The 112815-nt window shown below is 71.3% G+C and carries 102 protein-coding genes and 1 tRNA gene (1 of these 103 cut by a window edge); 52 read left to right on the forward strand and 51 right to left on the reverse strand.

The genetic code is table 11. The features are described from left to right. Nucleotides 1-274: the start of a response regulator transcription factor gene (locus ACIQPT_RS06095; protein ID WP_103532177.1), read on the reverse strand. Its footprint begins 386 nt before the window's first position; the window shows 274 of its 660 coding nt (coding positions 1-274); the start codon lies at nucleotides 272-274; its stop codon lies off the left edge, out of view. A 348-nt stretch (nucleotides 275-622) separates the two neighbouring features. On the opposite strand from ACIQPT_RS06095, the gene pdhA reads away from it, so the two are divergent. Genes pdhA through ACIQPT_RS06110 form a run of 3 tightly spaced genes read left to right on the forward strand, consistent with a single transcriptional unit; the run spans nucleotide 623 to nucleotide 4226 of the window. Next, entirely contained in the window at nucleotides 623-1783 is a 1161-nt protein-coding gene (gene pdhA, locus ACIQPT_RS06100) for a pyruvate dehydrogenase (acetyl-transferring) E1 component subunit alpha (protein ID WP_401153144.1), read from the forward strand. Between the two features lie 2 nt (nucleotides 1784-1785). Then, the gene (locus tag ACIQPT_RS06105) at nucleotides 1786-2766 is read left to right on the forward strand and encodes an alpha-ketoacid dehydrogenase subunit beta (protein ID WP_401153146.1); all 981 of its coding nucleotides are present in this window, start codon (nucleotides 1786-1788) and stop codon (nucleotides 2764-2766) included. 11 nt (nucleotides 2767-2777) lie between these two features. After that, entirely contained in the window at nucleotides 2778-4226 is a 1449-nt protein-coding gene (locus ACIQPT_RS06110; protein ID WP_401153148.1) for a dihydrolipoamide acetyltransferase family protein, read from the forward strand. A gap of 64 nt (nucleotides 4227-4290) precedes the next feature. On the opposite strand, the gene ACIQPT_RS06115 is transcribed toward ACIQPT_RS06110, so the two are convergent. After that, nucleotides 4291-4542 (reverse strand): ATP-binding protein, encoded by a 252-nt coding sequence (locus tag ACIQPT_RS06115; protein WP_401153149.1) that lies wholly within the window; start codon nucleotides 4540-4542, stop codon nucleotides 4291-4293. Beyond that, nucleotides 4543-4713: a hypothetical protein gene (locus ACIQPT_RS06120; protein ID WP_401153151.1), complete on the reverse strand. Its 171-nt coding sequence runs from the start codon at nucleotides 4711-4713 to the stop codon at nucleotides 4543-4545. Nucleotides 4714-4955: 242 nt separating this feature from the next. Here ACIQPT_RS06120 and ACIQPT_RS06125 point away from each other — a divergent pair, with 242 nt between their 5' ends. Both ACIQPT_RS06125 and ACIQPT_RS06130 read left to right on the forward strand, forming a co-directional pair. Next, the gene (locus ACIQPT_RS06125) at nucleotides 4956-5840 is read left to right on the forward strand and encodes a helix-turn-helix domain-containing protein (protein WP_401153152.1); all 885 of its coding nucleotides are present in this window, start codon (nucleotides 4956-4958) and stop codon (nucleotides 5838-5840) included. Continuing rightward, nucleotides 5837-6022, forward strand: a complete 186-nt coding sequence (locus tag ACIQPT_RS06130; RefSeq protein ID WP_401153154.1) for a DUF397 domain-containing protein — start codon at nucleotides 5837-5839, stop codon at nucleotides 6020-6022. The genes ACIQPT_RS06125 and ACIQPT_RS06130 overlap by 4 nt, the downstream gene beginning before the upstream one ends. Nucleotides 6023-6096: 74 nt before the next feature. On the opposite strand, the gene ACIQPT_RS06135 is transcribed toward ACIQPT_RS06130, so the two are convergent. The 3 genes from ACIQPT_RS06135 to ACIQPT_RS06145 form a co-directional block, all read right to left on the reverse strand. Beyond that, on the reverse strand, nucleotides 6097-6996 hold the full coding sequence (locus ACIQPT_RS06135; protein ID WP_401153155.1) for a D-alanyl-D-alanine carboxypeptidase family protein: 900 nt from the start codon (nucleotides 6994-6996) through the stop codon (nucleotides 6097-6099). Between the two features lie 84 nt (nucleotides 6997-7080). Further along, nucleotides 7081-7755, reverse strand: a complete 675-nt coding sequence (locus ACIQPT_RS06140; RefSeq protein ID WP_401153157.1) for a cation transporter — start codon at nucleotides 7753-7755, stop codon at nucleotides 7081-7083. Then, the gene (locus ACIQPT_RS06145; RefSeq protein ID WP_401153159.1) at nucleotides 7755-8090 is read right to left on the reverse strand and encodes an ArsR/SmtB family transcription factor; all 336 of its coding nucleotides are present in this window, start codon (nucleotides 8088-8090) and stop codon (nucleotides 7755-7757) included. Before ACIQPT_RS06145 ends, ACIQPT_RS06140 begins: the two co-directional genes overlap by 1 nt. 127 nt (nucleotides 8091-8217) lie before the next feature. On the opposite strand from ACIQPT_RS06145, the gene ACIQPT_RS06150 reads away from it, so the two are divergent. Together ACIQPT_RS06150 and ACIQPT_RS06155 are read left to right on the forward strand one after the other, a co-directional pair. Next, nucleotides 8218-8901: a GntR family transcriptional regulator gene (locus tag ACIQPT_RS06150; protein ID WP_401153161.1), complete on the forward strand. Its 684-nt coding sequence runs from the start codon at nucleotides 8218-8220 to the stop codon at nucleotides 8899-8901. Continuing rightward, nucleotides 8898-10205 (forward strand): nitrate/nitrite transporter, encoded by a 1308-nt coding sequence (locus ACIQPT_RS06155; RefSeq protein ID WP_401153162.1) that lies wholly within the window; start codon nucleotides 8898-8900, stop codon nucleotides 10203-10205. Before ACIQPT_RS06150 ends, ACIQPT_RS06155 begins: the two co-directional genes overlap by 4 nt. 80 nt (nucleotides 10206-10285) lie before the next feature. Here the strand turns inward: ACIQPT_RS06155 and ACIQPT_RS06160 are convergent, their stop codons facing one another. Beyond that, a complete protein-coding gene (locus tag ACIQPT_RS06160) occupies nucleotides 10286-11110 on the reverse strand; it encodes a maleylpyruvate isomerase family mycothiol-dependent enzyme (protein ID WP_401153164.1) in 825 nt (274 codons plus the stop codon). A 199-nt stretch (nucleotides 11111-11309) separates the two neighbouring features. Here ACIQPT_RS06160 and ACIQPT_RS06165 point away from each other — a divergent pair, with 199 nt between their 5' ends. Beyond that, nucleotides 11310-12110 carry a carbon-nitrogen family hydrolase gene (locus tag ACIQPT_RS06165; RefSeq protein WP_401153165.1) on the forward strand — a complete coding sequence of 267 codons (801 nt, stop codon included), beginning with the start codon at nucleotides 11310-11312 and terminating at the stop codon, nucleotides 12108-12110. A 78-nt stretch (nucleotides 12111-12188) separates the two neighbouring features. Here the strand turns inward: ACIQPT_RS06165 and ACIQPT_RS06170 are convergent, their stop codons facing one another. Beyond that, nucleotides 12189-12680 carry an LURP-one-related/scramblase family protein gene (locus tag ACIQPT_RS06170; RefSeq protein WP_401153167.1) on the reverse strand — a complete coding sequence of 164 codons (492 nt, stop codon included), beginning with the start codon at nucleotides 12678-12680 and terminating at the stop codon, nucleotides 12189-12191. A gap of 64 nt (nucleotides 12681-12744) precedes the next feature. On the opposite strand from ACIQPT_RS06170, the gene ACIQPT_RS06175 reads away from it, so the two are divergent. After that, entirely contained in the window at nucleotides 12745-14562 is a 1818-nt protein-coding gene (locus tag ACIQPT_RS06175) for a thioredoxin-like domain-containing protein (protein ID WP_401153169.1), read from the forward strand. Nucleotides 14563-14636: 74 nt separating this feature from the next. Here ACIQPT_RS06175 and ACIQPT_RS06180 read toward each other — a convergent pair whose 3' ends face one another. The 6 genes from ACIQPT_RS06180 to ACIQPT_RS06205 form a co-directional block, all read right to left on the reverse strand. Then, entirely contained in the window at nucleotides 14637-15356 is a 720-nt protein-coding gene (locus ACIQPT_RS06180) for a DUF4232 domain-containing protein (protein ID WP_401153170.1), read from the reverse strand. Nucleotides 15357-15592: 236 nt separating this feature from the next. Continuing rightward, complete coding sequence (locus ACIQPT_RS06185; protein WP_401153172.1) at nucleotides 15593-18478, reverse strand: AfsR/SARP family transcriptional regulator; 2886 nt, start codon at nucleotides 18476-18478, stop codon at nucleotides 15593-15595. A gap of 163 nt (nucleotides 18479-18641) precedes the next feature. Beyond that, nucleotides 18642-18863, reverse strand: coding sequence for a DUF6458 family protein (locus ACIQPT_RS06190; protein ID WP_401153173.1), 222 nt, complete (start codon nucleotides 18861-18863; stop codon nucleotides 18642-18644). Nucleotides 18864-18966: 103 nt separating this feature from the next. Continuing rightward, entirely contained in the window at nucleotides 18967-20265 is a 1299-nt protein-coding gene (locus ACIQPT_RS06195; RefSeq protein ID WP_401153175.1) for a M18 family aminopeptidase, read from the reverse strand. A gap of 60 nt (nucleotides 20266-20325) precedes the next feature. Next, nucleotides 20326-20940, reverse strand: coding sequence for a Uma2 family endonuclease (locus tag ACIQPT_RS06200; protein ID WP_401153177.1), 615 nt, complete (start codon nucleotides 20938-20940; stop codon nucleotides 20326-20328). A 121-nt stretch (nucleotides 20941-21061) separates the two neighbouring features. Beyond that, on the reverse strand, nucleotides 21062-22888 hold the full coding sequence (locus tag ACIQPT_RS06205; RefSeq protein WP_401153178.1) for an acyl-CoA dehydrogenase: 1827 nt from the start codon (nucleotides 22886-22888) through the stop codon (nucleotides 21062-21064). 167 nt (nucleotides 22889-23055) lie between these two features. Between ACIQPT_RS06205 and ACIQPT_RS06210 the strand changes: the two genes are divergently transcribed. The 3 genes from ACIQPT_RS06210 to ACIQPT_RS06220 all read left to right on the forward strand — a co-directional run bounded on the left by ACIQPT_RS06210 (nucleotide 23056) and on the right by ACIQPT_RS06220 (nucleotide 25934). Beyond that, the gene (locus ACIQPT_RS06210; protein WP_401153179.1) at nucleotides 23056-23523 is read left to right on the forward strand and encodes an SseB family protein; all 468 of its coding nucleotides are present in this window, start codon (nucleotides 23056-23058) and stop codon (nucleotides 23521-23523) included. 244 nt (nucleotides 23524-23767) lie between these two features. Further along, nucleotides 23768-24724, forward strand: a complete 957-nt coding sequence (locus ACIQPT_RS06215; RefSeq protein ID WP_401153181.1) for a pirin family protein — start codon at nucleotides 23768-23770, stop codon at nucleotides 24722-24724. 91 nt (nucleotides 24725-24815) lie between these two features. Beyond that, nucleotides 24816-25934: an AI-2E family transporter gene (locus ACIQPT_RS06220; RefSeq protein ID WP_401153183.1), complete on the forward strand. Its 1119-nt coding sequence runs from the start codon at nucleotides 24816-24818 to the stop codon at nucleotides 25932-25934. Nucleotides 25935-26026: 92 nt separating this feature from the next. On the opposite strand, the gene ACIQPT_RS06225 is transcribed toward ACIQPT_RS06220, so the two are convergent. Next, entirely contained in the window at nucleotides 26027-28135 is a 2109-nt protein-coding gene (locus ACIQPT_RS06225; protein ID WP_401153185.1) for a SpoIIE family protein phosphatase, read from the reverse strand. A 167-nt stretch (nucleotides 28136-28302) separates the two neighbouring features. Between ACIQPT_RS06225 and aspS the strand changes: the two genes are divergently transcribed. Then, complete coding sequence (aspS, locus tag ACIQPT_RS06230) at nucleotides 28303-30099, forward strand: aspartate--tRNA ligase (protein WP_401153186.1); 1797 nt, start codon at nucleotides 28303-28305, stop codon at nucleotides 30097-30099. A gap of 246 nt (nucleotides 30100-30345) precedes the next feature. Further along, nucleotides 30346-31143, forward strand: coding sequence for a L,D-transpeptidase family protein (locus ACIQPT_RS06235; RefSeq protein WP_401153188.1), 798 nt, complete (start codon nucleotides 30346-30348; stop codon nucleotides 31141-31143). 110 nt (nucleotides 31144-31253) lie between these two features. Here ACIQPT_RS06235 and metG read toward each other — a convergent pair whose 3' ends face one another. Further along, the gene (gene metG / locus ACIQPT_RS06240; protein WP_401153190.1) at nucleotides 31254-32867 is read right to left on the reverse strand and encodes a methionine--tRNA ligase; all 1614 of its coding nucleotides are present in this window, start codon (nucleotides 32865-32867) and stop codon (nucleotides 31254-31256) included. Nucleotides 32868-33049: 182 nt separating this feature from the next. Between metG and ACIQPT_RS06245 the strand changes: the two genes are divergently transcribed. Continuing rightward, entirely contained in the window at nucleotides 33050-33703 is a 654-nt protein-coding gene (locus ACIQPT_RS06245; protein WP_024263690.1) for a response regulator transcription factor, read from the forward strand. Further along, nucleotides 33700-35073: a sensor histidine kinase gene (locus ACIQPT_RS06250; protein ID WP_401153192.1), complete on the forward strand. Its 1374-nt coding sequence runs from the start codon at nucleotides 33700-33702 to the stop codon at nucleotides 35071-35073. Before ACIQPT_RS06245 ends, ACIQPT_RS06250 begins: the two co-directional genes overlap by 4 nt. On the opposite strand, the gene ACIQPT_RS06255 is transcribed toward ACIQPT_RS06250, so the two are convergent. Next, the gene (locus ACIQPT_RS06255; protein ID WP_401153194.1) at nucleotides 35007-36497 is read right to left on the reverse strand and encodes a VWA domain-containing protein; all 1491 of its coding nucleotides are present in this window, start codon (nucleotides 36495-36497) and stop codon (nucleotides 35007-35009) included. The genes ACIQPT_RS06250 and ACIQPT_RS06255 overlap by 67 nt on opposite strands. Before the next feature lie 293 nt (nucleotides 36498-36790). Between ACIQPT_RS06255 and ACIQPT_RS06260 the strand changes: the two genes are divergently transcribed. Both ACIQPT_RS06260 and ACIQPT_RS06265 read left to right on the forward strand, forming a co-directional pair. Continuing rightward, nucleotides 36791-38857 (forward strand): PhoX family protein, encoded by a 2067-nt coding sequence (locus tag ACIQPT_RS06260; RefSeq protein WP_401153195.1) that lies wholly within the window; start codon nucleotides 36791-36793, stop codon nucleotides 38855-38857. A gap of 65 nt (nucleotides 38858-38922) precedes the next feature. Continuing rightward, complete coding sequence (locus ACIQPT_RS06265) at nucleotides 38923-39324, forward strand: RNA-binding S4 domain-containing protein (protein ID WP_401153196.1); 402 nt, start codon at nucleotides 38923-38925, stop codon at nucleotides 39322-39324. Nucleotides 39325-39370: 46 nt separating this feature from the next. Here ACIQPT_RS06265 and ACIQPT_RS06270 read toward each other — a convergent pair whose 3' ends face one another. Then, nucleotides 39371-40291, reverse strand: coding sequence for a hypothetical protein (locus ACIQPT_RS06270; RefSeq protein WP_401153198.1), 921 nt, complete (start codon nucleotides 40289-40291; stop codon nucleotides 39371-39373). A gap of 131 nt (nucleotides 40292-40422) precedes the next feature. On the opposite strand from ACIQPT_RS06270, the gene ACIQPT_RS06275 reads away from it, so the two are divergent. From ACIQPT_RS06275 to ACIQPT_RS06295, 5 genes are all read left to right on the forward strand, one after another. Further along, nucleotides 40423-40830, forward strand: coding sequence for a hypothetical protein (locus tag ACIQPT_RS06275; protein ID WP_401153199.1), 408 nt, complete (start codon nucleotides 40423-40425; stop codon nucleotides 40828-40830). Nucleotides 40831-40993: 163 nt separating this feature from the next. Then, nucleotides 40994-41563, forward strand: a complete 570-nt coding sequence (locus ACIQPT_RS06280) for an NADPH-dependent FMN reductase (protein WP_401153201.1) — start codon at nucleotides 40994-40996, stop codon at nucleotides 41561-41563. Nucleotides 41564-41630: 67 nt separating this feature from the next. Beyond that, nucleotides 41631-42602 (forward strand): ATP-binding cassette domain-containing protein, encoded by a 972-nt coding sequence (locus tag ACIQPT_RS06285; protein WP_401153202.1) that lies wholly within the window; start codon nucleotides 41631-41633, stop codon nucleotides 42600-42602. Then, on the forward strand, nucleotides 42599-43456 hold the full coding sequence (locus ACIQPT_RS06290; RefSeq protein ID WP_401153204.1) for an ABC transporter permease: 858 nt from the start codon (nucleotides 42599-42601) through the stop codon (nucleotides 43454-43456). Before ACIQPT_RS06285 ends, ACIQPT_RS06290 begins: the two co-directional genes overlap by 4 nt. Before the next feature lie 102 nt (nucleotides 43457-43558). Continuing rightward, nucleotides 43559-44776 (forward strand): MerR family transcriptional regulator, encoded by a 1218-nt coding sequence (locus tag ACIQPT_RS06295; protein ID WP_401153206.1) that lies wholly within the window; start codon nucleotides 43559-43561, stop codon nucleotides 44774-44776. Between the two features lie 33 nt (nucleotides 44777-44809). Here ACIQPT_RS06295 and ACIQPT_RS06300 read toward each other — a convergent pair whose 3' ends face one another. The 4 genes from ACIQPT_RS06300 to ACIQPT_RS06315 form a co-directional block, all read right to left on the reverse strand. Then, nucleotides 44810-48400, reverse strand: a complete 3591-nt coding sequence (locus ACIQPT_RS06300) for an ATP-binding protein (protein WP_401153208.1) — start codon at nucleotides 48398-48400, stop codon at nucleotides 44810-44812. Nucleotides 48401-48455: 55 nt separating this feature from the next. Then, nucleotides 48456-48878 (reverse strand): universal stress protein, encoded by a 423-nt coding sequence (locus tag ACIQPT_RS06305; protein ID WP_401153210.1) that lies wholly within the window; start codon nucleotides 48876-48878, stop codon nucleotides 48456-48458. 119 nt (nucleotides 48879-48997) lie between these two features. Further along, a complete protein-coding gene (locus tag ACIQPT_RS06310) occupies nucleotides 48998-49657 on the reverse strand; it encodes a CE1759 family FMN reductase (RefSeq protein ID WP_401153211.1) in 660 nt (219 codons plus the stop codon). A gap of 5 nt (nucleotides 49658-49662) precedes the next feature. Then, complete coding sequence (locus tag ACIQPT_RS06315; RefSeq protein ID WP_401153213.1) at nucleotides 49663-50760, reverse strand: LLM class flavin-dependent oxidoreductase; 1098 nt, start codon at nucleotides 50758-50760, stop codon at nucleotides 49663-49665. Between the two features lie 161 nt (nucleotides 50761-50921). Here ACIQPT_RS06315 and ACIQPT_RS06320 point away from each other — a divergent pair, with 161 nt between their 5' ends. Then, nucleotides 50922-51062 (forward strand): DUF6126 family protein, encoded by a 141-nt coding sequence (locus ACIQPT_RS06320; protein WP_401153215.1) that lies wholly within the window; start codon nucleotides 50922-50924, stop codon nucleotides 51060-51062. Between the two features lie 259 nt (nucleotides 51063-51321). Further along, the gene (gene trpS / locus ACIQPT_RS06325; RefSeq protein ID WP_401153217.1) at nucleotides 51322-52398 is read left to right on the forward strand and encodes a tryptophan--tRNA ligase; all 1077 of its coding nucleotides are present in this window, start codon (nucleotides 51322-51324) and stop codon (nucleotides 52396-52398) included. A 106-nt stretch (nucleotides 52399-52504) separates the two neighbouring features. Here the strand turns inward: trpS and ACIQPT_RS06330 are convergent, their stop codons facing one another. The 4 genes from ACIQPT_RS06330 to ACIQPT_RS06345 form a co-directional block, all read right to left on the reverse strand. Continuing rightward, nucleotides 52505-54511 (reverse strand): NAD-binding protein, encoded by a 2007-nt coding sequence (locus tag ACIQPT_RS06330; RefSeq protein WP_401153218.1) that lies wholly within the window; start codon nucleotides 54509-54511, stop codon nucleotides 52505-52507. A 30-nt stretch (nucleotides 54512-54541) separates the two neighbouring features. Then, the gene (locus ACIQPT_RS06335; protein ID WP_401153220.1) at nucleotides 54542-59560 is read right to left on the reverse strand and encodes a DNA repair ATPase; all 5019 of its coding nucleotides are present in this window, start codon (nucleotides 59558-59560) and stop codon (nucleotides 54542-54544) included. A 386-nt stretch (nucleotides 59561-59946) separates the two neighbouring features. Next, the gene (locus ACIQPT_RS06340; protein WP_401153222.1) at nucleotides 59947-62100 is read right to left on the reverse strand and encodes a flotillin family protein; all 2154 of its coding nucleotides are present in this window, start codon (nucleotides 62098-62100) and stop codon (nucleotides 59947-59949) included. Nucleotides 62101-62316: 216 nt separating this feature from the next. Continuing rightward, complete coding sequence (locus tag ACIQPT_RS06345; protein WP_401153223.1) at nucleotides 62317-63003, reverse strand: hypothetical protein; 687 nt, start codon at nucleotides 63001-63003, stop codon at nucleotides 62317-62319. A gap of 344 nt (nucleotides 63004-63347) precedes the next feature. On the opposite strand from ACIQPT_RS06345, the gene ACIQPT_RS06350 reads away from it, so the two are divergent. Beyond that, nucleotides 63348-64421, forward strand: a complete 1074-nt coding sequence (locus ACIQPT_RS06350; RefSeq protein WP_401153225.1) for a PucR family transcriptional regulator — start codon at nucleotides 63348-63350, stop codon at nucleotides 64419-64421. A 33-nt stretch (nucleotides 64422-64454) separates the two neighbouring features. Here the strand turns inward: ACIQPT_RS06350 and ACIQPT_RS06355 are convergent, their stop codons facing one another. After that, on the reverse strand, nucleotides 64455-64910 hold the full coding sequence (locus ACIQPT_RS06355) for a tellurite resistance TerB family protein (protein ID WP_401153227.1): 456 nt from the start codon (nucleotides 64908-64910) through the stop codon (nucleotides 64455-64457). A 228-nt stretch (nucleotides 64911-65138) separates the two neighbouring features. Here ACIQPT_RS06355 and hemC point away from each other — a divergent pair, with 228 nt between their 5' ends. Next, on the forward strand, nucleotides 65139-66071 hold the full coding sequence (hemC, locus tag ACIQPT_RS06360; RefSeq protein WP_401153229.1) for a hydroxymethylbilane synthase: 933 nt from the start codon (nucleotides 65139-65141) through the stop codon (nucleotides 66069-66071). An 86-nt stretch (nucleotides 66072-66157) separates the two neighbouring features. Here hemC and ACIQPT_RS06365 read toward each other — a convergent pair whose 3' ends face one another. The 3 genes from ACIQPT_RS06365 to ACIQPT_RS06375 form a co-directional block, all read right to left on the reverse strand. Continuing rightward, nucleotides 66158-67432, reverse strand: a complete 1275-nt coding sequence (locus ACIQPT_RS06365) for a cation:proton antiporter (protein ID WP_401153231.1) — start codon at nucleotides 67430-67432, stop codon at nucleotides 66158-66160. Nucleotides 67433-67434: 2 nt separating this feature from the next. Beyond that, the gene (locus tag ACIQPT_RS06370; RefSeq protein ID WP_006125863.1) at nucleotides 67435-67905 is read right to left on the reverse strand and encodes a cation:proton antiporter regulatory subunit; all 471 of its coding nucleotides are present in this window, start codon (nucleotides 67903-67905) and stop codon (nucleotides 67435-67437) included. A gap of 130 nt (nucleotides 67906-68035) precedes the next feature. Continuing rightward, nucleotides 68036-68617, reverse strand: a complete 582-nt coding sequence (locus ACIQPT_RS06375) for a flavoprotein (RefSeq protein WP_401153232.1) — start codon at nucleotides 68615-68617, stop codon at nucleotides 68036-68038. Between the two features lie 177 nt (nucleotides 68618-68794). Between ACIQPT_RS06375 and ACIQPT_RS06380 the strand changes: the two genes are divergently transcribed. Further along, nucleotides 68795-69439: a dihydrofolate reductase family protein gene (locus ACIQPT_RS06380; RefSeq protein WP_401153233.1), complete on the forward strand. Its 645-nt coding sequence runs from the start codon at nucleotides 68795-68797 to the stop codon at nucleotides 69437-69439. A gap of 71 nt (nucleotides 69440-69510) precedes the next feature. Here ACIQPT_RS06380 and ACIQPT_RS06385 read toward each other — a convergent pair. The 4 genes from ACIQPT_RS06385 to ACIQPT_RS06400 all read right to left on the reverse strand — a co-directional run bounded on the left by ACIQPT_RS06385 (nucleotide 69511) and on the right by ACIQPT_RS06400 (nucleotide 71374). Beyond that, nucleotides 69511-69601 (reverse strand) — tRNA-Ser (locus tag ACIQPT_RS06385). A gap of 90 nt (nucleotides 69602-69691) precedes the next feature. Continuing rightward, a complete protein-coding gene (gene tadA / locus ACIQPT_RS06390) occupies nucleotides 69692-70120 on the reverse strand; it encodes a tRNA adenosine(34) deaminase TadA (protein WP_401153544.1) in 429 nt (142 codons plus the stop codon). 203 nt (nucleotides 70121-70323) lie between these two features. Further along, nucleotides 70324-70878 (reverse strand): hypothetical protein, encoded by a 555-nt coding sequence (locus ACIQPT_RS06395; RefSeq protein ID WP_401153546.1) that lies wholly within the window; start codon nucleotides 70876-70878, stop codon nucleotides 70324-70326. Nucleotides 70879-71131: 253 nt separating this feature from the next. Next, nucleotides 71132-71374 carry a hypothetical protein gene (locus tag ACIQPT_RS06400; protein ID WP_401153235.1) on the reverse strand — a complete coding sequence of 81 codons (243 nt, stop codon included), beginning with the start codon at nucleotides 71372-71374 and terminating at the stop codon, nucleotides 71132-71134. 102 nt (nucleotides 71375-71476) lie between these two features. Between ACIQPT_RS06400 and upp the strand changes: the two genes are divergently transcribed. After that, complete coding sequence (gene upp / locus ACIQPT_RS06405; protein ID WP_401153237.1) at nucleotides 71477-72112, forward strand: uracil phosphoribosyltransferase; 636 nt, start codon at nucleotides 71477-71479, stop codon at nucleotides 72110-72112. A 112-nt stretch (nucleotides 72113-72224) separates the two neighbouring features. Here upp and ACIQPT_RS06410 read toward each other — a convergent pair whose 3' ends face one another. The 4 genes from ACIQPT_RS06410 to ACIQPT_RS06425 all read right to left on the reverse strand — a co-directional run bounded on the left by ACIQPT_RS06410 (nucleotide 72225) and on the right by ACIQPT_RS06425 (nucleotide 75922). Further along, nucleotides 72225-72827 (reverse strand): LytR C-terminal domain-containing protein, encoded by a 603-nt coding sequence (locus tag ACIQPT_RS06410; RefSeq protein WP_401153548.1) that lies wholly within the window; start codon nucleotides 72825-72827, stop codon nucleotides 72225-72227. A 207-nt stretch (nucleotides 72828-73034) separates the two neighbouring features. Continuing rightward, a complete protein-coding gene (locus ACIQPT_RS06415) occupies nucleotides 73035-73331 on the reverse strand; it encodes a type II toxin-antitoxin system VapB family antitoxin (RefSeq protein WP_003967677.1) in 297 nt (98 codons plus the stop codon). A gap of 231 nt (nucleotides 73332-73562) precedes the next feature. After that, the gene (locus ACIQPT_RS06420; protein WP_401153238.1) at nucleotides 73563-75095 is read right to left on the reverse strand and encodes a M28 family metallopeptidase; all 1533 of its coding nucleotides are present in this window, start codon (nucleotides 75093-75095) and stop codon (nucleotides 73563-73565) included. Between the two features lie 173 nt (nucleotides 75096-75268). After that, nucleotides 75269-75922 (reverse strand): HhH-GPD-type base excision DNA repair protein, encoded by a 654-nt coding sequence (locus tag ACIQPT_RS06425; RefSeq protein WP_401153240.1) that lies wholly within the window; start codon nucleotides 75920-75922, stop codon nucleotides 75269-75271. Between the two features lie 234 nt (nucleotides 75923-76156). Between ACIQPT_RS06425 and ACIQPT_RS06430 the strand changes: the two genes are divergently transcribed. Then, a complete protein-coding gene (locus ACIQPT_RS06430) occupies nucleotides 76157-77011 on the forward strand; it encodes a DUF4157 domain-containing protein (RefSeq protein ID WP_401153242.1) in 855 nt (284 codons plus the stop codon). A gap of 83 nt (nucleotides 77012-77094) precedes the next feature. On the opposite strand, the gene ACIQPT_RS06435 is transcribed toward ACIQPT_RS06430, so the two are convergent. Further along, nucleotides 77095-78438 (reverse strand): hypothetical protein, encoded by a 1344-nt coding sequence (locus ACIQPT_RS06435; RefSeq protein ID WP_401153243.1) that lies wholly within the window; start codon nucleotides 78436-78438, stop codon nucleotides 77095-77097. A gap of 213 nt (nucleotides 78439-78651) precedes the next feature. On the opposite strand from ACIQPT_RS06435, the gene ACIQPT_RS06440 reads away from it, so the two are divergent. The 4 genes from ACIQPT_RS06440 to ACIQPT_RS06455 all read left to right on the forward strand — a co-directional run bounded on the left by ACIQPT_RS06440 (nucleotide 78652) and on the right by ACIQPT_RS06455 (nucleotide 84495). Further along, complete coding sequence (locus ACIQPT_RS06440; RefSeq protein ID WP_401153245.1) at nucleotides 78652-79278, forward strand: response regulator transcription factor; 627 nt, start codon at nucleotides 78652-78654, stop codon at nucleotides 79276-79278. A gap of 222 nt (nucleotides 79279-79500) precedes the next feature. Next, nucleotides 79501-81531 (forward strand): VWA domain-containing protein, encoded by a 2031-nt coding sequence (locus ACIQPT_RS06445; protein ID WP_401153247.1) that lies wholly within the window; start codon nucleotides 79501-79503, stop codon nucleotides 81529-81531. Between the two features lie 34 nt (nucleotides 81532-81565). After that, nucleotides 81566-82369: a DUF4255 domain-containing protein gene (locus tag ACIQPT_RS06450; protein ID WP_401153249.1), complete on the forward strand. Its 804-nt coding sequence runs from the start codon at nucleotides 81566-81568 to the stop codon at nucleotides 82367-82369. After that, a complete protein-coding gene (locus ACIQPT_RS06455; protein ID WP_401153250.1) occupies nucleotides 82366-84495 on the forward strand; it encodes an AAA family ATPase in 2130 nt (709 codons plus the stop codon). The genes ACIQPT_RS06450 and ACIQPT_RS06455 overlap by 4 nt, the downstream gene beginning before the upstream one ends. A 13-nt stretch (nucleotides 84496-84508) precedes the next feature. On the opposite strand, the gene ACIQPT_RS06460 is transcribed toward ACIQPT_RS06455, so the two are convergent. The 4 genes from ACIQPT_RS06460 to ACIQPT_RS06475 form a co-directional block, all read right to left on the reverse strand. Beyond that, a complete protein-coding gene (locus ACIQPT_RS06460) occupies nucleotides 84509-84910 on the reverse strand; it encodes a DNA-binding protein (RefSeq protein ID WP_401153252.1) in 402 nt (133 codons plus the stop codon). Then, nucleotides 84910-85191 (reverse strand): hypothetical protein, encoded by a 282-nt coding sequence (locus ACIQPT_RS06465; protein ID WP_401153253.1) that lies wholly within the window; start codon nucleotides 85189-85191, stop codon nucleotides 84910-84912. The genes ACIQPT_RS06460 and ACIQPT_RS06465 overlap by 1 nt, the downstream gene beginning before the upstream one ends. A 107-nt stretch (nucleotides 85192-85298) precedes the next feature. Continuing rightward, entirely contained in the window at nucleotides 85299-85688 is a 390-nt protein-coding gene (locus ACIQPT_RS06470) for a hypothetical protein (RefSeq protein WP_401153255.1), read from the reverse strand. Between the two features lies 1 nt (nucleotide 85689). Beyond that, nucleotides 85690-89037, reverse strand: coding sequence for a hypothetical protein (locus tag ACIQPT_RS06475; protein WP_401153257.1), 3348 nt, complete (start codon nucleotides 89035-89037; stop codon nucleotides 85690-85692). A gap of 558 nt (nucleotides 89038-89595) precedes the next feature. Here ACIQPT_RS06475 and ACIQPT_RS06480 point away from each other — a divergent pair. The 13 genes from ACIQPT_RS06480 (at nucleotide 89596) to ACIQPT_RS06540 (ending at nucleotide 102204) form a co-directional block, all read left to right on the forward strand. Continuing rightward, the gene (locus ACIQPT_RS06480; RefSeq protein ID WP_401153258.1) at nucleotides 89596-91173 is read left to right on the forward strand and encodes a phage tail sheath family protein; all 1578 of its coding nucleotides are present in this window, start codon (nucleotides 89596-89598) and stop codon (nucleotides 91171-91173) included. A 72-nt stretch (nucleotides 91174-91245) separates the two neighbouring features. Continuing rightward, a complete protein-coding gene (locus ACIQPT_RS06485; RefSeq protein ID WP_401153260.1) occupies nucleotides 91246-91689 on the forward strand; it encodes a phage tail protein in 444 nt (147 codons plus the stop codon). Then, complete coding sequence (locus tag ACIQPT_RS06490; protein ID WP_401153261.1) at nucleotides 91689-92159, forward strand: hypothetical protein; 471 nt, start codon at nucleotides 91689-91691, stop codon at nucleotides 92157-92159. The genes ACIQPT_RS06485 and ACIQPT_RS06490 overlap by 1 nt, the downstream gene beginning before the upstream one ends. Further along, nucleotides 92156-92299, forward strand: coding sequence for a DUF6760 family protein (locus tag ACIQPT_RS06495; protein ID WP_401153262.1), 144 nt, complete (start codon nucleotides 92156-92158; stop codon nucleotides 92297-92299). The genes ACIQPT_RS06490 and ACIQPT_RS06495 overlap by 4 nt, the downstream gene beginning before the upstream one ends. Nucleotides 92300-93691: 1392 nt before the next feature. Then, nucleotides 93692-94114, forward strand: coding sequence for a hypothetical protein (locus ACIQPT_RS06500; RefSeq protein WP_401153263.1), 423 nt, complete (start codon nucleotides 93692-93694; stop codon nucleotides 94112-94114). Between the two features lie 37 nt (nucleotides 94115-94151). Further along, entirely contained in the window at nucleotides 94152-94589 is a 438-nt protein-coding gene (locus ACIQPT_RS06505) for a phage tail protein (protein ID WP_030575685.1), read from the forward strand. 5 nt (nucleotides 94590-94594) lie between these two features. Then, nucleotides 94595-95428, forward strand: a complete 834-nt coding sequence (locus tag ACIQPT_RS06510) for a LysM peptidoglycan-binding domain-containing protein (RefSeq protein WP_401153265.1) — start codon at nucleotides 94595-94597, stop codon at nucleotides 95426-95428. After that, entirely contained in the window at nucleotides 95428-97425 is a 1998-nt protein-coding gene (locus tag ACIQPT_RS06515; protein ID WP_401153266.1) for a VgrG-related protein, read from the forward strand. Before ACIQPT_RS06510 ends, ACIQPT_RS06515 begins: the two co-directional genes overlap by 1 nt. Nucleotides 97426-97466: 41 nt before the next feature. Then, nucleotides 97467-97778: a PAAR domain-containing protein gene (locus ACIQPT_RS06520; protein ID WP_401153268.1), complete on the forward strand. Its 312-nt coding sequence runs from the start codon at nucleotides 97467-97469 to the stop codon at nucleotides 97776-97778. 9 nt (nucleotides 97779-97787) lie between these two features. Beyond that, complete coding sequence (locus ACIQPT_RS06525) at nucleotides 97788-98228, forward strand: GPW/gp25 family protein (protein ID WP_401153270.1); 441 nt, start codon at nucleotides 97788-97790, stop codon at nucleotides 98226-98228. A 31-nt stretch (nucleotides 98229-98259) separates the two neighbouring features. Continuing rightward, entirely contained in the window at nucleotides 98260-100239 is a 1980-nt protein-coding gene (locus tag ACIQPT_RS06530) for a putative baseplate assembly protein (protein ID WP_401153272.1), read from the forward strand. Between the two features lie 4 nt (nucleotides 100240-100243). After that, nucleotides 100244-100786: a phage tail protein gene (locus tag ACIQPT_RS06535; RefSeq protein ID WP_401153274.1), complete on the forward strand. Its 543-nt coding sequence runs from the start codon at nucleotides 100244-100246 to the stop codon at nucleotides 100784-100786. Between the two features lie 677 nt (nucleotides 100787-101463). Continuing rightward, nucleotides 101464-102204, forward strand: a complete 741-nt coding sequence (locus tag ACIQPT_RS06540; protein ID WP_401153275.1) for an NADase-type glycan-binding domain-containing protein — start codon at nucleotides 101464-101466, stop codon at nucleotides 102202-102204. A gap of 22 nt (nucleotides 102205-102226) precedes the next feature. Here ACIQPT_RS06540 and ACIQPT_RS06545 read toward each other — a convergent pair whose 3' ends face one another. Next, nucleotides 102227-103480, reverse strand: a complete 1254-nt coding sequence (locus ACIQPT_RS06545; protein WP_401153277.1) for an RNA polymerase sigma factor — start codon at nucleotides 103478-103480, stop codon at nucleotides 102227-102229. A gap of 23 nt (nucleotides 103481-103503) precedes the next feature. Beyond that, nucleotides 103504-103914, reverse strand: a complete 411-nt coding sequence (locus tag ACIQPT_RS06550) for a YciI family protein (protein WP_401153279.1) — start codon at nucleotides 103912-103914, stop codon at nucleotides 103504-103506. 238 nt (nucleotides 103915-104152) lie between these two features. On the opposite strand from ACIQPT_RS06550, the gene cbiE reads away from it, so the two are divergent. The 3 genes from cbiE to ACIQPT_RS06565 all read left to right on the forward strand — a co-directional run bounded on the left by cbiE (nucleotide 104153) and on the right by ACIQPT_RS06565 (nucleotide 106791). Next, nucleotides 104153-105442 carry a precorrin-6y C5,15-methyltransferase (decarboxylating) subunit CbiE gene (gene cbiE, locus ACIQPT_RS06555; protein ID WP_401153280.1) on the forward strand — a complete coding sequence of 430 codons (1290 nt, stop codon included), beginning with the start codon at nucleotides 104153-104155 and terminating at the stop codon, nucleotides 105440-105442. Next, nucleotides 105439-106188: a precorrin-4 C(11)-methyltransferase gene (gene cobM / locus ACIQPT_RS06560; RefSeq protein ID WP_401153282.1), complete on the forward strand. Its 750-nt coding sequence runs from the start codon at nucleotides 105439-105441 to the stop codon at nucleotides 106186-106188. Before cbiE ends, cobM begins: the two co-directional genes overlap by 4 nt. A gap of 108 nt (nucleotides 106189-106296) precedes the next feature. Next, on the forward strand, nucleotides 106297-106791 hold the full coding sequence (locus ACIQPT_RS06565; protein WP_401153284.1) for a class I SAM-dependent methyltransferase: 495 nt from the start codon (nucleotides 106297-106299) through the stop codon (nucleotides 106789-106791). Here the strand turns inward: ACIQPT_RS06565 and ACIQPT_RS06570 are convergent. The 5 genes from ACIQPT_RS06570 to ACIQPT_RS06590 all read right to left on the reverse strand — a co-directional run bounded on the left by ACIQPT_RS06570 (nucleotide 106788) and on the right by ACIQPT_RS06590 (nucleotide 110465). Beyond that, nucleotides 106788-107576, reverse strand: coding sequence for a class I SAM-dependent methyltransferase (locus ACIQPT_RS06570; protein WP_401153286.1), 789 nt, complete (start codon nucleotides 107574-107576; stop codon nucleotides 106788-106790). The genes ACIQPT_RS06565 and ACIQPT_RS06570 overlap by 4 nt on opposite strands. Nucleotides 107577-107841: 265 nt before the next feature. Beyond that, on the reverse strand, nucleotides 107842-108663 hold the full coding sequence (locus tag ACIQPT_RS06575) for an aminoglycoside phosphotransferase (protein WP_401153288.1): 822 nt from the start codon (nucleotides 108661-108663) through the stop codon (nucleotides 107842-107844). Between the two features lie 94 nt (nucleotides 108664-108757). Further along, nucleotides 108758-108895, reverse strand: a complete 138-nt coding sequence (locus tag ACIQPT_RS06580) for a hypothetical protein (RefSeq protein WP_401153289.1) — start codon at nucleotides 108893-108895, stop codon at nucleotides 108758-108760. Nucleotides 108896-109023: 128 nt separating this feature from the next. Further along, entirely contained in the window at nucleotides 109024-109350 is a 327-nt protein-coding gene (locus ACIQPT_RS06585; protein ID WP_401153550.1) for a hypothetical protein, read from the reverse strand. 335 nt (nucleotides 109351-109685) lie between these two features. Then, nucleotides 109686-110465: a GntR family transcriptional regulator gene (locus ACIQPT_RS06590; protein WP_401153290.1), complete on the reverse strand. Its 780-nt coding sequence runs from the start codon at nucleotides 110463-110465 to the stop codon at nucleotides 109686-109688. Nucleotides 110466-110483: 18 nt separating this feature from the next. Here ACIQPT_RS06590 and ACIQPT_RS06595 point away from each other — a divergent pair, with 18 nt between their 5' ends. Together ACIQPT_RS06595 and ACIQPT_RS06600 are read left to right on the forward strand one after the other, a co-directional pair. Further along, entirely contained in the window at nucleotides 110484-110951 is a 468-nt protein-coding gene (locus tag ACIQPT_RS06595) for an NUDIX hydrolase (RefSeq protein ID WP_401153551.1), read from the forward strand. 141 nt (nucleotides 110952-111092) lie between these two features. Further along, on the forward strand, nucleotides 111093-111458 hold the full coding sequence (locus ACIQPT_RS06600) for a hypothetical protein (protein WP_401153292.1): 366 nt from the start codon (nucleotides 111093-111095) through the stop codon (nucleotides 111456-111458). Between the two features lie 27 nt (nucleotides 111459-111485). On the opposite strand, the gene ACIQPT_RS06605 is transcribed toward ACIQPT_RS06600, so the two are convergent. After that, nucleotides 111486-112184, reverse strand: a complete 699-nt coding sequence (locus tag ACIQPT_RS06605) for a nucleotidyltransferase domain-containing protein (RefSeq protein ID WP_401153294.1) — start codon at nucleotides 112182-112184, stop codon at nucleotides 111486-111488. Nucleotides 112185-112815: the final 631 nt, after the last annotated feature.

Genomic DNA, 112815 nt, shown 5'->3' on the forward strand with positions numbered 1-112815 from the left:
CATCGGCGTACGAGGTGAGCATCAGGCATTTGATGTTCTCGTCCTGGGAACGGACCTCCCGGCACACCTCCACACCGCTGCCGTCCGGCAGCCGCACGTCGAGCACCGCCACATCGGGGCGCGTCGCCGGGATCCGTACCAGCGCGTCCGCGGCCGTACCGGCCTCGCCGACCACCTCGATATCCGCCTCGACGGAGAGGAGCTCATGGACGCCACGCCGGACGACCTCGTGATCGTCGAGCAGAAATACCGTGATTTTTCCATCTTCGCGCACGATCGCAGTCTCACACACTCGCTTCCCCTCCGCTCTTCCCTGGCGCTGATCCGCGGGATAACGTGCCGTTGTTCCGGCGGCCTGCAAGGCTGTTTCCAGTGCCCTGACCAGCAGAGGTTCGCGATTTTTTCGATTTACTTGGAAATCCAAGCAAAATCGCAGGTCAGATAGGGTTTCGCAGTTATGCGATGCACTGGGTAACGTGCCTATGACAGGGCGCTCGCCGGGGCACCTGTCACGCCTGATCCCGGCCTGCCGGCACCCACCCCGTGCGCGGTTACCGGATTCAGGCGAGCCGCACTGGTTCCCGGCAGACCCCGGGGGCCGGACCGACGGAGGAGCACGCACGTGACCGTGGAGAGCACTGCCGCCGCGCGTAAACCGCGACGCGCCAGTAAGCGGACCAGCGCCGCGAAGAAGCCGCAGAGTGCCGAGCCCCAGCTCGTACAGCTGCTGACGCCCGAGGGCGAGCGCGTCGAGCACCCGGACTACAGCATCGACCTGAGCGCCGACGAGCTGCGCGGCCTGTTCCGCGACATGGTGCTCACCCGCCGCTTCGACGCCGAGGCGACCGCCCTCCAGCGTCAGGGCGAGCTGGGCCTGTGGGCCTCGCTGCTCGGCCAGGAGGCCGCCCAGATCGGCAGCGGGCGCGCCCTGCGCGACGACGACTACGTCTTCCCGACCTACCGGGAGCACGGGGTCGCCTGGTGTCGCGGCGTCGACCCGACCAATCTGCTCGGCATGTTCCGCGGCGTGAACCACGGCGGCTGGGACCCGAACACCAACAACTTCCACCTGTACACGATCGTCATCGGCTCGCAGACGCTGCACGCCACCGGCTACGCCATGGGCGTCGCCAAGGACGGCGCGGACTCCGCCGTGATCGCGTATTTCGGTGACGGAGCCTCCAGCCAGGGCGATGTCGCGGAGTCGTTCACCTTCTCCGCGGTCTACAACGCCCCGGTCGTGTTCTTCTGCCAGAACAACCAGTGGGCGATCTCCGAGCCCACCGAGCGCCAGACCCGTGTGCCGCTCTACCAGCGCGCCCAGGGCTACGGCTTCCCCGGCGTCCGGGTCGACGGCAACGACGTCCTCGCGTGCCTGGCCGTCACCCGCTCCGCGCTGGAGCGGGCCCGCCGCGGCGAGGGCCCGACGCTCGTCGAGGCGTTCACCTACCGCATGGGCGCGCACACCACCTCCGACGACCCGACGAAGTACCGGGCCGACGAGGAGCGGGCCGCCTGGGAGGCCAAGGACCCGATCCTGCGGCTGCGCGCGTACCTGGAGAAGGAGAAGCTCGCCGACGAGGCCTTCTTCACCGCGCTGGACGAGGAGAGCGAGACCCTCGGCAAGCGGGTACGGGAAGCGGTACGCGCGATGCCCGACCCGGACCCGATGGCCCTGTTCGAGCACGGCTACGCCGACGGCAGCTCCCTCGTGGACGAGGAGCGGGCCCAGTTCGCCGCCTACCAGGCATCGTTCGCCGACTCTGCCGAGGAGGGCAAGTAGCCATGGCCGTGGAAAAGATGTCCATCGCGAAAGCGCTCAACGAGTCGCTCCGCCTCGCCCTCGACAACGACCCCAAGGTCCTCATCATGGGTGAGGACGTCGGCAAGCTCGGCGGCGTCTTCCGGATCACCGACGGACTCCAGAAGGACTTCGGCGAGGACCGGGTGATCGACACCCCGCTCGCCGAGTCCGGCATCGTCGGCACCGCGATCGGCCTGGCCCTGCGCGGCTACCGCCCGATCGTCGAGATCCAGTTCGACGGCTTCGTCTTCCCCGCGTACGACCAGATCGTCACGCAGCTCGCCAAGATGCACGCCCGCGCGCTCGGCAAGGTCAAGATGCCGGTCGTCGTGCGCATTCCGTACGGCGGTGGCATCGGCGCGGTCGAGCACCACAGCGAGTCCCCCGAGGCGCTCTTCGCGCACGTCGCGGGCCTGAAGGTGGTCTCGCCGTCCAACGCGAGCGACGCCTACTGGATGATGCAGCAGGCCGTCCAGAGCGACGACCCGATCATCTTCTTCGAGCCCAAGCGGCGTTACTGGGACAAGGGCGAGGTCGACACCGAGTCCATCCCCGGCCCGCTGCACAAGGCCGTGACCGCCCGCGAGGGCAGCGACCTCACACTCGTCGCGTACGGGCCGATGGTGAAGGTCTGCCTGGAAGCGGCCGCGGCCGCCCAGGAGGAGGGCAAGTCGATCGAGGTCCTGGACCTGCGCTCGATGTCCCCGATCGACTTCGACGCCATCCAGACGTCGGCCGAGAAGACCGGCCGGGTCGTGGTCGTCCACGAGGCGCCCGTCTTCTACGGCTCCGGTGCGGAGATCGCCGCCCGGATCACCGAACGCTGCTTCTACCACCTCGAAGCGCCCGTACTGCGGGTCGGCGGCTACCACGTCCCCTACCCGCCGGCCCGGCTGGAGGACGAGTATCTGCCCGGCCTGGACCGGGTGCTCGACGCCGTCGACCGCTCGCTGGCGTTCTGAGGAGAGGGTTCGTGACGACGATGACCGAAACGTCTGCTCGCTTCCGTGAGTTCAAGATGCCCGACGTGGGCGAAGGACTGACCGAGGCCGAGATCCTCAAGTGGTTCGTCCAGCCCGGCGACACCGTCACCGACGGCCAGGTCGTGTGCGAGGTCGAGACCGCGAAGGCGGCCGTCGAGCTGCCGATCCCCTTCGACGGGGTGGTGCACGAGCTGCGCTTCCCCGAGGGCACGACCGTCGACGTCGGCCAGGTGATCATCGCGATCGACGTGGCCCCGGGCAGCGGCGACGCGCCCGCTCCGGCCGCCGCCGCTCCGGCTCAGGAGCCGGTGGCGGAGCCGGAAGCGGAAGCCGAGCCGAAGGGCCGTACGCCGGTCCTGGTGGGCTACGGCGTCGCCGAGTCCTCCACCAAGCGCCGCCCGCGCAAGGGGGCGTCGGCCGCTCCGGAGGCCGCCGCCGTCGCGGCGGCGGTGCAGGCCGAGCTGAATGGGCACGCGACGCCGGCTCCTGCTCCTGTTCCTGAGGCCCCGGCCCCGGTCGGCCGCCCGCTGGCCAAGCCGCCGGTACGCAAGCTGGCCAAGGACCTGGGCATCGACCTGGCGACGGTGGTGCCGACCGGCAAGGACGGCGTCATCACCCGCGAGGACGTCCACGCGGCGGCGGCTCCGGCGGCCGCGGCCGCTCCGGCCGCGGCGGCTCCCGTCGCCGCGCCGGTGACAGCGGCAGCAGCCGAACCCCAGGCCGCCGCAGCCGTCTCCGCCCGCGAGACCCGCATCCCGGTCAAGGGCGTCCGCAAGGCCATCGCACAGGCGATGGTGGGCAGCGCGTTCACCGCGCCGCACGTCACCGAGTTCGTCACGGTCGACGTGACGCGCACGATGAAGCTCGTGGCCGAGCTCAAGGAGGACAAGGACATGGCGGGGGTGCGGGTCAACCCGCTCCTCATCATCGCCAAGGCCCTCCTCGTCGCGATCAAGCGGAACCCCGAGGTCAACGCCGCCTGGGACGAGGCCAACCAGGAGATCGTGCAGAAGCACTACGTGAACCTGGGCATCGCGGCGGCCACCCCGCGCGGTCTGATCGTGCCGAACATCAAGGACGCGCACGACAAGACGCTGCCGCAGCTCGCGGCGTCCCTGGGCGAGCTGGTCGCCACGGCGAGGGACGGCAAGACCTCCCCGGCCGCGATGGCGGGCGGCACGGTGACGATCACCAACGTCGGAGTCTTCGGCGTCGACACGGGCACCCCGATCCTGAACCCGGGCGAGTCCGCGATCCTGGCGGTCGGCGCGATCAAGCTCCAGCCGTGGGTCCACAAGGGCAAGGTGAAGCCGCGTCAGGTCACCACACTGGCCCTGTCGTTCGACCACCGCCTGGTCGACGGCGAGCTGGGCTCCAAGGTGCTGGCCGATGTGGCGGCGATCCTGGAGCAGCCGAAGCGCCTGATCACCTGGGCGTAGGTGCTTGGTCGGTGGGCCCGTACGTCTCCGGGACGTACGGGCCCACCGACATGTCCAGACCCGTTCACCGTACGGAGAGCTCGGCGAACACCGACTTGCCGACGGTGCGCGGCTCGACGCCCCACCGATCGGCGAGCTGAGCGACGATCAGGAGTCCGCGCCCGTAGCAGTCGTCACCGTCGGGCCGCCGGAGGCAGGGCAGCCGCTCGCCCCGGGGGTCGCTGACGGCGACGCGGAGGGCGAACTCGGTGAGCGTGAGGTGGACCCGGAAGAGTCGCCCCCGGATGGCGCCGTGGAGCAGGGCGTTGGTGGCCAACTAGCTGACGACCAGGGCCGCGTCACCGGCCATTCCCGGGTGCCCCCACTGAAGGACGAGCCGAGCGGCCCGATGCCGGCTGAGCGAGACGCTGCGAGCGGTGGGCGTGTAGTCGACCCGGTCCTCCCGGAGGACGGGCTCGGGGGCTGATGCCGCCTGGGCTGCGGTCATGGTCGCGTGCCTCCGGGGTGGGGTGGGCGGTGGAATGTTGCTGCTGCGGTGGGCCGGGACTTGAGCTTGCGGCTCCGGCGCAGGGCAGGGCGGTGTACTTCCGCCGAGTCGGCTCCGCTGTGCGAGCGGTGGAGTACCGAAAGTAGCCACCTCCAGCGATGGGGGCAAGTGGAACGGAGACACTTGTCCCCAACGGGTGACGGAGGTCGACGTGTCGCCCCGGAAAGCGGGACACTGAGGCCGTGAATCCAGCGACACCGCAAGGGAACCGGTCGTCAACTGTCCTGGGGCGCAGGCTCGGTAGCGAGCTGTTGCGCCTGCGGGACGCGTCCGGAAAGACGCAGCAGCAGGCCGCCCAGGTAATCAGCGCGACCAACTCGAAGATCGTGAAGATGGAGCGGGGATGGGTTCCGATGAGGGACCCGGACATTCGAACCCTCTGCGAGTTCTACGGTCTGGAGGACTCGAAGTCCGTCGGGCGGCTGCTGGAAGTCGCCCGGGTGGACCGAGAGCGCCGCAAAGCAAAGGGTTGGTGGGTCACCTCGCTGACGCAGGGGAGTCTGCGCGAGTACATCGCTATGGAGGACGTGGCTCTGAAGTTGCGGACCTGGCAGCTGGCTCTGATTCCAGGCCTGTTCCAGACGCCCGATTACATGCGAGCTCTGTCGGTCGCCGCAGTCTCGCCCGACCGGATCTCCGAAATCGAGAAGCTGGTGGACGTGCGAGTCCAGCGTCAGCGGCGCTTGCACGGGGACGAGCCGCTCAACATCCACGCCGTCATCTGGGAGGGCGCATTGCGTCAGATGATCGGCGGCACGCAGGTCATGCGGCAGCAGCTTGACCACCTGCGGGAGCTGGCGGAGCAGCCCAATGTCGACGTGCAGGTTCTGCCGTTCCGGGCGGGAGTGCACTCGTGCGGCGGCGGGCCCTTCAACATCCTCTCGTTCGCCGAGTCGGGCGCGCTCGACGTCGTACACATGGATGGTCTGCGCTCCACCAACTGGGTCGAGGGCGCTGAAGAGAGCGCGGCCTACACTGACTTGTTCGCACGAACTTGTGCCTCAAGTCTGTCGCCGTACGACTCATTGCGGTTCGTGGAAAGCATCGCCAAGGGGATGAACGAGTGAGTGAGTTCCGCTTCAAGAAGTCCAGCTTCAGCGAGCCGAACGGCGAGTGCGTCGAGGTCGCCCGCAACATCCCCCGCACCGTCGCCGTCCGCGACGCCAAGCGCCTCGGCGGCCCGGTCCTCACCCTCGCACCCGCCGCCTGGGACGCCTTCACGGCCGATCTGCGCCGCCGGCAGCCGTAGCCGTACGCACGCGAAGGGGCCCGGCCCGCTTTCACCGTGCGGGCCGGGCCCCTTCGCTGTAAAGCGCCGTCTGGCTACACCTTGAACCCGTAGTCCATCAGCTTCTTCGCGTCGGCGGTGCGGTTCGCCTCCGAGGACGACGTCAGCACCGTGCCGATGACCGTCTTGCCCTTACGCGTCGCGGCGAAGACCAGGCAGTACTTCGCGGTCGGGCCGGAGCCGGTCTTGACGCCGATGTCGCCGCTGTAGCTGCTGAGCATCTTGTTGGTGTTGCTCCACGACATGTAGCGGTAGCCACCGCTCTTCGTCGTCACCTTCTGCTTCGTCGACTTGGTCTTGACGATCGAGCGGAACGTGGAGTTCTTCATCGCCTTGCTGGCGATCTTCGTCAGGTCACGGGGGGTCGAGTAGTTGTTGCCACCCCCTATGCCGTCGAACGAGTCGAAGCGGGTGTTCTTCAGCTTGAGGCTCTTCGCCGTGGAGTTCATCTTGCCGATGAACGACTTCACGCGGGCCGCACGGGTCTTGCCGGAGCCGAACTTGTCGGCCAGGGCGTACGCGGCGTCGCAGCCGGAGGGGAGCATCAGGCCGTAGAGGAGCTGGCCCACGGTGGGCTTGTCGCCGACGATGAGGCGGGCGGACGAGGCGTTCTTCGAGACGATGTAGTCGCTGTAGGCCTTCTGGACCGTGACCTTGGTCTTCAGGTTCACGTTCTTCTGCGACAGCACCACCAGGGCCGTCATGATCTTGGTGGTGGAGCCCGTGGAGCGGCGGGTGTCCGCGGACTTGGTGAAGAGGGTTTTGCCGGTGCCGTTGTTCATCACGAAGCCGCCCTTGGCGACGATCTTCGGAGTCGGCGGTGCGGCGGCGTGCGCCGTGGAGGCGAAGGCGCTGCCCGCGAGCACCGCACCGGCGGTGAGCGTCACGGTGGCCGTGACGGTGACGCGATTGATGCGCTTGATGCCGATTTTCAACTGAACGCTCCAAATGCCCCTGATATGCGGCCACATATGGGTGCCGCTCGGTGGTGAGACACCTGGGGCGGGGCAATGGATGTGTTACCGAACGGGTGAATTTGCGCAGGCTTGACCCTGGCTCGTCGGGGCGCAGCAGCCCTTGCCGCGCCAGGCGTCGCGCCCCTCCTTGATCGCGAGGGCGGCGATGGCGAGGGCGGCCACCGGGTCGGCCCAGGACCAGCCGAGCGTGGCGTTGAGGACCAGCCCGACCAGCAGGACGGCGGAGAGGTACGTGCACAGCAGGGTCTGCTTCGAGTCGGCGACGGCGGAGGCGGATCCGATCTCGCGTCCCGCGCGCCGCTGGGCGGCCGACAGGAACGGCATGACCGCCAGCGAGAGCGCGGCGATGACGATGCCGAGGGGGGAGGGGTCGGCCTCGCCGGTTCCGGCGAGCGCGCGGATCGCGTCGACGGTGACGTACGCGGCGAGTGCGAAGAACGATACGGAGATGACCCGCAGGGCGGTCCGCTCCCGCCTCTCGCGCACCGCGTGCTCGCGGGCGGAGAACTGCCAGGCGACCGCGGCGGCGGAGGAGACCTCGATGACGGAGTCCAGGCCGAAGCCGACGAGGGCGCTGGAGGAGGCGATCGTTCCGGCGGTGAGGGCGACCACCGCCTCGATGACGTTGTAGGCGATGGTGACCGCGACCAGCAGCCGTATCCGGCGGGCGAGCGCGTCCCGGCGGGCCGGGGAGGGGCCGAGGGAGAGCACGGTCATCAGCAGCAGCCCTGCGTCTCCGCGTCCGGGCAGGTGCGGTCGGTCTCGACGGCCAGCACGGCGGAGCGCAGGTCGCCCAGCGCGCTGCCGAGCCGTTCGTCGGCCAGCTCGTAGCGGGTCCGGCGGCCGTCCGGCACGGTGGTGACCAGGCCGCAGTCACGCAGGCAGGCCAGGTGGTTGGAGAGCCGGGTACGCGAGATGCCGAGGGCCTCGGCGAGGTCGGAGGGGTACGCCGGGGCCTCGCGGAGCGCGAGCAGCAGGCGGCAGCGGATCGGGTCGGCGAGCGCGCGGCCGAACCGCGCGAGCACCTCGATGTCGGAAGCGGCGGTCAGCATGGGAGTGACAGTACAGCCAATCCTGAATTCAGGGAAGCGTGAATCCTGAGTCCTCCTCGATCGTTCCGGAGGTCCAGAATCCGGACGCCGGTCCCTCATGCGTGCATGTTGTATCTATGCTGTGCGCATGCCTGCCGCACCCTCCGCCCCCGTACAGTCGCCGAACCCCTCCCTCAAGCGTCCGCCCGCCGCCGAGCGCGTCTACACGCACATCAAGGAAGCGGTCCTGGACCGTCGTTACGAGGGCGGCACGCTGCTCACCGAAGGGGACCTGGCGGACGCGGTCGGCGTCTCCCGGACGCCCGTGCGCGAGGCGCTGCTGCGGCTGGAGGTCGAGGGGCTGATCAAGCTCTACCCGAAGAAGGGCGCGCTCGTCCTCGCCGTCTCCGCGCAGGAGATCAAGGATGTGGTGGAGACCCGGCTGCTGGTCGAGGAGTTCGCGGCGCGCAGGGCGGTGCCCGCGTCGCCGCAGCTGATCGAACGGTTGGAACAGCTCCTGGAGGAGCAGCGGCAGTTGGCGGAGGACGGCGATCTGGCGGCGGTGGCCGTCAAGGACCGCTGCTTCCACGCCGAGATCGTGAAGAACGCGGGCAACGAGATCCTCTCGCGCCTCTACGACCAGCTGCGCGACCGTCAGCTGCGGATGGGTGTCGCGGTGATGGAGGCCCACCCCGGCAGGATCGAGGCCAACATCACCGAGCACGGTGAGCTGCTGGAGGCGATCCGGGGCGGGGACGCCGAGGAGGCGGCTCTGGTCGTGCGCCGCCATGTCAGCCGGGTGCGGGTGCTGGTGCGGGGTGAGGACCGGTGAGTTCGGCCGCCCCCACGCTCTCCCTGCCCGGTGATCCACCCGGCGGCCGGCGGGCCGCCTGGGTCTGGGGCATCGGGGTCGCCGTCTACTTCGTCGCGATCATCTTCCGTACGAGCCTGGGCGTCGCCGGACTCGACGCCGCCGACCGGTTCGACGTCAACGCCTCGGCGCTCTCCACGTTCTCCATCCTCCAGCTCCTCGTCTACGCGGGCATGCAGATACCCGTCGGGCTGATGGTCGACCGGCTCGGTACCAAGAAGGTCCTCACCATCGGGGTCGTCCTGTTCACCGTCGGCCAGCTCGGCTTCGCGCTCTCCCCCTCGTACGGGATGGCGCTGGCGGCCCGCGCACTGCTCGGCTGCGGCGACGCGATGACGTTCATCAGCGTGCTGCGGCTCGGCAGCCGCTGGTTCCCCGCCCGGCGCGGGCCGCTGATCGGCCAGGTCGCGGCGCTGTTCGGGATGGCGGGCAACCTCGTCTCGACGCTGTTCATCGCGCGGGCGCTGCACAGTTACGGCTGGACCACGACGTTCGTCGGCAGTTCGCTGGCGGGCGTGGTGGTGCTGGTGCTGCTCCTGCTGTTCCTCAAGGACCACCCCGAGGGCCACGAGCCGCCGCCCGCCGAGCACGCCGGGGCCGCGTACGTCCGTCGGCAGATCGCCGCCGCCTGGCGGGAGCCCGGCACCCGGCTGGGGATGTGGGTGCACTTCACGACCCAGTTCCCGGCGATGGTGTTCCTGCTGCTGTGGGGGATGCCGTTCCTGGTCGAGGCGCAGGGGCTGAGCCGGGGCACGGCGGGCACGCTGCTCACCCTGGTGGTGCTGTCCAACATGGTGGTCGGGCTCGTCTACGGGCAGATCATCGCCCGCCACAACGAGGCACGGGTCCCGATCGCCCTGGGCACGGTGGCGACGACGGCCCTGCTCTGGGCGTCCGCGATCTTCTACCCGGCCGACCACACACCGATGTGGCTGCTGGTCGTCCTGTGCGTGGTGCTCGGCGCCTGCGGACCGGCCTCGATGGTCGGCTTCGACTTCGCCCGGCCGGCCAATCCGCCCGAGCGGCAGGGGACCGCCTCGGGAATCGTCAACATGGGCGGGTTCGTCGCCTCGATGACCACCCTGTTCGCCGTCGGGGTCCTGCTGGATGCCACGGGCGACAACTACCGCGTCGCGTTCGCCTCGGTCTTCGTCCTGGAGGCGCTCGGCGTCACCCAGATCCTGCGGCTGCGCCGACGGGCGGCGCTCAGGGAGCGCGAGCACCACGTGGTCAGCCGCGTCGAGGCCGTGCACGTGCCCGCGTAACTCTCCCGCCCCTCCCGTGCACGTGCCCGCGTGGTCCTCCCGAGGCGCGGGCACGTACCCGGCGAAGAGCGGTTACGGGGTTACGGGGTGACGGCGAAGTTGTCCAGGATCGCGGCGGCCAGCTCCTGGTCGCCCTCGATCTTGATCCGGTCGGCGACGGCGGCGTGCCGGACCCGGCCGCAGGCGAGGCGGACGTACGTCTCCCAGTCCAGCGACAGTGTCACGGCGGGGCCCAGCGAGGGCGCGCCGTCTATCGAACCGCGGCCCTCCGCGTCGACCCGGACCGTCCGCAGGAACTCCACCGGGCCGTGCACATCGAAGACGACCGCCGAGTTGGCGGGCGCGCCCGCGCTCTTGGCGACCACCTTCGGCAGCCCGGCGAGCAGCATGTCCCGGGTGATCAGGGCGCCGGGGGAGTCCAGGTTGCCCGGCTGTCCGAGCGTGGTGCGCAGGTCCTGCTCGTGCACCCAGAGGTCGAAAGCCCGCAAGTTCAGCGCCACTTCGAGGGTCCGCTCGGTGCCCAGCGGGGCGCGGACCATGGTCTCGGGGCTGCGCGACTCGTTGCGGAGCTGCCGGGCCCGGCGGATGAGGACGTACTCCAGCTCGGAGGTCATCTCCGGGGCGGTGTGGTGCCGCCGGACGTCGACCTGCATCTCCATGTAGCGGGCGAAGTCGCTCTGCACGTGGTAGAGGTCGCGCGGCAGGGTGTGGATCGGCCGGGGATCGCCGAGCATCTCGCACTCCATGCCGATGACGTGCGACACGATGTCGCGCACCGACCATCCCGGGCAGGGCGTACGGCGGTTCCACTCGCCCTCGGCGAGGGGCTTCACCAGCTCGGCTATCGCCTCGATGGAGTGGGTCGCGGCGTCGGCATAGGGCTGGAGGCTGGGATGGACGGTCACGGGACCCCTCGTGCGGTTCTGCGGTGCATGGGCTGGAGAGCAGGGAGTGCTGGCGGGTGGGCTGGCACTGACGGCGCTGTCGGCGAGCTGCGTGGGAGGTTCGACCGCTAAGTTACGCTGCGAGCAGGCACCCCGGCAGTGCTTTCGTGTGACGATCGTAGGCCCGTGTTGACGGCTTGAATGCCAGGACGGTGGTAGTGTGCGCGCCTCCCTCATCCAGATCGCAGTAGACCCGGACGAATCAGTCGATGCCCGCCGGGCGCGAGCGGCTTCTCTGGTGGTCGCCCAGCGGGGCGCCGACCTGGTGATCCTCCCCGAACTCTGGCCCGTCGGAGCCTTCGCCTACACGGCGTTCGCGGAGGAGGCCGAGCCGCTGGAGGGCCCCACGCACGAGGTGATGGCGAAGGCCGCCGCCGAGGCCGGAGTCTGGCTGCACGCCGGATCCTTCGTCGAACGCGCGGACGACGGCACGCTCTACAACACCAGCCTGGTCTTCTCGCCCGAGGGTGAGCGCGCCGCCGCCTACCGCAAGATCCACCGCTTCGGCTTCGACCAGGGCGAGGCCGTGATGATGGGCGCGGGCGAGGAGCTGGTGACCGTCGCCCTGCCGGACACCACGCTGGGCCTCGCCACCTGTTACGACCTGCGCTTCCCCGAGCAGTTCCGGGGGCTCGTCGACGCGGGTGCCGAAATGCTGGTCGTGGCGGCGGGCTGGCCCGAGCGTCGGCGCGCCCACTGGACGCTCCTGGCGCAGGCCCGCGCCGTGGAGAACCAGGCGTACGTCCTCGCCGTCGGCACGGCGGGCACCCATGCCGGTGTCCAGCAGGCCGGGCACAGCATCGTCGTGGACCCCTGGGGCGAGGTGCTGGCCCAGGCGGGCGCGGACGAGGAGATCCTGACCGTCGAGCTGGACGCGGACAAGGTGCGCGCGACCCGGGAGCAGTTCCCGGCGCTGAAGGGCCGCCGACTGGGGCTCGCACCGCCGCGCCTCAGCTCCTGAGGGATGCCGTGGAGTTCGTTGTTTCACGTGAAACAGCGTGTGCGGTGAAACAGCGAACCCCCGCACGCGAGAAGGCGCTCAGCCCTCTTTCTCCTTGTCCGCCAGCACGATCACGCACATCGCCACCGCGATGAGCAGCGCGGTGTCGGCGTCGTCCCGGACGACATCGATGCCGTACGTGTCCCGGATGGTCAGCCAGCGGCGCGAGATCTGGGCCAGCAGCTCGCCGTCGTACTCGATGGCGAACTCGCGGTCCAGGATCTTGCCGCTGACGTCCAGCTCCGTGCCGTCCACCAGCGTGACCCGGTAGTGGTTGCGGAGCAGCGACAGCCGCTTGCGCTTGACCTTGGCCAGCTCCTCGCCGCCCCGCTCGATGAGCATCGTGTCGCGCAGGCTGATCAGCTTCTGCCGCAGCTCGACCAGGACCCGGCCGTCGGCGTCCTTCAGCTCGAAGGTGTCGCGCAGCCGCATCGCCTTGCCGTCGACCAGGAAGACCTTGCGGCCCCCGTCGTCCTCGATCCAGTAGTCGTCGCCGATGGCGAACAGCCGCTCACGTACGAGAAGTCTCATGCGTCACAGGTTCCCCCGGGCCCCGGCGGAATGCGTGCAGGTGGGGAAGGTGTTGACTTGTGGCATGGCAACACGTGCACGCGTCCGCGCCCCCGAACTCATCGGCAAGGGCGGCTGGCTCAATACAGGCGACCAGCAGTACACCCTCGCTGACCTGCGAGGACGCATCGTCATCCTCGACTTCTGGACGTTCTGCTGTGTGAACTGTCTGCATGTCCTGGACGAGCTGCGCGAGCTGGAGGAGAAGCACCGCGACACCGTGGTGATCATCGGTGTCCACTCGCCGAAGTTCGTCCACGAGGCCGAGCACCAGGCCGTCGTCGACGCCGTCGAGCGCTACGAGGTCCACCACCCCGTCCTCGACGACCCCGAGCTGGCCACCTGGAAGCAGTACGCCGTACGTGCCTGGCCGACGCTCGTCGTGATCGACCCCGAGGGCTATGTCGTCGCCCAGCACGCGGGCGAGGGCCACGCGCACGCCATCGAGAAGCTCGTCGAGGAGCTGGAGGCCGAGCACGGGGCCAAGGGCACGCTCCGCCGGGGTGACGGCCCCTATGTCGCGCCCGAGCCCGTCGCCACGCATCTGCGCTTCCCGGGCAAGGCGCTGCTCCTGCCGGACGGGGGCTTCCTGGTCTCCGACACCACCCGGCACCGCCTCGTCGAGCTGGACGCCGACGGCGAGACCGTACGCCGTCACTTCGGCACCGGCGAACGCGGGTTGAGCGACGGCGGTCCGGACGAGGCCCGGTTCAGCGAACCGCAGGGGCTCGCCGTGCTCCCGGACGGCCGCATCGCCGTCGCGGACACCGTCAACCACGCGATCCGCGCCCTGGACCTCACGACCGGGGTGACCAGCACCCTCGCCGGGACCGGCCGCCAGTGGTGGCAGGGGACGCCGACCAGCGGTCCGGCGCGCGAGGTGGACCTCTCCTCGCCGTGGGACATCGCGTGGTTCGGCGACCGGCTGTGGGTCGCCATGGCGGGCGTGCACCAGCTGTGGACGTACGACCCGGAGAGCGCGACCGTACGCGTCGCCGCCGGGACGACCAACGAAGGTCTGGTCGACGGGCCGGCCGCCGAGGCCTGGTTCGCCCAGCCGTCCGGGCTCGCCGTCTCCGCCGACGGGGAGCGTCTCTGGGTCGCCGACTCCGAGACCTCCGCGCTGCGCTGGGTCGACCGCGAGGAGCAGGTGCACACCGCCGTGGGCACCGGCCTCTTCGACTTCGGCCACCGCGACGGGGCCGCCGACCAGGCGCTCCTGCAGCACCCGCTCGGCGTGACCGCGCTGCCCGACGGGTCCGTCGCCGTCAGCGACACGTACAACCACGCGCTGCGCCGCTACGACCCCGCCTCCGGCGAGGTCACCACCCTGGCCACCGATGTCCGCGAGCCCAGCGACGCGGTGCTGGTCGACGGTGACCTGGTCGTCGTCGAGTCCGCCCGCCACCGGCTGACCCGGCTTCGGCTGCCCGAGGAGGCGGTACGGGTCGCGGACCAGGCGCACCGCACCCAGCGGGCCGCCACCGAGATCGCCCCGGGCACCCTCCGCCTCGACGTGGTCTTCCAGGCGCCCGCCGGACAGAAGCTGGACACCCGCTACGGGCCCTCGACCCGGCTGCTGGTCTCCGCGACCCCGCCCGAGCTGCTGGCGGAGGGCTCCGGCGCGGGCACGGACCTCGGGCGCGATCTGGTTCTCGCGGACGGGGTCACCGAGGGCGTCCTGCACGTCTCCGCGATGGCGGCTTCCTGCGACGACGACCCGGCCAACGAGTACCCGGCCTGCCATGTGCACCAGCAGGACTGGGGCGTCCCCGTCCGCGTGACCGCGGAGGGAGCGCCCCGGCTGCCGCTGGTGCTGGCGGGCATGGACGAGCAGGGCTGAGGCGGTCCGGCAGCCCGGTCCGGCAGCCCGGTCCGGCAGCCCGGTCCGGCAGCCCGGTCCGGCAGCCGGACCGACTAGAAGTCGTCGGCGTCGTTGCGGAGCTCGGTGGTCCAGTAACCCGTGGCCCACTTCTGCGGGTTGACGGAGAGGCCCTCGGCGGCGGGGGACTTCACGACCGTCATGCCGCCGCCGTTGGCCTTCAGCGTGACCGTGAACTCCTTCACCGTCTCGGTGTTCTCCTTCCGGCCGCCCTCGGACATGCGCACCGCGGCATAGGCGGACTGACCGGGCTCCAGGATCACCGGGGCCGCCGGCCTGCTCTTGGCGACGGGCGGGACGACGCCCCGCGCGTTGTCCAGGAAGTGGATGTGCGGGTATTCCTTCATCTCGCATCCGGCGCCGGAGGTGTTCTTCGCGCTCAGCGTGAGGTGGGTGTAGGGCGGGCCGTCCTGACGTTCGGCGGTGATCGTCAGACCCTTCGCCGTGCAGAGGGGGGTGGTGGCCTTGGCGGACGTGCCGCCGGCGTCTTCGGAGCTCTTGGCCGCGCCTGCGGCCTGCGCGGTGCCGCTGCCGCTGCCGGTGGATCCCGTGGTGCCGGTCTCCGCCGCGTCGTCGGCGTCCTTCGGGGAATCGGCGGAATCGGCGGGCGTCGCGGCGACGGTCGCGGAGTCGCTCGCCGCCGGGCCTGCCGACTTGGTGCCGGAGCCGTTGTCACCGCAGGCGGTGAGAGCGAGAGCGAGGGCGGCCGTGGTCGCGGCGGCCAGGACGGTGGTGCGGTTGCGGAAGGTGCGCATGGAGACTCCCCCGAAGAGACGGTGACAGTGATGACGGTGAGGCGGACGCCTGGTCGAGACGCTCGTTCGTGAGCTGCTGAGCCGCTGAGCTCGTGAGCTCACGAGTTCCTGAGCCGCTGAGCCGCTGAGCTGCTGACTGGAACGACTCTGCCCGCCGCCGCTCACGTATCGCTGCTGTCCCGCTGACGTCCTGCTGACGTCGGGTTCGGCGGGACCGTGCCGGAGGTGCGCTCCGTTCAGCTCGCCTCGGTGAGCCGTCGCAGCGCCTCGTCGTGCCGCCGCCGGAACTCCTGCCGTGCGGACACCCGGAGCAGCGCCTCCAGAGCCCGTACGGCTCCTTCGTCGTAGCCGGCCCGTTCCGCCTCCCGCGCGGCCCGGTCCAGCAGCCGTACGCCGTCCTCCTTCTCGCCCAGGGCCAGTTGGGCCTCGCCGCAGACGGCCAGCAGCAGCGAGCGCCGCGCCGCCTCCTCGTGTTCGGGGCCCAGATCGAGTGCGGCCCGGGCACGGGCGAGGGCTTCCTCGGGGCGGTGCGCGGTGAGGTGCATCCGGGCGAGGTGCTGGAGCGTGAGCATCTCCGTGTGCCGGTCCCCCTCCCGGCGGGCCAGCGCGAGGGCGCGTGCGCAGTTCTCCAGTGCGGTGGGGAGCGCGCCCAGTTCGGCCTGGACGACCGCCAGGTTGACCAGCGCGGTCGCCTCGCCCAGCCGGTCGCCGGCCTCCCGGGCGAGCACGGGCGAGCGCTCCAGCAGAGCGGCGGCCTCGGCGGTGCGGCCCTCCTCCGTCAGGATCCAGCCCAGCAGCGTGAGCACCCTCGACTCCGCGTACGCGTCCTTCTCGGCGCGCGCCGACTCCAGGGCCAGTTCCAGCAGCGGGGACCAGCTGTCCCGCGACCGCCACACCATCTGCGGCCACTGGAGCAGGATGATCCGCCAGGCCCGGTCCTCCAGCCCCGCCTCCCGGGCCGCGAGGGCGGCCAGCGCCAGGTCCTCGCGCTCGGTGGCCAGCCAGCGCATCGCCTCCGCACGGTCGGCGAAGTCCTGTACGGCACTGGGCCGGCGGTAGTCCGCCGGGAGCACGAAGCAGGGTTCGCCGCCGGGCTCCGCCGTGTCGGCGGCGGCCAGGGCGGTGGCGATGCAGTGGTCGAGCACGCCGACCAGGGCCTCGCGCGCGGAGGCCGGGTCCAGGCTCCGGGCGTAGAGCCGCACCAGGTCGTGCAGGACCCAGCGGCCGGGGGCGGTCTCGCTGACGAGGTGGGCGGCGGCCAGTTGCTCCAGCGCCGCCCTGGCGGTGACCGGATCCGTCCCCGCGAGCGCGGCCGCCGCGTACGGGTCGTAATGGCCGCCCGGATGGTGGCCGAGCCGCGCCAGCTGGTGGACGGCGCCGGGCGGCAGATGCTGGACGGTGAGCCGCAGCGCGGCGGCGACCCCGGTGTCGTCCACGTCGAGATACGCCAGCCGGCCGCGCTCGTCGGCCAGTTCGCCGGCCAGCATGGCGAGCGTCCAGCGGGGCCGTCCCGCCAGGCGGGCCGCGGTCACGCGCAGGGCGAGGGGCAGTCCGCCGCACAGCTCGGAGAGCCGGCGGGCCGCCACCGGTTCGGCGAGGACCCGCTCCTCCCCCAGCACTCCGGCGAGCAGCGCCGTGCCGTCGTCGGTCTCCAGGGTGTCGAGCGGCACCGGCCGGGCGGCGTCCGAGGCGATGAGCCCCTCCAGCCGGTGGCGGCTGGTGACCAGCGTGACGCAGTCGGCGCCGCCCGGCAGCAGGGTCCTGACGGTGGCGGAGTCGCGGGCGTTGTCCAGGACCACCAGCAGCCTGCGCCGGGCGGTCAGCGAGCGGAACAGCGCGGCGGCGGCCGGTACGGACTCCGGAACGCAGCGCGGGGAGACGCCGAGCGCGAGCAGGAACTCCCGCAGGACGTCGATGAGCGCGGGTTCCCCAGCGGCGCTGAACCCGCGCAGATCGGCGAAGAGCCGCCCGTCCGGGAAAAGGGCGGGGTTGCGGTGCGCCCACTGGAGGGCCAGCGCTGTCTTGCCGACCCCGGCCGGCCCGGTGACCAGGCAGACGGGAGCCTCGCCCGCCGCCGACCGGCTGAGCGCGGCCAGTTCGGCGGCGCGCCCGTGGAATCCGCGGGGCGCGCGGGGCAGCAGGTCGACGAGGTGCGGTTCGTCGGCGGGCGACGGGTGAACGGCCGGGAAGGGCGGCCGCGGCGGGGCGGGGGAGGCCGTCTCCGTACTGCCGTCCCCGGCAGCGGGGGACAGGCCCCCGGCAGCAGGGGACAGACCTCCGGCGCCGGGCGCCCCGGCGGCCTCCCGCGCCCCGGCGGCCTCCCGCGCCTCGGGGGCCTCCGGCGGGGTAGAGGCAGCGGCCCCCGCAGCCACCGCGGCTCCCGGGGCGCCGCGCAGGATCAGCGCGTAGGCGTCGGCGAGCTCGTGCCCCGGGTCGATGCCCAGCTCGTCGGCGAGGAGCCGCCTCGTACGGTGGAAACGGTCCAGGGCCTCCGACTGGCGCCCCGCCCGGAACAGCGCCAGCATCAGTTCCGCGGCCAGCGACTCGCGCAGCGGATGCGCGGCCGTCTCCGCCGTCAGCAGGGCGGCGGCCCGGTGGTGTTCGCCGAGCGCCTCGTACGCGCGGGCCAAGTGCTCGACCGTCGCCAGCCGCGATTCCTCCAGGGAGTGGGCGGCCACCCGGAGCGGCGGACCGGCGAACGCCCCGCTGAGCGCGGGACCCTGCCACAGGGACAGGGCTTCCTTGAGCATCAGCACGGCGTCGGCGGGACCGCGCTGTTCCCGTGCCAGCATCAGCAGTTCCTCGAACCGCTGGGTGTCCAGCAGCGTTTCCGGCGTCCGCAGCACGTACGCGTCGCCGAGGGTGGCCAGCTCCACCCCGTACGCCTCCGCGTCCGCGCCCGCCAGCAGGGCGCGCAGCCGGGATACGTGCCCCTGGATGACGCCACGGGCCTGTGAGGGCGGCTCGTCGTCCCACAGACAGTCCGTCAACCGCCCCACGGAGACGGGCGTGTTGGCGGACAGCAGCAGAGCGGCGAGCAGACTGCGCCGTTTGGCGGGCCCCAGGGGCAGGGGGCCGGTGAACGTTTCGACGGAGACCGTGCCGAGCAGCCGGAACTCCACGAGCGGCTCCCCTTCAGGGCGGGACGCGCCAGGGTGGGGGCGCGGGAACCGCCCCAGAATATCGGGGATTCCGCAGGTCCGAAGCAGGTCCGAAGCAGGTCCGAAGCAGGTCCGGCGCAGGTCCGGCGTACAGCTGAAGCAGGTCCGGCGCAGAGCCGAACGGTCAGCGGTAGCGCTGCTCGTCGTCCTGGACGACGGTGGTGGTGGGCGGCACGACCATACGGCGGCGACGCGCGATGCTCATGTAGACGAAGACCCCGATGAGGCCGACGAGCATCATGATCCAGCCGACCAGGTCGACATTGACGGTGTCCATCTTCCAGTCCGTGGCGAACGCCAGGATCGCGCCCCCACCGATCAGGAGAATGCATCCTCCGAGTCCCATGAATTCCGCCTCCTCGACCGCCCGGTGAATCCGGGCCGGTGTACGGCTCGCGTACCCGGCCCGGCAACAACCATGTGCGGGGCGGCGGTTGGACGGCCTCCGGTCAGCCGGCCAGGAACGAGGCGAGCGCGTTCGCCAGCAGATACGGGTCGTCGGCGCCGCACAGCTCACGCGCGCTGTGCATCGAGAGGATCGCCACGCCGATGTCCACGGTCTGGATGCCGTGCCGGGCCGCGGTAATCGGCCCGATCGTGGTGCCGCAGGGCATCGCGTTGTTGGACACGAAGCTCTGCCACGGCACGCCCGCCTTCTCGCAGGCCGCGGCGAACACGGCACGGCCGCTGCCGTCGGTGGCGTACCGCATGTTGACGTTGACCTTGAGGATCGGCCCGCCGTTGGCGACCGGGTGGTGCGTCGGGTCGTGCCGCTCCGCGTAGTTGGGGTGCACGGCGTGGCCGGTGTCGGAGGAGAGACAGACCGTGCCGGCGAAGGCGCGGGCGCGGTCCTCGTACGTGCCGCCGCGCGCGAACACCGAGCGCTCCAGCACCGATCCGAGCAGCGGCCCGTCGGCCCCGGTGTCGGACTGCGAGCCGTTCTCCTCGTGGTCGAAGGCCGCGAGCACCGGGATGTACGGGATGTCGGCGTCGGGCTGCGCGGAGACGGCGGCCAGGGCGGCGGTCGCGGCGTGCACCGAGAGGAGGTTGTCCATCCGGGGCCCGGCCACCAGCTCCCGGTCCCGGCCCAGGTAGGAGGGCGGCTCGATGGCGTGCGGCATCAGGTCCCAGCCGGTGACGTCCTCCGCGTCGACGCCCGCCTCCTCGGCGACGAACCGGATCAGGTCGCCCTCCTCGACGTCGCCGAGCCCCCAGATCGGCTGCATGTGCTTCTGCCGGTCGAGCTTGAGCCCCTCGGTGTTGGCGGACCGGTCCAGGTGCACGGCCAGCTGCGGCACCCGCAGGAGCGCCCGGTCGATGTTGACCAGCCGGTGGGTGCCGTCCCGCAGCGAGATCCGCCCGGCCAGGCCCAGGTCCCGGTCGAGCCAGGTGTTCAGCAGGGTGCCGCCGTAGACCTCGACGGCGATCTGGCGCCAGCCGTGCGCCCCGGTGTCGGGCAGCGGCTTCACCCGGAGGTTGGGGGAGTCGGTGTGCGCCCCGGCGATCCGGAACGGGGTGTGCGCCTGCGCGCCCTCCGGCACGTACCAGGCGACGATCGCCCCGCCGCGCAGCACGTACTTCCCGCCGGCCGACGCGTCCCAGGCGGCGGTCTCCTCGACCTGCCGGAAGCCGGCCTCCGCCAGCAGCGCGGCGGCGTTCGCCACGGCGTGGTACGGGGACGGGCTGGCCGCCAGGAAGGACATCAGGTCATCGGTGTGCGCGCGGTCGAACCGGAGAGGGGAACTCATGTTCTTCACTGTAACGAGGACTCGGGTTCCGGTATCCGGTGACCGGGGAGATCGGTGGTCCTACAGCTCGTCGATCGAGGTCAGGTCGATGTCGATGTCATACGGGGCGGAGAGCTTGAGCCGGTCGTGGTGGACGCCGGTGGAGACGTACGTCTTGTTGACCGGGTCGAGTTCGTAGGTGATGACCATGGGGCGGTCCCTCTCGCCGGTCATCTCGACGAGCCAGAAGTGCTGGATGCCCGCCGCCGCGTACTTGTGCGGCTTGGTGTCCCGGTCGCGGTCCTCGGAGTCGGGGGAGACGACTTCTACGGCGAGGAGGACGTCGGCGGCCTGGTAGCGGGTGGTGCGCTGGTCGCCGTCGGCCGCGGCGGTCACCACGAGGAGGTCGGGCTCCGGGGCGTTGCGCTTGCTGAGCACGACCGCCATCTCACGACGCACGCGAAGGTCGTTCGGGACGTGCTGTCGCAGCCCCTGCTCCAGCAGATACATGGCCAGCGTGTGGAACTTCCGCTGCGGACTCACGAAAACCAGGCTCCCGTCGATCAGCTCTGTGTGCAGCGGGAGGTCGTCAAGCGTGAAGAAATCGTCCACGGTGTAGCCGTCCGGTGGCGGGACCGGCCACCCGGGGTTGGTGCGCCGCTGCTGCGACGCTTCGGACTGTGCCTCGGAGGTCATGGTTCCTCCCATGGAAGGGATCCTGGCCCGTGCACTCAGCGTACCCAGCTGATACGACAGCGCCGCCACCCGAACGAATTCCGGATGGCGGCGCGTGTTGACGAAACAGGCGAGCGATTCCCTAGAACACGGCCTCGTCCAGCTCCATCAGCGAGTTGTCGATCGACTCGGCGAGCGCGCGCTCGGTGGAGACGCCCGGCAGGACGTTCGCGGCGAAGAACTTCGCGGCGGCGATCTTGCCCTGGTAGAAGGCGACGTCCTTGGCGGCGGCGGTCGGCAGCTTCTCGGCCGCCACGGCCGCACCCTTGAGCAGCAGATAGCCGACGACGACATCGCCGGAGGCCATCAGCAGGCGGGTCGTGTTGAGCCCGACCTTGTAGATGTTCTTGACGTCTTCGCCGGTCGCGGTGAGGTCGGTGATCATCGTGCCGACGATCGCCTCCAGGTCCACGGCGGCCTTGGCGAGCGAGTCCAGCGCGGGGGCCAGCTCCTCGTTGCCCTGGGCGCCCGCGAGGAACTTCTTGATCTCCTCGGAGAGCGTGTTGAGCGAGGCGCCCTGGTCGCGGACGATCTTCCGGAAGAAGAAGTCCTGGCCCTGGATCGCCGTGGTGCCCTCGTAGAGGGTGTCGATCTTGGCGTCCCGGATGTACTGCTCGACCGGGTACTCCTGGAGGTAGCCGGAGCCGCCGAAGGTCTGGAGCGACTGGGCGAGCTGCTCGTAGGACTTCTCGGAGCCGTAGCCCTTCACGATCGGCAGCAGCAGGTCGTTGAGGCCGTTCAGCGCCTTGGCGTCCTCGCCCGCGGCCTCCTGCTCCTGGATCGCGTCCTGGACGGAGGCGGTGTACAGCACGAGGGAGCGCATGCCCTCGGCGTACGCCTTCTGCGTCATGAGCGAGCGGCGCACGTCGGGGTGGTGCGTGATGGTGACCTTGGGCGCCGTCTTGTCCATGAAGTTCGCCAGGTCCGGACCCTGGACGCGCTCCTTGGCGTACTCCAGGGCGTTCAGGTAGCCGGCGGAGAGGGCGGCGATGGCCTTCGTGCCGACCATCATGCGGGCGAACTCGATGATGCGGAACATCTGGCGGATGCCGTCGTGCTTGTCGCCGATCAGCCAGCCCTTGGCGGGGTGCTGGTCGCCGAACGTCATCTCGCAGGTGTTGGAGGCCTTGAGGCCCATCTTGTGCTCGACGTTCGTCGCGTACACGCCGTTGCGCTCGCCCAGCTCACCCGTGGTCCAGTCGAAGTGGAACTTCGGGACCATGAAGAGCGAGAGGCCCTTGGTGCCGGGTCCCGCGCCCTCGGGGCGGGCCAGCACGTAGTGGAGGATGTTCTCGGACATGTCGTGCTCGCCCGAGGTGATGAAGCGCTTCACACCCTCGATGTGCCAGGAGCCGTCGTCCTGCTGCACGGCCTTCGTCCGGCCGGCGCCGACGTCGGAGCCGGCGTCCGGCTCGGTCAGCACCATCGTCGAGCCCCACTGCTTCTCGACGGCGATCTCCGCGATCTTCTTCTGCTCGTCGTTGCCCTCCTCGAAGAGGATGCCGGCGAACGCCGGGCCGGAGGAATACATCCACACGGCCGGGTTCGAGCCGAGCAGCAGCTCCGCGTAGCCCCAGATCAGGGAGCGGGGCGAGGTGGTGCCGCCGATCTCCTCGGGAAGGCCCAGGCGCCAGTACTCGGAGTCCATGTAGGCCTGGTACGACTTCTTGAAGCTCGCCGGGACCGGGGCGGTCTTCGTCTCCGGGTCGAAGACCGGCGGGTTGCGGTCGGCGTCGGCGTAGGAGTCGGCGAGCTCGTTCTCCGCGAGGCGGGCGATCTCGTCCAGGATGCTCTTCGCGGTGTCGACGTCCATCTCACCGAACGGACCGGTGCCGTACACCTTGTCGCGCCCGAGGACCTCGAAGAGGTTGAACTCGATGTCGCGGAGATTCGACTTGTAGTGCCCCATGGGAAGGCTCCGTAATCAATAGCAGTGGCGCACAGCGCCCCGGGGAGTGATGCGGGTCGGGCGACAGGCAGGCGTGGGTCTATCAGCTGACCTCTCCGATGATGCTACCCGTCAGTAATAAGGCGCAACCCCTCAAGCCGTAGATGTGTCCGATTACTCTTTGCAGCATGTACGGCTACGACCAGAACCCTGGTGCTCAGCAGCAGATGGGTCAGATGGGCCAGACGGGTCAGATGGGCGGCGGCTACGGGGAGCAGCCGCTGTATCCGGAACCGTCGCCGCCCTCCCTGGCCGACGCGGTACGGGCCTTCACTACCGGCTCCCTCTCCGCCGAGGACTTCCAGCAGATCTTCGCGACGTCGAAGGTCTACTGCCCGCGCGGTGACAACCCCGGGTTCCTGGCGCTGCACAACACGCAGCAGCCGGTGATCCCGATGTTCACCACGCTCAAGGAGCTGCGGCGGTACGCGGGCAAGGAGTCCAAGTACTTCGTGATCACCGGGGCGGAGGTGATCGATCTGCTGCCGACGGGCTACGGCTTCGTCCTGGACATGGAGGGCGATCACCGGATGGTCTTCGACGCCAAGGCCGTGGAGCAGATGGTCGACTTCGCGATGCGCCGTATGTACGGGTAGGAGTGAGGCTCTAGCAGGTCGTCGACCTGCGGTTTCGTTGTTCGGGCGAGGGTCCGTGCCGGGAGTGGCGCGGACCCTTTTTCGCTGCCGGGACCGTCTCGGGTCCGCCGCCGGTAACGGGTCGGGTCCGCTGTCGGGCCGGGTCGGGTCCGCCGTCGGGCCGGGGCGGGAATGAGCGACACCTTGCAGGATGTTCACCATTCAACTAAATTGATTCCAGAACACTCGCCCGGAGGTGGCTTCCATGCCCGCAGTGACCGTCGACAACCCGCTGACCCTGCCCAAGGTCGCCGCTTCGGGTGGCGCCGCGGCCCGTCCCGTGCTCGCCGTCACGACCGCGCCGACCGGATTCGAGGGCGAGGGCTTCCCCGTCCGCCGCGCGTTCGCGGGGATCAACTACCGGCACCTCGACCCGTTCATCATGATGGACCAGATGGGTGAGGTGGAGTACGCCGCAGGTGAGCCGAAGGGCACCCCCTGGCACCCGCACCGCGGCTTCGAGACCGTCACGTACCTGATCGACGGGACCTTCATCCACCAGGACTCCAACGGTGGCGGCGGCACCATCGAGAACGGCGACACCCAGTGGATGACCGCCGGCTCCGGCCTGCTGCACATCGAGGCCCCGCCGGAGTCGCTCGTCCTGTCCGGCGGGCTCTTCCACGGCCTCCAGCTCTGGGTGAACCTGCCCAAGGCCGACAAGATGATGGCCCCGCGCTACCAGGACATCCGCGGCGGCGAGGTCCAGCTGCTCGCCTCCCCCGACGGCGGCGCGCTGCTCCGGGTCATCGCCGGAGAGCTCGACGGCCACCAGGGCCCCGGCATCACCCACACCCCGATCACGATGATCCACGCCACGATCCGGCCCGGCGCCGAGGTGACCCTGCCCTGGCGCGAGGACTTCAACGGCCTCGCGTACGTCCTGGCCGGCCGCGGCACGGTCGGCGAGGAGCGCCGCCCCGTCACGATGGGCCAGACCGCGGTGTTCGGGACCGGTGGTTCGCTGACCGTCCGCGCCGACGAACGGCAGGACGGCAACACCCCGGACCTGGAGGTCGTCCTCCTCGGCGGCCGCCCGATCCGGGAGCCGATGGCGCACTACGGACCGTTCGTGATGAACAGTCAGGCCGAGCTGAAGCAGGCCTTCGAGGACTTCCAGGCCGGCCGCCTGGGCACGGTCCCCGCGGTCCACGGCATGTGACAACCGGCGCTGCTCGGGCCGGATGACGCTCCGTCACCCGTACGGGGGCGGTGGGCGGGACAGCGGTCGCGCACCGTGATCGGGTGGGAGGGTGCCCGCACTCAAGCCCCTCCTTCCCGAGAGCGCCCGCCGCGTGGCCGCCTGGTGCGGAGTCGTCCTGCTCGTCGTGGGTGTTGCCGCCGTCGCGATCTGGCTGGTCGTCGCCCTCAAGACCGCGGTCACCCCGGTGCTGCTGGCCCTGCTCGGCACCGCGCTGCTCGGCCCCGTGCACCGCTGGCTCATCGCCCGTCGCCTCAACCGGTCGCTGGCCGCCGGCCTCACCTGCGCGGCCCTCGTCGCGGTGGTCGGCGGCGCCGGATACATCGTGGTCACCGCCCTCGTCGACTCCGGCGCCCAGATCGTCGCCTCGCTGAAGGACGCCGGCCAGTGGGTCGTCGACCACCTGGACATCGCCGGGGCCACGGACGTCGACGACCTGGCCGACAACGCGAAGAACCTGGTCGAGAAGTTCGGGGCGAGCGCGGCGGGCGGGCTGCTCAGCGGCATCAGCCTGATCGGTTCGCTGGTGGCGGCCAGTGTGCTGGCCCTGCTGCTGACCTTCTTCTTCCTGCGCGACTCGGACCGGGCGGTGAACCTGGCCCACTCGGTGGCCCCGCGCGGCACCGGGGACCTGGTGGAGGCCATGGGGCGCCGGGCGTTCGAGGCCGTCGAGGGCTTCATGCGCGGCACCACGTTCATCGCCCTGATCGACGCCGTGTGCATCACGGTGGGCCTGCTGATCCTGGATGTCCCGGGGGCGGTGGGGCTCGGTGCGCTGGTGTTCGTCGGCGCGTACATCCCGTACCTCGGGGCGTTCCTCTCCGGCGCGGTGGCGGTGCTGGTCGCGCTGGCCGACCGGGGGTTCGTGATCGCCCTGTGGGCCCTGGGGGTGGTGCTCGCCGTCCAGGTGCTGGAGGGCCATGTGCTCCAGCCGATGATCCAGAGCCGTACGGTCCAGATGCACCCCGCCATGATCATGATCGCGCTGACGGCGGGCGCGAGCGTGGCGGGCCTGCTCGGCATGCTGCTGGCGGTCCCCCTGTGCGCGGCGGCCTTCGGCGTCCTGGGCGAACTGCGCAACGGCTTCGGGTCGCCTTCGGGTCCACCGGGCGACGACCCCGGCGATGAACCCAGCCCGTCCGGCAGCCACCCCAGCCCGTCCGGCGTTTGAGGACGGAACCGTTACGGGGGTGGCCCCGCACGCCCGTGGGCTCCGCACGTCCGTGGGCCCCGCACGTCCGTAGGCTCCGCACCACCCGGACCTCACGAACCCGGCCCACCCCCTTCGTACAGTTCGAACCAGATCGACTTCCCCTCCCCCCGCGGATCCACCCCCCACGCGTCCGCCAGCATCTCCATCAGCACCAGCCCCCGCCCGCTGGACGCCATCTCGCCCGGCCGCCGCTTGTGCGGCAGCTCGTCACTGGCGTCGGCGACCTCGACGCGCAGCCGCCGCTCCCCCTGCTCGCCGGAGACCTCCGCCACCATCAGCGCGTCCCCGTCCGTGTGGACGAGCACGTTGGTGGCCATCTCGGAGACCATCAGGACCGCCGAGTCGACCTGCTCGGGATCGATCCAGTCGTGCAGCAGCTCGCGCACGAGCTGCCGGCCGACCGAGATCCGCTCGGGTTCGGCCTGCGCGATGGTCAGGACGCTGCGGCGCGGCGGCACCTCCCGGGCGGAGACGCTCTCGCGCCGCAGCACGAGGACCGCGATGTCGTCCTCCCGCCGGTCCGCGAGCGGCCCCGTCGTGTAGTGCGAGGTCGGCCCGTGCACGGCCTGGACCAGGGCGTCGGCCAGCTGTTCCAGGTCCTCGGCTGGCTCCTCCAGGACCGGGCGCAGCCGGGACCAGCCGGTGGCCATGTCGTGCCCGCCGGTCTCGATGAGGCCGTCCGTGCACAGCATGATCGTCTCGCCGGGTTCCAGGACCACACGGGTGGTGGGGTAGTCGGAGTCCGTCTCGATCCCGAGCGGCAGCCCGCCGGCCGTCTGCCGGATCACCGCGGTCCCGTCGGCGCTGATCACCACCGGGTCGGGGTGGCCCGCGCGGGCGATGTCCAGGGTTCCGGTCTCCGGATCCACCTCCGCGTACAGGCAGGTCGCGAAGCGCGGCGCCGCGGGTTCCTCGTCGCCCTCGACGCTCTCGTACGCGTCGGTGAGCCCGGACAGGAAGCGCGAGGCCCGGGAGAGCACCGCGTCCGGGCGGTGCCCCTCGGAGGCGTAGGCGCGCAGGGCGATGCGGAGCTGGCCCATCAGCCCGGCGGCCCGTACGTCGTGGCCCTGGACGTCGCCGATGACCAGGGCGATGCGGCCGTTGGGCAGCGGGATCATGTCGTACCAGTCGCCGCCCACCTGGAGCCCGCCGCCGGTCGGCACGTACCGTGCGGCCACCGTCATGCCGGGGATGTCCGGGCCCAGGGTCGGCATCATCGAGCGCTGGAGCCCGAGCGACAGCTCGCGTTCCGTCTCGGCCACCCCGGCGCGGGCCAGGGCCTGGGCGAGCATGCGGGCGACCGTCGAGAGCACCGCGCGTTCGTCGGGGGAGAACGCCACCGGATGCCGGAACCCCGCCATCCAGGCGCCCATCGTGCGGCCGGAGGACACCAGGGGCAGGAAGGCCCAGGACTGGCGTCCGAAGCGCCGGGCGAGCGGCCAGGTGGCCGGGTAGCGGCGGCGGTACTCATCGGGGGAGGGGAGGTAGATCGCGCGGCCGGTGCGGACGACCTCGGCGGCCGGGTAGTCGGTCTCCAGGGGCATGTCGGTGAAGGGCTCCTCGTCGCCTGTGTTGTGCCCGTGGTGCCCGATGATCGTCAGCCGCTCCCCGGCGGAGCCGAAGACCGCGAGGCCGTCCGGGGAGAAGCCGGGCATGGACAGCGATCCGGCGACCCGCAGCACCTCCGCGGTGGACCGGGCCTCGGCCAGGGCGCGCCCGGCGTCCAGCAGGAACGCCTCCCGGGACCGGCGCCAGTCCCCGGTGATCGGCGTGTGGGCGGCGTCGGTGGAGCCGGGCTGCGGCTCGGCGACCTCCTGGAGCGTGCCGTAGAGGACGTAATCCCCGGCGTCCTGATCAGCCCGGAGAACCGGCTTGGAGCGGCTGCGCACGGTACGGAGGACCTGCCCGCGCTCGTCCACGATCCGCAGCCGCGCCTCGGCGAGGGTGCCCTCGGTGACCGCGAGGTTCACCACCCCGTAGATCTCGTTCCAGTCGACCGGGTGGAAGCGGGAGCGCACCGCGGCTTCCCGGTAGCTGCCGGGCTCGGACGGCAGGCCGAGCAGCCGGGCCGCCTCCGCATCGAGCGTGACCGTGCCGGCTGCGTTGTCCCAGCGCCACAGGCCCGTCGCAATCGCGGCCAGGACTTCCTCGGTGCGCATTGCCCCACTTTAGGAAGGTCTGCTCGGCGGACGCCACCGAGGAGCCGCCACCTGCCCCGGCGGCCGGGCGGGTACCGCGACGTAAGGGAAATGAAGGGTCACGGTCCCGGGCGGTAGCCTGGGGAGGCTCCGATCCACCCCCAAACGCGAAGACTGGATGAACGACGATGCATCGGTACAGGTCCCACACCTGCGGCGAGCTCCGCGCCTCTGACGTCGGCACCGACGTCCGGCTGAGCGGCTGGCTGCACAATCGCCGAGACCTGGGTGGCATCCTCTTCATCGATCTGCGCGACCACTACGGTCTGGTGCAGCTCGTCGCCCGCCCCGGCACCCCCGGCAACGAGGCCCTGGCGAAGCTCACCAAGGAGACTGTCGTCCGGATCGACGGCAAGGTCTCCGCGCGCGGTGCCGACAACGTCAACCCGGAGCTGCCGACCGGCGACATCGAGATCGAGGTCACCGAGGTCGAGGTGCTCGGCGAGGCCGGCCCGCTGCCCTTCACGATCAACACCGAGGACGGCGTCAACGAGGAGCGGCGCCTGGAGTACCGCTTCCTCGACCTGCGCCGCGAGCGCATGCACCGCAACATCCTGCTGCGCTCGGCCGTGATCGCCTCCATCCGCTCCAAGATGGTGGCCCTCGGCTTCAACGAGATGGCGACCCCGATCCTCACCGCGACCTCCCCCGAGGGCGCCCGTGACTTCGTCGTCCCGTCCCGGCTGAACCCCGGCAAGTTCTACGCGCTGCCGCAGGCCCCGCAGCAGTTCAAGCAGTTGCTGATGATCTCGGGCTTCGACCGCTACTTCCAGATCGCGCCCTGCTTCCGCGACGAGGACGCCCGCGCGGACCGCTCGCCGGGCGAGTTCTACCAGCTCGACGTCGAGATGTCCTTCGTCGAGCAGGAGGACGTCTTCCAGCCGATCGAGAAGCTGATGACCGAGCTCTTCACCGAGTTCGGCAACGGCCGCGAGGTCACCTCGCCGTTCCCGCGCATCCCGTTCCGCGAGTCGATGCTGAAGTACGGCAACGACAAGCCGGACCTGCGCGCCAAGCTGGAGCTCGTCGACATCTCGGACGTCTTCGCCGACTCCGGGTTCAAGGCGTTCGCCGGCAAGCACGTCCGCGCGCTGCCGGTCCCGGACACCGCGGGCCAGTCCCGGAAGTTCTTCGACGGCCTCGGTGAGTACGCCGTCGAGCACGGCGCCAAGGGCCTGGCCTGGGTGCGCGTGGGCGAGGACGGCACGCTGGCCGGTCCGATCGCCAAGTTCCTCACCGAGACCGACGTCAAGACGCTCACCGAGCGCCTCTCGCTGGTCCCGGGCCACGCGATCTTCTTCGGCGCGGGCGAGTTCGACGAGGTCTCCAAGATCATGTCGGCCGTCCGGGTCGAGGCCGCCAAGCGCGCCGGCCACTTCGAGGAGGGCGTCTTCCGGTTCTGCTGGATCGTCGACTTCCCGATGTACGAGAAGGACGAGGAGACCGGCAAGATCGACTTCTCGCACAACCCCTTCTCGATGCCCCAGGGCGGCCTGGCCGACCTGGAGGAGAAGGACCCGCTGGACATCCTCGCCTGGCAGTACGACATCGTCTGCAACGGCATCGAGCTGTCCTCGGGCGCCATCCGTAACCACGAGCCCGAGCTGATGCTCAAGGCCTTCGAGATCGCCGGGTACGACCGCGAGACCGTCGAGCACGAGTTCGCGGGCATGCTCCGCGCGTTCCGTCTCGGCGCCCCGCCGCACGGTGGCATCGCCCCGGGCGTCGACCGCATCGTGATGCTGCTCGCCGACGAGCCGAACATCCGCGAGACCATCGCCTTCCCGCTCAACGGCAACGCCCAGGACCTGATGATGGGCGCGCCGACCGAGCTGGACGAGACCCGCCTGCGCGAGCTGAACATCCAGCTGCGCAAGCCGGTCGCCGCGAAGGGTGCGTCGGAGAAGCCCGCCTCGGAGAAGTAGTCCGCCCGGCCCGTATGGTCCCGCTCCGCGGATGTTTCACGTGAAACAGCCCCCGATCACCCGATCGGGGGCTGTTTCGTTGCGTGCGACAGAGAGCCGGTGACAGCCGGGCGACGTAGTACAGCCGGATGGCCCCGGTTCGGGTTCGGCCGGGCCGGACCCGGCAAGGACTGGCACCGAGACACCCCTCTCACATCCCGCCCTGCCGCGTCGCGCCGCCCGCCGCCACCCGAGGAGCCCGCCACCGTGTCCGTCCCGCGCCGCCCGCCCGCCCTGCTCGCCGCACCGCTCCTCGTCCTGGCCCTGCTGCTCACCGCCTGCGCCTCCGGTGCCGCTCCCGCTCCCGCGAGGACCCCCGCAGGCGCCCCGGGGCAGGGCGCCGCGGGCCCGCAGTCCGACGCCGCGTCCGCGCTCGGGGTCTCACCCGGCCCGACGCCCGCCCCGAGCCCCGCCGAGATCCCGGACCTGGGACCGGAGACGCGCGCGGCGATCCCCGCCGAGGCCCGGCAGGCGTTCGTCGTGACCGGCGAGGAGGCCGACTCCAACCGATCCAGCGCGGTCCTGTACAGCCGCGAGGACCCCGTGAAGGGCTGGCAGCCGGTCGCGGGGCCCTGGCCGGCGCACAACGGCATGGAGGGCTGGACCGACCACCATGTGGCGGGCGACCTGAGGTCCCCCACGGGCGTCTACCCGCTCACCGACGCGGGCGGCCGGCTCCCCGACCCGGGAGCGCTGCTGCCGTACGACGAGCACCCCCGGTTCGCGGTGGACGGCGAGGGCTTCTTCGGGGAGCCGCTGGAGGGCTCCTTCGACTACGTCGTCGCGATCAACTACAACCGCACGGAGGGCGTCAGCCCCCTGGACCGCACCCGCCCGCTCGGCCTCGAACGCGGCGGCGGCATCTGGATCCACGTCGACCACGGCGGCCCCACCCAGGGCTGCGTCTCCATCCCGGAGGAGCGCATGGAGGAACTGCTCCGCACTCTGGACCCGGCCCTGAGCCCGGTGATCGTGATGGGGGACGCGGAGACGCTGGGGCGGTGACCCAGTGATCGGGCGTACGGGCGAGCCGCCACCCGCCGGGCGCTCCGGTACGCGAGGAGCCCGGGACCACGAACCGCGGTCCCGGGCTCCTGACGTACGTACGGCGGTGGCTACGCCGGCTTCTCCTCCAGGCGCGGGAACAGCACCGCGCCCTTCGTCACCGTCGCGCCCGCGGGCAGGATGCCCCACGTGCCCGCGTCCTGGACCTTCTGGTCGGCCAGCGCGCCCAGGGACTCCTCGGCGCCCAGCGACTCCCAGAGCTGCTGCGAGGTCTGCGGCATCACGGCGTTGAGCAGGACCGCGACACCGCGCAGCGCCTCGGCGGCCGTGTACAGGATGGTCGCGAGGCGGGCCTGGCCCTCGGGGGTGGTGTCCTTGGCCACCTTCCACGGCTCCTGCTCCGTGATGTAGCCGTTGACCTGCTTCACGAACTCGAAGATCGCCAGGATGCCGGACTGGAAGTCCAGCTCCTCGCCGATCTTCTGATCGGCGGTCGCGACCGCCTTCGCCAGGCCCTCCTGCACAGCCCGTTCCGCGTCACCGGCGGCCGTCGCCTCCGGCAGCGCACCGCCGAAGTACTTGCCGACCATGGCCGCCACGCGCGAGGCCAGGTTGCCGTAGTCGTTGGCCAGCTCGGAGGTGTAGCGCGCGGAGAAGTCCTCCCAGGAGAACGACCCGTCGCTGCCGTACGCGATGGCGCGCAGGAAGTACCAGCGGTACGCGTCCACGCCGAAGTGCGAGGTCAGGTCCTGCGGCTTGATGCCGGTCAGGTTGGACTTCGACATCTTCTCGCCGCCGACCATCAGCCAGCCGTTGGCGACGACCCTGCCGGGGAGCGGCAGGCCCTGCGCCATCAGCATCGCGGGCCAGATCACCGAGTGGAAGCGGAGGATGTCCTTGCCGATCAGGTGCACGTTCGCCGGGAACGTACCGTCGAACTTCTCCTGGTTGGCGCCATAGCCGACGGCCGTCGCGTAGTTGAGCAGCGCGTCGATCCAGACGTAGATGACGTGCTGGTCGTCCCACGGCACCGGGACGCCCCAGTCGAAGGTCGAGCGCGAGATCGACAGGTCCTGGAGGCCCTGCTCGACGAAGTTCACGACCTCGTTGCGCGCCGACTCGGGCTGGATGAAGCCGGGGTTCGCCGCGTAGAACTCCAGCAGCTTCGGGCCGTACTCGCTGAGCTTGAAGAAGTAGTTCTCCTCCTTGAGGAGTTCCACCGGCTTCTTGTGGATCGGGCACAGCTTCTGACCGGCGAACTCGCCCTCGCCGTCGATCAGATCGCCGGGGAGCTTGTACTCCTCGCAGCCCACGCAGTACGGGCCTTCGTACCCGCCCTTGTAGATCTCGCCCTTGTCGTACAGGTCCTGCACGAACTCCTGCACACGGTCGGTGTGCCGCTTCTCCGTCGTCCGGATGAAGTCGTCGTTGGCGATGTTCAGATGCTCCCAGAGGGGCTTCCACGCCTCCTCGACGAGCTTGTCGCACCAAGCCTGCGGAGTGACGTCGTTCGCCTCGGCCGTGCGCATGATCTTCTGACCGTGCTCGTCCGTGCCGGTGAGGTACCACACCTTCTCGCCGCGCTGGCGGTGCCAGCGCGTGAGCACGTCGCCTGCGACGGTCGTGTAGGCGTGGCCCAGGTGAGGAGCGTCGTTGACGTAGTAAATGGGGGTCGAGACGTAGTACGCCGTCGCCCCCTGCTTCTCGGATCCAGTGGCCGCCATGGTCGAAATCCTAACGGCCACAGCAAGATCCACTCACATCGATAAACGGGGACCCGTGCGCGGGCGGAGCAGTGCCCTCCGGTGGAGAGCTTTGCGAAACATCCGTTCCCGTAATGGTTCCCTCAGGAAAGTCGCATCCTGGGAGGGAGCGGACAAGCGTGCACGAGGCAGGGGACATCACCATGCGGGTACTGGTCGCCGAGGACGAGGAGATCCTCGCGGAACTGGTCGCCACCGGACTGCGCCGGGCCGGCTTCGCGGTCGACACGGTGTACAGCGGGGACGCGGCCCTCGCCTACCTCGGCCTGCACGACTACGACGTCGTCGTGCTCGACCGCGACCTCCCCCGGGTGCACGGCGACGACGTGGCCCGCCGGCTGGTCGCCTCCGGCTCCCGCACCCGGATCCTGATGCTCACCGCTTCCGGCGCCATGGAGGACCGGGTCGCCGGGCTGGACCTGGGGGCCGACGACTACGTCAGCAAGCCGTTCGAGTTCCCCGAGCTGGTCTCCCGGGTGCGCGCCCTGCGCCGGCGCAGCGCCAGACCCGTACCGCCGCAGCTGGAGCGGCACGGCATCCGGCTCGACACCGTACGGCGCTCCGCGCTTCGCGACGGCCGGGACCTGGACCTCTCGCCGAAGGAGTTCACCGTGCTGCAGCTGCTCCTGGAGGCCGACGGCGGCACGGTCAGCGCGGAAGAGCTGCTGGAGCGGGCCTGGGACGCCAACGCCGACCCGTTCACGGGGGCCGTGCGCGTCTGTATGAGCAAGCTCCGCGCCAAGCTCGGCGAGCCCGCGCTGATCCGCACCGTGCAGGGCGTCGGGTACGCCCTGTGAAGCGACCGGCCCTGCTGCTGCGGCGGCTGGTGGACGCCTCGAAGCTGCCGCACTCGACGATCCGGACCCGCATCGCCCTCGTGTACGGCGGTGTCTTCCTGATACTCGGCACCGCGCTGCTGGCCACCGTCAACCTGGCCTCCCGCGCCGGTACGGAGACGGATGCGCGGGCCATCGCCTCCTCGGCGGCCGTCGGCGCGCCCGGATATGTCATCGGCCCGCCCGGATACGTCGTCGCACCGCCCGGCCACATGGTGAACGGCCCCGTCATCACCCGCAGCTCCGTCGAATCGCCCACGGTCTACGAGATCACCGACCATGTCAGCGACGCGGCGGGCAAACAGCTCATGAACTGGTCGTTCGCCGCGCTGCTCGTGATGACGGCGGGCGCGGTCGGGGTCGGCTGGTGGATAGCGGGCCGGGTGCTGCGGCCCGTCCACGCGATGACCGCGAAGGCCCGCAGGCTCTCCGAGCGGACCCTGCACGAGCGGATCGCGTCCAGCGGCCCCGACGACGAGCTGAAGGAGCTGGGCGAGACCCTGGACGCGCTGCTGGGCCGCCTGGAGAAGGCGTTCGACAGCCAGCGGAGGTTCATCGCGAACGCCTCGCACGAGCTGCGGACCCCGCTGGCCACCCAGCGCGCCGCGATCCAGGTCGGCCTGGACGACCCTTCCCCCGAGGACCTCGTCCGCACCCGGCAGACCCTGCTCGACACCAACCGGCGCAGCGAGCGGCTCATCGAGGGGCTGCTCGTGCTGGCCCGCAGCGAACGGGGACTGGCCGTGGACGAGCGCGAGGCGGTCCGCCTCGACCTGGTGGTCAAGGAGGAGACGGCCCGGCATCCGGCGGTACGGGGCGCGATCGGCGGCCCGGAGGGCCGGGGAGCGGCCGACGGCGCCGGTGCGGAGAGCCGGAGGATCCGGACGGCGGGCGGCGGACCGGCGGTGAAGGTCGCGGTGGCCGCCTGTTCCGTGCGCGGCAACCGGCTGCTGCTCGCCCAGCTGGTGGCGAACCTGCTGGCCAACGCGGTCACGTACAACGCGCCGGGTGGCTCGGTGGAGATCTCGGTGACCGGGGAGGGCGTCCTGCTGGTGCGCAACACCGGACCGGTGGTCTCCGAGTCCGATATCGCGGGGTTCTTCGAGCCGTTCCGGCGGGGCGAGGGCCGGGACCGGATGGGCCAGGGGTCGGGCCTCGGCCTGTCGATTGTCCGGTCGATCGCGGTGGCCCACGGCGGAACGGTCACGGCGGTACCGGGCCCGGAGGGCGGCGGTCTCGCCGTGACCGTACGGCTGCCGGTCGATCAGGCCTCGGAGCCCGCCGCGCGCGCGGCGGTCCAGGCCGGCAGCCCGGCGAGGATCTCCCGGTAGAGCTCGGCGTCCGCGACCTCGCGGGGCGCCGGGCCGGCGTGGAAGAACCCGGCGTTCGGCGCGTCGAGCTTCCGCAGGAAGTCGAAGCCCTTCGCGTCCTGCTCGCCGAAGGCGACGAACTGGAAGAACAGCGGCAGCCGCGCCGCTTCGGTGAGGGCCTGCCGGGCAGCCTGCTTGGCGTCCGGCGGGCCGTCCGTCTGGAAGATCACGAGAGCCGGACCGGTGGCCTCCGTCTTCTCGTAGTGCGCGACGATCTCCTCGACCGCGCGGTGGTAGTGCGTCCGGCCGAGCCGGCCGAGACCCGCGTGCAGCTCGTCGACGCGGCCCTCGTGGCCGGAGAGCTCGATGGAGCCGGTGCCGTCGATGTCGGTCGAGAAGAAGACGACCGGCACGGTGGCGTCCTCGTCCAGGTGCGCGGCGAGCGCGAGCGTCCGGTCGCCCAGGTGCTGGGCGCTGCCGTCCTTGTAGAACGGCCGCATCGAGCCGGAGCGGTCGAGCACCAGGTAGACACGGGCGCGGAGCCCGGACAGCCCGTGCGCCTTGAGCGCTGTCTGCGCCGCCTTGTACGGGGCGACGAGCTGCGGAGCCTGCGACTTGACCCGCGCGAGGGTGGTGGCGGGCTTGCCGGGGGCGGGCTCCGGGACGGCCGGGGCCGCCGGGGTCTCTTCCACGACGGTCGGCGTCTCCGCGGCTGTCTTGGGGGCCGTCTCTGTGGCCGCCGGTGCGGCTGAGGCCTCGGGGGCCTTCGGGGCCTTGGGGGCTTCAGGGGTGGCCTGAGGCGTCTCGGGAGCGGTCTCCTGGACCTCCGCCGCTGCCGGTGCGGGGGTGGCCTCCGCGGCCGGCTCCGGCTTGGACTCCGGCTCCGGCTTCGCTGCGGTCTCCGGCTCCGAGGTCTCGTCGAGATCGAGATCGAGGTCGATCGTGATCGGCTCCGGCTCCGTGGCCGGGGCCGGGTCCGATGCGGGCTCCTCGGCCTTGACCGGCTCCTCGGCGACTACCGGCTTCTCGGCGGCCACCGGCTCCGGCTCCGGCTCAGGCGCCGCGGGCTTCTCCGCCTTCGGTGCCTCCTCCGGGGTCTCCTTCGAGGTCTCCTCCGGTGCCGACGCCTGCGCGGGGACGGTCGGCGACGGCTTGGCGGCGGCGGTCGCCTTGTCGAAGGCCTCCGCCACCAGGTCGGTGGCCGGCGAGCCGTCAGGCTCCGTGGACGGTGCGTCGGCGGAGGACGGAACGGAGGACGAGGACGCGGGCGAGGCCGGGGCCGGAATCGACGCCTTCGGCTCCGCCGCGGGCTCGGCCGCCGAAGTGGTCTCCGGCTCCGACTCCTTGGGCTGAGTGCGCTCGGCCTGGGGCGGGACGGTGGCCGTGGCCGGCTCGTCCTGCTCCGTGCGGCCGAACACCTTACGCAGCAAGCTCCGAATGCCCATGGGCGAGGCCTTTCGCATGAGTTGGGTGCGGGGAATGTCCGACCTGGGTGAATTCATCCCTGGCCAGGACGGATACGTAAGGTTAGCGGCCGGATCCGGCCGTTCGCCGGTGCGGCCCACCCCTGCGTCAACCGAGCCGAAACCGTTCCCGGACCGAGTCCACGAGCAGGTCCACCACCGACCCTCAAGGGAACAGCGGTGGCCCGGACTTCACCCGCCGTTCACCGGGAGTCCCTCGGACCGCGTGGAGGCGCACCTACCGTCACGCACGACACCAGACGGAGGGAATCCACGTGCGCAACCTGCTGCCGTTCATCAGCTCGCATCCCGGTGGGCGTTCCGCGCTGACCTGCCGCTTCCGCTGCGGGGACGCCTGCTTCAAGGAGACGCCCAACAACAGCGACAACGAGTACGCCGGCGACATCATCGCCGGTGCCGTGTCGCGCCGCTCGATGATGCGTGCCGCCGCCGTGGTCACCGTCGCCACCGCCGCCGGGGCCGCGCTGACCGGCCCGAGCGCCCCGCGGGCCGAGGCCGCCGCACTGGCCGGGCACGGCAATAAACCGGGCCACCCCCACAAACCGGCCCCGTCCGGGGCGCGCGGCCTGCGATTCTCGCCGGTCGCGCCCAACAAGGACGACAAGGTCACGATCCCCGACGGGTACGCCCAGAACGTGGTGATCCGCTGGGGCGAGCCGATCCTGCGCGGCGCGCCCGCCTTCAACGCGGACAAGCAGACCGCGAAGGCGCAGGCGGGGCAGTTCGGTTACAACAACGACTTCCTCTCCCTGCTCCCGCTGCGCGGCGAGCGCGGGCGCCAGGTGATGGTCGCGAACCATGAGTACACGGACGAGATCCTCATGTTCCGCGGCTACGATCCGGCCAACCCGACCCGTGAACAGGTGGAGATCGCCTGGGCGGCGCACGGACTCTCCGTGGTCGTCGTCCAGGAGGAGAACCGCACCGGCAAGCTGGGGCCGGTCAACCGGCACCCGCTGAACCGCCGCCTGACCGCGACGAGCGAGTTCCGTGTGACGGGCCCCGCCGCGGGCAGCCCCCTGTTGCGTACGTCCGCCGACCGCACGGGCCGCAAGGTGCTCGGCACCCTCAACAACTGCGCGGGCGGCACCACTCCGTGGGGCACCACGCTGCACGGCGAGGAGAACTTCAACCAGTACTTCGCCAACGGCAACACGGACATGCACCAGCGGTACGGGATCGGCACCGGCGCCACCGAGCGCAAGTGGGAGCGGTTCGACCGGCGGTTCGACCTGGCGAAGGAGCCCAACGAGGCCAACCGCTTCGGCTGGGTCGTCGAACTCGACCCGTACGACCCGGACTCCACCCCGCGCAAGCGGACCGCGCTGGGCCGGTTCAAGCACGAGGCGGCGCAGCCCCGGCTCACCTCCGACGGCCGTCCGGTCGTCTACATGGGCGACGACGAGAAGTTCGACTACCTCTACAAGTTCGTCTCCAGCAAGCAGATGAAGAAGGGCAACTCGCGGGCCGCCCGCGAGCACAACCTGACGCTCCTGGACGAGGGCACGCTGTACGTCGCCAAGCTGACCGGCGACTCGCCCGTCAGCGAGATCGACGGCACCGGAAAGCTGCCCAGCGACGGGGAGTTCGACGGCAGCGGCGTCTGGATCCCGCTCGCCACCGGCACCACCTCGCACGTCCCGGGCATGACCGCCGACGAGGTGTACGTCTACACGCGGCTGGCCGGTGACAAGGTCGGCGCGACCAAGATGGACCGCCCCGAGGACGTCGAGCCCTCGCCGCGCACCGGCCGGGTCTATGTGGCGCTCACCAACAACACGGACCGCGGCAAGGAGGGCAAGGCCGGCGCGGACGAGGCGAACCCGCGCAACGGGAACAAGCACGGGCAGATCCTGGAGCTCGCGGAGAACTGGGACGACCCGGCGGGCGACGGCTTCGCCTGGCGGCTGTTCCTCGTGGCGGGCGACCCGAACGACCCGTCGACGTACTTCTCCGGCTTCCCCAAGGAGAACGTCAGCCCCATCTCGTGCCCGGACAACGTGGCGTTCGACGCCCACGGCAACCTGTGGATCTCCACGGACGGCAACGCGCTCGGCACGCACGACGGGCTGTTCGGTGTGGCGACCCACGGTGACCGGCGCGGCGAACTGAAGCAGTTCCTGACCGTCCCGGCCGGAGCCGAGACCTGTGGTCCGGTCATCCAGGACCGCCGCGTCCTGGTCGCGGTCCAGCACCCGGGTGAGATCGACGGGGCCTCCGTGGAGAAGCCGGCGAGCGTCTGGCCCGACGGACCCGGCAAGATCGTCCGCCCCGCCGTCGTCGCCGTCTGGCGCAAGGACGGGCGCGACATCGGCGTGTGAGGTCCGGTGGGCGGGCGGCGTTATTGCCGCCCGCCCACCGTCCGGTCCGCATTACAGTCGGACCCATGGTTTCCGGTGACGCACCGCAGGCGGAGGGAAGCGTCCGGGTCGACGTGTGGATCTGGTCGGTCCGGCTGACGAAGACCCGTGCCCAGGCGGCAGCCGCCTGCCGGGCAGGGCATGTGAAGGTCGGCGGGGAGCGGGCCAAGCCCGCGCAGGCCGTACGCGTCGGCGACGAGGTGCGGCTCCGGCACGCGGGGCGGGACCGGGTGGTCGTCGTCTCGAAGATCGTGAAGAAGCGGGTCGGCCCGCCGGTGGCCGTGGAGTGCTTCGTCGACAACAGCCCGCCCCCGCCGCCCCGCGAGATCGCGATCCAGGTCCCCGTGCGGGACCGGGGCACGGGCCGTCCGACCAAGCGCGACCGCCGGGAGATGGAACGTCTCCAGGGACGCCCGCCGGAGAGCTGATCCTGCGCCGGCCCGGTGTTTCACGTGAAACACCGGGCCGCCCCGCTCAAGCTCTGGTGTCCCTCCCCTGTCCCGCCTCCTTGGCGGCCGGGGGCTTCCTGCTCCGCAGGAGCATCCGGGCCGCCACCGCCCCCACGAGCAGCGCCGCACCGACCGCCAGCACCACCCACACCGTGGTCCGGAGCGAGGCGGTCAGCGCGTCGAACACCGCGGCGGCCGCGTCCCGGTCGCCGCCCGGCACCTCGTCCAGTACCCGGCTGCGGCCGACCGCGACCAGCACCCGGAGCACGACGGCGCCGAGCACGAAGCCGGCGCCCACGGTCGCGGTGGTCCACAGCCCGGCCCGCAGCCCGCGCCGTACGGTCGCGATGCCCACCACGAGGACGAGCAGGACCAGCGTGGCGACCGCCGGCCAGATGCTGCAGTAGCGGAGCCACCGGAACGAGCTCCTGAGGTCGTCGGCCTGGCCGGGGCCGAGCACGGTGATCTCCGTCCGCTCGACCGGGATCTGGTCCGCGAACGGCACCCCGTCGCGGACCAGGTCCTGTTTGACCTGGTCGATCACCGGGGCCAGGTCGATCGTCACCGCCTCTCCGCTGTCGCCGTCCAGGGCGGCCGCCACCGCCTTGTGGGCGGCCCGGTTCGCGGTGTCCCAGGCGTTCCGGAAGGCCTCGGTCGTGGTGAAGGACCGCACGGTCTCGTGCAGGAACTCCTGGACCGTGTCCTGGAGCGGACCGAGATCGATCTGCCGCATCGCCTCTTCGGTGACCAGGTCCGCGACGGTGTTCCGCACCGCCGGGTCGGAGGCGAGCGGGGACACGGCGGCGACGTAACGGTCGGTGTCGTCGATCTCCAGATCGACCCAGGCGGAGAGCGCGCTGAACGGCACGAGGACGGCGAGCAGGACGAGCAGGAGCGCCGAGAGGGCCGCCGAGGTCGCCGAGATCGCCGGGGGAGAGGTCCGCACTCCTCCAGGGAATCCCGTACGGAGCCGGGCCGCTCCGGGCCGTACGCCATTCGAGTTGCCGGGCGGCGCGGTCGGGTGTGCTCTGGAGGAACGGGGGCGTGCGACGGGGGCGACGGAAGGAGCTGTCCGCGATGGCCACACACGCAGCCGTGCCCGGCCGAAGGGGTGCCCGCGCGCATGCGCGAACCCGCCACCACACGCCGCTCGCCTGGGCACTGCCTCTGGTGCTCGGCGTGATCTACGGGTTCTACGCGGCGTTCATCCGTCGCGACGGCGGCCCCAGCACCGGCGGGCAGGTCCTGCTCGGGCTCGTCGCCGGTGTAGCTCTGGCGGCCCTCTGCTTCGCGCTGGGCCGGATCCAGCGCTCCCTGCCGCGCGAGCTGCGGGCGGTCGCGTACGGCGCGCTGACCGCGTGCGCGATCGGCTTCCTGGTGAGCCTCACCGACACCAGCGTGCTGCGGTCGACCGCTCTGGGTCTGGCGGTCGGGGCGGGCGTCCTCTGCGTCTCGTTCTACTTCTTCTACACACGGGAGACCTGAGGCTTGTCCGGCTTCCGGGCTTCTCCGACTGTGTGCGCGGCTGCCAGATTCAATCTGGCAGCCGCGCCTCCGCGTCTGGCGCCCATGAGGTGAGGGAGCAGAACGGCCCGGCCCGGACGGGAGGCCCGGGAGGCGGCGGAGGAAGCGGGAGGAGGAGCGAACGATGACGACGGACACTGTTCCGCTGCGGGTCGCGGTGATCATCGGCAGCACCCGCGAGGGACGCATCGGCGATGCGGTCGGCCGCTGGTTCATGGAGCGGGCCCAGGACCGGAGCGAGCTGGAGCTCGCCGTGCTGGACCTCGCCGATTTCGACTTCCCCGTGCACTACCCGGGGCGGGCGACCGGGCCGATGTCGGAGTTCACCGAGGAGATCGCCAGGGCCGAGGCCTTCGTCGTGGTCACCCCGGAGTACAACCGCTCGTTCCCCGCCTCCCTGAAGCAGGCCATCGACTTCGCCTACGAGGAGTGGCAGGCCAAACCGGTCGCTTTCGTGAGCTACGGACACGGTTCCGCCGGGCTGTACGCCGTGGAGCAGCTGCGTTCGGTCTTCACCGAGCTGCACACGGTGACCCTGAGGAACGGGGTCGCGCTCGACTTCCTCCAGCAGCCGCTGGAGGGGCACCCCGGCGACACCGGCCGGGACCGGTCCGTGGGCCTGATGCTCGACCAGCTCGGCTGGTGGGGCTGGGCCCTGCGCGAGGCGCGCGCCGTCCGCCCGTACGTCTCATGAGCTCCCGGACCGGCCCGGACCCGGCGCAGAACGCAGACTTCCACCGACGACCCACAAGGAATGGATCATGAGCACTGAACTGGCCATCGAGACCACGGGGCTGGTGAAGGTCTTCGGCGACAACCGTGCGGTGGACGGCATCGACCTCGCCGTCCCCACCGGCACCGTCTACGGCGTCCTCGGACCCAACGGCGCCGGCAAGACCACCGCCGTCCGCATGCTCGCGACCCTGCTGCGCCCCGACGGCGGCACGGCCCGGGTGTTCGGCAAGGACGTCGTGAAGGACGCCGACGCGGTCCGCAGCCGGGTCAGCCTGACCGGGCAGTACGCCTCGGTGGACGAGGACCTGACCGGCTCGGAGAACCTCGTCCTGCTCGGCCGGCTGCTCGGGCACTCCAAGCCGGCGGCCCGCGACCGGGCGGCCCAGCTGCTCGAAGGGTTCGGGCTGACCGATGCGGCGGGCCGGCAGGTGAAGAACTACTCGGGAGGCATGCGGCGGCGCATCGACATCGCCGCGTCCATCCTGAACACCCCGGACGTGCTGTTCCTGGACGAGCCGACCACCGGACTCGACCCCCGCAGCCGCAACCAGGTGTGGGACATCGTGCGGGCGGTCGTCGCCCACGGCACCACGGTCCTGCTGACCACGCAGTATCTGGACGAGGCCGACCAGCTGGCCTCCCGTATCGCGGTGATCGACCACGGCAAGGTCATCGCCGAGGGAACCAAGGGCGAGCTCAAGGCCTCCGTCGGCGCCGGCACCGTCCATCTGCGGCTGCGGGACGCCGACCAGCGGGCCGAGGCGCAGCAGGTGCTGGCGCTCGCGCTGAACGCGGAGGTCCAGCTGGACGCGGACCCGGTGGCGCTGACCGCCCGGGTCGACGGGCAGAGCACCGAACAGGGTGCGGCGGAGCAGGCCGGGCGTGCCCTGGCCGAGCTGGCCCGGTCCGGCATCACGGTCGACAACTTCTCGCTGGGACAGCCCAGCCTCGACGAGGTCTTCCTCGCACTCACGGACAAGAAGGGAGTGGCGGCATGAGCACCGCGACCGCCAAGACGGAGCTGGAGGGCGTCGAGCTCGCCGCACCGGACCAGGAACGGCTCTCGGCGCTCTTGGTGGGCCACGAGCGCCCGCCGAGGCCGAGCGCCCTGTCGGCATCGGTGACCTTCGGCTGGCGCGCCATGCTGAAGATCAAGCATGTGCCGGAACAGCTCTTCGATGTGACGGCTTTCCCGATCATGCTGGTCCTGATGTACACGTATCTCTTCGGAGGGGCGCTGGCCGGCTCCACCGAGGAGTACATCCAGTTCCTGCTGCCCGGCATCATGGTGATGAGCGTCGTGATGATCACGATGTACACGGGTGTAGCGGTGAACACGGACATCGCCAAGGGTGTCTTCGACCGGTTCCGCACGCTGCCGATCTGGCGGCCCGCCCCGATGGTCGGCTATCTGCTCGGCGACGTCCTGCGCTATCTGCTGGCGTCGGCGGTGATGCTCGCCGTCGGCATGATCATCGGGTTCCGCCCGGACGGCGGTGTGCTCGGCGTGCTGGCCGGTGTCGCGCTGCTGGTCGTGTTCTCGTTCGCGTTCTCCTGGATCTGGACGATGTTCGGGCTGCTGCTGCGCTCCGAGAAGTCGGTGATGGGTGTCAGCATGATGGTGATCTTCCCGCTGACGTTCCTCAGCAATGTCTTCGTCGACCCGATGACGATGCCGGGCTGGCTCCAGGCCTTCGTGAACAACAGCCCGGTCACCCACCTCGCCACGGCGGTGCGTGAGCTGATGGCGGGCAACTGGCCGGCCGCCGACATCGTCTGGTCGCTGGGCTGGTCCGGGGTGCTCATGACGGTCTTCGGCGTGGTGACGATGCGGCTCTACAACCGGAAGTGAACGACGGCGGCCCCATGCGCAGGCATCCTTGACCTTCCCCGCGGGGGAAGCCCCAGCATCGGTGGGGCCGGGCGGGAAGCGCCCGGTACGAGGAGGTACGGGGTGGAACGCGAAGGCCGCGCGGTGGGCGCCGCGAGCGGGGAGCTGGTGACGATCGGGGAGTTCGCCCGGTTGTCCCGGCTCTCCGCCAAGGCGCTCCGGCGCTACGACGAGCTGGGACTCCTCCGGCCCGCCCTGGTCGACCCGGTGAACGGCTACCGGTACTACGACCCGGCGCAGGTGGAGGGGGCCCGGCTCGTGGCGTGGCTGCGCAGGATCGGCATGCCGCTGAGCCGGATCGGCCGGGTCGTGGCGCTCGACGCGAGCGCCGCGGCCGTGGAGATCCGGGCCTACTGGGCACGGGTGGAGGCCGAGACGGCGGCCCGGCGCGATCTGGCGATGTACCTCGTCGACCATCTGTCAGCGGAAGGCAGGGCCATGTCGCGGATACCGGAGAACACGGGCAACACGGGCAACACGGAGAACACGGATAGCACGGGGAACATGGGGAGCGGTGCGGGGGCGCTGGCGCTCGCGATCCGTTGTGCGGCGCTGACCGATACGGGGGCGGTGCGTACGGCGCATCAGGACGCGGCGTTCGCGGGGCCCCGGCTGCTGGCGGTCGCCGACGGTTTCGGGGAGGGCGGGGCCGAGGCGAGTGCGGCGGCGATCGAGGCGCTCAAGCCTGCCGCGTGGGGTGCCCGGGAGGGCGCGCTGTCCGCCGCGGATCTGCTGAACGCCCTGGAGGACACGGCGGATTCCGCTTCGCGGGCGGTCCGGGACGCGGTCGCGCCCTGTGCGGCCCCGGACGGTTCGGGGACCACGCTCACCGCGATGCTGTGGACGGGGTCGCGGCTCGGGCTCGTGCACATCGGGGACTCGCGGGCCTATCTGCTGCGGGGCGGGGAGCTGTTCCGGATCACGCACGACCACAGCCTGGTCCAGTCGATGATCGACGACGGTTCGCTGGGCGAGGAGGAAGCCGCCTCCCACCCGGAGCGTGCACTGCTGCTGAAGGCCCTGGTCGGTGAGGCGCGGTCCGCCCCGGTGGCCGTGGCGGTCCGCCCCGACGTCCGCCTGCGGGAGGCGATGGCCGGGGACCGCTATCTGCTCTGCTCGGACGGTCTGTCGGCGGTGGTGGACGAGGCGGATCTGCGGGCGGCGGTCGTCGCGGCGGACGACCCGGAGGAGGCCGTACGCCGGCTGGTCGGCCTGGCCCGCGAGGCGGGCGGACCCGACAACGTGGCGTGTGCCGTCGCCGACGTCGTGGTCGAGCAGTAGAGGCAGAGAGGCGAAGAGGCGTGGCGGCTCGGGTCAGAGCCGCCAGTCGGGGGCGTGCTCGGGCCGGTAGGCGCAGGTGGTCCCGGTCGTCACGGACGCCTTCAGGTGGGCCGCCAGCGCGGGGTGCAGGGTGTCCAGCTTGCGCAGGGTGTCGCGGATCCGGGCGGTGACCGTCTTACGGGCCCGCTCGGTCTGGTCGCCCAGCCGGCGGGACCGGCCGCCGAGCCCGGCCGCGGTGCGGAGCTCGTCGAGGAGGGCCTGCCGCTCCCGGTCGTACTTCTCGACCAGCCCGGCGTCGTCCCGGGCGGCGGCTCGGTCTATCTCGGCGTCCAGCCGGGCCAGGTGTTCCTTGTAGCGGCGCTTGGCCTCCTCGTCGAGCACCGGATCGCCGCCGAGCTGCCCGGCGGCGACGACGAGGTCCCCACCCTCGGGCGCGAGGAGCTGGACGGCCGGGACATCGGCGCCGGGCAGCCCCAACAGGCTGTGCAGGTCCCGCAGCCCCTTGGCGTCCGGGACATGCACGGTCACCCCGTCCCAGCGCAGCTGCCACACCGGTCCGGTCCGCCGGAACTCGGCGGCCGGCACGGCCCCGCCGCCGGCCGCCGCCTCTGCCGCGCTCCGGTCCGGAGCCACGACTCGGCCCAGGACCGGATTCGGGCCCGGGATCGGGGCCCATGAGGCGGCGGGGCCGGTGGTGACGGCAGGGCGAGGGGCGGCGGAGGCGTCGATCCCGGCAGAGGCGGTGGTGTTGGCGGCGCCGGGTGGGGCCGTACGGAGGGCCGAGGCCTCCGCCTCCACATGCTCCAGGCCCAACTCGCCCGCTTCCCGCGCCACTTCGCCGAGCAGCCGACGAGCCCGCCCGGTGTCGTCGGCGTCAGAACCGGCCGCACTCCCATGTCCCCCACCGGCGCGGGCGAGCAGGGAACGGGCCAGGCAGAGCCGGGCCCGTACGGCCCAGGGGCGGGCGCCGAGGCGGTCCGAGGAGGCGGCGGCCTCGGTGAGCGCCGCCACCGCGGCGTCCTGGTCGCCGCGCGCTGCGGCGAGCATCCCGAGCCAGAGGTCGACGGGGCCGCCGATGTCGCACCCGTACAGCGAGACGATCCACTGGCCCGTGTAAGGGGTCAGCTCGTCCTCCGCGCGGGCGATGAGGCGCCGGTCGCCCGTCACCGCGGCTGCCTGGGCCAGTAGCCGGAGCCACAGCGGCATGAACGCCCGCGGATAGGGACCGGCGCGGTCCGTCTGCTCGGCGATCAGGCGCAGCGCGGGCGTCGCGTCGCCCTGTTCCACGGCCGTGACCGACTCCAGCAGCCCGGGGTAGGGATACCCGGCGGCCGGAAGTCTGCCGACGATCTCCTCGGCCTCGGCGAAGTGCCCCTGGAGCAGATGGAGCGCCCAGTGCAGATGGTGCGCCATGAAGCCGAAGGCCACATGGTCCTTGCTCTCGGGGTCGAGTGCGTCGTCCTGCAGCGCGGTGGTTGCCTCGGCGAACCGGCCCTGCAGGGAGGCGATCAGGCTGGTGTCGACGGCGATCCCCAGGGCGAACCGGGGCAGTTCGGTCTGCTCGGCGAGGCGTACGAACGTACGGAACTGGTCGATGAAGGCCGGGTCGCCCAGCTCCAGCAGCGCCACCCAGCGCATGGATGTCGCGTGCAGCTCCATGTCCTGGTGCCGGGTGCGCCGGCCGATGACGGTCATCTCGTCGGTCAGCCCGATCCGCTCCACCGCCGAGCCGAGGCCCCATACGGAGTCGTGGCGCGCCCAGAGCGAGAAGGCGAGCGCCTCGTCGTCGGAGCCGCTCCGGGCCAGCGCCATGATGTGGATGGCCAGCTCCTGGGCGAGCCGGTCGTCGGAGAGGTTCTCCTGGCCCTCCTTGCCGGTCAGCTTGCGGTGCGCCTCGGCGAGGAGGGTCGTCGTGGATGCGTCGTGGCCGCCGTCCAGGGAGCCGTCGCGGTAGAGGGTGATCGCCACCCGGGCCAGCACCTCCGGGTCATCCAGCTCCCGGGCCAGGGCGACCGACCGGTCCAGCAGGCGCTGCGCCTCGGCGGTCTCCCCCATGTGCCGGAGCTGTCCGGAGAGGTCGAGGCCGATCGGCGCGGCCCGCCGGAGGTCCGGGCCCTGGTCCGCCCCGTCCGCCGGGGGGCCTCCCGGCACCCCTTCGGGAGCCGTCCCCGGTTCACCCGGCTCCCCCGTCTCGCCGGAGGCCACCGCGAGGGCGCGGCGGTAGTGGCCGACGGCCTCCTCCTCGGCCAGGCGCCCCGAGGCGTCCCGGGCGGCCGCCAGCAGCAGGTCGATCCGGCGGTCGCGCTCCAGGGCGCCGCCGGCGAGGTGGGCGTGCCGGGCGAGGTCGCCGGGCCGTACCGCGTCGTCGAGTCCGCCGTGCGCGTCCAGGGCCCGTACGGCGGCGGCATGGCGTTCGCGGGCCTCGGCGTCGTCCAGGGAGGCGTACAGCGTCTCGCGCAGCAGGTCGTGGGCGAAGGCGTACTGCCCGGACGGGCGGGGGACGACGACCCGGGCGACGACGGCCGACTCCAGGAGCCGGTCCACGTGGGGGACCGGCGCTCCGTGCACCACGGCCAGGACCTGCCGGCGGAATTCCCGGCCGAGCAGGGCGGCGCTGGTCAGCAGGGAGACGACCGGTTCGGGCAGCAGGGCCAGCCGCTGCCGGACCGCTTCCCGCACACCGGGCGGAATGGTGGAGACCGGGCTTCCGCTGTGCCAGAGCCGGGCGGTCTGCTCGACGAAGAAGGGGTTGCCGCCGGTGCGCCGGTGGACCTCGTCGACCAGCTGCGGTGCGGGCTCGCGGCCTGTCGTCACCGTCATCAGCGCGCCCACCTCGTCCCGGCCGAGGCCGGTCAGGGTGAGGGTCGCGGCGGCGCGCGAGACCAGCGGCAGGATCAGCTGCTGGAGCGGGTGTCCGGGGGCCTCCACCTCGACGTCCCGGTAGGTGCCGATCAGCAGCAGCCGCTCGAACCAGGCGTGCTGGGCGGCGAATTCGAGCAGCCGCAGCGAGGCCGGGTCGGAGCTGTGCAGATCGTCGAGGACGACCACCAGCGGCCGGCTCTGGGAGACCGTGACGAGGGCCGTGGTCACCGCGTCGAAGAGCCCGAAGGCCTCGGCGCCCTCCGGCGAGCTGCTGCCTTGCGAACCGCCGCCCGGCGGGCTCGTGCCCGTATCCATGCCGGGCTCGCCGCCGTGTGCCCCGCCGGAACCCGGGCTCCCGCCGGAACCCGGGGCCGCCCCCGCAGCCGACAGCGTGCTGGGTCCCGGGCCGTCCGATCCGCCCATGGCGGCCCTGACCGGATCACCGAGGAGCACGGCGAGCCGGCCGTCCGACGCCTCCTGGGCCGCCGCCCATTCCGCCGCCGTGGCGGACCGGCGCAGGCCGCGCAGGACCTGCACCCAGGGCCAGTAGCCGGGGGTGTTGTCGGAGTCCCAGCAGGACCCGCCGACCACCAGCGCCCCGCGCCGCCGCGCCTCGTGCGCGGCGTCGGTGACGAGCGTGCTCTTGCCGATCCCGGCCTCGCCGGTGACCAGCACGAGACCGCCGTGGCTGTCCGTGGCCCGGGCGATCTCCGCGCGGAGAACGCCGGCGGGATGGTCGCGCCCGAAGAGAGCAGGGGTCATGACCACACGATAGGAGCACCCACTGACAACGGCCCCCCGTTATTCTGCGGGGCCTTCAGTCGCGCACGACCGTCACCGGGCACGGCGCGTGCTGGGTGACGTGGAGGCTGACCGAGCCGAGCAGGGTGGCCTTGAGGCCGGTGTGGCCCCGGGCCCCGACGACGAGCAGGTCGGCGCCCTGGGCGCGGTCCAGCAGCGCCTGGGCCGGATTGCCGATGACCACGACCTTGCTGACCGCTGCTGCGCCCTTCGCGCCGAGAGCCTCCTCCAGCGCCTCGGTGAGGGAGACGGTGGCCAGAGCCTGCGGATCGAAGTCCTCCGGCATGCCCGGCATCATCGACGCCCAGCTGGTCGCCGGATACTCCCAGCTGTTCACGGCCTCCACCGTGGCACCGGTCAGCTCGGCCTGGCGCACGGCCCAGTGCAGTGCCTTGATCGAGGAATCGGAGCCGTCGACGCCCACAACGATCCTGCCCATATCTGCCTCCAGCTCGGTGAAGCCCGGTACAGCGTCCGATCTCACTGTAATCAAATCGGACAGGTAGGGGCGGTTCGGTGCGAACCGCCCCTACTGCCCCGGCCCCCAGCCCACGCCCCTCAGTCCAGCCGCAGGTCCGCGAGCTGCTGCTCGAAGGGGACGACCGCGTCCTCCCCGTCTTCCAGGCCCGGGGTCCGCGAGGCCCCGGAGACCGTACGGCCCAGGATCGCGGAGGCCAGCTCGCCGCCCGCGCGCCGGATCCGGGACGGCAGGCCCTCGGTGTACTCGTCGCCCGAGGAGCCCCAGTCCTCCGACGCCGCGTAGACGGAGGTGGGCACGGTGACGGCCCGCAGGTAGGCGAAGAGCGGGCGCAGCGCGTGCTCCAGGACCAGTGAGTGCCGGGCCGTGCCGCCCGTCGCGGCGATCACGACGGGCTTGCCGGTCAGCGCGGTGTTGTCGATCAGGTCGAAGAACGACTTGAACAGTCCGCTGTACGAGGCGGTGAACACCGGCGTCACGGCGATCAGCCCGTCGGCCTCCGTCACCGCGTCGATCGCTTCCCGCAGCGTGGCCGAGGGGAAGCCGCTGAGCAGGTGGTGGGCGATGTCCACGGCGAGGTCGCGGACCTCGACGACCTGGACCTCCACCTTCCGGTCCTGCTCGGCCGCGAGCCGCTCGCGGGCGGCGGCGGCCAGCCGGTCGGCCAGCAGCCGGGTGGAGGACGGCTGGCTGAGCCCGGCCGAGACGGCGACGATGCGCAGGGGAGTGGTGGCGAACATGGAGGTCAAGCCCCCTTTCCGGTGGCAGAGGCGCGGGCGGCGGTCACCGCCGGGTGGACGGGCGCGGACTCCGGCACCCCGGCCGGCCGCAGGTTGGCGAACTCCTTGCGCAGCACCGGAACGACCTCCTCGCCGAGGATGTCGAGCTGCTCCAGGACCGTCTTCAGCGGGAGCCCCGCGTGGTCCATCAGGAACAGCTGCCGCTGGTAGTCGCCGACCTGGTCCCGGAACGTCAGCGTCCGCTCGATGACCTCCTGCGGGGAGCCCACCGTCAGCGGGGTCTCGCGGGTGAAGTCCTCCAGGGACGGGCCGTGGCCGTAGACCGGCGCGTTGTCGAAGTACGGGCGGAACTCCCGTACCGCGTCCTGCGAGTTCTTGCGCATGAACACCTGGCCGCCGAGTCCGACGATGGCCTGGTCGGCGGTGCCGTGCCCGTAGTGGGCGTAGCGGCGCCGGTAGAGGTCGACCATCTTCCTCGTGTGTTCCATGGGCCAGAAGATGTTGTTGTGGAAGAAGCCGTCGCCGTAGTACGCGGCCTGCTCGGCGATCTCGGGCGAGCGGATGGAGCCGTGCCAGACGAACGGCGGCACGCCGTCCAGCGGGCGTGGGGTGGCGGTGAAGGACTGGAGCGGCGTACGGAACTTGCCCTCCCAGTCCACGACGTCCTCGCGCCACAGCTTGTGCAGCAGGGCGTAGTTCTCGATGGCCATCGGGATGCCCTGACGGATGTCCTTGCCGAACCACGGATAGACCGGTCCGGTGTTGCCCCGGCCCATCATCAGGTCGACGCGGCCGTCCGCGAGGTGCTGGAGCGTGGCGTAGTCCTCGGCGATCTTCACCGGGTCGTTGGTGGTGATCAGCGTGGTGGAGGTGGACAGGATCAGGTTCTCGGTGCGGGCGGCGATGTAGCCGAGGGTCGTCGTCGGGGAGGACGGGACGAACGGCGGGTTGTGGTGCTCGCCGGTCGCGAAGACGTCCAGACCGACCTCCTCGGCCTTCTGCGCGATGGCCAGGGTCGCCTTGATCCGCTCGTTCTCGGTGGGGGTCCGGCCGGTGGTCGGGTCGGTCGTGACGTCCCCGACGGTGAAGATCCCGAACTGCATGGCGTCCGCCTTCCTGAGTCCCGGCCGGGGATCCGGGGATCCGAGGAGCCGGAGGCCCTGACCGATTTGGTTGAACGTTGAACTACACCCTACAACGGGACCCCCCTCCGTCCTATTCCACGGGGCCGGGCCCTCCGCCGGGGCGCGCGTATTCTGGAACGGTGAGCGAGCAGGAGAGCAACAGCGAGGAGTGGAAGGCGCGCGGAGTGTTCCTGCGCGTCTTCGTCTACGTCTTCGCGACGCACCTGTTCGCCGGGTTCATCTGGCTCCTCTTCTACGTGGGCGGGCACGCGCCGAAGTAGGCACGCCCCGAAGTAGGACCCGCCCCGTACACTGAGGCCATGACCTCCGTCCCGTGCCGAAACTGGTGGCGCTCCTCATAGGAGCGGCCACAGCATCTGCACGGAACCAGGGCCGTTCGATATGGACGGCCCTTTTCGCTGCCTCCGTACGGGACCTCGTACGACATCCCGTACGGCGCGGATACGGAGACGAAGCGCAGCGGCGCTCACCGGCGGGGCCGTCCTCCACGCACCATCCACGCGAGGAGAGCCACCCACCATGACCACCGTCGCACCCGCCGCCACCGCCACCCCCACGGCATCCACCCCCGCCGAGCGCCGCAGCGCCGAGCTGGAGCAGCAGCTGACCCGGGACCCCGCCCGCTTCCGGGTCCTCACCGGGGACCGCCCCACCGGCCGCCTGCACCTCGGGCACTACTTCGGCACCCTGCGCAACCGGGTCCGCCTCCAGGATCTCGGCGTGGACGTGTTCGTCCTGATCGCCGACTTCCAGGTCCTCACCGACCGGGACACCGCCGAGCGGCTCCAGGAGTACACGGACGGGCTGCTCCTCGACTACCTGGCCCTCGGCATCGACCCGGCACGGAGCACCGTCTTCAACCACAGTGCCGTCCCCGCGCTCAACCAGCTCCTGCTGCCCTTCCTGAGCCTCGTCTCCGTCGCGGAGCTGGGCCGCAACCCCACGGTCAAGGACGAGATCGCGCACTCGCGGCAGTCCTCGGTCAGCGGGCTGATGTACACGTACCCGGCGCACCAGGCCGCCGACATCCTCTTCTGCAAGGGCAACGTGGTCCCCGTCGGGCAGGATCAGCTGCCGCACATCGAACTCACCCGGACGATCGCCCGCCGCTTCAACGAGCGGTACGGGCAGGTCTTCCCGGAACCGGACGCCCTGCTCTCCGCCGCACCCCTGCTGCTCGGCACCGACGGCGGCAAGATGAGCAAGAGCCGCGCGAACTCCGTCCCGCTCTCCGCCACCGCCGACGAGACGGCCCGCCTGATCAAGGGCGCGACGACGGACGCCGACCGGCACATCACCTACGACCCCGAGCGCCGGCCCGGCGTCTCCTCGCTCGTGCTGCTGGCCGCGCTCTGCCTGGACCGGGACCCGCACGAGGTCGCGGCGGAGATCGGCGCCGGCGGGTCGGCCGCGCTCAAGCGGACGGTGACCGAGGCGGTCAACGCCCACCTCGCCCCCGTACGCGCCCGCCGGGCGGCGTACGCGGCGGACCTCACGTACGTACGGTCCGTGCTGCGGGAGGGCAACGAACGGGCCAACGCGATCGCGGACCGGACCCTGGAGGAGGTACGCGAGGCCATGGGCACCTTCCGGTAGCCGGCCGCGCGGGCCGGAACCGGAACCGAGGCCACCCGTCCGCCGCCCCCTACCGCCCCGGCACCACCGACCGCTGCCGCCCCGGCACCACCGCCCCTGCCGCCCCCTACCGCCCCGGCACCACCGACCGCTGCCGCCGCAGCAGCTCCGCGAGCCCCCGGCGGGTGGCGGCGATCACCACCCGGTCCTGGGCGCGCAGGACGTAACCGGGGTGCAGGTCCCAGACCAGGCCGGAGGGCGGCGGCGTCCCGTCGCCCTGCGGGTCGTACGGCGGGATCGCGGCGAGGTCCGGGGTGCGGTCGGCCGGCGGGGTGGCGTCGATGGCCAGGACCCGCCAGGCGCCCGCCCGGAACGCCTGCTCGACCGTGTGGCCCTCCAACTGCGGGTGCCCCGCGACCTCCAGGGCCGCGAACAGCATGACCTTCCGCTCGACCGGGACCGCGCCCAGGATCTGGCGGCCCATCATGGCGACCGCGAAGGACGGGGCGGCCAGGTGGGAGACCGAGCGGGAACGGGTCAGGGCCCCGGGGTGCGCGGTGCGCAGGGTGCGGTAGACGGCGGTGGCGAACTCGTCGTCGTACAGCCGCAGCGCCACCCTCAGGTCCGGCTTCACCGAGCGGGCGTACAGCGCCGCTTCCAGGTTCGTGGTGTCGATGCTGGTGAGGGCGAGGAGGGCGCGGGCGCGGCGGATCTTGGCCGCTTCGAGGACGCCTTCCTGGGTGACGTCGCCGATGACGGTCGGCACATGCATCGAGCGGGCCAGCGGGATGCCCCGCGCCTCGGGGTCCTCCTCGACGACGACCACGGGGATGTCGAGTTCGCGGAGCCGTACGAGGACGCGCGTACCGATCTTGCCGAGCCCCAGCAGCACCACGTGACCCGACAGTCCGCGCGGCGGGCGGCGCAGCGAGGACGCGGTGCGCAGGGTGCCGAACGCCTCCAGGACGGCGGCGAGCAGCAGCGGGAGCAGGAGCAGCCCGGCGACGCCGGAGAGGAGCTGGATGACCTTCCGGGCCGGAGATCCGTCCTCCGACGGGTCGTTCATGCCCAGCAGGTCGAGCAGGGTCAGATAGGTGGAGTGCAGCAGGCCGTCCTCGGTGGTGAGGAGCGAGGCGACCACCAGGGCGAGTGCCGCGACCGCGACGCCGAGGGCCGACCAGCGCAGCCTGCGGGAGAAGACCTGCGAGAGTGGGGCGCCCCGGCCGCCCATGCGGGTGGCCGGACGGTCCGGGTCGGCCCGGCTGACCGCTTCGAGGACCACCGTGCCCCGGCCGGTGGCGGCGGCGACGGCGCTCTCGTCGGGCAGCAGTTGCGGGGCCTCGTCGCCGCTGCTGTCCGAACCCTCCGCGCCCGCCGGGTCGTTGGTGGTGGAGGAGAGCAGGGCGAGGGTGCACAGGCCGGGGTCGGCCGTCTCGCCGGGGCGGGGCGGGGGGCGTTCGGCGGCGCGCAGGAGCAGGCCCTCGGCCTGGATGATCTTGCTGCTGCCGGTCAGGGCGGTGGCGGCGAGGGCCGGGGCGGCGGTGTCGGCGTCGGACAGGACGGTGGTGGAGGCGTCCAGCAGCGCCGGGTCGATGCCGGGCATGGCGACGGCCGCCGCCTGGTCGAGCAGCTCTTCCAGGTGCAGCCCCAGCTTGCGGTTGTAGAGCCGGATGACCAGCCGCAGACGGGGGTTGAGGCGGCGGGCGGTCAGGGCGGCGCGGATGTTGCGCTCGTCGTCGTCGTAGACGAGGGCGAGGGCGGCGGCCCGGTCGACGCCCGCCTCCTCCAGGACGTCGTCGGAGGGCTCGGGGGCCTCCATGATGCGGACGGCCTCGACCCCGGCGTTGGTGTCGCCGCTGCCGCCCCCGGTCGACCCGCCGCCGTTGCCCGCGCGGTTCATCGCGGCCGACATCCGGCCGAACAGGGCGGCTGCCCGCCCCCGTTGGGTCAGCGGCGTCTCGGGGCTGTTCGCGTCCCGGCCCGGGGGCAGGAGCAGGGTCACCCGCTCCCCGTAGACGAAGCGCAGCTCCACGGCGAGTCGGCGCGCCAGCGCGTCGTCACCGCAGACGATCATGTGGCCGGTGGAGGGCGGGCGTCCTGGTTGCTGAGGAAGTGGGGGCACGAAACCCAGCATGCCGTGGTCCTTCCGGCTCGGTCTTCCCGATCAGTGTGGAGTGTTTGTGATCTTCGCACGACGATCGGGAACAGCCCGGTCATTGACCGGGCCTTGGTGACCTTGGTGACCTTGAGGCCCCGCCAGCAGATGCCGGGGGTCCGCCGCCCGCTGGATCGCCGTCTCCACCGCCGCGATCCGGTCCGCGAGGAGTCCGAGCGCGGCCACCGCCCGGGTCATCGGGTCGCCGTCCGGCCCGCCGAGCGCCTGCGTGCGGACGTAGGAGGCGGTGATCGTCGCCCACCGCTCGGTCTGTTCGGCGGTGAGCGTCCCGCGCAGCGCGGCCAGCTTCAGCAGGTTGGCCTCGGCCCCCGTGGTGAGCGTCTGGGCCTCGCCCGCGTAGTGGTCGCCGACGACGGCGGACAGCTCGTCGTCGTTCATGACGGGCACGATCCGCTCGGCGATCTTGTTCATGTTGCGGTAGGAGCCCTGGAGCCGGAACGGCGGCTCGGTGCGGGTGGCGTCGGTCTGCGCGGCCGAGGCGATGTACGCCGCGTTCACCGCGAGCACGGTGTCCCGGGCCGTGAGCAGATGGCGCAGCACGGCCAGGATCCGGTCCAGCTCGGCCGCGCTGTACGGGTGTTCCAGGTGCTCCGCGCGGGCCGCCGGGTCGGTGCCGCCGGCCAGCCGCACCAGCAGCGCCAGGTCGTCCCGGGAGCGGGCGGCCAGCGGGGCGAGGACCGGGTTGGCGGTCAGCGCGTTCTCCACGAAGCTCAGCGCGAAGACGTCGTCCCGGCCGCTGAGGACCTCGCCGAGGTTCCAGACGTCGGCCCGGTTGGCGAGCATGTCCGGGATCCGGAACTGCTCGCCGGACTCGGTGTACGGGTTGCCCGCCATGCACACCGCGAACCGCTTGCCCCGCAGGTCGTAGCTGCGCGGCTCGCCGTCCCGCACGCCCTCGATACGACGGGTGGCGTCGCACAACGGGATGAACTTCTGGAGCAGTTCGGGCGAGGTGTGCTGGATGTCGTCCAGGTAGAGGAGCGTGTTGTTGCCCGCCTCCAGGGCGAAGTTGATCTTCTCGATCTCCTGCTGGGCGGTGGTGCTCGGGGCCTGGCCCGGGTCGAGGGAGGTCACGTCGTGGCCCAGGTTCGGCCCGCTGATCTTGACGAGGACCATCCCGAGCCGGTCCGCGACGTACTCCATCAGCGTCGTCTTGCCGTAGCCGGGCGGCGAGACGAGCAGCAGCATGCCCTGCGAGTCGGTGCGCCGGTCGGCGTCGGCGGTGCCGAGCTGCTTGGCCAGGCTGTCGCCGATCAGCGGCAGGTAGACCTCGTCGAGCAGCCGGTTGCGGACGAACGCCGACATCACGCGCGGCCGGTGGTCGTCCAGCCGCAGCCGGCCCCGCTCGGCGGTCACCAGGGAGGTGCGCAGCCGCTGGTAGGCGCGGAAGCCGGGCACGGTCTCCGCGCGGAACGCGGCGGTACGGGCGAGGAGTTCATCGATCCGTACGGTGAGGGCCCCGCCGCCCGCGATGCGCGGGTGGTCGCCGAGGAGGCCCTCCAGGCGCTCGGTGAGCGGCGCGTCGCACGCGTACCGCTCCAGCTCCGGGCAGAGCTCCACCGCCACGGCCTCGGCCAGGTCGCCGTCGCCGAGGTCCGCCCCCGTGGCCTCGGCGTACGGGGCGAGCCAGCCCTCCACGAGCTGCCGGCGCGCGGGCAGGTCGTCGCCGAGGGCGGCGAGGTCGTCCCCGTACGCGGCGGGGCCCGCCGCCCGGTGGAAGGCGTCCAGGAAGGCGTGGATCGAGGAACCCACGACGAATCCGGCGGGCCCGCTCGTCAGCTCCTCGAAGAGGTACGCGGCGACGGCGTGACCCGGCGCGGCCGGGGACGGGGAGCCGATCGCCGCCGCCCACTCCTCCTGGAGCACCGCGATGGCCGGGGCGAGCCCGAAGGTGTCGCGGGCGCGGGCCAGCGAGACCGCACGCCGGGCCCAGGAGGCGCGCTGCGCCTCCTCGGTGCCGTACGCCCAGAAGAGCTGGGCCGCCGCGCGGACGGCGGGCTCGTGGCGCAGCAGCCCGGCGTCCGCGTGCAGCCGCAGCAGGGCGGCCAGGATCGCGGTGGCGTCCTCGTCGTGGACGCCCCGCGTGTACCCCTCGTCGTACGCCTCGGCAGCCGACTCCCGTACGAGCGTGGCTAGTTCGGCATCGGCGAGCGAGGTGAGCCGGCTCGGCCCGTGCTCGTCGAGGAGGCGGGCGGCCAGGTGCTCGGCGCGGTAGACGGAGGCGTTCTCCGAGGGGAGCAGCTGCTCCCAGTACGGCCGGGCCGCCGCGAACTCCGGGTCGGTGACCGGGGCACGGTAGTCCGTCCCGGTCAGCGCGAAGGCGAGGCTGTCCCCGGACGGCACGAGCGTCAGATCGAACGGCTGGGTGTTCACCGCGAACCGGTGGCGGCCCAGCTTGATCACGGACCCGCCGTCCGCGTACAGCTCGGTGCGGTCGCGCAGGGCGCGGCCGGCCTCCTGGCGGGCCGCCTTCAGCCGCCCGTCCAGCTCCTCGGCCCGTACGGGGTCGCCCAGTTCGCGCAGCTCGTCGGCGGTGCGGCGGACCTTGGCGACCATCGGGTCGGAGGCGAAGTAGGTGTGGACGGCGTCGAGGTCGTCCAGCGAGGCGACCCGCCGGGCGATGGTGTCGAGCACCCGGTCGGCCGACCCGGCCAGCCGCTCGGCGCGCCGCGCCCGCTCGTCCTGGAGGGTCTGCTTGCGCGCCGAGAACGCCTCGTACACCTCGGTGCGGCGCTCGGCCAGCTCGGCGAGGAAGTCGTCGAACTCCGCGAACCGCGACTCCAGGTTCTCCAACTGGAGCAACAGCCTGGCCAGTTGGTCGTCACACGCCTCCGGCGAGTCGGCGGCGGCCTGCGCCCCCGTGACGGCCTGCCCGAGCAGCGCGAACTCGGCGGCGAACTCGGCGCGCCCCTCCTTCGACAGCAGCTCCCGGCGGCGCGCGTCCAGCGTGGCGCGGGCCCGGTTCGCGCCGCCCAGCACCTCGGCGATCCGCTCCAGGATCGACGTACGCACGGTGGCGTCGCCGATCTCCAGACCGGCCACCACGTCGGTGACGGTGGCCAGCCCCTCCGTCATCGCGGACAGCCGGTCGGTCACGGCGGAGGCGTCCCGGACGGTCTCCAGTGCACCCGCGTCGGCGACCAGCCCCGCGATGTCCTCGTGATACCCGTCGAAGGCGTCCTCACGGGCCAGGAAGGACACGGCCCGCTGGGCGGCGGACGCGATGTCGTCCTCGGTCCGGGCGGACAGCTCCGCGATCCGCTCGACGTCGGCGTACCGCATCTCGCCGACCGTCGCCAAGTGCCCGTGCACCTGCCGCAGTTCGGTCAGCCGCTCGACCCAGACGGACGCCGACCCGGGCACCTCGCCGCGCACACGCCGCACCAGCGCGGTGATCCGGCCGGCGGTCTCCTCCAGCGCGTCGGCGGCCCGCCGGGTCAGCTCCTGTACGGCGGTGAACTCGGCCAGCACCTGCTGCGCGGTGGCCCGCAGCTCCCTCAACGGCTCGTCGAGCGAACCCAGTTCGGGATCGGACAGCCAGTGGTACCGGTCCTGGGCGCGGGCGCAGTCGGCGGCGAGCTGCCCGTACACGGCGGTCGTCGGCGTCATGTCCCGTACGCCGTGCGCGAGCGCGAGACAGTCCGAAATCCCGCGTACGAGATCGGCGTTGCCGGTCCGGGCGAGCGGCCCGGTCCCGGCGGGCCGGGCGGCGGCGTAGGTGTCGGAGACGTACGGGGTCTGCCAGCGCTGCAACGGGTGCACGCGCGCGGGCCCGTCCGGGTTGTCCCGGAGCAGGATCAGCGTGCCGTCGTCCAGCAGCGCGTGGCCGCGCCCGGTGAGCGGGGTGGCGACCTCCTGGCGGATCAGGTTGTAGGGGAGGAGGAGGCTGCGGAGGCCGTCGCGGGAGCGGAAGACGTAGAGCACGTCCTCGCCGTTGGGCGAGCGGACGGCGCCCTCGAAGACCGGCTCGGTCAGCTCCTCGGCGGTGTCGAAGGTCTTCGCGGTGCCGGTGGTGAGGTAGTAGCCGCCGGGGAAGATGATCCCCTGGTCCTCGGGCAGCCGGTGACACGCGGGCCCGATGGAGTCGAGCCGCTGGACGCTGGAGAGCAGCGAGTTGAAGACGAGATACCGCCAGTCCGTCTCCTTGTAGGGCCGCACGCGCAGCAGCACCAGCGGCCCGACCTCGGCGTACTCGACGTCGGCGTCGGCCAGCGACTGCAACGGCTCGTCGACGGGCTCCTCGTAGATCCCGTCCGGCGACTCGGTGTCGTCGGTGACCTTGACGGTGAGCGTGCCGCCGAGCGTGTCGACGAAGAGCCCGCCGCCCTTGCCGATCGCGATGTGCGGATGCCGCCCCGGGACGTGGGCCTCGCGCCCCGCCACGGTCCACTCGAAGTCGTGGGACGGCGGGAAGACATGATCCCGCTCGCCCTGCGCGTCGAGGAACGCCCCGGGCGTTCCGTCCGCCCCGAGGGCCCACCGGAGCACCCGGATGTCCTCGGCGTTCTCCCCGGTGCGGAAGACGGCCAGGAGCTTGCCGTTGACCCGGCGCAGCCGCAGCAGCCGGGCGTCGCGGAAGTAGCGGTGGAGGGAGGCGAACTCGCGCCGGAAGCCGTCGTCGTCGAGGAGGGTGGCACCCGCCGTGGGCCCGCCGCCCTCGGCCGCCCCGCTATCGCCCTCCGCGTCCCGTACGAGGAGGACGTCGTCGACCCCGGCCTCACCACGGGCCCCCGGCCCCCGCTCGAACCCGAAGAGCAGCCGGCCGCCCACGGCGACGAGATCACGCGGCACGGAGGCCCGCTCGGTGCGCACCTGCTCGGTGGCCAGCAGCCGCAGCCCGGTCGACCCGAACTCCTCGGTCCGCCGTACGTTGAGCGCCTCGGCCCGCCGCACGAGCTCCCCGGCCTGCGCGGAGAGCCGCCGCCGCAGCACCTCGTAGGCACCGGCATCCACATCGCCCTCCCCGCCCTGAGGCGCGGTGACGGTGGCGGTGTTGTCGCTGTCCATGCGTACGGCTCCCTACGTGTTTCTTCGTCTTCAGCCCGTCGGGCACCTATCCAGCCCGTCCGGCGTTTGAGGACGGACCCCTCGGGCCGGTGGGCCCGCTTCCCGACGTGCGGGGGCGGCCCCGAAATCCAGCCCGTCCGGCATACACCCAGCCCGTCCGGCGTTTGAGGACGGAACCCTTCGGGCCGGTGGGCCCGCCTCCCGACGTGCGGGGCGGGCCCCGAAATCCAGCCCGTCCGGCGCTTGAGGACGGAACCCCCGGCACGGTGGGCCCGCCCTGACGGGCAGGCCAGGCCTGGTGCGCCCACCCCCGTGGGACGCACGCAGACCTTCCGGCCCACGGCCGAGGGCTCCGACCTCAAGCGCCGGACGGACCGGAAGATGCGCTACCCGAGCGCCCCGGCCCCGGCCCCGTTCCGGGCCGCCACATCAGCGGCCGGAGCCACCTTCGTACCGCCCGCCGCAGCCGCCCCCGTCAGCGACGACACCGGCATGTCCGCGAGCCCCAGCTCCTTCGCCGCCGCCAGCAACTGCTGCACCTGCCCCGAAGCCGCCCCCGACGACCCCGGCCCCATCAGCCGCATCAGCAGCGCCGACACCGTCAGGTTCTGCACATCGCCCGTGGAGAACGAGCCCAGCACCCGGCTGATGTCGTCCGTGAAGGACGACGAACCGTCCAGCCACGGCCCCGCCAGCGCCTGCGCGGTCTGCGAGTTGTCCACGAACCCGTCCACCGCCTTGCCGAGCGAGATCGACGAGACGAGCCGGTCGAAGAAGACCGAGTCGCCGCCGACGATGTCGATGTCGGCGTTCTCCAGACCCGTCGCCAGGACCGTCGCCTGCGCCTCGGCGACCTGCCGCTGCACCTCCAGACCGGCCAGCCGGATCTCCTTCTCCGCGTCGAGCCGCAGGCGGTACTCCTCGTGCCCGCGCGACGCCTCGTCCAGCGCCGCCATCGCGGCCGCCTTCTCCGTGAGCCCCGCGGCCTCCGCCTTCAGCTTCTCGCCGATGACCGCCGCGTCGGCGGTCGCCTGCGCCTGCGTGCCCTCCGCCGTGGCGAGCGCCTTGAGCCGCGCGCCCTCCGCCTCGGCCTTGAGCCGGGCCGCCGTCGCCTCGGCCTCCGCGTGACCGGCCTTCTCGGTGACGTCCGCCTCCGCGTCGCGCACCTGCACGGCGGCGAGCCCCGGCGCGGCCGTCTCGGCCTGGACGCCCTCGGCGAGCCGCAGCTTGGCCTGCGCGTCGAGGTCCGCGGTCTTGAGCCGGGCCTCGGCGAGCGTGAGCTGCTCGGCCGCCAGGTGCGTGGAGGCCGCCTCCGCGGCCTCGGCCGCCTTGATGTCCTTGACCAGCTTCTCCTGGGCCTCCGCCTCGGCCGCGATGATGACCGACTTGCGGGCCCGCTCGGCGTCCTCGACGGCACGCAGGGTGAGGATCGACTCCTCCTGCTCGGCGACCGTACGGTCCACCGCGATCCGCTCCCGGATGACGTCGGCGACCTCGCGGCGCTCGGCCTCGACCTCCTTCGTGGCGGCGATCCGGTTCAGCTCGGTCTCGCGCTCGCGCCCGATGACCTCCAGCATCCGGTCCTTCTCGATGCGCTCGCTCTCGACGGCGATGACGCGCTCGCGGTTCTTCTGCGCGACGGCGATCTCCCGCGCCTGGTTCTCGCGCTGGATGCCGAGCTGCTCCTCGGTCTTGATGAACGCGGTCTGCGAACCGAGCCGCTCCTCCTCCTGCACCCGGGCGGTGGCCGCCTCCTCACGGGCGCGCAGCACCTCGACCTCGCGGTGCTGCTTGATCTCCGCCTCGGCCTGCCGGCGCTCCAGCTCCAGGATGGTCTCGCGGGCGTCGACGTTCTGGCGGGTGATCTCCTTCTGCTCGGTGCGCTGGAACTCGTTGGTGCGCACGTGCTCGATCGCCGTCAGTTCGGTGATCTTCCGGATGCCCTGGGCGTCGAGGATGTTGGCCCCGTCGAGCTGGGCCATCGGGGTCTGCTCGAGGAAGTCGATCGCGGCGTCGTCGAGGTGGTAGCCGTTCAGGTCGGTGCCGATGACCTGGATGATCCGGTCCCGGAACTCCTCGCGCTTGGTGTACAGGTCGACGAAGTCGAGCTGCTTGCCGACGGTCTTGAGCGCCTCGGAGAACTTCGCGGCGAAGAACTCCTGGATGGCGACCTTGTCGCTCGCCCGTCCCGTACCGATGGCCTGCGCGACCTTGATGACGTCCTCGACGGTCTTGTTGACCCGGACGAAGAACGTGATCTGGATGTCGGCGCGGATGTTGTCCTGGCAGATCAGACCCTCGCGCCCGGCGCGGTGGATCTCGATCTTCTTCACCGAGATGTCCATCGTCTCGGCCTTGTGGAGCACGGGCAGGACGACGGCGCCGGTGAAGGTGACGTCGACCTTCTTGGTCTTGGAGATGATCAGGGCCTTGCCCTGCTCGACCTTGCGGAACAGCCGGGTGATGACGAAGGCGATGGCGATGACGATGAGCAGGACAACGGCGATGAGCACGCCGATGCCCAAGGAGATGGCATCCATAGAAGAGTCCTTGGCGGCTTGGTGGTACGGAAGTGGCACAAGCGAAGTAGGGGCGGCCGGCCGCTACGGAGACGAACAGGAACCGGCGGCCGGCGTCCGGCGGACGAGCCTCACGGGGCATGTCCGTCAGGGCGATCGGGATTCCGGTGCCTCGGTGCCCCGGAGCCCCGGCCGGATCATCCGGACCGGTCACTCAGGTCACCCAGGTCACCCGGGTCAGCCGTCCGTCCCGCCCGGCAACTGGTGCGGTCGGGTGTTCGGGCCCGGATCGAGCGCCGCGTCGTAGGACGAGACCCAGAAGAACTCGCCGTCCTCGTCGTACGCGTAGAGGAGTGCGGAGCCGCCCATGACGAGCGGTGCTTCCTCGGCGACCGGCTCGGAGAGCCGGGAGGGGGACGCGAAGGGCTCGGCCCTGCGGACCTGCACGATGGCCGTCGATCCGTCGTGGGACACGACCTCGGCCTGGCCGAACGTCGCGGTGACGGAGCCGGTGCGGATCGTGCAGACGCTCCCGACGAAGTCCAGCCGCGATGGCGGAGGTTCCGCCGGGAAGTACCGGCGGAAGCGGTGGACGAGGAGGCGGACGGCTCCCCAGGCGAGGAGCAGCGACCCGGCGAGCACGGCGACGGCGAGCACGGTGCGGGTGGCGGCGCCGGTCTCGCTCCGGTGCAGCAGGACCGTACCGGCCAGGCTGCCGAACCAGGAGAAGACGACCAGCAGTGAGACGGAGACGGTGACCGGGACACCGCCGAGACCGGCCGGGTCGGTGTCGAGATCCCCGTCGAAGGAGTCGTGGCCGGCGGCCCCGGCCAGCACCAGCAGCCAGAAGCAGACGACGACCACCAGAGCGGCGCCGAAGATGACGGCGGGGAATCCGAGTGCCGCGTCCAGGAACTCGCCCATCGGTCCCACCCCCTCTGCGGTTCTGCGCACAGGCCCTGGGGCGGTGCGCGTCCTTGATACCGGTACGGGAGCGGCGAGCGGCCGGTCGGCGGGCGACGGGGCCCCGGCGCCGCGGCGTTGGCGTAACCTGCCGCAGCCGCCGGGTTGTTCCCCCGATCCCCGTGCTCCCCCGTGTCCCCCGTGTGCTTCCCCCGTGTTGTTGCTGACCTGATCCTGTCATCCGGGACCCGCCCAGCGCATTGCCGGATCCCGGCAATCTTTACGCTTTGCTAATGCCGGGCACCGGCACCGCCCCGTGTGCGTTGGGGAAATGACAGGACTGTTGCAAGGCTGAAGGAGAGTGCGTGGCCGAGCCGAGGATTCCCGAGGAAATGCTGGGCAATTATGCCGATATTCTGGGCGAAGTCGCCCTGACCGGCCGGCGCCTGACTCGTAACGAACTGGAGGAGCGCCGCGCGCTGGGACGTGCGGCGGCGGACGCGGGCCATCAGCTGCGTGCCCTGGTGACGATGCATCTGGCAAAGACCCGTGAGGCCTGGCCGCGCGCCGCTGCCGGAAACTCCCCTGCCGTGGCCGACGCCGTCCTGGCCGCGATGGAACAGGCGGTCGACGCGTTCGCCGAGGGCTTCGAGCGCGCCCAGCGGCTCACCGTACGCCGGGAGGAGGCGGCGCGCCGGGAGTTCATCGACGATCTGCTCTACGGGCGCAGCGATCTGGTCCGCCTCGCGGAGCGGGCGGCCCGCTTCGGCCTGCGGCTTTCCCGGGCGCACGCGGTCGCGGTGGCGTCGGGCCCGGAGGCGTACACGGAGACGGACGCGGTGCCGCGCAGTGTGGAGACGGCGCTGCTGACGCGGTTCAGCGGCCGCAAGATCCTGCTGACGACGAAGGACGGCCGGATCGTCTGCATCGCCCCGGGCAGCCAGCCCGACGTCCTGCGCTACTTCGCCAAGCAGGCGCACGCGGCGACGGACGGCGGCCGGGTCGCGGTCGGCCGCCCGCACAAGGGCCCGGGCGGGGTGGTCCACTCGTACGACGAGGCGCTCGAAGCCCTCGATCTGGCGGACCGGATGGGGATGGACGACCCCGTGCTGTACGCCTCGGACCTGATGGTCTATCCGGTGCTGACCCGGGACCGGCAGGCGATGGCCGATCTGGTGCGCAGCGAGCTGGGCCCGCTACAGAAGGCGAGGGGCGGCGCGGAGCCGCTGCTGAACACGCTGGCGGTCTACTTCGACGCGGGCTGTGTCGCCGCCGAGACCGCCCGCCGGCTGGCGCTGAGCGTACGGGCGCTGACCTACCGCCTGGAGCGCATCCACCAGTTGACCGGGTCGGACCCCTCGGACCCGATGCACCGCTACAGCCTGCAGACGGCGGTCATCGGGGCCCGGCTGCTGGACTGGCCGGCCAAGGAGCTGTGACACGCCCCGGCCGGCCCGGGTGTTACGCGCTCTCTACAGGTCGAACTCGTGCGGCGGCAGGTCGAGTGCGAAGCACGCCTCGCGGACGACGGCCTGCTCGGTGGCGTCGAAGTCACCGTCGGCGCCGCCGATGACGATGCCGATCTGGACCACGGCACGCGCCTCGGCCGGCTTCTTCTTCGCCTTGGCGACCTCCTGGAGCACACTGACCTTGCCGAGGGCGAAGTCGGCGGTGAGCTGGTCGACATACGTGTTGAAGCGCCGCTGCAGGTCGTCCGCGGGGAAGTTCTTCAGGACGTCGTTGCTCGCGATGAGCGACGCGACACGCTGGCGCTCGGCCGGGTCGACGGAACCGTCGGCGGCGGCGACCAGAGCGCACATGGCCATGCTCGCGTCCCGGAACGAGCCCGACTTCAGCTCGTTCTTCTTCGCCTCCAACTGCGTCTGCATCGACGACGCGGATTCCTTGATGCGATCCCACAGAGCCATGACATCTCCCTACGTCGAGCTACGTCGAGCATCTCTACAAACGTGTAGAGATTAGCAGTCGGCGAACTCCAGGGCGCTGGATTCGGACGGCTCCACCCTCCCCCGGAGAACGACCGGACGGATGTCGTCCCGTACAGGTGACCGATACCCAACACCCTTTGCAGAAACCGGAGATGGTGGCCGGGTCCGGTCGGCGTAACCCGCCTCCGAGCCTCTATCGTGGATGCCATGTCCGCCGATCTGATCCGTATCGTGTCCCGTGACTCCCCCATGGCGCTCGCCCAGGTCGAGCGCGTGCGCGCCGAGTTGGCCGAATCCCGCCCCGGCATCCGTACCGAGGTCGTCCCGGTCAGGACGACCGGCGACAAGTGGATGGGCGACCTCAGCGCCGTCGAGGGCAAGGGCGCGTTCACCAAGGAGGTCGACCAAGCGCTCCTCGCCGGGGAGGCGGACCTGGCGGTGCACTGCGTCAAGGACATCCCGGCGGACCGGCCCCTGCCCGCCGGCACGGTCTTCGCCGCCTTCCTCCGGCGCGACGACATCCGCGACGCCCTGATCCACCCCGGCGGGCTGACCCTCGACGAACTGCCGCCCGGGACCCGGATCGGCACCTCGTCCGTACGCCGCTCCGCGCAGCTCGCCGCGTCGCACCCGCACCTCGACTGCGTACCGATGCGCGGCAACGCCAACCGCCGGCTGGAGAAGCTGGCGGCCGGCGAGGCCGACGCGCTGCTCCTGGCGGTGTCCGGCCTGGAGCGCATCGACCGTACGGACGTGATCACCGCGATCCTGTCGCCCGAGGTGATGTGCCCGCCGATCGGCGCGGGGGTCCTCGCCCTCCAGTGCCGCGAGGGCGACGACGCCGTCATCGACCTCGTGAGCGGCCTCGGCGACCCGGCGGCCCACCGCGAGACGACCGCCGAGCGGATGTTCCTCCATGTGCTGCAGGGCCACTGCAACAGCCCGATCGCCGGGTACGCGCAGGTCGAGCGGAACGGCGATCTCTCGCTGCGGGCGAAGGTGTTCACGCCCGACGGCAAGACCGTGCTGAACGCGCACGAGTGGGCGGGGCCCCTGGACCCGGCGACCCTGGGCACGTCGGTCGCGGTGGCGCTGCTGCGCCAGGGAGCGCGGGAGCTGATCGACGGCATCGCGCACTGACCCGTGCCACGACGAAGCCCCCGGACACGACTGGGTGTCCGGGGGCTTCGCAGTGACGTAACCCGTGAGCGATGGCAGGTGCGCGGCTACTCGCGCGTCTCGCCGGCCGGCTCCGGGGTGAGGTCGTCGTGCTCCGGGCGCCGGCGCTCGGGGGCGGACTTCGCGATGGGCTCCTTCTCCGCCGCACCGCTCGCGTCCTTGCCGCCGCCACGACGGGCCTCGATCTTCGCGGCGAGGGGCTGCGTCCACCGGGCGGTGAGCGGGCCGACGATGACGAGGATCAGGACGTACGCGGTGGCGATGGGGCCGATGCGCGGCTCGGTGGCCACGGCCAGACCGGCGATGACGATGGAGAACTCACCGCGCGCCACGAGGGTGCCGCCCGCCCGCCAGCGCCCGGGCGAGCCGACTCCGGCGCGCCGGGCCGCGTAGTAGCCGGTGGCGATCTTGGTGAAGGTGGTGATGATGGCGAGCAGGGCCGCGGGCAGCAGCACCGGCGGGATGTCGGCCGGGTTCGTGGAGAGCCCGAAGAAGACGAAGAACACGGCGGCGAACAGGTCCCGCAGCGGCGTGAGCAGCTTGCGGGCGCCCTCGGCGACCTCGCCGGAGAGCGCGATGCCGACGAGGAACGCGCCGACGGCCGCGGACACCTGGAGCTGCTGGGCGACACCGGCGACCAGGACGGTCAGGCCGAGGACGACCAGGAGCAGCATCTCCGGGTTGTCGGAGGAGACCGCGCGGCTGATCAGACGGCCGTGGCGGAGCGCCAGGTAGAGGACGAGCCCGACGGCCCCGAGCGCGATCACGAGCGCGAGGCTGCCGCCGGCCAGGCTGACGCCGGCGAGCATGGCGGTGAGCAGCGGCAGGTACACCGCCATCGCCAGGTCCTCCATGACGAGGACGCCGAGGATGACGGGTGTCTCACGGTTACCGAGCCGGCCGAGGTCGGTCATGACCTTGGCGATCACCCCGGACGAGGAGATCCAGGTGACACCGGCGAGCGCGACCGCGCCGACGGGACCCCAGCCGAGGATCAGCGCGGCGACGGCGCCGGGAATGGCGTTGAGCGCGAAGTCCACGGCACCGGACGGGTATTGCGTCTTGAGACTGGTGACCAGCTCGGACGCGCTGTATTCGAGACCCAGCAGCAGAAGCAGCAGGATGACGCCGATCTCGGCGCCCACCATGGTGAATTCCTCGCTGGCGTCGAGCGGGATCAGCCCGCCGTGTCCGAACGCCAGCCCGGCGAGGAGGTAGAGCGGGATGGGGGAGAGCCCGATCCGCCCGGCGAACCGTCCCACGAGCCCCAGCCCGAGGATGACGGCCCCCAGCTCCACCAGCAATGCAGTCGTGTCATGCACGGTCAGCCCTCCGCAATGATCTCGGAGAGCGCGTCGACGCCCTCACGCGTACCGACGGCGACGAGTGTGTCCCCGATGGCCAGTCGAAAATCCGGTTCCGGCGACGGGTGCGCGCTGTGGGTGCGCAGCACCGCCACGATGGACGCCCCGGTCCGCGTCCGCGCCCGCGTCTCCCCCAGCAGCCGCCCGCCGTACGGGGATCGGGACCCGAGCGGGATGTGCTCGGTGACGAGGTCGATGCCCTCGGTCCGTACGGCGTCGATGGGCGCCGGATCGATGAGGTGGGCGAGCGCGGTGGCCTCGGACGTCGTCAGGGGGACGGAGAGTTGGCACGAATCAGGGTCGTCCTGTTCGTAGAACCCGATGAACCGGCGACCGTCGTGGTGGACGACGACCGAAATGTGCTGCCCCGTCTCGGTCGTGAAGTCGTACTGAGCACCCACTCCGGGCAGTGACGTACGGCGGGTTCCCATGGCTTCCTCCCGAGACGTGCGGCGGTGCGCGCGCACTTGGTGATCTCTTTATCCGGCCATTACCCTATCGGGCAGCGGAATTCCGTCGAGGGGCCGTAGCCGGAAGCCGCACGGGAACAGCGCCGCGGGATTACGCGGTCCGCCGGGACGTTCGCGCGGAGATCTCGGGAGCGAGCACCTCCATGGCCTCCTCCCAGGCCTCTTCCCAGGGGAAGGCGGCCGCATGGCTGGACGTGGTCGTGTGCGGTGTGCGGCTGCTGACCAGGACACCCATGCCGCGCAGCTTCCGCAGACTCTCGACGTACGCGGGGTGCGCGGCGAGGGCGGAGTTCACGGCCGGGAGGACGGCGGTGGGGACGCCGAGCCCGTAGGCCTCGCAGAGGATGCCGAGGGCCAGGGTGTCCGCGATCCCGGCCGCCCACTTGTTGACGGTGTTGAACGTGGCGGGCGCGACGACGATCGCGTCCGGGTCCGGCAGCGGCCGCGAGTCATCGGGGGAGCGCCAGGCGGAGCGGACCGGATACCCGGTCCGCGCCTCGACGGCCGCCGTGTCGAGGAACCCGAGCCCCTGCGGGGTGGCGATGACGCCCATGTCCCAGCCGGCGTCCTGCGCGGCGGCGAACAGCCGGTCGACGTCCCGGGCGACCCCGGCCGCGCACACGACGACGTACAGGAACGGCTTACGGGCCGCTCGGCCGGACTGATCGCTCACAAGGACTCCCCTGGATCGTGGATGGTGGATCGTGGACCGCTGAAACGCACGCGGTGCGGTGTGATGAGGTGAAGTGAAGTGAAGTGAAGTGAAGTGATCTCTGCCCTCGACCGATGAGTTTCCCCCCTCCGGGGAGTCTCACCACCGTCGTTGACCGCACAGAAGCAGGAGAAGCGCGTGACTCAGCTGCTGAAAGTCCAGAACTTCACCGTCTCCAGCGACGGCATCGCCGCCGGTGAGGAGCAGTCGCTGGAGCGGCCGTTCGGTCACGTCGACCCCGAGCGGCTCTTCTCCTGGGCCGGGGCGACGGCGAGCTGGCCGAATCGCACGGAACCGGGCGGGAGCCGGGGCCTGGACGACTACTTCACGCGGGACTTCGCCCACAACATCGGCGCGGAGATCATGGGCCGCAACAAGTTCGGCCCGCAGCGCGGCCCTTGGGAGAACCACGAGTGGGAGGGCTGGTGGGGCGAGGAACCCCCCTTCCACACCCCGGTGTTCGTCATGACGCATCACGAGCGCCCGTCGATCACCCTCTCCGACACCACGTTCCACTTCGTGGACGGCGACCCGGCGACGGTCCTCGACCGGGCACGGGAGGCGGCGGGGGACAAGGACGTCCGGCTCGGCGGCGGAGTCACCACGATCCGTGAGTTCCTCGACGCCGGTCTGGTCGACACCCTGCACGTGGCGGTCGCACCGGTGAAGCTGGGGACCGGCCTGCGCCTGTGGGAGTCGCCGGACGAGCTGCTCGACCGCTACCACCTGGACGTCGTTCCGAGCCCGAGCGGCATGACGCACCACGTGTTCTGGCGGAAGTGACGGCGGGCCGCATCCGGCGGGTACGCGAACGCCCTCCTGAACTGCGTTTCCGCAGTTCAGGAGGGCGTCGATGGCGGTAGCGGTGGGATTTGAACCCACGGTGACGGGTTACGCCACACTCGCTTTCGAGGCGAGCTCCTTCGGCCGCTCGGACACGCTACCGAGAGAGAGCTTAGACCATTTCGGGGCGTGGACAGAAATCGGTTCCCGGCGGCGGGCCCGTAGCGCGTCGGGCGGCGGGACCGTCCCTGGTCAGAGCGCCCGGAAGAAGGCCGTCAGCTGCTCGGCGCACACGTCCTCCAGGACACCGCCGATCACCTCCGGGCGATGGTTGAGGCGGCGGTCGCGGACGACATCCCAGAGGGAGCCGGCCGCGCCGGCCTTCTCGTCGCGTGCCCCGTGGACGACCCGGTCCACCCGGGACTGGACCAGGGCGCCCGCGCACATCGTGCAGGGCTCCAGGGTGACCACCAGCGTGCAGCCGGTCAGGCGCCACTCGCCGTGGGCCTCGGCCGCCCGGCGGAGGGCGAGGATCTCGGCGTGCGCGGTCGGGTCGCCGGTGGCCTCGCGCTCGTTGTGGGCGGCGGCGAGCTCGGTGCCGTCGGGGCCGAGAACGACGGCGCCGACCGGCACATCGCCGGCCGACGCCGCCCGCGCGGCCTCGGCCAGGGCGCGGCGCATCGGGGCCTGCCAGGGGTCGCGTACGGGGTCGGGCTCGGGTACGCGTACAGGACCCGGGGCGGGCTCGGGTGAGGGGTTCGGCGGTCGTGCGATCACCCGCGGACCCTAACGGACGGGACAGTCGGACGGGACAGATGTCGGACGGGACAGTCGGACGGGACAGATGGAAGAGAGGCGAGAGGGGGAACGCCTGGCGGCCCGGCCTAGCGGACCGACTCCAGGACCTCCGCCGCTCCCACGGCCTCCGCGATCTCCGCGAGCGCGTCGGTCTGCAGGGTGAGCAGCTCCTTCTCGGACATCCCGAGGTCGGCGAGGACCCCGAGTTCGCCGATCGGCCCCGCCGGCACGGCGTCCGGGTCGGGGGCGTCGTCGTCCGGGTCGGCGGCCGCGGGGGCGGGCCGTTCCGGTTCGCCGTCCTCGGTGCCGTCGAGGTCGACGAGCTCCTCCAGAGCGGCGATCTCGTCCTCGGCCCCTGGTTCGCGGCCGAGCATTTCGTCGGTGAGCAGGATCTCCCCGTACGAGGAGCGGGCGGCGGCGGACGCGTCCGAGACGTAGATTCGGGGGTCCTCCTCACCGTCCACCCGGACGACGCCGAACCAGGCGTCCTCCTGCTCGATGTAGACCAGGACCGTGTCCTCGTCCACCGAGGCCTCCCGGGCCAGATCCGTCAGATCGGACAGGGTCTCCACATCGTCGAGCTCTGTATCGCTCGCTTCCCACCCGTCTTCGGTGCGCGCGAGCAGTGCGGCGAAGTACACCGTGACTCTCCCACTGGTCATAGGCGAATCGGTCCGACGGGAGGGCGAACGGTGATCCGTCCGCCCTGGGCCCCGCCCAATCGGCATCGTGGCAGAAACAAGCGCGCTGCGAGACCTCTTCGACCGTTGCGTCGGCCATCAGTTCCAGGAGTGCCTGGTCGGCCCTCTCCCTGACGATCTTTTCGACGAGCCGATCGGCGAGGGAGTGCGCCGGTGGTACGGGAGGGGGCGCGGGAGGGCTCGTCGACCGGTCTCACCAGCGGAAAGTACGCATCCGCATCTGCTGGCGCATCCGGGCGGCACGGGCCCGGCGCGGCTGCACCCGGTCGCGCAGCTGCTTGGCCTCGTGGAGCTCACGGAGGAACTGGGCGCGTCGTCGGCGGCGGGCCGCGTCACTCTCCTGCGCGTCCTCGACGTCACCCGCCGCGCCCTCGCCGTCGCGCCCGTCGCGCGGCCCGCGCGGGGCCGGGTTGCGCCGCAGTTCCCCGTCAGCCATCGACACACCACCCCAGTGCTGGGTCCGTATGCCCCCACCTTCCCCCCGAACAGGTGGTTGATGCCAGCGCAGAGGGCCGGGCGGCGCGGTTACTGTTGACGCATGCGGATCCACGTTGTCGACCACCCGCTGGTGGCGCACAAACTCACCACGCTGCGCGACAAGCGCACCGACTCCCCGACCTTCCGGCGGCTCGCCGACGAGCTGGTCACCCTCCTCGCCTACGAGGCCACCAGGGATGTGCGCACCGAGCTGGTCGACATCGAGACCCCGGTGACGCCCACGACCGGGGTGAAGCTCTCGCACCCCCGGCCCCTCGTCGTCCCGATCCTGCGCGCCGGCCTCGGCATGCTGGACGGCATGGTGCGGCTGCTGCCGACCGCCGAGGTGGGCTTCCTCGGCATGATCCGCAACGAGGAGACGCTCCAGGCGGAGACGTACGCGACCCGGATGCCCGAGGACCTCTCCGGCCGCCAGGTCTACGTCCTGGACCCGATGCTGGCCACCGGCGGCACCCTCGTCGCGGCCATCCGCGAGCTGATCAAGCGCGGCGCCGACGATGTCACCGCCGTCGTCCTCCTCGCCGCGCCCGAGGGCGTCGAGGTGATGGAGCGCGAGCTGGCCGGGACCCCGGTCACCGTCGTCACCGCCTCCGTCGACGAGCGGCTCAACGAGCACGGCTACATCGTGCCGGGCCTCGGGGACGCGGGCGACCGGATGTACGGCACGGCCGAATAGGTCGCCGAATAGGTCCGGGCCACGAAATTCGCACCCCGTTCCGGCGCCGTACGGTCTCGTACGGTGCCGGGGCGGGGCGCTTTCGTGTGCGGGTTCAGCAGGATGTGCGGGTTCAGCAGGAGGGGGACGGGGCCGGGGCCGGCTTCGTCAGGGCCGCCATCGCCGCGGTGGCCTCCTGCGGCGTGCTGAACGCCTTGAACTTCGCCCCGAGGATCAGGTCGACCTCGCCCGTCTTCCGGGTGTCGGTCTTCTGCACCGTGCCCGCCAGCTGGGTGCCGAGCACCGTGAAGCTGCCGTTCGTCGCGGTCGGTGCGCCGAGCAGCACGCCCGCGCCGGGCACCTTCTTGTCGTACTCCTTCGACGCGTTTCCCACCTCGCCGATGGTGAACCCGCGTTTCTTGAGCTCCTCGGCGGCGGATTTGGCCAGCCCGCTGCGCGTCGTCGCGTTGTAGACGTTGACCTTGATGGCGGCCGGTTTCGGCAGCGCCTTGGCGGGGGCCGCCGAGGGCTTCGGGGTGGGGCAGTCCCGCTTGTGGTCGGCCGCGCTGGCGCTCTTGTCGCCGCCGGTGAAGACGTCGATGAGCTGCAGGGTGCCCCAGCCGGCCAGGCCGAGGGCCACGACGGCTCCGATGCCCGCGAGGACGAGCCTGCGGCGGTGCCGGGGGCGGCGCATGCGGGGGTAGGCGTCGCCCGTGATGCGGTACTTTCCGCCCATGCCGGGGGGAGTGAGCATGCTCATGGACGCAGCGTAGTGCGACCCGGTGATGATGCGTACTAAATGATCAACGTATGGCACCCGGATGAGCGTGAAAGCACCCGAAAGGCCCGAATCGGAGCCTCGGCGGAGTGCGGAACCCCGGTGGGGTGTGCAGGCGCCTCGCGGCGGCTCGGCGGCGGAGCGCGCGGGGGCCGGGGCGGCGGGTCAGCCCAGGTCGAGGACGCGGGCGTGCAGCACCTGGCGCTGCTGGAGCGCGGCGCGGACCGCCCGGTGCAGCCCGTCCTCCAGGTAGAGGTCGCCCTGCCACTTCACGACGTGCGCGAACAGGTCACCGTAGAACGTGGAGTCCTCGGCGAGGAGGGTCTCCAGGTCCAGCTGGCCCTTGGTGGTCACGAGCTGGTCCAGGCGAACCGGACGCGGCGCGACGTCCGCCCACTGGCGGGTGCTTTCCCGGCCGTGGTCGGGGTATGGCTTCCCATTTCCGATGCGCTTGAAGATCACACGGAAAGCCTACCGGGCAAGGGCCACCGGGCGCAGCCAGGGAAGCTCACCGTGATGCGCCACGATGGCCGCGCAAAGGCCGTATAGCGCTGAATAGGGCGGGATACCTGGACAGAGGTCAGGTCGTCAGGTTGTCAGGTTGTCAGGTGGACGTGAAGGAGCCCGGTACGGAGGTGTACCGGGCTCCTTCACGCATGCTTCTGGCGCTTACGGCTCCGAGGGCGGGTGTCGCTACCGCGCGACTCGGCCGTGGCCCTCGCGCAGGCCGCCTCCGCTGCCTCCGCTGCCGGGCGTGCCGGTGCCGGTGTCAGGGGTGACCGGGCGGGTCAGCGAGCGCAGGTCGTGGGCGTACGTCCCGACGGCGTTGGCGATCACGTCGATGTTGGTGTCGAAGTGACCCATGTCGATGTTGTCCAGGTCGTCGCAGGCCGAGTGGTAGCAGGGGTCGTACGCGATCCCCGCCTCGCCGCCGTACACCTCGGCCTGGGCCGCCGTCTTGATGCCCTCCGCCCCGGTGTCCGTACCGCCGGAGGGGATGCCGGCCTCGATGAACGGCCCGTAGTCCGAGCGGCCGGTGAAGTCCGTACCCTCGTGCGGCTTGCCCTTGCCGTCGAGGAACGTGTTGATGTCACGCTCCAGTTGGGCCGAACCCTCGGGGCCAGGGCCCTCGCCGACCTCGTCGGAGTTGTCGCCGTCGAAGACGAACTGGACGCCGTTCGGCGAGGCGATCATGTCGAAGTTCAGGTAGAGCTGGATCTGCTCGCGCTGCTTCTCGGAGAGCGCCTCGACGTACTTCTCCGAGCCGATCAGACCGTTCTCCTCGGCCGACCACCAGGCGAACCGCACCTTGTTGGCGGGGCTGCTCTTCGACTTGGCCAGCTTCAGGGCGACTTCGAGCAGGCCGGCGGATCCGGAGCCGTTGTCGTTGATGCCGGGGCCCTCGGTCACCGAGTCGAGGTGGGCGCCGAGCATCACGGTCCGCGCCGCCTTGCCGCCGGGCGTCTCGGCGATGACGTTGCGGGTGGGGCGGTCCTCCTGGAGCTCGCGGATCTCGAAGGAGACCGTGACCTCGCCGGCCGCGAGGTCGGCGGCGAGCTTCTCGCCCTCCTCCTGGGTGAGGCCGCCGGTCGGGATCTTGCCGGCGGCGACCTCGCCGAGCGTGCCGGACAGGGCGCCCTCGACGTTGTTGTAGATGACCGCTCCGGCCGCGCCCGCCTCGGCGGCGGCCGCCTGCTTCTCGGCGAAGGAGCAGGCGCCGCGCTTGATCAGCGCGATCTTGCCGGTGAAGTTCGCGGAGGCGTAGTCGGAGGCCTCGCAGCCCGGGGTCTCGTCGTCGGGCACGGCGAGGAGCTCTGCCGTCAGGCCGCCCTCCTCCGTCGACGGCGTGTACGTCATGGCCTTGATCGTGACGTCGCGGGGCGTCGGCGTCACCACGGAGAGCTTTTCGGCCAGCGTCTCCGTATAGGTGAAGCGGAAGCTCTCGTACGAGACCTTGTACCCGGCCTGCTGGAGCTGGCGGTAGACGTACGCTGCCGAGGCGTCGTGGCCCAGCGAGCCGGCGGCGCGGTGACCTTCGGTGGAGTCGGCTATCGCCTGGAACTGCCGGAGATGGCGGTGGGCGTCACGTGCGGACGCCTTCTTCACCAACTCCCGTGACAGCTTGGCTGCTTCCTTCCCGGGGTCGTGCGGCGCGGGGCGTCCGGGGTGCGGGGACGCGGCCAGGAGGAGCGGCGTGGCCAGGGCGGTGGCGGCCACGACAGCCATGGCTCTGCGACGTGTTGCGTGCACAGGAGTCCTTCCGGTCTGAACGACTGGATCTCTGAACGGCTGAACGAATGTGCTGCGAAAGTTAGCGAGTGGGGTGACGCCTGTGAACCGTTGTGGCTGATTCTGATCGGTCGGCCGGGGGCGTCGGCCTGTTCCGACGCATGGCCGCGTCACTTCTTCCGCGAGGTCCCGGGCTTCTTCACCGCTTTTGCCGCCTTCGCTGTCTTTGCCGCCTTCGCCGCCGCCTTGGCCTCCTGCTTGTACGCGCGCACCTCGACGAGCGACTCCGGGCCCGTGATGTCGGCGACCGACCGGTGCGATCCGGCTTCCCCGTACGGGCCCGCCGCCTCCCGCCACCCCGTCGGCCGTACGCCGAGCTGCTTGCCGAGCAGCGCCAGGAAGATCCTGGCCTTCTGTTCGCCGAAGCCGGGCAGCGCCTTGAGCCGTTCCAGCAGCTCTTCGCCGGTCGCGGCGGTCCGCCACACCGCGCTCGCGTCGCCGTCGTACTCCGCCACCAGGAATTGGCACAGCTGCTGCACCCGCTGGGCCATGGAACCGGGGTAGCGGTGCAGGGCGGGTTTGGCGGTGAACAGTTCGGTGAAGGCGTCCGGGTCGTAGGAGGCGATCCGCCCCGCGTCCAGATCGTCGGAGCCCATCCGTTCCGCGAGGGTGTACGGACCCGTGAACGCCCACTCCATCGGCACCTGTTGGTCCAGCAGCATGCCGACCAGAGCGGCCAGCGGGCTGCGGCCGAGGAGCTCGTCGGCCTCCGGATTCTGGGCGATCCGCAGGGTGATGTCCTTGCCGCTGTCGCTCGTGGTCATGCTGCCGATCATCGCCAGCCCGGCGGCCGACGGCGACCGGGGCTGCGCCGATGGCCTCTTCCCTGTCGGCCGAAGGGAGTAGCCGACGGGAGTGGAGGGGCGCCTTCCGTGCGGCCGCGCTGCCCGATGAGGCAGTTCCGGATGCCCCGGCCCGGCCGGGGCGCGGGCTGGACGGCCTGGGGGCCGCGCCGTAATCGTGGAATGCCGAGGACGGTGCGGTCAGGGGAGATGAGCATGGACGCGCACGACATCGAGCAGGAACACCACGAGCACCACGGACATGGCGTGGGCGCCGGACGGGAACAGGCCCACGAGCGCGATGAACAGCGCGGCGAAACCCCCGCGGAGGCGCCCGGCGAGCAGGCCCACCACGTCTTCCGGGCAGCCGCCGCGGGCCGGGCCGATGTGGTCGGGGCGGCCGGGATGGGGCTGCTCCAGCGGACGGCCGGCAATGGCGCACTCGGGGCGATGGTCCAGCGCGCCCGGTCCGGGGCCGCGGAGCCCACCGCCGCCGAGCAGGCGGAAGAGGCCGAGGCGCAGCGGTCGCCGGTGCACGACGTGGTCTCCTCCGGCGGCTCGCCCCTGGACACCGAGACCCGTACGGACATGGAGAGCCGGATGGGCGCGGACTTCTCCGACGTGCGCGTCCACCACGACTCCGCCGCGCACGAGTCGGCGAAGGGCGTCGGCGCGCACGCGTACACCGTCGGCAACAACGTGGTGTTCCAGCGCGACGCCTACGACCCCGGATCGCCGCAGGGCCGCACCACCCTGGCCCATGAGCTGACCCATGTGATCCAGCAGCGCAACGGCCCGGTGGAGGGCACCGAGGCCCCGGGCGGCATCCGGGTCAGCGACCCCTCGGACCGGTTCGAGCGCGAAGCCGTCGCGAACGCGGACCGGGTCCTGGCCGACCCCGCGCCGGAGGCGGCCCCGGCCGCTCCCGCCACCGTCTCCGCGCCCGCCGTGCAGCGGTCGGCCACGGAGGACGAGGACGAGGAACCCGCCGACGTACAGGGGTCGTTCGTGCAGCGGGCGACGGAGAAGAAGGCGGGCGAGGAAGAGGAGGAGGAGACGCCCCCGGCCTGACGTCCCCCGGCCTGACGCCCCCCGACCTGACGTCCCCCGACCTGACGCCCCCGGCGCGACGCGTCAGGCCGGGGGCGCGGGTGTCAGCCTGCCGTGTCCGTGCGCATCGTCCCGCCCAGGAACATCGAGGTCGAGCACCGTGACGGGGCCGGAGCGCCCACCGGCTTGCCGACCCGCCGGCAGTCGATCGTCATCGTGACCTTGCCGCCCGCGGGCACCAGGATCGGGGTCACGAAGTGGTAGTCGGAATCGCGGAAGTTCTCCAGCCCGAGGCTCAGGACGCGGGTGTCCTCGCCGGCCGTGACGGTGACCGTGCCCGCGTCGCCCTGCGGGTTCTGCACCACGATGTCGGTGAGCTGGAAGGTGTGGCCGGCCGGTACCTCCAGGGCCGTCCCGGTGTTCGGGCCGCCGCCCACCCCGTCCTCCACCCGGGCCTGCGCGCTGGTCGGGGCGCCCGACGCCGCGTCGCCGCCACCGGTGTCGCCCGGGGCGGAAGCCCCCGGTGACGGAGAGGGGCCGGCCGAACCGCCGCCCGTTCCCGCTCCGGCGGAGTCGCCGCCTCCGGAGTCCGCGCCGCCCTGTCCGCCCTCCTCCGGGGCCTTGCTCTTCTCGGCCGCGGCGGCCGACCGTACGGCCTCGGGAGTGACCGCCTCCCGAGCCGCGGACTTCACCGCCGGGCGCAGCAGCGCGTACCAGAGGCCCACCAGGACCAGGAGCAGCAGAGCGGCGGTGAGCAGGGCCCGGGGCAGCCAGCGGGGCAGGATCGGTTCCTGCTGGTAGGAGCCGTCCACCAGGACCGGGGCCGGCGGTTCCTCGCCCTCGGGCGACTGCGGCGCGGCGAACACCTGGAAGGCGTGCGTCACCGGCGTACCGCGCCACATCCGCTTCGCCGGGCGGACCCGCAGCTTCGCGAACTCCGCGTGCCCCGGCTCGATCCGGAGCTCGGACGCGGCGAACACCACCCGCGCCTGCTCCGTACCGGGCTGTGCTCCGAGCCGTACGGTCACCGGGGTGTTGCCCCGGTTGTCGACGGCGAACTGGTGCCGTCCGCTCCGTGAGCCGTTCGAGCTGCGCGGGACCAGTTCGGCGGTCGTCTCGGTGAACGGCAGGACGGTCACCCGGCCCTCGGGCACCACCGTGTCGCCCCGGTCGCCGGTCGGCATCACCCGGATCCCGAACGTCGTCTCGCCCGCCAGGACCGTCGCGTCGCGCGGCGGGCGCATGACCAGCGAGACGGTTCCGGAGTCGCCGGGGTACAGGGAGAGGACCGCGGGCTCCATCGCCGACCAGGCGGCACACGCGCCGACCACCTCGAAGCGGTATTCCTCGACGGTCCGGCCGGAGTTGAGAATCTGCAGGGGAAGGGTCGTCTCCTCACCCGGTGCGACGGTGACGGACGACGCGTCGAGGCTTGCCGTAAGACTCATACGGCGGACCGTAGAACCGGGCCGGGGGGCGGGCACCGGTCACGGAGGAACACTTTCGGGCAGATTCGGTGCCCGTAGCAACCTTTCAGTTTCCTCGCGAGTAAGAACGGGAATCTTCAGACCGCCTCACAACGGATGGGGCGGACGACTACAGCTGTGGAGCTTGTGCCTGCTGTGTGACGCTTCCGGCTGGTGCCCAGGGGGAGCATTCGCATGGAGCGCATCACTGTCGTTTTACGTGCGCAGGACCCGATTTCCCAGGCCGGAGTGGCCAGTCAGCTACGAGCCCGCCCCGAGGTCACTGTCGTCGACCGGGACGACGGCGAGGCGGCGCCCCAGGTCGTGGTCATGGTGGTGGACGCGGTGGACGACGAAGTCCTGCGCGTCCTGCGCAACATCCAGCGCACCAGCACCTGCCGCACGGTGCTGGTGACCACGGACATCGACGAGCAGAAGCTGGTGAGCGCGGCGGAGTGCGGGGTCGCGGGGGTCGTCAGGCGGTCCGAGTCGACCCCGGACCATCTGGTGCGGGTCATCGACACGGTCGCGCGGGGCGAGGGGCATCTCCCCTCCGACCTGCTCGGACGCCTCCTCGAAGAGGTCGGCAGGCTGCAGGGCCAGGTGCTCGGGCCGCGCGGGCTGCACTTCACCGGTCTGGCCGCGCGTGAGGTGGACGTGCTGCGCCTGGTCGCCGAGGGGTACGACACCGCGGACATCGCGACGAAGCTGGCGTACTCCGAGCGCACGATAAAGAACGTGCTGCATTCGGTGATGACCCGGCTGCAGCTGCGTAATCGCTCGCACGCGGTGGCGTACGCGATGCGGCAGGGCCTGATCTGACGCCCTCTCCGGGGGCGGCATCCCTCTCTTCCGGAGCCGCCGTTGCACCATCGGGCAGTTCGGCCTTCCCGCGGAAGTGGCTCGCCTCTCTCTGTACGGGGACGGCCGGAGCGCGACGGTGGTCTCCGGGTACCGGGCAGGATGCCAGGACGCGGGGAGGGGAACGCTGTGCGGTGGTTTCAGCCAGGAACGGGACCACGAAGGCGGGCGGCCGGGCTCGTTGTGCTGCTGCTGGCCGCCGGGCTCGTCCCCGCGTCGGGCGTGAGCGGTGTGGCGTCCGCCGTGCCCGTACCGGTGCCCGTGGCGGTGGCGGTGCCGGAGCCGTGGGTCACCCCGGCGACGCTGGAGGAGAAGCTCGACCCGGGCGGTTCGACGGGCGTGGACAAGCAGGTGCGGACCCCGGCGATCCCGCCCCGGCCGGATGTGGTCCTGCTGGTGGACGGTACGGCGAGCATGGCCGACCCGATCGCCAGCGTCCGGGAGAACCTGCCCGACATCACCGGCAAGATCCTGGCCGAGCAGCCCGACTCGCGTTTCGCGGTGGCCACGTTCGGCGACCAGGAGGGTGATGTCGACGCGGGATTCCAGGTCTTCACGGAGCTGACGGACGACCTGGCGAAGGTTCAGGAGGGCGTCGACCAGCTGAAGACCGACCTCGGTGGCGCCAGCCGGGGTCCTTCGGAGGACTGGATCAACGGGCTGTGGCAGATCGCCGACGGCGCGGGCGGCAAGACGGTGTTCCGCGAAGGCGCGAGCCCGGTCGTGGTGCTCGTCGGGGACGCCTCCAGCCACTCGCCCAGCAACGGCCACACCATCGACGACACGATCTTCGCGCTCCAGGACAAGGGCATCCGGGTCATCGGGGTCGATGTGGAGAGCACGATCGGCGACGGCCTCAACGGCAACGGCGACGCCGGAAACCCGGACTACGTCGAGGATCCGCCCACCACGCCGGGCCAGGCCACCCGCATCATCGAGGCCACCGGCGGCCGGCTGCTCGAAGGGATCGACGGGGACCGGGTCGCCGAGGCGATCGTCGACGGCTTCGACAACCTCCCCACCTCCGTCGGCCACCGCCTCGACGACTGCGACCCCCATCTGACCGTCGCCCTCGACCCGCCCACCCGGCAGCTCACCAGCGGTGAGACCGCCCAGTTCGCGGAGACCGTCGACGTCTCGGAGGACGCCCCGCAGGGCGCGACGCTGACCTGCACCGTGCAGTTCCTGCTCGGGACGCAGGTGCCGGGGACGGACACGATCGGGCCCGCCGCCGCTGCCGACCCCGACTTCCAGCAGCAGATCAGCATCGCCGTGAACGACGTCGACGTCCCGGTCGTCACCGTGGACGACCGTACGGCCAGGGCCGCCGACGACGACGGCGTACGGATCTCCTACACGGCCACGGCGACGGACCCGCAGGACGGGGAGCTGCCGGTGACCTGTGCCCCGCCGTCCGGCTCGCTCTTCCCGGTCGGAACGACGACGGTCACGTGCTCGGCCACGGACTCGGCGGGCAACACGGGGGCGGACACGGCACGGTTCGAGGTACTGGAACCCGTCGTCCCGCCGGACCCGCCCGCCCCGCCGCCACCCCCGCCTCCGGCCTCGGACCTCGCGGTACGGGCCGATGTCAGCCCGGACCGTACGTATGTGGGCCGGCCCGCCGCCGCACGGTTCACGATCACCAACGCGGGCCCGGACACGGCGACCGGAGTGGTCCTCGGAGCGAGCTGGCCGAGGACGGCGGAGGCGAAGGACCGCAGCCTGCCCGCCCTGAGCCGGTGCACGGCGGCGCGGCCCTGCACGATCCCTGCCGGGGGCCGGGTCGAGGTGACACAGACGGCGACCTACCGGGCGGCGGTCACCGGTGACGTACGGGCCACCGTGCGCGGCACCCTGCCGGACCGGCGCGCGGCGAACAACCGGGACGTGGACCGGCTGAGGGTCCTCAAGCCCTCGCTGACGGTCACCCCGCAGGTGGCGAAGCCGGGGCAGCCCGTGGTGGCCCGGGGCAAGGACTATCCGCCGGGCGAGACCGTACGTTTCACGTGGAACATCGGCATCACCGCGGACCGGTCCGGCGTACGGGTCGGCCGGGACGGCACGTTCGAGGTGCAGATGCTGGTCCTGCGGAAGGACACGCTGGGTCCGCGCATCCTGCGGGCGGAGGCCCGCGATCTGCCGCGGCTGCAGAAGCCGGTGTTGGTCGTGCAACGCAACCTCCAGCCACCGGACTTCGCGGGCCGCTCATGAGCTTGCTCATCGCGTCGTCGAAAGCGGTCACCGGATGATCCACGAAGTGGACGACGTCCTGCGGGCCCTCATCCGGGCGGAGGTGCTGGAGGGCCGCCAGATCGCGGTGGTCTTCGACGCCCCGACCCGGGAGTGGGCGGCCAAGGTCAACGCCCCGATGGTCAATCTCTACCTCTACGACATCCGCGAGGACATGCGGCGGCGGGAGCGCGGCCTGCACAACGAGTACGACGAGCGCGGCGCGATCGTCGCGCGCCGCCGCCCGCCGCGCTTCTTCAAACTGTCGTACCTGATCACGGCGTGGACGAAGCGGCCGGAGGACGAACACCGCCTGCTCTCCTCGCTCCTGGCGTGCCTGCTGCGGTACGAGGCGCTGCCGCCGGAGCGACTGGCGGGCTCGCTCGCCGAGGTCGGGGCCGCCGTCCCGATGTCGATCGCGCTGCCGCCGCCGGAGGACCGGTCGTTCGCCGATGTGTGGAGCGCGCTCGGGGGCGAGCTGAAGCCCTCGCTGGACCTGGTGATCAGCGTTCCGGTGACGGCTTCGCCGGTCTACGAGGCGGGCCCGCCGGTGGGCGACGAGGGGCTGCGGGCGGAGTTCGGGGACGTTCCGGCGCCGGTTGCCGGGGAGGGCACGGGCACGACGGAGGCGCAGCCGGGCCGGCCGGGTCTGCCGGTGTACGGGTCGCGTCCCGGCCGCCCGGCCAGGGAACCGGCGGCGCGGGGCGGCGCGGGCGGTGAGCGTGGCGGGCGGGCGGTGTCGTTGCGCATCACGGAGCGGCGGGGGAGGCCGGTGGAGGAGAGCGGCGCTCCCACGCCTCCTGCGGGACGGGACACATGACGGCGCGGGACGCCGTCGCCCCGGACCTCCGCCATCTGCTCGCCCGGGCGGCGGCCGTGGAGCGGCGCATCCGGCACGCGGTGGAGCTGCGGCGGAGCACCGATCCGGACCCGGACGACGATTTCCGGGGCCTGTATCTGACGGACGAGAACATCGTGCGGCTGCTGGACGAGGAGGGGGCGAGGGGGTTTCCGGCGCTGGACGGCTCCTTGGCCGAGGGGGACGCGGTAGGAGGGCCCCTGGCCGAGGGCGCGCTCGACGGCTGTTCGGCCGGGGGCACGCTCGACGGGCCCCCGGCCGAGGGCAGTGACTCCCGACTGGCGGCGCTCGCACGGGATTTCGGCCTGACCTCCCTCGACACGGAGATCCTGCTCATCGCGCTCGTGCCGGATCTGGACGACCGCTTCGAGGCGTTCTACGGCTATCTGAACGACGACGTGTCCCGTCGCCGCCCGTCCATCGGCCTGGCCCTGGGCCTGTGCGGCGTGGCCCTCTCCGATCCGGCGGCCCGTGCCCGGCTGGCGGCGGCGGCGCCGCTGCGGGCGGGCGGCCTGCTCCTGGCGGAGGACCTGAACCGCCCGTTCCTGAGCCGAGCGCTGCGGGTGCCGGACCGGGTGGCCGCGCATCTGCTGGGCGACGACACCCCGGACCCGCGGCTGGCGGACCTGCTGGCCCCGTGGCAGGCCGTGCCCGGGGTGGGCGACCCGGCCCCGCTCGCCGGGGTCCTGGCCGAGGGGGTCGCGCTGGCCTACCTGAGCGAGGACCAGGGCGGTGCGGGCACGGCGCTGGCGGCGTCGGCGCTGACGATGGCGGGCCGGCGGGTCCTGGGCCTGGACCTGGCCCGGCTGGCGGAGGACCCGTCGCCGGCGGAAGCGGTTCGGGCGCTGGTCCGGGAGGCGCGCCTGACCGGGGCGGGCCTGGTCTGCGCGCCGCTGGACGCGGTGTCCCGGGAGCGCCCGGGGCTGCTCAGGCTCCTCACGGCGACCCCGGTGCCGACGGTCCTGGTGGGCAGGGCGCCCTGGGACGCGTCCTGGTCGACCGTCCCGCCCCTGCTGCTGCACGCGCCCCGGGTGGAGCCGTCGGCGCGGGGCGCTCTCTGGGCGGACGCGTACCGGCACGCGGCCCCCGCCCCCCTCCCGCCCACGATCGCCCCGGACCACCTGCTGGCCCCGTTCCTGCTCACCCCGGAACAGATCACCGGAGCCGCCCGCTCCGCAGCCCAGACGGCCCGCCTGGCAGGGGGCGAGCTCACCCCCGACCACGTACGCCGCGGGGCCCGCGCCCAGAACGCGGCGGGCCTGGACCGCCTGGCCCGCCGCATCGAACCCACGGTGACCTGGGACGACCTGGTCCTCCCGCCCGACACCCACACCCAGCTCCGCGAACTCACGGCCCGCGCGCGGCACCGGGACCGGGTGCTGGGGGAATGGGGCATGCGGCCGGGCGGCGGCAGGGGCCGAGGCGTATCGGCACTCTTCGCGGGCGACTCGGGCACGGGCAAGACGATGTCGGCGGAGGTGATCGCGGCGGACCTGGGGCTGGACCTGTACACGGTCGACCTGGCGACGGTGATCGACAAATACGTGGGCGAGACGGAGAAGAACCTGGAGCGGATCTTCACGGAGGCGGCCGGGGTGAACGGCGTGCTGCTCTTCGACGAGGCGGACGCGATCTTCGGGAAGCGCTCGGACGTGAAGGACGCCCATGACCGCTACGCCAACGTGGAGAGCGCCTACCTCCTCCAGCGCATGGAGTCGTTCGACGGCCTGGCCATCCTCGCCACCAACCTCCGCGCCAACCTCGACGACGCCTTCACCCGCCGCCTGGACCTGGTCATCGACTTCCCGGTCCCGGACCCCGAACAACGCCTCCTCCTCTGGGACCGCTGCCTGGGCCCGACCCTCCCGCGCGCCCCGGACCTGGACCTGCCCTTCTGCGCCGAGAACTTCGAGCTGGCGGGCGGCAACATCCGCTCGATCGCGGTGACTTCGGCGTACCTGGCGGCGGAGGCGGGGGGCGCGGTGACGATGGAGACCGTGATCCACGCGATCCAGCGGGAGTACCAGAAGCTGGGCCGGCTGACGCTGGCTTCGGAGTTCGGGCCGTATCTGGGGCTGGTGTCGTAAGGGCGGGGGGCGATCAGACTTTGACGATCCGCACGCGGTCGCCGCAGAGCATGGTCAGGTCCTCGGGATCCGAGGTCAGGACCACGGCCGGCTTCGGGGCGTGGAGCGCGGTGGCGGCGACCACGGAGTCGATGGCGTACTTGTGCCCGTGAAGGCCCGCGTCGACGAGCAGCGCCATCGCCGTACGCCCGATCTCCTCGGTGACCGGTTCCACGTTCAGCCGGGACACGGCCCAGTTGAAGCGGGCGGAGTTCACGCGCGCGTGGTGCGCCTCGATGAGAGTGAGGATGCTGGTCACGACCCGCATGTCCTCCTGCTCGGCCCCGCGCACCAGGGCCATGACCCGGCGGTCGTCGGCGACCACCTTCGACAGCCCTTCGCTGTCCAGGACGAGGGTGCCCGACCGGCGGCTCATCAAGCCGCGCTCCCCACGCCGCCGTCGGCGTCTCCACGCAGCAGGGCACGGGCGGCGTCGATCTCCGCCTGGCTGAACTCACCGTGCTCCGCCTCGTGTGAGGCGGTCAGCTCGGCGAGGTTGTCCCGCTCGATCTGGCGCTGCACGGCGGCGTCCACGTACGCGGAGAACCCCCGCTTCCCGACGCGCGCGCGGACGGCGGCGATGTTGCCGGAGTGCAGGCTGACGGAGACGTTGGCGGTGGGGCCTTCGCCGGGTCTGTAGGTTAGGTCGTCGCTCATGCAGCTATTCTAATATATCTACTAGCAGAGTGTGTTCCCGACGAGTCGGGTTGGGCTCCGCTCGCAGTTCAAGATCTCCCTGGCCGTGCAGATGCAGTGGCCGCGCGCTACTCACCGGGTGTCAGTTCAACGAGATCATCTTCACCCTCCCCGGTGATGGCGTAGACGCGGAAGCGGAATCGCAGGAGGGTGTTGATGAAGGAATCCCAGGAATCTGCGTCCAGCTCGTTCTGAGTGGTTACTAGAATTTCAAGAAAATGGTCGATATTTTGCCCGCAGTGGATTTGCAGATAGCCCTCCTCCTGCTCCGTCAGCAGGCCAAGTCGAATCCATCCTCGGGGAGGGAAGTACAGGAACTCGAGATCAATTTTTCCGTTATTGAAGCTGAACTCGGGCCAGTCGAGTCCTTCTGCTGCCGGATCCCTGCTCCATTCTGCCCGTTTCAAGCGCTCAGTGATCAGATTGCGAGGGTCCATCTGTTCGTCGCTTTTCGTCATGTCAATCACCTACCTTGCCTTCGACCTGCTGTGCGTCCTGATTTATTTTGTCTACTATCTTCCCGAGCGCTTTGGCCTTCCTTTTGATGGTCTTCTTTTCTTCCTCGTCGAGGGGGATCCCATCGTAGTGTTTTTCTATGACCTGCTCCACCGTGAGGGTCGAAAGTTCGAACCCGCTGCCGGTGTGGTCGTTCCTCAGTTCTTCCAGGATCCCTATGTGTATCTGCTTCTGTGCACGTTTCTCCTCTGCGGACTTCTGTATTGGCTTGTTTTCCGCGTCTCTTTTTACCTTCCCCGTCTCCGGATCCCTTACCTCCTGTTCTCCATGATATAGGCCTAGCATGGATAGATGGATTTTTGCGTTGAAGTCCCGGGATAATTTTTGTAATATCTCTTTGCAGCTTCCGCACGGACTCTTGGTTATCTGCATATCCAGGATATTCTTGTCATTTTTGTTGACGGGTAGGCTTTGTGTTGAGATTCCATCACGAATAATAGCATCGAGCAGCGCTTCGGCGTGGATTCCGCGGCTTTTCTGCCTCGGCAGTTCGTGCCCGTTCCAGCTGGCTGTCAGCGAAGTGTGTTGGACGCCCCGGCGTGGTCCGAGCCGACGGGCCGACAGTTCATCTAGGCGCCTCTTCTCCTCTTCGGAGATGTTGTCGTTCTTTTCTGCGGCCTTCAGGGCAACGCTTTCCCGCTTGCGTATGCCGACTTTGAAGTCTTCGTGCTGAAATTTTGTCGCCAAGCTTGCTGGTGAAGCCTTGACGTAGGTGAGGAACTCGCCGATAATCTCTGAGCGTTTTGTAGTAATCGATTTGAGTCCGAGAGGTTTATTCTCCCGATATACTGATTCGATCTTCGATCGTGTTTGGTCGCCTGACGTGAATTTGCCTCCAATGCTTGAGGACAGTTCGCGGGCGGCCTTTTTCTTGACCTCGTGCGGGCTGAGCTTTTTGGCTTCTCTGTCCTTGTTTCCCGCTGGATCGCCCTCCCTGTCCTTTCCCTTGCCCTTGAGCTTGTTCCAGAGCGCCTTGCCCTTCTTCGCGATGAAGTCGACGATCTTGTCGATGGCCCGGGTCACCGGTCGTGACACCGACTGGAAGACCGACTTGACCTTGTTGGCCAGGCCGCCGATGCCCAGCAGGGCGGCGAGGAAGCCGATCAGGAGGGGGACGCTCGTGGCGAGGGCGGCTTCGATGAGTTTGGGGACGCCGGCCTGGCCGCCGTTGGCGATGGCGACGACCGCGTCCAGGACCGCGTTGACGAAGTCCACGATCTGGGCGCCCTGGGTCACGATGAACGTGACGATGTCGATGATTCCCTTGACCGCGCGGACGAACGCCGAGGCGGGGTTGAGCAGGGAGACGATCCAGGTGATGCCCGCGATGAGGACCGTCGGGATCAGATAGGTCGTCAGCTTGCCGAGGATCGTGGCCTTGAGGTCGCCCGCTTCCGCCTGGATCTCCTTGACCGCGCCGGCCGGGCCTTCGGCGGCGAGGTTCTTCGCCACGGGGACCGAGGTCTCCACGGCCGACATCGCCTCGTCGGGGACGCCCTTGCGGGTGACCCGGGCGCGGATGTTGGCCCAGGTCAGGCCGAGCATGGTGCCGATGAGCTGGATGATCCCCTTGAGGTCGAACTTCGCCGGGAGGTCCAGGCCCGCCTTGACGGCCGTGCCCAGCAGCCAGGAGACGACGCCGGTCTTCAAGTGGTCGGCGATGTTCGTGATGAAGAGGTTCAGGCCCGCGCCGACCGCTTTCACCAGGTTGCCCAGGAAGCCGATCGGGTCCTTGATGATCTTCATGATCGCGGAGGCGGCCTTGGCGAGGATGCCGAGGAGCAGGTTCTTCAGCTCGTTGATCGTCTTGATGGCCCCGGCGATGGCGTCCTTCGCCTTGTCGATCAGGCCCCTGTTGGCCTCCTGGAGCTTCTTGATCTCCTCGTCGATCTTGTTGAGCGCGGCCGTGTACTTCTGGGCGAGGTCCTGGACCAGCTGTTCCGACTTCTCGTTGACCGTGGCTTCCAGGTCGTCGAACTTGCCCGCGAAGTCCTTTGCCGCCTCCTCACCGAACTGGCGTAGGTCGGCAGGGAGTTTGTCTACTTCAGCCTTCAACTCCGTCCGGCCCTTGGCGATTCGGGCCTTCGCCTTGCCCAGTTCTGCGCCGATGATGTCGGCCACCGAGGAGATGACCGTCCGCATCTTCGAGACGTAGAGCTTGCGGGACTCCTGGTAGAGGTCGTCCGCCGCCTTCGGCAGGCCGGCGAACTTGTCCTTGACCCAGCGGCCCTTGCCCCTGAGGCCCGAGTACCGCTTGTCCTTGTACTTCTTCATCCGGCTCTTGTGGTCCGCCGTGAACGCGTCCCGGGCCGACTTCTCGCCACGCGTGAACGCCGTGTCGACCTTCTTGTCCAGTCCGGACAGGGTCTCCTCGACGTCCTTCTTCGTGCCGTCGTAGACCTTCTGGAGCTTCGCCGTGACCTCGGCGCGCTTCTTCTCGTCCTTCGACTTCGTGTCGTTCTTGCCGCCGTCGACCTGCTTGCCGGCGGTGGCCCGGGTCGCGGTGAGGGCCGACATCGCCTGCGCCCCGGAGGCCGCCGCGTTCTCCTTGGCGGAGGAGAGCTGCTGGTCCTCCGCCGCCTTCCCCTTCGCCGGGGCCTTCGCCGCGTCCGCCTCGGAGGTCTTCTTCGCCGACAGCGCCTCGGTGAACTCCGGCTCGTTGCCCTTGGCCAGCTGTTCCTCGGTGACCTCGGCGTCCGCCATCGCCTTGTCGTTCCCGGCCGGTCCTTCCGAGAAGTCCGTCACCGCCGCGGGCTGCTTTTCCGGTACCGCGTCCGTCGCGGACGGTGCGCCCGGGTTGCCCGGAGCCTCGTCGGGGGAGAGCGGGGTGACGTCCTTGTCCTTGGCGGCCGAGGTGTCCGGCGGGGCCTTCGTCGCCGTGTCGATGTCCTTGGCGGAGGACTCCTTGCCGTCGGTGACCTTCCCGTCGACCTCGGCCTTGACCTGGTCCGCCTTCCCGGACTTGGAGAACTTGTCGGCCTCGTCCAGGTTCTTGGGGGCCTGGGATTCGATCGCCTTGTCCACCGCGTCGATGAACGCCGCCTTGTTGAACTCGCCGGGCTTCGCCGCGTTCATCTTCTCGGCGTTCGCCGCCTTGCCCTGGGCCTCCTTGTCGTCCGGCGGGGCCACGGCCGCGTCCTGCGACGCCTTCGACTCCGTCGCCGCCGGGGCGTGCGCCGCGATCCGGGTCTTCTTCGCCGCCACGTCGGCCTTCACGTTGCGGAAGCGCGGCGACTGCGCCGGGGACGGTTTGACCGGCGCCGTGTACCGCTGGGCGACCAGGCGGGACACCGCCCCGTTCCCCGCCATGCGCTGCAGCCGCTGGATGGACCGGCGGTCGGGGGACCGGGATGCCGGGGAGGAGGCGGTCGTCTGCTCCGTTCGCGGGGCGTCCGAGTGCGAGCTCTCGTGGTCCGGGGCGCGTACGGGCTCGTGGTCCGGGGTGTGTACCGGTTCGTGATCCCGAGTGTGTACGGGCTCGTGGTCCGGGGCGCGTACCACGTCGTGATGGGGTGGCGGCGCGGTGGAAGGCTTCTCCGGAACCGCCTTCATCCGTCCCTCCCGTCCCTCCCATCCTCCGCTCGCGCCGGCCGGGGCCCACCCGGATGTGGTGCATGCGTGGTGGCCGCCAGCGTGCCGGGGGAGCCGGGGACGTACGCAGCGCGGGCGTACCGCGTACGGGGCAGGGCCGGGCGGCACCCGCGGCGCGGCCGTGTTGCCTCATCGGGCAGCCCTCGATGCGCGGCAGGGCGGCCGACCGTCCGTTCCCGGTGATCGCCCCCGTGACGAGAATGGCCCGCGTCACCCGGTCGAGCAGTGCGTTCAGGAGTGTGTCGAGGAGAGGCCCTTATGCCGTCGTACCTGTCCCCCGGCGTCTACGTCGAAGAGGTCGAGTCCGGATCCCGGCCGATCGAAGGGGTGGGCACCTCGGTCGCCGCCTTCGTCGGCTTCGCCCAGAAGGGCCCGTTCGACGAGCCGACGCTGATCACCAATTGGAGCCAGTTCGTCGCCACGTTCGGCGACTTCGTCGACGGCGCCTACCTCGCGTCCGCCGTCTACGGCTTCTTCGCCAACGGCGGCGGCGTCTGTTACATCGTGCGTATCGGCGACGGCAGTGACGGCACGGCGGCGGAGGACGGCCAGGCCGACGAGGGAGCCGCCGGGGGCGCCAAAGGTGCCGGGACACTGCCCGTCGGCGCCGAGGTCCAGGTCGGGCCCTACGCCGTACGCCCCCGGCCGGGCGTGAGCGGCGAGATCAGCGTGGAGGTCGCCCCCGTCGAGGGCGACGATCCGCCCGCCGACGTCTTCCGGTTCCTCGTGAAGCGCGACGGCCAGGTCGTGGAGACGTACCCCTCCGTCACCACCAAGCGCAGCAAGGACAACGTCGCCACGCGCGTCAACGCGAAGTCCGAGCTGATCGAGATACGGGAGTCGGGGCGCGGCGCCGCCCCCGCCCCGCCCGGGCCGCAGACGGTGACCCTCGCCCCGGCCGCCCCCGCCGCCGGCGGCTCCGGTGCGATGGCCCCCGAGGTGTACGTCGGCGACGCCGACCGCCGTACGGGGCTCGGCGGCCTCGAAGCGGTCGACGAGGTCACCATGATCGCCGTGCCCGACCTGATGAGCGCGTACGAACGCGGGCTGCTGGACCTGGAATCGGTCGTCGCCGTCCAGCAGGGGCTCATCTCCCACTGCGAGTTGATGGGCGACCGGGTGGCCATCCTCGACCCGCCGCCCGGCCTCACCCCGCAGCAGATCCGCGGCTGGCGGACCGGGCAGGCGAACTTCGACTCCAAGTACGCCACGCTCTACTACCCGTGGATCAGCGTCGCCGACCCCGCGTCCGGCCGCGCCACCCTCGTACCGCCCAGCGGGCACATCGCCGGCGTATGGGCGCGCAACGACGACACGCGCGGGGTGCACAAGGCCCCGGCGAACGAGGTCGTCCGGGGAGCCGTCGCGCTGGCGACCCAGCTCACCAAGGGCGAGCACGACCTCCTCAACCCGATCGGGCTGAACTGCATCCGGTCCTTCCCCGGGCGGGGCATCCGGGTGTGGGGCGCGCGGACGCTGGCCTCCGACCCGGCCTGGCGGTACCTGAACGTCCGGCGGCTCTTCAACTACCTGGAGGAGTCGATCCTCGCCGGTACGCAGTGGGTCGTGTTCGAGCCGAACGACGACGCCCTGTGGGCCCGTGTCCGGCGCACGGTCTCGGCGTTCCTGGTCAACGAGTGGCGCAAGGGTTCGCTGTTCGGGCTGACCCCCGAGGAGGCGTTCTACGTGAAGTGCGACCGCGAGACGAACCCGCCGGAGAGCATCGACGCGGGCCAGGTCATCTGCGAGATCGGCGTCGCCCCCGTCAAACCGGCCGAGTTCGTGGTGTTCCGGCTCTCCCAGCTGACCGGCGGCAGCGGTGGTGTCGACGAATGACCAACTGCCGTGCATGCGTAGGCCGTCGACCGTTGACAGTCCGTTCCTGAGCCCGGCGTTAAGGAGTCTGCTGTGCCACTTCCCGATCTCGACAGTTCCGTCGGGCATTCCTTCGGCCTCGAATTCGACAGCGTCATCATCAAGCAGATCACCGAGGTCAGTGGTCTGAAGATGGAGCAGGACGTCATCGAGCTGAAGCAGAACACTGCCGACGGCAAGTACGCCATCAAGAAGCTGCCCGGCCGCCCCAAGGCCGGTGAGGTCACCGTGTCGCGCGGGCTCACCGAGGACAACAGCTTCGAGCGGTGGATCAAGGACTCGCGGTTCGGCCGCATGACGAACGCCCGCCGCAACGGCGCCGTCATCGTCTACGACTACGAGGGCATGCCGATCAAGCGCTACAAGCTCATCAACGCCTGGCCGAAGTCCCTGGAGATCGGCACGCTCAAGGCCGGCGACACGTCGGTGCTGACGGAAAAGCTGGCGATCACCTACGAGAGCATGGAACTCGACTGATGCGCCGCTCGGTCCAGTTCCGGAACCCCGAGCAGGACGGGGCCGAGGCCGGAACGGCGGCGGACGGGAGGCGGGGCGGCTCCGCCCGTCAACCGGAGCCGCTGCGCACGGAGTTCAGCTTCGAGCTGCCTCGCGGTTACGTCGACGAGTCCGGTGCCGTCCACCGTACGGGCGTCATGCGCCTCGCCACCGCCCGCGACGAGCTGGTCCCCCTGCGGGACGACCGGGTGCGGGAGAACTCGGCCTATCTGTCGGTGGTTCTCATCTCCCGGGTCGTCACGCGCATCGGCACCGTCGAGGACATCCATCCGGGGGTCATAGAAGACCTGTTCGCCTCCGACCTGGCCTTTCTCCAGGACTTCTACCGCCGGATCAACGCCGAGGGCCACACCCGCGCCGCCGTCACCTGCCCGTCCTGCGACGAGGAGTTCGCGGTGAATCTCGCCGGTGGCCGCCTGGGGGAATCGTGACGTACGCGGCCGACCTGCTCTACGAGGAGGTCGCGTACCTCGCCTACCACTTCCACTGGCCGCTGGACGACCTGCTGGACCTGGAGCATCCGGAACGCCTGAAGTTCGTCGCGCAGGTCGCCCGCCTCCACGGGCAGTAGTCGGATCGGAGAGGACGAAGGTTCATGGGGCTGATGTCCTGGCTGCGGGGTGACCGCGGCGCTTCCCGCGCCGCCGATGTACCCGCCCCGGCGGTGGCCCATCGTGGCGACCGCGTTGACGTGAATCGGCTGGAGCCGCTCCAGCGGGTGGTTCCCGAGCAGCAACTGACGGTCGGGCCTGTGGAGTTCGAGGCGTCGCTCACCACACGCCAGGACACCGCGCTGGGGACCCCGCTGGGTCATGTGGTGAGCCCTGACGCTCCGAGCGGGCTCGTGCGGGGGATCGGTGTCGCGGAGGGCGGGGCGCCGCCGCCGGATGTCCCGTCGCCGCCGGTTGGGGCTCAGCGGTACGTGGCTCAGCGGTCCGTGGAGATGCCGTTGCGGGGGGTTGCTGAGAGGACGCGCCCGGGCGTGGTGGCGGGACCCGGGCCCGGAACCGGGTCCGGGCCCGTGGCCCTGCCGGGAATCGTGCCCGCGCCCGTACCCGTACCCGTACAGCGTCTTTACGGTGGTGAGGGCTCGGCCCTGACATCCGCCGCCCCCGGGAGTGGTGAGGAGCTGCCCGTGCGTCGGCTGGTGGGCGAGCGGCCCGTCGTGCCGGAGCCCCCTTCGCCGCCGGTCCCGCCGCCCACGCCGTCCGTCCCGGCCGCCCCGTCCATCCCGTCCATCCCCTCCGCCGGCAGCGTCGGCGTTCAGCGGACTGCGATGCCTCCGGCGGGGGAACGGCCCCGGCGGGCGCCCGGGCTCGGTGCGCCTTTGCCCGGTCTGCCGCCCACCGCTCAGCGGCGGGCCGCTTCCGCCTCGGATGCCTCCGGCGGTCAGGTTCCGCCTGCTGCCTCTCCTGCGTCTTCTGTGCCTCCTGGGCCTTCTGCGTCTCCTGTCACTGCTGCTGCCTCGGGGCCTTCCGATGTCGGTCCGGCCGGGGAAATCGACGAGCCCATCGCTCCCTTGCTCGGTGAGGACCCACGGGTGGGGGAGGTGCCTCCGAGTCGTCCCGACGATCCTGAGGCTGGTGGCTTCAGCGGTACCGGGGAAGCCGGTGGTTCCCTCCAGCGGTCGGTCAGCCCACCCAGCCCGCCTTCCCTCCCCGGTCCCGCCCCCGCCCCCGACCCGCCCGCGTCGGCTGACAGCAGGCAGCCCGTCGCCCCCCTCCTGGGCGACCGGCCCCTGGTCCCGCAGAACGTTGACGTACAGCGTGCTGCGGGGCCGGATCCGGAGCGCACCGGAGGGGCCGCGCCGACCGCGGCCGTGCCCGCTGCCTCTCCCCCCGAGGGCGTCCCGGTCCGGTGGACCGAGGCGGGGGACAGGGGGCCGAAGGCCGGGCCAGGCGTCTCCCTGGGCCCCGCGCCCCTGCAGCGGCAGGCAACCGGAGGGCCTCCGGTGCCGGGCTCGGTGGCGCGTTCCCTGCCGGGTTCCGGCAGTGCGCGTGGACGGCCCTCGGCGGGTGCCGTGGCGGTGGCCGCCGGGGTGGCGCAGCGGATGGCCGACGGCAGCGTCGTGTTCGGGGGCGCGCCAACCTCCGGTACCTCGCGGCCGGTTGTCCAGCGGGACGCCGAGATCACGGAGACCGTCGAGGAGCCGCCGCCCGAGCCCGACCCCGTAACGGAACCGGAGGACGCTGCGGGGACGGAGTCGGGGCCGGGGGCGGAGCCCGGTTCCGTAACGGAAGCGGCTGCTCCGAAGGACGGCAAGGGGGCTCCGGCCGTCACGGACGAGCTGGTCCGGGCCCTGTACGCCCCGCTGAGCCGGCTCCTCAAGAACGATCTCCGGCTGGAACGCGAACGCGCGGGTCATCTCATCAACACCCGCCACTGAAGGACCGACCGCACGACCGAACTGAGAGGTACGTGTCATGGCCACCGCCCAGGACAGCGACCCCGCCGTCAGCGTCTGCTTCGTCGTGACCATCGACGACATCGAGCTCGGGTCGTTCAACACGTGCGAGGGGCTCGGCTGTGAGGTGGTCCTCGAAACCCGTGAGGAGGGCGGCAACAACGGGCATCTGTGGCAGCTGCCGACCCGGCTGAAGTACTCCAACGTGAAGCTGTCGCGCCCGCTGACCCGGGAGACGGAGAAGGTGGCGCGCTGGTTCGCCACGATGACCACCGGGTTCAGCCGGAAGACCGCGCACATCGAGGCGCGTACGGGTGATGGTCACAAGGTCGCCCAGTGGGGGCTGTTGGAGGTCGTGCCCGTGCGGTGGACCGGTCCTTCGTTCACGCCCGAGTCGCCGAAGGTCGCGATGGAGACCATCGAGATCGCCCACCACGGCTATGTGATGGAGGGCTGAGCACGATGAGCGGTGCTGCGGGTCCCATCGCGTTCAGCGCGGCCGGTACGTCGGGGGTGGCCTCGGCGGCGAAGGGCGGCTCGGCGCGGCCCAAGCTGGAGCACGCCTACCTGGAGCTGCGGACCCCGCCGACCGGGGGCGGTCTGACGCCGGGCGGGCCGTGCGGGCGGATCGATTTCCAGTTCAACCCCAAGGAGTTGAGCCTGACCAAGGCGGCTTCCTGGAAGCGGAGTCCGGCGAAGGGTGCGAAGAGTTCGGGGCCGCCGGAGTACCAGGGCTCGCAGCCCAGCAAGCTCACCGTGGAGATGTTCTTCGACGCCAGTGACACCCAGGACACCCGGGTCGTCACCTCGGTGGAGCAGCTCTTCGCGTGCTGCGTCCCGACGGACGAGACGCGCCAGCAGCAGCGGTCCTCCCCGCCGTGGGTCGTCTTCCACTGGGGCGGACTGACGGGATTTCCCGGCTACGTCAGCCAAGTGGCGGCGAAATACACGCTGTTCACGACCTCCGGCGTACCGATCCGGGCCGTCTGCCAGGTCACCATGGAGGAGATCAGCGGCGAGACGCCCGGCCAGAACCCGACCTCGGGCGCGCTGGCCGCCCGGCGCGTCCACCGCGTCGGCTCGGGCGACTCGCTGCCCTCGCTGGCCCACCGGGAGTACGGGGATCCCGGGGCCTGGCGGGTGATCGCCGAGGCGAACGGGATCGACGACCCGATGCGGCTCGCCCCCGGCACCCAGCTCCTGCTGCCCGCCCTGGACGAGCTGGCCCGGCTCAGGGACGCGGCGAGCAGGGACCGGGATGCGGCCCGGGCCGGCCGGGGCAGGGGGCGGGGCTGATGGCGCAGCAGGGGGTTTCCACAGCGCTGGCGGTGGAGTTCGGCGGCACGCCGCTGCCCGCGAAATTCGTGAACACGCTGGTCGAGGGCTATGTCGACGACAGCCGTACGCTCCCCGACCTGTTTCTGCTGCGGTTCCGGGATCCCGACCGGGTGCTGCTGGAGCAGGCCGGGCTGAAGATCGGCACCGAGGCCCGGCTGCTGGCCCGCGCGGGCGGCGATACCGCCCCGAAGCCGCTGCTGGAGGGGGCCGTCACCGCGCTGGAGGTGGAGCTCGACGAGTCCGGCACGTTCACCGTCGTACGCGGGCTCGACGAGTCGCACCGGCTGTTCCGGGGGCGGCGCGTGGCCAGCTACCAGAACATGACCCTCGCCGACATCTGCGGCCAGGTCGCCCAGCGCGCCGGGCTGAAGCCGGGCCCCGTCGACATCGCCGGGCCCGTACTGGAACACATCGCCCAACCCAACATCACCGACTGGGAGTTCGTGCGCGGGCTGGCCGAGGAGGCGGGCGCGCAGGCGTACGTACGGGACGGGCAGCTCCACATCACCAGGCCGGCCGAGGCGGGCGGCGCGCCCGACACCTCGGCGCGCGCCGAACGCGACCCGCTGGTCCTGGAGTTGGGCAACAACCTGCTCCGCTGCCGGGCCGGGGTGTCGGCCGCCGAGCAGGTCTCCGAGGTGGAGGTGCGCGGCTGGGACGTCCAGGCGAAGCAGCCGCTGGTGGGCCGGGCCCCGGCGGGCGCGTCCCCGACGCTGGAGCTCGGGGTGACGGCGGCGGAGGTGTCGGAGCCGTTCGGCGAGGCCCGGTTCGTCGTGACGGACGCGGCGTACGGGGCGCAGGCCCAGGTCGACCAGGCGGCGAAGGCACTGGCGGAGCGGATCGCCGGGTCGTTCGCGGAGCTGGAGGCGGTGATCCGGGGGAACCCGGAGGTGCGGGCGGGCAGCGCGGTGGCGCTGAACGCGGTGGGCGCGCCCTTCGAGGGCCGGTACACGGTGACGACCTCGCGCCATGTCTTCGATGCCGTACGCGGGTACGAGACCTGGATCACCGTGTCGGGGCAGCAGGAGCGGTCGCTGTACGGGCTGACCAACTCGGCTTCCGGTTCGGGCGGTTCGGGCGGTTCGCGGTGTGCGGGGCTGGTCAGCGGGACCGTGACCGACACGCAGGATCCGGAGGGGTCGGGGCGGGTCAAGGTGCGGTTCCCGTGGCTGTCCGAGGAGTACGCGAGCGACTGGGCGCGTACGGCGCAGGCCAACGGGACGGGGGGCGGGGAGGCGTTCATCCCGGAGGTCGGCGACGAGGTGCTGGTCGGCTTCGAGCACGGGCATCTGGGCCGGCCGTACGTCCTGGCGGGTCTGTACAACGGGCAGGACCGGCCGGGGGGCGGCGGCCCTTCCGGCGGCGGTTCCGGCGGCCCATCCGGCAGCGCTGCCGGTGCTCCCGGTGCGGCAGGTGCTTCCGGAGGTGCGGGGGGCGGTGCCGCAGGAGGCGCGGCAGGCACAGGAAGCGCGGGAGGTGGCGGCGACGGGGGCGAACTCGTCGATCCCACCAGCGGTGCGGTGAACCGCCGCGCCTTCGCGTCGAAGAGCGGAAACCAGCTGGAGCTGCTGGACGCCGCGAACGGCCCGCAGGGCGTCCGGCTCCGCACCGGCGACGGCAAACTCACGATCGACCTCGACCGCAAGGGCACCGCCATCGTCATCGGCAGCGACGGCAGCGTGACGATCGAGGCCAAGGAGCAGGTATCCATCCGGGCGTCCGACGGTGTCGCCCTGGACGCGGGGCGTGGGGCGCTCGAACTGGCCGGTGAGAGCGTCACGTTGACCGCGCGGAAAGGCGTGTCCGTGGACGGCGGCACCGGGAAGGTCGACGTCGCGGCACAGGGTGCGGTGGAGGTGCGGGGCGGTGAGGTCACGGTCGACGGAAGCCGTCGTACGGAGGTCAGGAGCGGCGGCTCGGTGACCGTCAACGCACCGATGGTCAAGCTCAACTGACGGTACGCCACATCGACAGAGCAGCGAGAGGAGCACACGCCATGCCCGACGCACCAGCCGCAACAGCAGCCGCACCAGCCGCGCCGGCGGCCCGGGTCGGCGACCCCACGGGCCATCCCGGCACGGTCGGGCCGCCCGGAGTCCTGTCCGTGCTCATCGGCGGGAAGCCCGCCGCCACCGTCGGGACCGCCCACCTGTGCTCCTCGCCCGCCGCCCATCCGCCGACCGTCCTCGCGCCGCCCGGCAGCTCGACGGTGTTCATCGGCGGTCAGCCGGCCGCCCGCGTCGGGGACCTGGCGGGCTGCGGCTCCCCGGTGGTGTCCGGCTGCCCGACCGTACTGATCGGCGGGTGAGACGTCACCGTGGGACAGCAATTCATCGGCGCGGGCTGGGCGTTCCCGCCGCGCACGGACGCCACCGGGTCGATCGCCCTGGTGCGCGGCGAGCACGAGCTGGAGGAGTCGATCCGGCTGATCCTGGCGACCTCGCCGGGCGAGCGGCCCATGCGGCCGGAGTTCGGCTGCGCGGTCAACGACTACGTGTTCGCCCCGGCGGACGCGGGAACCGCCGGGCAGCTCGCGTACGAGGTGCGGCTCGCGCTGGAGCGCTGGGAGCCCCGGATCGAGGTGACCGAGGTCGTCGTCCGGTTCGACGAGGCGGACAACGGCGTCCTCTACATCGACATCGGCTACACCGTGCGCGGCGCGAACGACCCCCGCAACCTCGTCTTCCCGTTCTACGTGATCCCGCAGCACGCCGAGGCGACCGATCCATCGACCGAGGACGAGGAGACGGGCGCATGACCCCGACCGGCCCGCATGAGGAGGCGAGGGTGTGACCCTGCCCAGCCCGCATCTGGACGACCGCACCTTCCAGGGCCTGGTCGACGAGGCGAAGCGCCTGGTCCAACAGCGCTGCCCGGAGTGGACCGACCACAACGTCTCCGACCCCGGAGTGACGCTGATCGAGGCGTTCGCGACCATGGTCGACCAGCTCGTCTACCGGGTGAACCGGGTCCCGGAGAAGAGCTATCTCACCTTCCTCGACCTGATCGGGGTGCAGCTCCACCCGCCGACCGCCGCCCACACCGAGGTGACGTTCCGACTCTCCGCGCCGCGCCCGGAACCGGTGCTGGTGCGCGCCGGTACGGAGGTGGCCACCGTCCGTACGGAGACGGAGGAGGCGGTCGTCTTCACCACGTCCGAGCCGCTCTCGATCGTGCCGTGCGCCTTCGCCCACCTGGCCACCTGGCCCTCGCCCGGGGAGGCCGTGGACCGGACCGAGGAGCTGACGCTCGGCCGGGACGTGCCCGTCTTCGGAGCGACGCCCGCGCCCGGCGACTGCCTGTACGTCGGTCTGTCGGCCGCCGTGCCCGCAGGCGTACTGGCGCTGCGCCTGGACTGCACGGTGGACGGCGTCGGCGTGGACCCGGCCCGGCCGCCGATCCTCTGGGAGGCCTGGGACGGGACGAGTTGGGCGGTCTGCGAGGTGGAGAAGGACGACACCGGCGGCTTCAACCGGTCCGGCGAGCTGATCCTCCACCTGCCGAGGACCCACGTCCCGGCGGCCGTCGTCCGCCGTACCGGGGGCTGGCTGCGGTGCCGCCTCATCGAGGCGGAGCCGGACCGGCCGACGTACATGGCCCCGCCGGTCGTGCGCGGCATCACGGCCTTCACCATCGGTGCGACGGTCGCCGCCGAGCACGCCGAGACCGTCACCGACGAGGTGCTGGGCCAGGCGGAGGGCGTCCCGGGGCAGGTGTTCCGGCTGGCGCGGCCGCCGGTGGTGCCGGGGGAGTTCGTGGTCGAGGTGACGGACCCGGCCGCTGCCGACACCGCGAGCGGAGGCTCGGACGTCACCCGCTGGACCCGGGTCGACGACTTCGCGCACTCCGACCCCGAGGACCGGCACGTCACGCTCGACCCGAACGCGGGCCGCGTCGAGTTCGGTCCCGCCGTACGCGAACGGGACGGCTCCGTACGCCATTACGGCCGGGTCCCGGTCAAGGGCGCCACCGTCCGGGTCCGCTCGTACCGCACCGGCGGCGGGCTGCGCGGCAACGTCGCCCGCTCCACGCTCCGCGTCCTGCGCAGCGCGATCCCGTACGTCGCCCGGGTCGAGAACCGCCGGCCTGCGCTCAGGGGCGTGGACGGCGAGAGCGTCGACAGCGCCCGGGTGCGCGGGCCCATGACCCTGCGCACCCTGCACCGGGCCGTGGTCCCGCACGACTACGAACTCCTCGCCCGCGAGATCGCCCCGGACGCCGCCCGGGTCCACTGCATCCGGGCCGGTACGCAGGACAGCTCGGCCGATCCTGGCGGGGTGCGACTGCTCGTGGTCCCCGCCGGGAGCGGCGACGAGCAGGGCCGGATCGAGTTCGACGAGCTGATCCCGCCCGCGAACACGCTCGCCCTGATCGCCGGACACCTGGACGCCCGGCGGCCGATCGGGGCCCGGCTGGTCGTCGAGCCGCCGTTCTACCAGGGCGTCACGGTCGTGGCCCTCGTCCAGGCGGAGCGCGGGGCGGTCGCGGAGAAGGTCCGCGAGAGCGCGCTGGCCGCGCTGTACGGGTATTTCAACCCGCTCACCGGCGGTCCGGCCGGGGACGGCTGGCCGTTCGGCAGGCCGGTGCAGTCCGGGGAGGCGTTCGCGGTGCTGCAACGGGTGCCGGGGGTCGACCTGGTGGAGGACGTACGGCTGTACCGGGCCGACCCGGTCACCGGCGAACGCACCGACGCGACCGCGAAGATCCCGCTGGACCCGCACGCGCTGGTCTTCAGCTACGAGCACCAGCTCCGGGTGAGGGGGGCCTGAGCCGATGCGCAGCGGAATCCCGGGGCTGCCGACTCCGCACCCCTTGATCGACCAACTTCCTTCCATCTACCTGGAACAGGACTTCCTCCAGCGCTTCCTGGCCGCCCTGGACGACGTCCTCGCCCCGGTCCTCCTCTCCATCGACAACCTGCCCGCACACCTGGACCCGCGCAGCGCCCCCGACGACTTCCTCGACTGGCTGGCCCAGTGGGTGGCCGTCGACCCCCACAAGGACAGCCCGCCGGAGCTGCGCCGGGCGGCGGTGCGGGGCGCGGTCACCCGGCACGCCCGGCGCGGCACGGTGAGCGGTCTGGCGGAGGCGCTCCGGTTGGAGACCGGTACGGAACCGGAGATCGTCGAGAGCGGCGGCACGGCCTGGTCGACCGGCCCGGGCACTCCGCTGCCGGGCCAGGACCGCCCGTGGGTGATCATCCGGATCCGGGCGGCGGCCGAAGGCGGTGAGGGGCAGTTGGACCGGGTGAGGCTGGAGGAGCTGATCGGCGCGGAGGTCCCGGCGCACGTCGGATTCACCCTGGAGCTGCTGTGATCTGCGACGAGTGCGGACACCGGAACCCGGCGGGGCGGGAGTTCTGTGTGGCGTGCGAGGCGTTTCTGGGGTGGGAGGAGGGGGGCGCGCCTGCGCAGGACGCGCGGCGGACGCAGGGCACGCCGCCCACGCCCGCCGGGCCGCCCGCGCCGAGGGGGCCTGCCGGGCCGCCCGTACAGGGCGTGCCGCCAACGCCGGGTGCGCCCGCTGGGCCGCCCGTACAGGGCATGACGTCAACGCCGGGTGCGCCCACCGGGCCGCCCGTACGGAACGTGCCCCCCACGTCGAATGCGCCCGCCGGGCCCGCTCCCGTAACGCCGCCCGGGCCCGCTCCCGTAACGCCGCCCGGGCCCGGCCCCGTAGCGCCTCCCGCGCCTGTTCCCCCTCCCGCGACACCACCCCCGACGACCCCGCCCGGAGCACCACCCCCGACACCCCCGACCCCCTTCGTGACGCCGCCCGCCCCTGCCCCCGTGGCCTCACCCGCACCCATGCCCGTAACGGCTCCCTTGCCCCCATCCCCACCCCCGTCCCCTTCCCAACTCCCACCAACGCCACCGGAGGCGGCAGCTCCCAGGCGTCCAGGGGAAGGCCCGCCCGGTCCGGCCCCCGGCCCCGACGCATGGCCGGACGACGGGCGGCGGCCGTCCGCCGCCGAGCCGTCCCGACCGGAACCTGTGGGCGCGCCGGTCGTCTGCCCCAACTGTCGTACGGAGAACGCCCCGGGCCGCACGCTGTGTATCCGCTGCGCCCTGCTCCTGGACCCCGGGCCCGCCCCCGAGGGCCGGCTGCCGTGGTGGCGGCGGATCCTGCGCCGCCGCCCCCGGCAGGCGCGCGTGGCGGGGGCGCGGCCGCGTGGCGGGTGGCGGCGGCCCAGGGTCGGGCTGCCTCTCGTGCTGATCCTGCTGGCGGTGGGGGTGTGGTTCGCGCTGCCGCATCTCTCGGGGCTGTTCGGCTTCGCCAAGGAGGAGACCGGAACCCCCGAGTCCGTGCCGCCGGCCACGTGCCGGGGATCCAGCGAGGCGGGCGGGCACCCGGCGTCGGCGGCGTTCGACGGGTTCAACAACCGCTACTGGGCGCCGAAGGAGACCGGCGAAGGCGTCGGGGAGCACCTCGAGTGTGCATTCGCACAGCCGGTGCGGCTGATGAAGATCGTGGTGTTTTCCGGGGCGTCGGCGCGCCAGGACGAGTTCCTGACGCAGGGCCGCCCGGCGCGGCTCACGGTGGAGCTGACGTCGAAGGACGGGAAGAAGACGGACCGTACGATCCGGCTGCGCGACCAGGCGGGCCAGCAGACGTTCGACGTACGGGGATCGGACACGGTACGGGCCCGGCTCACGGTCGACTCGGCGTACGGCTCCGGGGAGGACCGGCGTACGGCGGTGGCGGAGATCGAGTTCTTCGGGCGGCGGGAGTGAACGGGCCGGGCCGGAAGGGCTCTTACGGGGCCAGCCGCTCCGCCCGCATCCGCAGATAGCGGGCCTCGGGTTCGCTGAGGGTGGCGTCGGCGGCCGTGCGGTAGGCGGCGCGGGCGGCGGCCGGCTCCCCGGCCCGCTCCAGGAGATGGGCGCGTACGGCGTCGAGGCGGAAGTGCGGCTCCACCGTCCCCGCCAGGGCGTCGACCGCCGCCAGGCCCGCCCGGGGCCCGTGCACCATGGCCACGGCGACCGCCCGGCCCAGCGCGGCGGCGGGGTCGGGGGTGCGGTGCACGAGGAGGTCGTAGAGGGCGAGGATCTGCGGCCAGTCGGTGTCCTCGGCGCGTTCCGCCTCGTCGTGGAGGGCGGCGACGGCGGCCTGGAGCTGGTAGTCCCCGGCGGGCCCCTGGGCGAGGGCCTCCTCGGCGAGCTCGGTGCCTTCGCTGATGGCCGTACGGTCCCAGAGAGCGCGGTCCTGTTCGTCGAGCGGGATCAGCTCGCCGTCGGGCCCGGTGCGCGCCGGGGTGCGCGCCTCGGTGAGGACCATGAGCGCCAGCAGCCCGGTCACGCGCCCCTCGTGGGGGAGGAGCCGGCGTACGGCCCGGGTGAGCCGGATCGCCTCGCGCGCCAGGTCCGTGCGGTGGAGGTCGGGGCCGGCGGTGGCGGTGTAGCCCTCGTTGAAGATCAGGTAGAGGACCTGGAGCGCGGCGCCGAGCCGCTGGTCGAGGTCCTGGGCGTCCGGCCGCCGGAACCGCGCCCCGCGCAGCGTCCGCTTGGCCCGGCTGATCCGCTGCGCCATGGTCGCCTCCGGCACCAGATGGGCGCGGGCGATCTCGGCCGTGGTGAGGCCGCCGACCGCGCGGAGGGTCAGCGCGATCTGGGCGGCGGGGGAGAGCGCGGGGTGGCAGCAGAGGAAGAGCAGGGTGAGGGTGTCGTCCTCGGAGGGGGCCCGGTCCTGCCCGGAGGGGCCTTCCCCGGGCGGCGGTGCGACGAACGCGTCGGCCGGGGTGAGGGCCGCCGCCGTCTCCTCGCGCCGCCGCCGGGCCTCGTCGCTGCGCAGCCGGTCGGTGAGGCGGCGGGAGGCGACCCGGATCAGCCAGCCGCGCGGATTGTCGGGGATCCCGTCCCGCGGCCACTGCTCGGCGGCCGCGATCAGGGCCTCCTGGACGGAGTCCTCGGCCGGGTCGAAATGCCCGTACCGGCGCACGAGCGCGCCGAGGACCTGCGGCGCGTGGCGGCGCAGCAGGTCCTCGATGATGACGTCGGTCGTACGTTCCATCCGCGTCCTCGGGGTGGTTCCTGTCAGTCGTCGATCCCGCCGTCGACGGGCCGGATGAGCACCGGGTAGTCGGGCGCCCCGGCCGGCTGCGGACAGCGTGCCACGCGGGCGGCGATCTCGGTCACCCTTTCCAGGCTCTCGCAGTCGAGCACCCAGAACCCGGCGAGCAGCTCCTTCGTCTCGCTGTACGGCCCGTCCGAGATCACCGGACGGCCCTCGGTGTCGAGGCTGACGGCCCGGCCCGACGCGGGCTCCCGCAGCCCGTACCCGGTCACCAGCTCGCCCGACTCGGCGAGGTCGTCGTTGATGCTGCCCATGTAGGCGAACATCTTCTGCATGGCCTCCTTGTCCCAGGCCGGGCTGTCGGGGTTCCCCTTGCCGGTCTGCGCGTCGTAGTCCGCCTGGCTGCCCTGGACCATCACCAGATATTTCATGACTGTCGCCTCCTGTGTCGTTCGTCAGCTCGGTGTCATTTCTTCCTCTTGCACAGGGGACGTCGGGGCCGGGGCGGGGTTCTCGACACCACGCGCGGTTCTTTTTCGGATTCACTCCGGATGCGCCCCCGGATTCACCCGCTGGAGGGGTCGGAACGGGGCGTTCAGTAAAGTTCGGCAGCGTTGCCCCGCGCCTTCCCCGCCGTTTCTACCCCCTCCGCTGAACGAGGTCCCGACCGTGTCTGCCGCCCCTGCCCCTGCTGCCCCGCTTCCGCACCCCGTCTCCGTTGTGGGGATCGGCGCGGACGGCTGGCCCGGCCTGTCCGGTACGGCGCGGGGGGCGCTGCGGGAGGCGGAGGTGCTGATCGGCGGGGCGCGCCAGCTGGAGCTGCTCCCGCCGGAGTGCGCCGGTGTCCGGGTGGGCTGGCCGTCCCCGCTGAGGCCGGCCGTCCCCCGCCTGCTCGCCGAGCACCGGGAGCGCCGGATCGCGGTGCTGGCGAGCGGGGACCCGATGTTCTACGGGATCGGGCGGGCGCTCGCGGAGGAGCTGGGCCCGGAGTCGCTCCGGGTACTCCCGCACCCGTCCTCCGTCTCGTACGCCTGCGCGCGCCTCGGCTGGCCGCTGGAGGACACGGAGGTCGTGACGCTGGTGGGCCGCCCGGCGGCGAGGCTGGCGGCGTCCCTGTACGAGGGCCGCCGAGTGCTGGTCCTGAGCGCGGACGCGAGCACGCCCGCGACGGTCGCCGCGCTCCTCACGGCGCACGGCTTCGGCCCGAGCCGACTGAGGGTGCTGGAACAGCTGGGCAGCGAGGACGAGGGGCATGTGGACGGCATCGCGCAAGGCTGGGCCCACCCCCCGGGGGACCGGCTGAACGTCATCGCGATCGAATGCCGGGCGTCGGCGGAGGCCCTGCGGCTGGGCACGGTCCCGGGTCTGCCGGACGAGGCGTACGAGCACGACGGCCAGCTCACCAAGCGGCACATCCGGGCGGCCACGCTCGGGACCCTGGCGCCCGCGCCCGGAGAACTGCTCTGGGACGTGGGCGGCGGCTCCGGCTCGATCGCGATCGAGTGGCTGCGGGCGCACCCGTCCTGCCGGGCGGTGAGCGTGGAGCGGGACCCGGTGCGGGCGGAGCGGATCACGCGTAACGCGGAACGCCTGGGGGTCCCCGGGCTGAGGGTCGTCACCGGCCCGGCCCCGGCGGCACTGTCCGAACTGGCCGAACTGGAAGCGCCGGACGCGGTGTTCATCGGCGGCGGCCTGACCGCGCCGGGCCTGCTGGACGCGTGCTGGGAGGCGCTGCGGCCGGGGGGCCGACTGGTCGCGAACACGGTGACGCTGGAGTCGGAGGCGCTGCTGGCCGAGCGGCACAAGGCGCACGGCGGCGAACTGGTGCGCCTCGCGGTCGCCCACGCCGTCCCGGTCGGCGGCTTCACCGGCTGGCGCCAGGCCATGCCCGTAACGCAGTGGTCGGCAATCAAGCCCTCGGGTTCCGGGGCACGTTCGCACAAGGGAGATCGATCATGACGGTGTACTTCATCGGCGCGGGCCCCGGCGCGGCCGACCTGATCACGGTGCGCGGCGCGCGTCTGCTCGCCGCCAGCCCGGTCTGCCTGTACGCGGGCAGCCTGGTCCCGGTCGAGCTGCTGGCCGAGTGCCCGAAGGACGCCCGCCTGATCGACACGGCGAACCTCGACATCGGGCAGATCACGGCGGAGCTGGTCCGGGCCCACGAGGACGGCCACGACGTGGCGCGGCTGCACTCGGGCGACCCGTCGGTGTTCAGCGCGGTGAACGAACAGATGAAGCGCCTGGACGAGGCGGGTGTGCCGTACGAGGTCGTCCCCGGCGTCCCCGCGTTCGCGGCGGCGGCCGCGGCACTGAAGCGCGAACTGACGGTCCCGACGGTCGGCCAGACGGTGATCCTGACCCGCATCGCGCAGCGCGCCACGGCGATGCCGGAGGGCGAGGACCTGGCCACGCTGGGCCGCAGCGGCGCCCTGATCGTCCTGCACCTGGCGGCGCGCTACGTGGACCGCGTGGTCGACGAACTGCTCCCGTACTACGGGGCGGACTGCCCGACGGCGGTGGTGGCGATGGCGTCCCGCCCGGACGAGATCATCCTGCGGGGCCCGCTGGACTCGATCGCCGAGCAGGTGAAGGCGGCGGGGGTGATCCGGACGGCGGTCATCATGGTGGGCCGGACGCTGGGGGCGGAGCAGTTCCGGGACAGCTATCTGTACTCGGCGGGGCGGGACCGGGGGGAGTGCTGAGGGGCGGGGCCCCGGGTTTCCAAGAACAGGAGCCCGGGTTCGATCGCGTAAGGGTGAATACGGCGAGAGTCCCGTACTGATCACCACGGGTGGGCCAGTCTGTGGGCTGTGACCTCGACTTCCCCGACCGCTGGGCCTGACCGCTGGCACCACTACGGAGCAACTTCGCACGGGAGCCGTTCCACCAGCGGCCTCCACTGGGACTGGTACCAACGGATCGGGCCGGGGGACGAACTGCTGGGCGACCTCACCGGTCGCACCGTCGCGGAGCTGGGCGCCGGAGCGGGCCACCAGGCTGCTTATGTGGCGGCCGAGTTGGGAGCTGCGCGGGTCGTCGCGATCGACAGCTCAGCCGCTCAGCACGCCCGCAGCAGCAACGTCTACGGAGACGTGTGCGGCCTGGACTTCGTCCACGATGACGCTGCCGCCTACCTCCAGGCCCACCCGGGCTGTCTCGACGTCGTCTACAGCATCTTCGGCGCACTCGACTTCAGCGACCCACGGACGCTGCTCCCGGCAGTCGCGGCGGCCGCCTGCGTCAGGCGCTGCGGTACTGGCCGTCGGCGCCCTGGGCCATCGCGAGACTGCATACAGGAGTGCTAATCCGCTTGCAGTACGAAGAACAGGAAGCACAGGAAGCGCGGCTCGGCCGCGATGGCCTCGGGGAACAGCTCGCGGGCGGCGGGATCAGGCTCCGGCTCGCTGATGACCGTAATCCGGAAACCGGCCCCGGTGAAAGCCTCGATCATCGCGTGCAGCGGCCTGTTCCAGCGACTCACCAGGGTGGTCTGGCCGCCCATGCTCCACTCCACGGTCCAGTTGGTGGTGTCGAAATAGTTGCACTCGCCCTCGCGACCGGCCTCGCGGTGAATGAGGTTGACGGCAAAGGGATGGTCGACAGACGCGATCAGCCGACCGCCGGGCCTGAGTACGCGTCGCAGCTCGGCCAGTGCCGACTCCCAGTCTTCCAGGTAGTGAAGCACCAGGGACGCCACTACATCGTCGAACGTGTCATCAGGGTAGGGAAGCGGGCTGCCCAGGTCTGCCACCTGCAGATTTGCACCATCGCCGAGCCGCTGCCGGGCCAGCCCCAGCATCCCGGCACTCGAGTCGAAGCCACTGACAATGGCGCCACGGTCGCGCAGCGCGGCAAACAGGAGCCCCGAGCCACAGCCGGCGTCGAGGGTCCGCCGGCCAGCCACGTCTCCAGCGAGGGCCAGCATCGCGGGACGCTCGTAGTAGGCATTGACCAGGTTGGTTTCATTCGCGGCCGTGTACGCCTCGGCGAAGCTGTTGTAGTCGTTGACCTTCGACGGATCCACACTCACCGAGGACGGCGAGACCAGCCTGGTGGAAATCGCGTGCTCTTGGTGCTCGCTTGAGATCATGGTGCGGGAGACGTGTGCTGCAGCAGTTCGGTTCCTGGCCCGACCATCAATATGTCTGCCCACAGAGCCCGCCTGCAACTGCGGGTCGACTCAACGATCTTCGGGCAGGTCCGGGTGCAGTCGACCCGCACGTGATCACGAAACCACACTGGAGTATTAGAAGCCCTCCCAGGACACAGCGGGCCGAGGGCCGCAGGTTTCCCCTGTGGCCCTCGGCGCACGCGCATGGCCCCTCGCGGCGGTCGCTCGATGCGGCGAGCGGGCTTCAGCCCGGCCTGCGGTGCTCACGCCAGGCGGTGGCGGCCCCCGCCAAGCGCCGGGTCCACGGGTTCGGGTCGGCGGTGCTGATCTCGTCCCAGAGGTTGTGGTTGGCGGAGGCGAAGGCGGTGATGCCTTCGGCCGGCGCGACGCGCCAGGCGGGGATTTCGGACGCCCAGTGTTCGGCAGAGGAAGGGGTGTGGCCGGAGGCGATGAGCCAGATGATCCAGTAGCCGGCGTCGAGCCAGGCGGCGCCCCGGGTGGCCCAGGCCCAGTCGACGATGCGCGCACGATCAGCTTGCGGAGCACGGTCGTTGACGAGCACGTTGGTGTTGTTGAGGTCGGTGTGCAGGAGGTGGTCACCGGCGAAGAAGTGGAGATCGTCGGGGGTGGTGGCGCACTGCTCAAGGCGTTGCTCGGCTCGGCGCAGTTCGATGTCGGGGCATGGAGTGGTGCCGAGCCGGCGCAGAAGGGCTGCGACTTCGGGGAGGTCTGGCGAGCCGGTGCCGTAGTCGGCGTGGTGGCCGTCGAGGGCTTCGAAGCCGAGGAGGTCCCACCCGGCGGTCTCGGCTCGCCAGCGCAGGGCGGGGGCGAGTCCGGTGAGGAAGGGGGCGATGTCGGCTTCCCGGCGTTGCGTCCAGGCGCGGGGGTGGTCGGTACGCAAACCCTTGACGTGCCAGGTGCCGGTGGCGGAGGTGATGCGGGCGGCGACCTCGCTGTTGAAGCCGCCGGCGGACTCCGTGACGGTGAGCAGCGGGCCGGTGTGCTGCTCGACGGCGGCGCGGGCGGCGGCGGGCAGCTGGTCGAGGCCGATGCGGGTGGTCGCCATGGACCTCCTCCTTCAACGAGACAGCGGTGCGCTGTGTGGGGGCTCCGGTGAGAAGAACGCTCCGGAGCCCCCGCGGTTCTGTGGGGCCGACCGCCTATCGGTAGGGGTTGTCGTCGTTGCAGCCCGGCGTGGCTCCCTCGGTCAGCGATTCCAGGTCGCCCAGAAGTGCGACTCCTTCGGGATCCTCCGTGACCGGTGGCCGGGGACTGATCTCCACCATGACAGTGGTCATTGTGTTTCCTCTTCTCCGTGTTGGCAGTAGGTGTTCAGCGGTGCCTTCGCCTCCTGGTTGGTCTTGGCGAGCGGTCGGCAGACCCGGCAGGCGGGCGATCAGGAACGTTCCGTTGCACGGGGTCGCGATCAACTGGTGCACAGGACCTCCTCCGAGGCGTCTTCCCAGGTGTGCTGCTCGGTGTGGCCGGCGAACAGACAACAGCCGTCACCGTCGGGGCCTGGGGCGACCGCCGGGCAGTCCCGCAGTACGACCAGGTCCACGTAGGCCCCGCGCCGGCGGAGCCAGAGGGCGGTGCCGTACGTGTCGAGTTCGGCCAGGAGTCCGTAGTGCTCGTCGCCCTCGTGAGCGGGCAGTTGGCACTGGACGGCCCTGTCGACGCATCCGGACGGGGCCTTCTGCCGAGCCTCCTGCGCCAGGTCCAGCGACACTCGATGCCAGTGCTTGCACCGCATCACGACGCCATCCGCAGGCAGTCGGCGGCGGCTTCCCGCTCCGCGCACCGAGTGCATGCGCAGGGCGGGAAGCCGCCGGGGTTGTCGGGGAGCACGGGGTCGTCGCCCACGCGTACTTCCGTGAGAGATCCCCATGTCCGGCCCGAGTCGCGCGAGACCCGCAGCGTCATCCGTACCTCAGCAACCTTGATCGACGGCATGAACACCTCATATATAGGAGACGATCTCCTTCGCTCATGTACATGAGTGATAGCCGAAAGAGTGCCCCACTCCTGTGCATGAGTCAAGTGGCAGTCAACGGCGGCGCCGTCAGGTTGTCGGCCCCTGATGTCGCCTCAGTCTTCGGCTGCGAAACGGTAGTCCAGGACGAACTGGTCGGCAGCCATGATGGTGTCGCACACCTCCACGGCACGTCCGGACTTCGTTTCCGCGTTCCGTACGAGGTGGATCACGGGGGAGCCCGGACTCAGTGCGAGTGCGGAGGCCTCGGCCTTGGTCGCGAGGCGCGCCCGGACGGTTTCGCTGAACTCCGCGAGGGTGTGGCCGTGTTCTTCGAGACGGGCGTAGATCCCGCCGCCGCCCGGGTTCTCGGCGAACATCTCCGGGATGTCCTTCGCGACGTCCCACGGGAGGTACGAGGTGGCCTCTTCCGTGGGCACGCCTTCCCGGAAGTAGCGGCGCTTGCGGGCGAGGACCTGGGAGCCGGCGGGTACGCCCAACCGTTCGGCGATCTCCGCAGGTGCCTCGGTGGGGCCGATGAAGAGGACGGTCACGGACGGCTTGCCGCCGGACTGCTCCGCTTCCGCGAGATAGGCCGCCCTGCCTGCCTTCCGGTGCGTACGGCGGAACCGGTCGGACGACTTCCGCTGTACAGGCGGCCGAGACCGGACGAACGAACCCCGCCCATGGTGGGTCTCGATCAGCTGAGTCGCTCGTAGCTCCGCTACCGCCTTGCGTACGGTTCCCGAGGCGACGCCGTAACGTTCCATGAGCGTCGTCTCGCTCGGCACGGCGTCCCCGGCCCCCAGGACGCCGGACCGAATCTGTGCGGCGAGATCGTCGGCAATCTGGAGATACTTCGCCTTGGCCGAAGAGGTTACGTCGCTGTTCGCCATAGTCCTTCAGAGTCTCCTATTCTCATGTACATGAGTAACATCCGCCCCGAGAGCTCGTCAACGCCGCTCCACTCCGTGTCCGTAGCCGGAATCGTGGTCCGGGAGGACGGCCGCGTACTCACGATCAAGCGGGCCGACAACGGGACCTGGGAGCCGCCCGGAGGTGTGCTCGAGCTGGCCGAGGCCCCCGAGGACGGTGTCCGTCGCGAGGTCTACGAGGAGACCGGCATCAAGGTCCAGGTCGACCGGCTGACCGGGGTCTACAAGAACACCTCCCGTGGCATCGTCGCCCTGGTCTTCCGCTGTCGCGTCGAAGGCGGTCACGAGCAACTGTCCGACGAATCCGCGGCAGTCGAGTGGCTCACCCCCGACGAGGTGACCGGGCGCATGGCCGAGGTCTACGCGGTCCGGGTCACCGACGCCCTGCTGGACGGTTCGCCCCGGGTGCGCACGCATGACGGCCGAAAGTTCGCTCAGAACCTGTGAGTTGGATCAGAACTACGGCATGAAGTCAGCGGGTTGACTCTTCCAGCCCGACGAGTTCGGCTTCCTGAGCCGTGACCACCGTGTGGCGGAGCTGGGGGCGGAGATCGCCGCGCTGAGTACGCCGTGACGAGAGGGGATGGCATGTCGCAGACCGAGGGTGCACGACTGTTCCGGGAAGCCTGGATCGCGGGCGTGCGCCGGCACTTCCCCGGTGAGCCGAAGGCCGGTTACGTCACCCCGTGGGAGGACACCCCGCAGTGGGAACGTGAAGCGGCCGGGGCCGTGTACGAGCAGGTGCGTCAGTTCGTCGAGATCAGTGGCGGTAGTGCTTCCCGCCTTTCGCGTGAACAGCGTGGGCGCTTCGTCGCGATCTGCTGGACAGCCCAGATGTTCAGGCACTTCGATGACCCGAAGCCGGGCTACGTCGCGGACTGGCCCGGTCTCCCGGCCTGGCAGCAGGAGACCGACGCCGACATCTTCGAGGCCATCGAGAAGGCGCTCGGCTGACATCGGAGGCTCCGCCCCGACACCGGCTCACCGGATGGCGTATCCGTCCCACAGGGCGCCACCGGACCGGTCCAGCACCCCCGCCACGACCTCCGCGAAGTCCTTCGTGTCCCCGGTGATCGCCTGCGCGGCAGATTCGGACAGCGCGCGGTGCGTCTCGGGGGCGGCCGCGGCCAGCCGTCGTGAGAGCCACTTGCCTGTGCCGAGCCAGTGCCCGTCGACCAGCAGGACCAGCTCCGAGGCGCGCTGCAGCATGTGCGAGACCAGGTACACCCGCTCCGCGGGGTCCGTGCAGCCCCGCAGGTCGTCGAGCAGGTCGGTCAGGATGTAGCGCTGGTAGTCGTGCTCATGCTCCGAGAGCGGCGGCGGGCCCGCGGCCCAGCGCGTGCGTGCCTCGTCCTGGAGCGAAGCGCCCAGCCCGTCCGTGTCCACCAGGAGCATGCCCTCGGCGCACATGGCGAGCAGAGGCGAACTCCGCTTCGCGGTCTCCTGGTCGGCGAAAGTGTGCCAGCGGGCCTCTGTCTGTACGAACAGCTCCACCGGCCATCCGCGATACACCAGGTTCTGCCGGCCCGAAGCGAGCGGGTCGTCCAAGAGGACCACGACGTCCAGATCCGACGTGGGTGTCCGGCGGTCGGTCAGTACGCTGCCGGCGAGGAAGGCAGCCCGGGCGGCGGGAAACCGGTCCCGCACCAGTTCGCGGGCTGTGAGCACGGGGTCATCCATGATCGCAGCGTACGTGCCGGCGTCGGTGCCGTGCGGGTCGTCTGCGGACGGACACCGGGCGATGCCGAACGGAAGATGACAGCTGCGCCCAGAGCTGCCTCCTCCGGTACGAACGCGTCGCCCGACGGTGTCTCCCGCACCCGCACGCCGTTGCTGCGCAGCAGGTCGCGGGTGAGGGCGGAGCGAACAGGCTCAGGGCGCACGCCGCCGGAAATACGCGGTAGCCACCCGACCCGTGGTTCTGTACGTTGCCCCCATGACTGGCAACCGAAAGGGCAATGCCGCGTAGGCGCCCATCAGCCCTGCGGGGCGACCTCCCCACCCGCCTCCTGCGGCGGCGACGGTATCCGTTCATCGATCAACTCTCAGGGGCCTGCGCGGCTGACCTGCGTCGGCTGGAGCGGACCCGCTTCTGGCCCGAAGCTACGGAAGAAGCGTTCTGGCACTGGAAGGCTCTGGCCCACGGCCCGCTCGGGCAGCTTGTGGACCCGTCCATGAGTCTTGATTGCGGCCTGCCTGAGTGCGGGTGCCATGGCGCCGGGTTTCGCGAGCATCTCGAAACCGTGTTCCACGCACTGCCCAGGAAGAGCGCCCGTGAATTGCGTGCCCTCGTATGGGCCCTCGACAAGAG

This window comes from Streptomyces sp. NPDC091289, from assembly GCF_044757365.1.
In the GTDB taxonomy this organism is placed as follows: domain Bacteria; phylum Actinomycetota; class Actinomycetes; order Streptomycetales; family Streptomycetaceae; genus Streptomyces.

Excerpts from the sequence above, each read along its gene's own strand:
- ACIQPT_RS06105 (WP_401153146.1), top strand. The coding sequence starts at position 1,786 with ATGGCCGTGGAAAAGATGTCCATCGCGAAAGCGCTCAACGAGTCGCTC.
- ACIQPT_RS06120 (WP_401153151.1), bottom strand. The coding sequence starts at position 4,713 with ATGACCGCAGCCCAGGCGGCATCAGCCCCCGAGCCCGTCCTCCGGGAG.
- ACIQPT_RS06140 (WP_401153157.1), bottom strand. The coding sequence starts at position 7,755 with ATGACCGTGCTCTCCCTCGGCCCCTCCCCGGCCCGCCGGGACGCGCTC.
- ACIQPT_RS06145 (WP_401153159.1), bottom strand. The coding sequence starts at position 8,090 with ATGCTGACCGCCGCTTCCGACATCGAGGTGCTCGCGCGGTTCGGCCGC.
- ACIQPT_RS06150 (WP_401153161.1), top strand. The coding sequence starts at position 8,218 with ATGCCTGCCGCACCCTCCGCCCCCGTACAGTCGCCGAACCCCTCCCTC.
- ACIQPT_RS06170 (WP_401153167.1), bottom strand. The coding sequence starts at position 12,680 with ATGAGACTTCTCGTACGTGAGCGGCTGTTCGCCATCGGCGACGACTAC.
- ACIQPT_RS06175 (WP_401153169.1), top strand. The coding sequence starts at position 12,745 with ATGGCAACACGTGCACGCGTCCGCGCCCCCGAACTCATCGGCAAGGGC.
- ACIQPT_RS06180 (WP_401153170.1), bottom strand. The coding sequence starts at position 15,356 with ATGCGCACCTTCCGCAACCGCACCACCGTCCTGGCCGCCGCGACCACG.
- ACIQPT_RS06190 (WP_401153173.1), bottom strand. The coding sequence starts at position 18,863 with ATGGGACTCGGAGGATGCATTCTCCTGATCGGTGGGGGCGCGATCCTG.
- ACIQPT_RS06195 (WP_401153175.1), bottom strand. The coding sequence starts at position 20,265 with ATGAGTTCCCCTCTCCGGTTCGACCGCGCGCACACCGATGACCTGATG.
- ACIQPT_RS06200 (WP_401153177.1), bottom strand. The coding sequence starts at position 20,940 with ATGACCTCCGAGGCACAGTCCGAAGCGTCGCAGCAGCGGCGCACCAAC.
- ACIQPT_RS06205 (WP_401153178.1), bottom strand. The coding sequence starts at position 22,888 with ATGGGGCACTACAAGTCGAATCTCCGCGACATCGAGTTCAACCTCTTC.
- ACIQPT_RS06210 (WP_401153179.1), top strand. The coding sequence starts at position 23,056 with ATGTACGGCTACGACCAGAACCCTGGTGCTCAGCAGCAGATGGGTCAG.
- ACIQPT_RS06215 (WP_401153181.1), top strand. The coding sequence starts at position 23,768 with ATGCCCGCAGTGACCGTCGACAACCCGCTGACCCTGCCCAAGGTCGCC.
- ACIQPT_RS06225 (WP_401153185.1), bottom strand. The coding sequence starts at position 28,135 with ATGCGCACCGAGGAAGTCCTGGCCGCGATTGCGACGGGCCTGTGGCGC.
- aspS (WP_401153186.1), top strand. The coding sequence starts at position 28,303 with ATGCATCGGTACAGGTCCCACACCTGCGGCGAGCTCCGCGCCTCTGAC.
- metG (WP_401153190.1), bottom strand. The coding sequence starts at position 32,867 with ATGGCGGCCACTGGATCCGAGAAGCAGGGGGCGACGGCGTACTACGTC.
- ACIQPT_RS06245 (WP_024263690.1), top strand. The coding sequence starts at position 33,050 with ATGCGGGTACTGGTCGCCGAGGACGAGGAGATCCTCGCGGAACTGGTC.
- ACIQPT_RS06255 (WP_401153194.1), bottom strand. The coding sequence starts at position 36,497 with ATGGGCATTCGGAGCTTGCTGCGTAAGGTGTTCGGCCGCACGGAGCAG.
- ACIQPT_RS06265 (WP_401153196.1), top strand. The coding sequence starts at position 38,923 with ATGGTTTCCGGTGACGCACCGCAGGCGGAGGGAAGCGTCCGGGTCGAC.
- ACIQPT_RS06275 (WP_401153199.1), top strand. The coding sequence starts at position 40,423 with ATGGCCACACACGCAGCCGTGCCCGGCCGAAGGGGTGCCCGCGCGCAT.
- ACIQPT_RS06280 (WP_401153201.1), top strand. The coding sequence starts at position 40,994 with ATGACGACGGACACTGTTCCGCTGCGGGTCGCGGTGATCATCGGCAGC.
- ACIQPT_RS06285 (WP_401153202.1), top strand. The coding sequence starts at position 41,631 with ATGAGCACTGAACTGGCCATCGAGACCACGGGGCTGGTGAAGGTCTTC.
- ACIQPT_RS06290 (WP_401153204.1), top strand. The coding sequence starts at position 42,599 with ATGAGCACCGCGACCGCCAAGACGGAGCTGGAGGGCGTCGAGCTCGCC.
- ACIQPT_RS06300 (WP_401153208.1), bottom strand. The coding sequence starts at position 48,400 with ATGACCCCTGCTCTCTTCGGGCGCGACCATCCCGCCGGCGTTCTCCGC.
- ACIQPT_RS06305 (WP_401153210.1), bottom strand. The coding sequence starts at position 48,878 with ATGGGCAGGATCGTTGTGGGCGTCGACGGCTCCGATTCCTCGATCAAG.
- ACIQPT_RS06310 (WP_401153211.1), bottom strand. The coding sequence starts at position 49,657 with ATGTTCGCCACCACTCCCCTGCGCATCGTCGCCGTCTCGGCCGGGCTC.
- ACIQPT_RS06315 (WP_401153213.1), bottom strand. The coding sequence starts at position 50,760 with ATGCAGTTCGGGATCTTCACCGTCGGGGACGTCACGACCGACCCGACC.
- trpS (WP_401153217.1), top strand. The coding sequence starts at position 51,322 with ATGACCACCGTCGCACCCGCCGCCACCGCCACCCCCACGGCATCCACC.
- ACIQPT_RS06330 (WP_401153218.1), bottom strand. The coding sequence starts at position 54,511 with ATGCTGGGTTTCGTGCCCCCACTTCCTCAGCAACCAGGACGCCCGCCC.
- ACIQPT_RS06335 (WP_401153220.1), bottom strand. The coding sequence starts at position 59,560 with ATGGACAGCGACAACACCGCCACCGTCACCGCGCCTCAGGGCGGGGAG.
- ACIQPT_RS06340 (WP_401153222.1), bottom strand. The coding sequence starts at position 62,100 with ATGGATGCCATCTCCTTGGGCATCGGCGTGCTCATCGCCGTTGTCCTG.
- ACIQPT_RS06345 (WP_401153223.1), bottom strand. The coding sequence starts at position 63,003 with ATGGGCGAGTTCCTGGACGCGGCACTCGGATTCCCCGCCGTCATCTTC.
- ACIQPT_RS06355 (WP_401153227.1), bottom strand. The coding sequence starts at position 64,910 with ATGGCTCTGTGGGATCGCATCAAGGAATCCGCGTCGTCGATGCAGACG.
- hemC (WP_401153229.1), top strand. The coding sequence starts at position 65,139 with ATGTCCGCCGATCTGATCCGTATCGTGTCCCGTGACTCCCCCATGGCG.
- ACIQPT_RS06370 (WP_006125863.1), bottom strand. The coding sequence starts at position 67,905 with ATGGGAACCCGCCGTACGTCACTGCCCGGAGTGGGTGCTCAGTACGAC.
- tadA (WP_401153544.1), bottom strand. The coding sequence starts at position 70,120 with ATGCGCCGCGCCCTGGCCGAGGCCGCGCGGGCGGCGTCGGCCGGCGAT.
- ACIQPT_RS06400 (WP_401153235.1), bottom strand. The coding sequence starts at position 71,374 with ATGGCTGACGGGGAACTGCGGCGCAACCCGGCCCCGCGCGGGCCGCGC.
- upp (WP_401153237.1), top strand. The coding sequence starts at position 71,477 with ATGCGGATCCACGTTGTCGACCACCCGCTGGTGGCGCACAAACTCACC.
- ACIQPT_RS06410 (WP_401153548.1), bottom strand. The coding sequence starts at position 72,827 with ATGGGCGGAAAGTACCGCATCACGGGCGACGCCTACCCCCGCATGCGC.
- ACIQPT_RS06420 (WP_401153238.1), bottom strand. The coding sequence starts at position 75,095 with ATGGCTGTCGTGGCCGCCACCGCCCTGGCCACGCCGCTCCTCCTGGCC.
- ACIQPT_RS06425 (WP_401153240.1), bottom strand. The coding sequence starts at position 75,922 with ATGACCACGAGCGACAGCGGCAAGGACATCACCCTGCGGATCGCCCAG.
- ACIQPT_RS06430 (WP_401153242.1), top strand. The coding sequence starts at position 76,157 with ATGGACGCGCACGACATCGAGCAGGAACACCACGAGCACCACGGACAT.
- ACIQPT_RS06435 (WP_401153243.1), bottom strand. The coding sequence starts at position 78,438 with ATGAGTCTTACGGCAAGCCTCGACGCGTCGTCCGTCACCGTCGCACCG.
- ACIQPT_RS06440 (WP_401153245.1), top strand. The coding sequence starts at position 78,652 with ATGGAGCGCATCACTGTCGTTTTACGTGCGCAGGACCCGATTTCCCAG.
- ACIQPT_RS06450 (WP_401153249.1), top strand. The coding sequence starts at position 81,566 with ATGATCCACGAAGTGGACGACGTCCTGCGGGCCCTCATCCGGGCGGAG.
- ACIQPT_RS06455 (WP_401153250.1), top strand. The coding sequence starts at position 82,366 with ATGACGGCGCGGGACGCCGTCGCCCCGGACCTCCGCCATCTGCTCGCC.
- ACIQPT_RS06460 (WP_401153252.1), bottom strand. The coding sequence starts at position 84,910 with ATGAGCCGCCGGTCGGGCACCCTCGTCCTGGACAGCGAAGGGCTGTCG.
- ACIQPT_RS06465 (WP_401153253.1), bottom strand. The coding sequence starts at position 85,191 with ATGAGCGACGACCTAACCTACAGACCCGGCGAAGGCCCCACCGCCAAC.
- ACIQPT_RS06470 (WP_401153255.1), bottom strand. The coding sequence starts at position 85,688 with ATGACGAAAAGCGACGAACAGATGGACCCTCGCAATCTGATCACTGAG.
- ACIQPT_RS06480 (WP_401153258.1), top strand. The coding sequence starts at position 89,596 with ATGCCGTCGTACCTGTCCCCCGGCGTCTACGTCGAAGAGGTCGAGTCC.
- ACIQPT_RS06490 (WP_401153261.1), top strand. The coding sequence starts at position 91,689 with ATGCGCCGCTCGGTCCAGTTCCGGAACCCCGAGCAGGACGGGGCCGAG.
- ACIQPT_RS06505 (WP_030575685.1), top strand. The coding sequence starts at position 94,152 with ATGGCCACCGCCCAGGACAGCGACCCCGCCGTCAGCGTCTGCTTCGTC.
- ACIQPT_RS06510 (WP_401153265.1), top strand. The coding sequence starts at position 94,595 with ATGAGCGGTGCTGCGGGTCCCATCGCGTTCAGCGCGGCCGGTACGTCG.
- ACIQPT_RS06515 (WP_401153266.1), top strand. The coding sequence starts at position 95,428 with ATGGCGCAGCAGGGGGTTTCCACAGCGCTGGCGGTGGAGTTCGGCGGC.
- ACIQPT_RS06520 (WP_401153268.1), top strand. The coding sequence starts at position 97,467 with ATGCCCGACGCACCAGCCGCAACAGCAGCCGCACCAGCCGCGCCGGCG.
- ACIQPT_RS06535 (WP_401153274.1), top strand. The coding sequence starts at position 100,244 with ATGCGCAGCGGAATCCCGGGGCTGCCGACTCCGCACCCCTTGATCGAC.
- ACIQPT_RS06545 (WP_401153277.1), bottom strand. The coding sequence starts at position 103,480 with ATGGAACGTACGACCGACGTCATCATCGAGGACCTGCTGCGCCGCCAC.
- ACIQPT_RS06550 (WP_401153279.1), bottom strand. The coding sequence starts at position 103,914 with ATGAAATATCTGGTGATGGTCCAGGGCAGCCAGGCGGACTACGACGCG.
- cobM (WP_401153282.1), top strand. The coding sequence starts at position 105,439 with ATGACGGTGTACTTCATCGGCGCGGGCCCCGGCGCGGCCGACCTGATC.
- ACIQPT_RS06570 (WP_401153286.1), bottom strand. The coding sequence starts at position 107,576 with ATGATCTCAAGCGAGCACCAAGAGCACGCGATTTCCACCAGGCTGGTC.
- ACIQPT_RS06575 (WP_401153288.1), bottom strand. The coding sequence starts at position 108,663 with ATGGCGACCACCCGCATCGGCCTCGACCAGCTGCCCGCCGCCGCCCGC.
- ACIQPT_RS06580 (WP_401153289.1), bottom strand. The coding sequence starts at position 108,895 with ATGACCACTGTCATGGTGGAGATCAGTCCCCGGCCACCGGTCACGGAG.
- ACIQPT_RS06585 (WP_401153550.1), bottom strand. The coding sequence starts at position 109,350 with ATGCGGTGCAAGCACTGGCATCGAGTGTCGCTGGACCTGGCGCAGGAG.
- ACIQPT_RS06590 (WP_401153290.1), bottom strand. The coding sequence starts at position 110,465 with ATGGCGAACAGCGACGTAACCTCTTCGGCCAAGGCGAAGTATCTCCAG.
- ACIQPT_RS06600 (WP_401153292.1), top strand. The coding sequence starts at position 111,093 with ATGTCGCAGACCGAGGGTGCACGACTGTTCCGGGAAGCCTGGATCGCG.
- ACIQPT_RS06605 (WP_401153294.1), bottom strand. The coding sequence starts at position 112,184 with ATGGATGACCCCGTGCTCACAGCCCGCGAACTGGTGCGGGACCGGTTT.